The organism is Limnohabitans sp. Rim8 (genome assembly GCF_943326455.1).
GTDB lineage: Bacteria > Pseudomonadota > Gammaproteobacteria > Burkholderiales > Burkholderiaceae_C > Limnohabitans_A.
Window position 1 is genome coordinate 112448 of the sequence record NZ_CALPTI020000001.1, and the last position, 113189, is coordinate 225636.

109 protein-coding genes and 1 pseudogene (2 of these 110 running past the window's edge) are annotated in these 113189 nt (G+C 59.7%); 72 read left to right on the forward strand and 38 right to left on the reverse strand.

Going from position 1 to position 113189, the window contains the following annotated elements; genetic code table 11:
• On the forward strand, positions 1-497 hold the 3' portion of the coding sequence (locus Q1M54_RS00525; RefSeq protein ID WP_300552410.1) for a response regulator. Its footprint begins 169 nt before the window's first position; 497 of the gene's 666 nt are visible here — the last part of the coding sequence; its start codon lies off the left edge, out of view; it ends in the stop codon at positions 495-497.
• Positions 494-1024, forward strand: coding sequence for a C40 family peptidase (locus tag Q1M54_RS00530; protein ID WP_300552413.1), 531 nt, complete (start codon positions 494-496; stop codon positions 1022-1024). The genes Q1M54_RS00525 and Q1M54_RS00530 overlap by 4 nt, the downstream gene beginning before the upstream one ends.
• A 42-nt stretch (positions 1025-1066) precedes the next feature.
• Here Q1M54_RS00530 and Q1M54_RS00535 read toward each other — a convergent pair whose 3' ends face one another.
• Positions 1067-1216: a hypothetical protein gene (locus Q1M54_RS00535; RefSeq protein ID WP_300552416.1), complete on the reverse strand. Its 150-nt coding sequence runs from the start codon at positions 1214-1216 to the stop codon at positions 1067-1069.
• Here Q1M54_RS00535 and Q1M54_RS00540 point away from each other — a divergent pair.
• From Q1M54_RS00540 to Q1M54_RS00555, 4 genes are read left to right on the forward strand one after another with little or no spacing between them, the layout of a single operon-like run.
• Positions 1215-2396, forward strand: coding sequence for an MltA domain-containing protein (locus Q1M54_RS00540; RefSeq protein ID WP_300552419.1), 1182 nt, complete (start codon positions 1215-1217; stop codon positions 2394-2396). The two genes, Q1M54_RS00535 and Q1M54_RS00540, sit on opposite strands and share 2 nt — an antisense overlap.
• A gap of 19 nt (positions 2397-2415) precedes the next feature.
• Positions 2416-2742 carry a YkgJ family cysteine cluster protein gene (locus tag Q1M54_RS00545; RefSeq protein WP_300552422.1) on the forward strand — a complete coding sequence of 109 codons (327 nt, stop codon included), beginning with the start codon at positions 2416-2418 and terminating at the stop codon, positions 2740-2742.
• Between the two features lie 35 nt (positions 2743-2777).
• Positions 2778-3563, forward strand: coding sequence for a class II aldolase/adducin family protein (locus tag Q1M54_RS00550; protein ID WP_300552425.1), 786 nt, complete (start codon positions 2778-2780; stop codon positions 3561-3563).
• 43 nt (positions 3564-3606) lie between these two features.
• The gene (locus tag Q1M54_RS00555) at positions 3607-4731 is read left to right on the forward strand and encodes an alkene reductase (RefSeq protein WP_300552427.1); all 1125 of its coding nucleotides are present in this window, start codon (positions 3607-3609) and stop codon (positions 4729-4731) included.
• A gap of 31 nt (positions 4732-4762) precedes the next feature.
• Here Q1M54_RS00555 and Q1M54_RS00560 read toward each other — a convergent pair whose 3' ends face one another.
• Positions 4763-6157, reverse strand: coding sequence for a sensor histidine kinase (locus Q1M54_RS00560; RefSeq protein ID WP_300552430.1), 1395 nt, complete (start codon positions 6155-6157; stop codon positions 4763-4765).
• Entirely contained in the window at positions 6154-6846 is a 693-nt protein-coding gene (locus Q1M54_RS00565; protein ID WP_300552433.1) for a response regulator transcription factor, read from the reverse strand. Before Q1M54_RS00565 ends, Q1M54_RS00560 begins: the two co-directional genes overlap by 4 nt.
• A gap of 55 nt (positions 6847-6901) precedes the next feature.
• Between Q1M54_RS00565 and Q1M54_RS00570 the strand changes: the two genes are divergently transcribed.
• From Q1M54_RS00570 to Q1M54_RS00580, 3 genes are read left to right on the forward strand one after another with little or no spacing between them, the layout of a single operon-like run.
• On the forward strand, positions 6902-8188 hold the full coding sequence (locus Q1M54_RS00570; protein WP_300552436.1) for a TolC family protein: 1287 nt from the start codon (positions 6902-6904) through the stop codon (positions 8186-8188).
• A 31-nt stretch (positions 8189-8219) separates the two neighbouring features.
• Positions 8220-9383: an efflux RND transporter periplasmic adaptor subunit gene (locus Q1M54_RS00575; protein WP_300552438.1), complete on the forward strand. Its 1164-nt coding sequence runs from the start codon at positions 8220-8222 to the stop codon at positions 9381-9383.
• A complete protein-coding gene (locus tag Q1M54_RS00580; protein ID WP_300552440.1) occupies positions 9380-12466 on the forward strand; it encodes a CusA/CzcA family heavy metal efflux RND transporter in 3087 nt (1028 codons plus the stop codon). The genes Q1M54_RS00575 and Q1M54_RS00580 overlap by 4 nt, the downstream gene beginning before the upstream one ends.
• Positions 12467-12479: 13 nt before the next feature.
• Here Q1M54_RS00580 and Q1M54_RS00585 read toward each other — a convergent pair whose 3' ends face one another.
• Positions 12480-14687, reverse strand: a complete 2208-nt coding sequence (locus Q1M54_RS00585; protein WP_300552443.1) for a heavy metal translocating P-type ATPase — start codon at positions 14685-14687, stop codon at positions 12480-12482.
• A gap of 76 nt (positions 14688-14763) precedes the next feature.
• On the opposite strand from Q1M54_RS00585, the gene Q1M54_RS00590 reads away from it, so the two are divergent.
• From Q1M54_RS00590 to minE, 7 genes are all read left to right on the forward strand, one after another.
• Positions 14764-14961 (forward strand): cation transporter, encoded by a 198-nt coding sequence (locus Q1M54_RS00590; protein WP_300552447.1) that lies wholly within the window; start codon positions 14764-14766, stop codon positions 14959-14961.
• A 27-nt stretch (positions 14962-14988) separates the two neighbouring features.
• Positions 14989-15183: a DUF2892 domain-containing protein gene (locus Q1M54_RS00595; RefSeq protein ID WP_300552450.1), complete on the forward strand. Its 195-nt coding sequence runs from the start codon at positions 14989-14991 to the stop codon at positions 15181-15183.
• Between the two features lie 4 nt (positions 15184-15187).
• Positions 15188-16045, forward strand: coding sequence for a DUF2189 domain-containing protein (locus Q1M54_RS00600; RefSeq protein WP_300552453.1), 858 nt, complete (start codon positions 15188-15190; stop codon positions 16043-16045).
• Positions 16045-16254: a DUF2788 domain-containing protein gene (locus Q1M54_RS00605; protein ID WP_300552801.1), complete on the forward strand. Its 210-nt coding sequence runs from the start codon at positions 16045-16047 to the stop codon at positions 16252-16254. The genes Q1M54_RS00600 and Q1M54_RS00605 overlap by 1 nt, the downstream gene beginning before the upstream one ends.
• A 285-nt stretch (positions 16255-16539) precedes the next feature.
• Positions 16540-17304, forward strand: coding sequence for a septum site-determining protein MinC (gene minC / locus Q1M54_RS00610; RefSeq protein ID WP_300552455.1), 765 nt, complete (start codon positions 16540-16542; stop codon positions 17302-17304).
• A 30-nt stretch (positions 17305-17334) separates the two neighbouring features.
• The gene (gene minD, locus Q1M54_RS00615; protein ID WP_300552456.1) at positions 17335-18150 is read left to right on the forward strand and encodes a septum site-determining protein MinD; all 816 of its coding nucleotides are present in this window, start codon (positions 17335-17337) and stop codon (positions 18148-18150) included.
• 3 nt (positions 18151-18153) lie between these two features.
• Positions 18154-18414, forward strand: coding sequence for a cell division topological specificity factor MinE (gene minE, locus Q1M54_RS00620; protein ID WP_090044154.1), 261 nt, complete (start codon positions 18154-18156; stop codon positions 18412-18414).
• A 115-nt stretch (positions 18415-18529) separates the two neighbouring features.
• On the opposite strand, the gene Q1M54_RS00625 is transcribed toward minE, so the two are convergent.
• Together Q1M54_RS00625 and Q1M54_RS00630 are read right to left on the reverse strand one after the other, a co-directional pair.
• Positions 18530-22066 (reverse strand): indolepyruvate ferredoxin oxidoreductase family protein, encoded by a 3537-nt coding sequence (locus Q1M54_RS00625; RefSeq protein WP_300552462.1) that lies wholly within the window; start codon positions 22064-22066, stop codon positions 18530-18532.
• A gap of 159 nt (positions 22067-22225) precedes the next feature.
• Entirely contained in the window at positions 22226-23191 is a 966-nt protein-coding gene (locus tag Q1M54_RS00630; protein ID WP_300552465.1) for a tripartite tricarboxylate transporter substrate binding protein, read from the reverse strand.
• 235 nt (positions 23192-23426) lie between these two features.
• Here Q1M54_RS00630 and mnmG point away from each other — a divergent pair, with 235 nt between their 5' ends.
• From mnmG to Q1M54_RS00675, 9 genes are all read left to right on the forward strand, one after another.
• Positions 23427-25397 carry a tRNA uridine-5-carboxymethylaminomethyl(34) synthesis enzyme MnmG gene (gene mnmG, locus Q1M54_RS00635; protein WP_300552467.1) on the forward strand — a complete coding sequence of 657 codons (1971 nt, stop codon included), beginning with the start codon at positions 23427-23429 and terminating at the stop codon, positions 25395-25397.
• Positions 25394-26041: a 16S rRNA (guanine(527)-N(7))-methyltransferase RsmG gene (gene rsmG / locus Q1M54_RS00640; RefSeq protein WP_300552470.1), complete on the forward strand. Its 648-nt coding sequence runs from the start codon at positions 25394-25396 to the stop codon at positions 26039-26041. The genes mnmG and rsmG overlap by 4 nt, the downstream gene beginning before the upstream one ends.
• Positions 26042-26138: 97 nt before the next feature.
• Complete coding sequence (locus Q1M54_RS00645; RefSeq protein ID WP_300552473.1) at positions 26139-26756, forward strand: LysE family transporter; 618 nt, start codon at positions 26139-26141, stop codon at positions 26754-26756.
• Between the two features lie 18 nt (positions 26757-26774).
• Complete coding sequence (locus Q1M54_RS00650) at positions 26775-27545, forward strand: AAA family ATPase (protein WP_300552475.1); 771 nt, start codon at positions 26775-26777, stop codon at positions 27543-27545.
• Complete coding sequence (locus Q1M54_RS00655; RefSeq protein ID WP_300552478.1) at positions 27546-28082, forward strand: alpha/beta hydrolase; 537 nt, start codon at positions 27546-27548, stop codon at positions 28080-28082.
• Between the two features lie 2 nt (positions 28083-28084).
• On the forward strand, positions 28085-29002 hold the full coding sequence (locus Q1M54_RS00660) for a ParB/RepB/Spo0J family partition protein (protein WP_300552481.1): 918 nt from the start codon (positions 28085-28087) through the stop codon (positions 29000-29002).
• Positions 29003-29085: 83 nt separating this feature from the next.
• On the forward strand, positions 29086-30759 hold the full coding sequence (locus tag Q1M54_RS00665; RefSeq protein WP_300552484.1) for an ATP-binding protein: 1674 nt from the start codon (positions 29086-29088) through the stop codon (positions 30757-30759).
• The gene (locus Q1M54_RS00670; RefSeq protein WP_300552486.1) at positions 30756-32363 is read left to right on the forward strand and encodes an ATP-binding protein; all 1608 of its coding nucleotides are present in this window, start codon (positions 30756-30758) and stop codon (positions 32361-32363) included. The genes Q1M54_RS00665 and Q1M54_RS00670 overlap by 4 nt, the downstream gene beginning before the upstream one ends.
• Entirely contained in the window at positions 32360-33535 is a 1176-nt protein-coding gene (locus tag Q1M54_RS00675; RefSeq protein WP_300552488.1) for a benzoate/H(+) symporter BenE family transporter, read from the forward strand. Before Q1M54_RS00670 ends, Q1M54_RS00675 begins: the two co-directional genes overlap by 4 nt.
• On the opposite strand, the gene Q1M54_RS00680 is transcribed toward Q1M54_RS00675, so the two are convergent.
• A complete protein-coding gene (locus Q1M54_RS00680) occupies positions 33527-34954 on the reverse strand; it encodes an FAD-linked oxidase C-terminal domain-containing protein (protein WP_300552491.1) in 1428 nt (475 codons plus the stop codon). The two genes, Q1M54_RS00675 and Q1M54_RS00680, sit on opposite strands and share 9 nt — an antisense overlap.
• A gap of 219 nt (positions 34955-35173) precedes the next feature.
• On the opposite strand from Q1M54_RS00680, the gene Q1M54_RS00685 reads away from it, so the two are divergent.
• From Q1M54_RS00685 to Q1M54_RS00695, 3 genes are all read left to right on the forward strand, one after another.
• Positions 35174-35740 (forward strand): cob(I)yrinic acid a,c-diamide adenosyltransferase, encoded by a 567-nt coding sequence (locus Q1M54_RS00685; protein ID WP_300552494.1) that lies wholly within the window; start codon positions 35174-35176, stop codon positions 35738-35740.
• A gap of 61 nt (positions 35741-35801) precedes the next feature.
• A complete protein-coding gene (locus tag Q1M54_RS00690; protein WP_300552497.1) occupies positions 35802-37898 on the forward strand; it encodes an acetoacetate--CoA ligase in 2097 nt (698 codons plus the stop codon).
• Positions 37899-38171: 273 nt separating this feature from the next.
• Complete coding sequence (locus tag Q1M54_RS00695; RefSeq protein ID WP_300552500.1) at positions 38172-39302, forward strand: ATP-binding protein; 1131 nt, start codon at positions 38172-38174, stop codon at positions 39300-39302.
• A gap of 57 nt (positions 39303-39359) precedes the next feature.
• On the opposite strand, the gene dapD is transcribed toward Q1M54_RS00695, so the two are convergent.
• Positions 39360-40337 (reverse strand): 2,3,4,5-tetrahydropyridine-2,6-dicarboxylate N-succinyltransferase, encoded by a 978-nt coding sequence (gene dapD / locus Q1M54_RS00700; protein WP_062407040.1) that lies wholly within the window; start codon positions 40335-40337, stop codon positions 39360-39362.
• A gap of 310 nt (positions 40338-40647) precedes the next feature.
• On the opposite strand from dapD, the gene Q1M54_RS00705 reads away from it, so the two are divergent.
• The 16 genes and pseudogenes from Q1M54_RS00705 to Q1M54_RS00780 all read left to right on the forward strand — a co-directional run bounded on the left by Q1M54_RS00705 (position 40648) and on the right by Q1M54_RS00780 (position 56368).
• On the forward strand, positions 40648-41097 hold the full coding sequence (locus Q1M54_RS00705) for a MaoC family dehydratase N-terminal domain-containing protein (RefSeq protein ID WP_300552504.1): 450 nt from the start codon (positions 40648-40650) through the stop codon (positions 41095-41097).
• A 4-nt stretch (positions 41098-41101) separates the two neighbouring features.
• Complete coding sequence (locus tag Q1M54_RS00710; RefSeq protein ID WP_300552507.1) at positions 41102-41521, forward strand: MaoC family dehydratase; 420 nt, start codon at positions 41102-41104, stop codon at positions 41519-41521.
• Between the two features lie 2 nt (positions 41522-41523).
• Positions 41524-42330, forward strand: a complete 807-nt coding sequence (locus tag Q1M54_RS00715; protein WP_300552509.1) for an enoyl-CoA hydratase/isomerase family protein — start codon at positions 41524-41526, stop codon at positions 42328-42330.
• A 154-nt stretch (positions 42331-42484) separates the two neighbouring features.
• Positions 42485-43405, forward strand: a complete 921-nt coding sequence (locus tag Q1M54_RS00720; protein ID WP_300552511.1) for an SDR family NAD(P)-dependent oxidoreductase — start codon at positions 42485-42487, stop codon at positions 43403-43405.
• 9 nt (positions 43406-43414) lie between these two features.
• Positions 43415-43735: pseudogene (locus Q1M54_RS00725) on the forward strand (OB-fold domain-containing protein); the annotation flags it as partial.
• An 84-nt stretch (positions 43736-43819) separates the two neighbouring features.
• Entirely contained in the window at positions 43820-45034 is a 1215-nt protein-coding gene (locus Q1M54_RS00730; RefSeq protein ID WP_300552804.1) for a thiolase, read from the forward strand.
• A gap of 7 nt (positions 45035-45041) precedes the next feature.
• Positions 45042-46208 carry an acyl-CoA dehydrogenase family protein gene (locus Q1M54_RS00735; protein ID WP_300552513.1) on the forward strand — a complete coding sequence of 389 codons (1167 nt, stop codon included), beginning with the start codon at positions 45042-45044 and terminating at the stop codon, positions 46206-46208.
• A 15-nt stretch (positions 46209-46223) separates the two neighbouring features.
• Entirely contained in the window at positions 46224-47201 is a 978-nt protein-coding gene (locus Q1M54_RS00740) for a nitronate monooxygenase family protein (RefSeq protein WP_300552516.1), read from the forward strand.
• Between the two features lie 58 nt (positions 47202-47259).
• Positions 47260-48243 (forward strand): tripartite tricarboxylate transporter substrate binding protein, encoded by a 984-nt coding sequence (locus tag Q1M54_RS00745; RefSeq protein ID WP_300552519.1) that lies wholly within the window; start codon positions 47260-47262, stop codon positions 48241-48243.
• 3 nt (positions 48244-48246) lie between these two features.
• Positions 48247-49785, forward strand: coding sequence for a class I adenylate-forming enzyme family protein (locus Q1M54_RS00750; protein ID WP_300552521.1), 1539 nt, complete (start codon positions 48247-48249; stop codon positions 49783-49785).
• A 79-nt stretch (positions 49786-49864) separates the two neighbouring features.
• Positions 49865-50746: a MaoC family dehydratase N-terminal domain-containing protein gene (locus Q1M54_RS00755; protein WP_300552524.1), complete on the forward strand. Its 882-nt coding sequence runs from the start codon at positions 49865-49867 to the stop codon at positions 50744-50746.
• A gap of 38 nt (positions 50747-50784) precedes the next feature.
• Positions 50785-51945 (forward strand): acyl-CoA dehydrogenase family protein, encoded by a 1161-nt coding sequence (locus tag Q1M54_RS00760; protein ID WP_300552527.1) that lies wholly within the window; start codon positions 50785-50787, stop codon positions 51943-51945.
• Between the two features lie 15 nt (positions 51946-51960).
• Positions 51961-53142: a CaiB/BaiF CoA-transferase family protein gene (locus tag Q1M54_RS00765; protein WP_300552530.1), complete on the forward strand. Its 1182-nt coding sequence runs from the start codon at positions 51961-51963 to the stop codon at positions 53140-53142.
• Positions 53143-53176: 34 nt separating this feature from the next.
• Positions 53177-54541 (forward strand): MmgE/PrpD family protein, encoded by a 1365-nt coding sequence (locus tag Q1M54_RS00770; protein WP_300552533.1) that lies wholly within the window; start codon positions 53177-53179, stop codon positions 54539-54541.
• Positions 54538-55398 carry a CoA ester lyase gene (locus Q1M54_RS00775; protein WP_300552536.1) on the forward strand — a complete coding sequence of 287 codons (861 nt, stop codon included), beginning with the start codon at positions 54538-54540 and terminating at the stop codon, positions 55396-55398. The genes Q1M54_RS00770 and Q1M54_RS00775 overlap by 4 nt, the downstream gene beginning before the upstream one ends.
• Positions 55399-55456: 58 nt before the next feature.
• The gene (locus tag Q1M54_RS00780) at positions 55457-56368 is read left to right on the forward strand and encodes a LysR substrate-binding domain-containing protein (RefSeq protein ID WP_300552539.1); all 912 of its coding nucleotides are present in this window, start codon (positions 55457-55459) and stop codon (positions 56366-56368) included.
• 49 nt (positions 56369-56417) lie between these two features.
• On the opposite strand, the gene Q1M54_RS00785 is transcribed toward Q1M54_RS00780, so the two are convergent.
• The 4 genes from Q1M54_RS00785 to Q1M54_RS00800 all read right to left on the reverse strand — a co-directional run bounded on the left by Q1M54_RS00785 (position 56418) and on the right by Q1M54_RS00800 (position 60304).
• A complete protein-coding gene (locus tag Q1M54_RS00785; RefSeq protein ID WP_300552542.1) occupies positions 56418-57746 on the reverse strand; it encodes a TRAP transporter large permease subunit in 1329 nt (442 codons plus the stop codon).
• On the reverse strand, positions 57743-58309 hold the full coding sequence (locus Q1M54_RS00790) for a TRAP transporter small permease (protein ID WP_300552544.1): 567 nt from the start codon (positions 58307-58309) through the stop codon (positions 57743-57745). Before Q1M54_RS00790 ends, Q1M54_RS00785 begins: the two co-directional genes overlap by 4 nt.
• 85 nt (positions 58310-58394) lie before the next feature.
• Positions 58395-59465: a C4-dicarboxylate TRAP transporter substrate-binding protein gene (locus Q1M54_RS00795; protein ID WP_300552546.1), complete on the reverse strand. Its 1071-nt coding sequence runs from the start codon at positions 59463-59465 to the stop codon at positions 58395-58397.
• A gap of 86 nt (positions 59466-59551) precedes the next feature.
• Positions 59552-60304, reverse strand: a complete 753-nt coding sequence (locus Q1M54_RS00800; RefSeq protein ID WP_300552548.1) for a TetR/AcrR family transcriptional regulator — start codon at positions 60302-60304, stop codon at positions 59552-59554.
• 86 nt (positions 60305-60390) lie between these two features.
• Between Q1M54_RS00800 and Q1M54_RS00805 the strand changes: the two genes are divergently transcribed.
• From Q1M54_RS00805 to Q1M54_RS00820, 4 genes are read left to right on the forward strand one after another with little or no spacing between them, the layout of a single operon-like run.
• Positions 60391-61059, forward strand: coding sequence for a carbon monoxide dehydrogenase subunit G (locus Q1M54_RS00805; protein WP_300552549.1), 669 nt, complete (start codon positions 60391-60393; stop codon positions 61057-61059).
• Between the two features lie 50 nt (positions 61060-61109).
• Positions 61110-61985, forward strand: a complete 876-nt coding sequence (locus Q1M54_RS00810; RefSeq protein ID WP_300552550.1) for a xanthine dehydrogenase family protein subunit M — start codon at positions 61110-61112, stop codon at positions 61983-61985.
• A 19-nt stretch (positions 61986-62004) separates the two neighbouring features.
• Positions 62005-62517 (forward strand): (2Fe-2S)-binding protein, encoded by a 513-nt coding sequence (locus Q1M54_RS00815; RefSeq protein ID WP_300552551.1) that lies wholly within the window; start codon positions 62005-62007, stop codon positions 62515-62517.
• Complete coding sequence (locus Q1M54_RS00820) at positions 62514-64964, forward strand: xanthine dehydrogenase family protein molybdopterin-binding subunit (protein ID WP_300552552.1); 2451 nt, start codon at positions 62514-62516, stop codon at positions 64962-64964. The genes Q1M54_RS00815 and Q1M54_RS00820 overlap by 4 nt, the downstream gene beginning before the upstream one ends.
• Positions 64965-65009: 45 nt before the next feature.
• On the opposite strand, the gene Q1M54_RS00825 is transcribed toward Q1M54_RS00820, so the two are convergent.
• Positions 65010-65996: an MDR family oxidoreductase gene (locus tag Q1M54_RS00825; protein WP_300552554.1), complete on the reverse strand. Its 987-nt coding sequence runs from the start codon at positions 65994-65996 to the stop codon at positions 65010-65012.
• A gap of 45 nt (positions 65997-66041) precedes the next feature.
• Positions 66042-66932: a DMT family transporter gene (locus tag Q1M54_RS00830; RefSeq protein ID WP_300552556.1), complete on the reverse strand. Its 891-nt coding sequence runs from the start codon at positions 66930-66932 to the stop codon at positions 66042-66044.
• Between the two features lie 123 nt (positions 66933-67055).
• Between Q1M54_RS00830 and Q1M54_RS00835 the strand changes: the two genes are divergently transcribed.
• Both Q1M54_RS00835 and Q1M54_RS00840 read left to right on the forward strand, forming a co-directional pair.
• Positions 67056-68624: an alkaline phosphatase D family protein gene (locus tag Q1M54_RS00835; RefSeq protein ID WP_300552558.1), complete on the forward strand. Its 1569-nt coding sequence runs from the start codon at positions 67056-67058 to the stop codon at positions 68622-68624.
• Between the two features lie 68 nt (positions 68625-68692).
• The gene (locus Q1M54_RS00840) at positions 68693-69316 is read left to right on the forward strand and encodes a TetR/AcrR family transcriptional regulator (protein WP_300552560.1); all 624 of its coding nucleotides are present in this window, start codon (positions 68693-68695) and stop codon (positions 69314-69316) included.
• Between the two features lie 10 nt (positions 69317-69326).
• Here the strand turns inward: Q1M54_RS00840 and Q1M54_RS00845 are convergent, their stop codons facing one another.
• The 3 genes from Q1M54_RS00845 to Q1M54_RS00855 form a co-directional block, all read right to left on the reverse strand.
• Positions 69327-69749, reverse strand: a complete 423-nt coding sequence (locus Q1M54_RS00845; RefSeq protein WP_300552562.1) for a universal stress protein — start codon at positions 69747-69749, stop codon at positions 69327-69329.
• A 135-nt stretch (positions 69750-69884) separates the two neighbouring features.
• A complete protein-coding gene (locus Q1M54_RS00850; protein WP_300552564.1) occupies positions 69885-70757 on the reverse strand; it encodes a metallophosphoesterase in 873 nt (290 codons plus the stop codon).
• Complete coding sequence (locus Q1M54_RS00855) at positions 70754-71731, reverse strand: LysR family transcriptional regulator (protein WP_300552565.1); 978 nt, start codon at positions 71729-71731, stop codon at positions 70754-70756. The genes Q1M54_RS00850 and Q1M54_RS00855 overlap by 4 nt, the downstream gene beginning before the upstream one ends.
• A gap of 145 nt (positions 71732-71876) precedes the next feature.
• Between Q1M54_RS00855 and Q1M54_RS00860 the strand changes: the two genes are divergently transcribed.
• Complete coding sequence (locus Q1M54_RS00860; protein WP_300552567.1) at positions 71877-72347, forward strand: hypothetical protein; 471 nt, start codon at positions 71877-71879, stop codon at positions 72345-72347.
• 12 nt (positions 72348-72359) lie between these two features.
• On the opposite strand, the gene Q1M54_RS00865 is transcribed toward Q1M54_RS00860, so the two are convergent.
• Positions 72360-73262, reverse strand: a complete 903-nt coding sequence (locus Q1M54_RS00865) for a DMT family transporter (RefSeq protein ID WP_300552568.1) — start codon at positions 73260-73262, stop codon at positions 72360-72362.
• A 91-nt stretch (positions 73263-73353) separates the two neighbouring features.
• A complete protein-coding gene (locus Q1M54_RS00870) occupies positions 73354-75219 on the reverse strand; it encodes a phosphoenolpyruvate carboxykinase (GTP) (protein WP_300552570.1) in 1866 nt (621 codons plus the stop codon).
• 220 nt (positions 75220-75439) lie between these two features.
• On the opposite strand from Q1M54_RS00870, the gene modA reads away from it, so the two are divergent.
• From modA to Q1M54_RS00895, 5 genes are all read left to right on the forward strand, one after another.
• Positions 75440-76207 (forward strand): molybdate ABC transporter substrate-binding protein, encoded by a 768-nt coding sequence (gene modA, locus Q1M54_RS00875; protein WP_300552806.1) that lies wholly within the window; start codon positions 75440-75442, stop codon positions 76205-76207.
• Positions 76208-76237: 30 nt separating this feature from the next.
• Positions 76238-76915: a molybdate ABC transporter permease subunit gene (modB, locus tag Q1M54_RS00880; protein WP_300552572.1), complete on the forward strand. Its 678-nt coding sequence runs from the start codon at positions 76238-76240 to the stop codon at positions 76913-76915.
• Positions 76915-78084, forward strand: a complete 1170-nt coding sequence (locus tag Q1M54_RS00885; RefSeq protein ID WP_300552573.1) for an ABC transporter ATP-binding protein — start codon at positions 76915-76917, stop codon at positions 78082-78084. The genes modB and Q1M54_RS00885 overlap by 1 nt, the downstream gene beginning before the upstream one ends.
• A gap of 121 nt (positions 78085-78205) precedes the next feature.
• Positions 78206-79186 (forward strand): tripartite tricarboxylate transporter substrate binding protein, encoded by a 981-nt coding sequence (locus tag Q1M54_RS00890; RefSeq protein ID WP_300552575.1) that lies wholly within the window; start codon positions 78206-78208, stop codon positions 79184-79186.
• Positions 79183-80151 carry a succinylglutamate desuccinylase/aspartoacylase family protein gene (locus Q1M54_RS00895; RefSeq protein ID WP_300552577.1) on the forward strand — a complete coding sequence of 323 codons (969 nt, stop codon included), beginning with the start codon at positions 79183-79185 and terminating at the stop codon, positions 80149-80151. Before Q1M54_RS00890 ends, Q1M54_RS00895 begins: the two co-directional genes overlap by 4 nt.
• 133 nt (positions 80152-80284) lie before the next feature.
• Here the strand turns inward: Q1M54_RS00895 and Q1M54_RS00900 are convergent, their stop codons facing one another.
• Both Q1M54_RS00900 and Q1M54_RS00905 read right to left on the reverse strand, forming a co-directional pair.
• Positions 80285-80419 carry a hypothetical protein gene (locus tag Q1M54_RS00900; protein ID WP_019427308.1) on the reverse strand — a complete coding sequence of 45 codons (135 nt, stop codon included), beginning with the start codon at positions 80417-80419 and terminating at the stop codon, positions 80285-80287.
• 77 nt (positions 80420-80496) lie between these two features.
• Positions 80497-81519: a tripartite tricarboxylate transporter substrate binding protein gene (locus Q1M54_RS00905; RefSeq protein ID WP_300552581.1), complete on the reverse strand. Its 1023-nt coding sequence runs from the start codon at positions 81517-81519 to the stop codon at positions 80497-80499.
• 206 nt (positions 81520-81725) lie between these two features.
• Here Q1M54_RS00905 and Q1M54_RS00910 point away from each other — a divergent pair, with 206 nt between their 5' ends.
• Positions 81726-82964, forward strand: a complete 1239-nt coding sequence (locus Q1M54_RS00910; protein ID WP_300552583.1) for an FAD-dependent oxidoreductase — start codon at positions 81726-81728, stop codon at positions 82962-82964.
• Between the two features lie 19 nt (positions 82965-82983).
• On the opposite strand, the gene Q1M54_RS00915 is transcribed toward Q1M54_RS00910, so the two are convergent.
• The 7 genes from Q1M54_RS00915 to Q1M54_RS00945 all read right to left on the reverse strand — a co-directional run bounded on the left by Q1M54_RS00915 (position 82984) and on the right by Q1M54_RS00945 (position 89667).
• A complete protein-coding gene (locus Q1M54_RS00915; protein ID WP_366146236.1) occupies positions 82984-83457 on the reverse strand; it encodes a DUF3237 domain-containing protein in 474 nt (157 codons plus the stop codon).
• Between the two features lie 61 nt (positions 83458-83518).
• Positions 83519-84973 (reverse strand): aldehyde dehydrogenase, encoded by a 1455-nt coding sequence (locus Q1M54_RS00920; RefSeq protein ID WP_300552588.1) that lies wholly within the window; start codon positions 84971-84973, stop codon positions 83519-83521.
• A 27-nt stretch (positions 84974-85000) separates the two neighbouring features.
• The gene (locus tag Q1M54_RS00925) at positions 85001-85801 is read right to left on the reverse strand and encodes an ABC transporter ATP-binding protein (RefSeq protein ID WP_300552591.1); all 801 of its coding nucleotides are present in this window, start codon (positions 85799-85801) and stop codon (positions 85001-85003) included.
• Positions 85798-86592, reverse strand: a complete 795-nt coding sequence (locus tag Q1M54_RS00930) for an ABC transporter ATP-binding protein (protein ID WP_300552594.1) — start codon at positions 86590-86592, stop codon at positions 85798-85800. Before Q1M54_RS00930 ends, Q1M54_RS00925 begins: the two co-directional genes overlap by 4 nt.
• Positions 86579-87601: a branched-chain amino acid ABC transporter permease gene (locus Q1M54_RS00935; RefSeq protein WP_300552597.1), complete on the reverse strand. Its 1023-nt coding sequence runs from the start codon at positions 87599-87601 to the stop codon at positions 86579-86581. The genes Q1M54_RS00930 and Q1M54_RS00935 overlap by 14 nt, the downstream gene beginning before the upstream one ends.
• The gene (locus tag Q1M54_RS00940) at positions 87598-88473 is read right to left on the reverse strand and encodes a branched-chain amino acid ABC transporter permease (protein WP_300552600.1); all 876 of its coding nucleotides are present in this window, start codon (positions 88471-88473) and stop codon (positions 87598-87600) included. Before Q1M54_RS00940 ends, Q1M54_RS00935 begins: the two co-directional genes overlap by 4 nt.
• A 3-nt stretch (positions 88474-88476) precedes the next feature.
• Positions 88477-89667 carry an amino acid ABC transporter substrate-binding protein gene (locus Q1M54_RS00945; RefSeq protein WP_300552603.1) on the reverse strand — a complete coding sequence of 397 codons (1191 nt, stop codon included), beginning with the start codon at positions 89665-89667 and terminating at the stop codon, positions 88477-88479.
• Positions 89668-89874: 207 nt separating this feature from the next.
• On the opposite strand from Q1M54_RS00945, the gene Q1M54_RS00950 reads away from it, so the two are divergent.
• A complete protein-coding gene (locus Q1M54_RS00950) occupies positions 89875-90843 on the forward strand; it encodes a helix-turn-helix domain-containing protein (protein ID WP_300552605.1) in 969 nt (322 codons plus the stop codon).
• A 49-nt stretch (positions 90844-90892) separates the two neighbouring features.
• On the opposite strand, the gene Q1M54_RS00955 is transcribed toward Q1M54_RS00950, so the two are convergent.
• Complete coding sequence (locus Q1M54_RS00955; RefSeq protein WP_300552607.1) at positions 90893-91489, reverse strand: DUF502 domain-containing protein; 597 nt, start codon at positions 91487-91489, stop codon at positions 90893-90895.
• Positions 91490-91646: 157 nt separating this feature from the next.
• Here Q1M54_RS00955 and Q1M54_RS00960 point away from each other — a divergent pair, with 157 nt between their 5' ends.
• From Q1M54_RS00960 to Q1M54_RS00970, 3 genes are all read left to right on the forward strand, one after another.
• Positions 91647-92723: a 3-deoxy-7-phosphoheptulonate synthase gene (locus tag Q1M54_RS00960; protein ID WP_300552608.1), complete on the forward strand. Its 1077-nt coding sequence runs from the start codon at positions 91647-91649 to the stop codon at positions 92721-92723.
• Between the two features lie 92 nt (positions 92724-92815).
• A complete protein-coding gene (locus tag Q1M54_RS00965) occupies positions 92816-93028 on the forward strand; it encodes a DUF6290 family protein (RefSeq protein ID WP_300552610.1) in 213 nt (70 codons plus the stop codon).
• A complete protein-coding gene (locus Q1M54_RS00970) occupies positions 93012-93281 on the forward strand; it encodes a type II toxin-antitoxin system RelE/ParE family toxin (protein ID WP_300552613.1) in 270 nt (89 codons plus the stop codon). The genes Q1M54_RS00965 and Q1M54_RS00970 overlap by 17 nt, the downstream gene beginning before the upstream one ends.
• Before the next feature lie 120 nt (positions 93282-93401).
• On the opposite strand, the gene Q1M54_RS00975 is transcribed toward Q1M54_RS00970, so the two are convergent.
• Genes Q1M54_RS00975 through Q1M54_RS00985 form a run of 3 tightly spaced genes read right to left on the reverse strand, consistent with a single transcriptional unit; the run spans position 93402 to position 95446 of the window.
• Complete coding sequence (locus Q1M54_RS00975) at positions 93402-93668, reverse strand: hypothetical protein (protein WP_300552616.1); 267 nt, start codon at positions 93666-93668, stop codon at positions 93402-93404.
• Between the two features lie 58 nt (positions 93669-93726).
• Entirely contained in the window at positions 93727-94704 is a 978-nt protein-coding gene (locus Q1M54_RS00980) for a tripartite tricarboxylate transporter substrate binding protein (RefSeq protein WP_300552618.1), read from the reverse strand.
• A gap of 28 nt (positions 94705-94732) precedes the next feature.
• On the reverse strand, positions 94733-95446 hold the full coding sequence (locus Q1M54_RS00985) for a YebC/PmpR family DNA-binding transcriptional regulator (protein ID WP_300552621.1): 714 nt from the start codon (positions 95444-95446) through the stop codon (positions 94733-94735).
• A gap of 210 nt (positions 95447-95656) precedes the next feature.
• Here Q1M54_RS00985 and Q1M54_RS00990 point away from each other — a divergent pair, with 210 nt between their 5' ends.
• Both Q1M54_RS00990 and Q1M54_RS00995 read left to right on the forward strand, forming a co-directional pair.
• Positions 95657-96496, forward strand: coding sequence for an alpha/beta hydrolase (locus Q1M54_RS00990; protein ID WP_300552809.1), 840 nt, complete (start codon positions 95657-95659; stop codon positions 96494-96496).
• Positions 96493-97371: a DMT family transporter gene (locus Q1M54_RS00995; protein WP_300552623.1), complete on the forward strand. Its 879-nt coding sequence runs from the start codon at positions 96493-96495 to the stop codon at positions 97369-97371. Before Q1M54_RS00990 ends, Q1M54_RS00995 begins: the two co-directional genes overlap by 4 nt.
• Before the next feature lie 30 nt (positions 97372-97401).
• Here Q1M54_RS00995 and Q1M54_RS01000 read toward each other — a convergent pair whose 3' ends face one another.
• The 3 genes from Q1M54_RS01000 to Q1M54_RS01010 are packed head-to-tail and all read right to left on the reverse strand — an operon-like array spanning position 97402 to position 100378.
• Positions 97402-98685 (reverse strand): O-acetylhomoserine aminocarboxypropyltransferase/cysteine synthase family protein, encoded by a 1284-nt coding sequence (locus Q1M54_RS01000; protein WP_300552626.1) that lies wholly within the window; start codon positions 98683-98685, stop codon positions 97402-97404.
• Positions 98686-98692: 7 nt separating this feature from the next.
• Positions 98693-99160 carry a CoA-binding protein gene (locus tag Q1M54_RS01005; RefSeq protein WP_300552629.1) on the reverse strand — a complete coding sequence of 156 codons (468 nt, stop codon included), beginning with the start codon at positions 99158-99160 and terminating at the stop codon, positions 98693-98695.
• 18 nt (positions 99161-99178) lie between these two features.
• On the reverse strand, positions 99179-100378 hold the full coding sequence (locus Q1M54_RS01010; RefSeq protein ID WP_300552632.1) for an MFS transporter: 1200 nt from the start codon (positions 100376-100378) through the stop codon (positions 99179-99181).
• A 93-nt stretch (positions 100379-100471) separates the two neighbouring features.
• On the opposite strand from Q1M54_RS01010, the gene Q1M54_RS01015 reads away from it, so the two are divergent.
• Both Q1M54_RS01015 and Q1M54_RS01020 read left to right on the forward strand, forming a co-directional pair.
• On the forward strand, positions 100472-101671 hold the full coding sequence (locus tag Q1M54_RS01015; RefSeq protein ID WP_300552634.1) for a tetratricopeptide repeat protein: 1200 nt from the start codon (positions 100472-100474) through the stop codon (positions 101669-101671).
• A gap of 45 nt (positions 101672-101716) precedes the next feature.
• Positions 101717-102271: a DUF2076 family protein gene (locus tag Q1M54_RS01020; protein WP_300552637.1), complete on the forward strand. Its 555-nt coding sequence runs from the start codon at positions 101717-101719 to the stop codon at positions 102269-102271.
• A 27-nt stretch (positions 102272-102298) separates the two neighbouring features.
• Here the strand turns inward: Q1M54_RS01020 and Q1M54_RS01025 are convergent, their stop codons facing one another.
• Together Q1M54_RS01025 and Q1M54_RS01030 are read right to left on the reverse strand one after the other, a co-directional pair.
• Complete coding sequence (locus tag Q1M54_RS01025; RefSeq protein WP_300552640.1) at positions 102299-103552, reverse strand: Hsp70 family protein; 1254 nt, start codon at positions 103550-103552, stop codon at positions 102299-102301.
• Between the two features lie 187 nt (positions 103553-103739).
• The gene (locus Q1M54_RS01030) at positions 103740-104018 is read right to left on the reverse strand and encodes a hypothetical protein (protein ID WP_300552643.1); all 279 of its coding nucleotides are present in this window, start codon (positions 104016-104018) and stop codon (positions 103740-103742) included.
• A gap of 229 nt (positions 104019-104247) precedes the next feature.
• On the opposite strand from Q1M54_RS01030, the gene Q1M54_RS01035 reads away from it, so the two are divergent.
• From Q1M54_RS01035 to Q1M54_RS01045, 3 genes are all read left to right on the forward strand, one after another.
• Positions 104248-106119, forward strand: a complete 1872-nt coding sequence (locus Q1M54_RS01035; protein ID WP_300552646.1) for an ATP-binding protein — start codon at positions 104248-104250, stop codon at positions 106117-106119.
• Positions 106116-106856, forward strand: a complete 741-nt coding sequence (locus Q1M54_RS01040) for a response regulator transcription factor (protein ID WP_300552649.1) — start codon at positions 106116-106118, stop codon at positions 106854-106856. The genes Q1M54_RS01035 and Q1M54_RS01040 overlap by 4 nt, the downstream gene beginning before the upstream one ends.
• 89 nt (positions 106857-106945) lie before the next feature.
• The gene (locus Q1M54_RS01045) at positions 106946-107206 is read left to right on the forward strand and encodes a DUF3297 family protein (RefSeq protein ID WP_300552652.1); all 261 of its coding nucleotides are present in this window, start codon (positions 106946-106948) and stop codon (positions 107204-107206) included.
• Between the two features lie 15 nt (positions 107207-107221).
• Here the strand turns inward: Q1M54_RS01045 and Q1M54_RS01050 are convergent, their stop codons facing one another.
• Positions 107222-109222: an aconitase family protein gene (locus tag Q1M54_RS01050; RefSeq protein ID WP_300552655.1), complete on the reverse strand. Its 2001-nt coding sequence runs from the start codon at positions 109220-109222 to the stop codon at positions 107222-107224.
• Positions 109223-109334: 112 nt separating this feature from the next.
• On the opposite strand from Q1M54_RS01050, the gene Q1M54_RS01055 reads away from it, so the two are divergent.
• From Q1M54_RS01055 to hppD, 4 genes are all read left to right on the forward strand, one after another.
• Entirely contained in the window at positions 109335-110279 is a 945-nt protein-coding gene (locus Q1M54_RS01055) for a hydroxymethylglutaryl-CoA lyase (RefSeq protein WP_300552658.1), read from the forward strand.
• On the forward strand, positions 110276-111475 hold the full coding sequence (locus Q1M54_RS01060; protein ID WP_300552661.1) for a CaiB/BaiF CoA-transferase family protein: 1200 nt from the start codon (positions 110276-110278) through the stop codon (positions 111473-111475). Before Q1M54_RS01055 ends, Q1M54_RS01060 begins: the two co-directional genes overlap by 4 nt.
• 58 nt (positions 111476-111533) lie before the next feature.
• Positions 111534-112514, forward strand: a complete 981-nt coding sequence (locus Q1M54_RS01065; RefSeq protein ID WP_300552663.1) for a tripartite tricarboxylate transporter substrate-binding protein — start codon at positions 111534-111536, stop codon at positions 112512-112514.
• A gap of 227 nt (positions 112515-112741) precedes the next feature.
• A protein-coding gene (hppD, locus tag Q1M54_RS01070; RefSeq protein ID WP_300552666.1) for a 4-hydroxyphenylpyruvate dioxygenase crosses the window boundary here: on the forward strand, positions 112742-113189 show its 5' portion. Its footprint extends 635 nt past the window's final position; only the first 448 of its 1083 coding nucleotides appear in the window; it begins with the start codon at positions 112742-112744; its stop codon lies beyond the right edge, outside the window.

The following is a 113189-nucleotide window of genomic DNA, read 5'->3' on the forward strand; positions in this document are numbered from 1 at the left end:
CATCCTCTGGACAACACTGGCCTCGCCAAGCGGCATGTGTTTTGCTGGATGTGCGCATGCCCGGCATGAGTGGCTTGGCCTTGTTTGAGCAACTTCTAAGCAGCGGCATGGCCCAAGCATGGCCTGTGATTTTTTTGACGGGTCATGCCGATGTGCCCACCGCTGTCGACAGCGTCAAGCGTGGTGCTTTTGACTTTTGCGAAAAGCCGTTTTCAGACAACGCTCTGGTTGACCGTATCGAACAAGCACTTCATTTGTCACAAGAGCGTTTAACGGCCCGAAAAGAGCAGCAACGTCTGCAATCGCGCTTGCTGGAACTGACCGAACGTGAGCGGGATGTGATGCAACTGGTGATCGAGGGTCTGCCCAACAAACTCATTGCCGACCAACTCGACATCAGTGTGCGCACGGTGGAAGTTCACCGCGCCCGTGTCTTTGACAAGATGGAGGTCAAATCGGCGGTAGAGCTGGCCAACTTGATGCGGAGCCTGTCGTGAACAAGGCTCACGCCCCAGACCCCTTGACGCATCGCCGGCACCTGTTGACAAGCTTGGGGCTGGCTTGGCTGAGCCTGATCACCGCATGCTATACGGCACCGGTTTCGCGACCTACCGAGCCTGCAGCTCAAACCCCTGCGCCTTACAACAAGGTGCGCAACGACTTGGCTTTGTTTGCTTTGTCTTTGCTGGACACGCCCTACAAATGGGGCGGTCGTGGCCCCGCCACAGGCTTTGATTGCTCGGGCTTGGTGGCACACATTTACCGCGAAGGGGGCGGCATTGCCGTCAAAGGGACTTCGGCCGAGCTGGGCCGCAAGTCAAAGCCCATTCACCGCTCGGCACTTTTGCCGGGAGATTTGGTTTTTTTCAACACCTTGGGGGCGCGCCACTCGCATGTGGGTGTTTATGTGGGTGGTGGCCGATTTGTTCACGCCAGCAACCCGCGCACGGGCGTGCGGGTAGACCACCTCAGCAGCCGGTACTATGCGCAACGCTTTGAAGGGGCGCACAGCTTGCTGGAGTGAGCTTACGCCATTCACGCTCAGGGTCCTTTCAGGCTTAGGGCCTCAAAGCTTCGGTCCTTCAGAGGGTGGCGTTGGGGCCTCTTTTTCAGCCTCAGGCAATTCACCTTTGTTGCGGCCGGAAAACATGGTCCACCAGACAATACCCACCAAAATCACCAAGGCCAGCAAAGCTTCCAACAAAATCAGTCCCATGCACGCACCCCGTTTTTTGAGTCACCGCCCGCGATGGATCGGCTTGTTTGTGGCCGCGATTGTAGGCACCCTGAGCGCTTGCTCTGTGGCCCCGGTGCTGCATGCCCCTGAACCTGCAAGTCCATCGGTCCAAGCGCCGGCCCCCGCCGAGATCGCCAGCACTTTGCCCGCAGCCCCTTTGCCCGCGCCCATCATGCGCGAACAAAGCCGCTGGGTTCCCGTCCCTTGGTCTGAACTGCCAGGGCTGAACACCGACGCGATCAACGAGGCTTGGCCCGCTTGGTTGCAAAGCTGCCAACGACCCGGCCCCACTTGGAAAGCCCTGTGCCCCGAGATCGCCCAACTGGCCAACGCCCCGGTTGAACAGCAACGCCGCTGGATACGCGACAACCTGCAGCCCTACCGCGTAGAGTCGCATGAACAACGTCCATCAGGCTTACTCACGGGCTATTACGAACCCGCCTTGGTCGGTTCGCGCAGAGCACAAGGCGATTTCAAAGTGCCCCTGTATGCGCCGCCCGCCCAATTGGGCCAACGCAAGCCTTGGTACACCCGCCAAGAGATTGACACCTTGCCCGCCGCCCGCGCCGCCCTGCGCGGCAAAGAGCTGTTGTATTTGGCCGACCCGGTGGATGCGATGGTGCTGCACATCCAAGGCTCGGGCCTCGTGAATGTGACCGAGCCCGATGGAAAAAAACGCTGGGTGCGCATGGCCTACGCCGCCACCAACGACCAGCCCTACATCAGCATTGGCCGCTGGCTGCTCGACCGCAAGCTCATCACCGACGCGAGCTGGCCCGGCATCAAGGCATGGATCGACCGCAACCCATCACGCGTGAACGAGCTGTTATGGCAAAACCCGCGTGTGGTGTTCTTCCGCGAAGAAGCCTTGCCCGTGGGCACCACACCGCCCGGCCCCAAAGGTGCACAAGGCGTGCCGCTCACGGCCGAGCGCTCGATTGCGGTGGACCGCCGCAGCATTCCCTACGGCACCCCCGTGTGGATGAAGTCCACCGGACCCCAAACCCATTTGGACCGCTTGGTGCTGGCCCAAGACACCGGCACCGCCATCGTGGGCGCGGTGCGGGCCGACTATTACGCGGGCTCTGGCCCAGCAGCGGGTGAATTGGCCGGGCGCCTCAAGCAACCCTTGCAAATGTGGGCCTTGTGGCCACGCTGAACCGGATGCCTAAAACCGGATGACTTTGACCTGCCGCCCCGGCTGCGCCGCTTGCTGCACCGCGCCATCCATCTCCTCGCCCATCCCCGGCATGCCCCAAGGCAAACCAACGGGCGTGCCTTGCGTGCAACTGGACGAACAACTGCGCTGCCAAATTTTTGGGCAGCCAGAACGGCCTGCGGTGTGCGGGCAACTACAGGCCTCGGTGGAGATGTGCGGGGCTGTTGAAGATGGCGGCGTTCACGCCCGGGCTTGGCTGATGCGGCTGGAAGATTTGACGCGGCCCAACTCTTGTATGACAAATAAAGTCACCAACAAGTCATCCCCCCACCCCTCTTGCCGCTAAGCTGAATCCCTTTTGCTGACCTGCGGAGCATGGCCATGGCGTTTGAGACTCCCTCTTTGAAAGACAGCGTTCACCCCGACGAATGGCAGCTGCGGCTGGACTTGGCCGCGTGTTACCGGCTGGTGGCGCTGTACGGCTGGAGCGATTTGGTGTTCACCCACATCACCGCCAAATTGCCGCACTCGGTGGCGGGCGATGACCATCAGTTTTTGATCAACCCCTATGGCCTGATGTTTGACGAGATCACCGCGTCCAGCCTGGTCAAGGTGGACATGCAGTGCAACAAGCTGCACGACAGCCCCTTTCCGGTGAACCCAGCCGGCTTTGTGATCCACAGCGCAGTGCACGAGGCGCGGCCCGATGCCGGTTGCGTTTTGCACACCCACACGCGGGCGGGCGTGGCCGTCAGCGCACAGGCGCATGGCGTGTTGCCCATCAGCCAGCAAAGCACCTTTGTGCTGGCTTCGCTGGCCTACCATGGCTACGAGGGCGTGGCGATTCACGACGAAGAAAAGCTGCGCCTGCAGGCCGACTTGGGCGATGCCAATTTCCTGATGCTGCGCAACCATGGCCTGCTGACGGTGGGCAAAACCATTGCCGACGCGTTCTTGTCGATGTACACCTTTGAGAACACCTGCCGCATTCAGGTGGATGCGCTGGCAGGGCAGTCGGGCCCGAAAGACCTGACGGCGGTGGACCCGCAAATCCTGACCGGCGTGGCCCACGCCTTGCGTGTGCAAACCGGCGGCTTGGGCGGCGCGTTTGTTTGGCCTTCGCTGCTGCGCAAGTTGCAACGCGAAAGCCCGGACTACGCGCTTTGAGCGTGTGCGCATACGATGCTTCTAACGCCTTTGAATGGACACCATGACCTCCTTGTTTGAACCCTGCCAGGTCGGCAGCATTTCTTTGGCCTCACGCATCGTGATGGCCCCACTCACGCGCAACCGCGCACCCGGCGCTCTGGCCAATGCACGCATGGCCACGTATTACCGACAACGCGCCAACCCGGCCACGGGGGCGGGCCTGATCGTCACCGAGGCCACCGCCATCAGCCACCAGGGCCAGGGCTACGCCGATGTGCCCGGCATCTGGAGCGCCGAACAAGTTGCTGCGTGGAAGCAAGTGACCGATGCAGTGCACGCCGAAGGCGGCAAGATCGTGGTGCAGCTATGGCATGTGGGCCGTGTCTCGCACACCAGCTTGCAGCCCGCCGGCGCTGCGCCTGTGGCGCCATCGGCCCTGACGGCCCAAACCAAAACTGTGCTGCTGGTCGACGGCCAAGCCAAGTTCGTGCCCACGTCCGAGCCACGTGCGCTGGAGGCCGCCGAGCTGCCGGGCATCGTGCAAGACTACCGCCGCGCAGCGGCCAACGCGATTGCTGCCGGGTTTGATGGCGTGGAGGTTCATGCGGCCAATGGTTATTTGATCGACCAGTTTTTGCGCAGCAGCAGCAACCACCGCACCGACGCGTATGGCGGCTCGATCGAGAACCGCGCCCGCTTTTTGCAAGAAGTGATTCAGGCCATCGTGGCCGAGATCGGTGGCGCACGCACGGGCATTCGCCTCTCGCCCGTCACACCCGCCAACGGGGTGAATGACGACCAACCGCAGACTTTGTTTGAGCATGTGGTGCGCGTGCTGGCCCCGATGCACTTGGCCTTCTTGCATCTGATTGAAGGCTCGACGGGCGCGGCGCGTGACCACCAGCAAGGCGACAAGCCCTTTGACTACGCCGCTTTGCGCAGCGCCTACACCCAGGCGGGCGGGCGCGGCGCATGGATGCTGAACAACGGCTACGACCTGGCCTTGGCTGACCAGTCACTCGCCAGCGGTGCTGACCTGATCGCCTTTGGCCGCCCCTTCATTGCCAACCCCGACTTGGGCGCACGCCTGCGCCAGGGCGGCCCCTTCAACACGCCCGACCGCGCCACTTTTTACGGCGGGGGCGATGCGGGGTACACCGACTACCCGTTTTTGCCCACAGCTTGAGGCAACCCTTGCTGGACCAGCACGGCGCGGTTCATGGGGTTTGAAACAGAAGGCCTGCTTTCAACCCACGGCCTTCGTCGGCCGTCTCCAAAAACAATTGCGCCCCCATGATGCGGGCATATTCAGACACAATGGCCAAGCCCAAACCGCTGCCATGTTGAAACGCGGGCCCCTCGTCGCCCTGAACCCAGCGTTGCAGCAAGCGCTGGCGTTGAAGGGGTTCAATGCCCGGGCCGTTGTCATGCACCCAGACGCCGCATTGCCCCAGGCTGGGGTTTGAAAACAGCTCCACCGTGACGCGCCTGACCGTACCGGCTGGCGTCAAGCCATAACGAAACGCGTTGTCGATCAGGTTGTCCATCACGCCTTCGATCAAGGCCCTTTGGGCTAAGACAGACACGGCACCGCGCTCGTCCAAACCACTGGCGCCCAGATCAATGCCCAAGGCATCGGCGCGGTGCAAATGCCGCATGATGCTGTCGCGAATGACCTCGTCGAGCTTGACGGGTTCTGCCATGGATTCTTGCGCCTCTTGAACCAGAGCGATGGCCAACAACTGGTTCATCAAGTGGCTGGCCCGCTCTTGACTGAATGCAATTTTTTGCAGTTGTTCACGCCAGACCGCAGGGTCTGACTGAGAAAGCGCGTAGTCGGTCAAAGCTTTCATGCCCGCCAAGGGTGTGCGCATTTCATGGGCCACATTGCCCGCAAATTCTTTTTGTGAACGAACCCCTTTTTCGATGCGCAACAGCAATGCGTTGATGGCCTCACTCAGGTTTTGCATCTCTGCCGATCTGTTGGACACGAACACCGGCTTCAGGTCACGCACGTCACGCAGGGCGACGGCGTTTTGCAAATCGGTGAGCGGTTGCACGTCTTGCTGAATCTTTCGCCGCAACCACCAAGCCAAGCCCAGCAACAACAGCAATTGCGGCACCATGGACAAAACCAACAAACGCTGAAAAAAAGCCACTTGGCTGTAGGTGGTTTGGGCGACCACCACTTTGAAGGCTTGCGGCACCTGGCGCATCAAAACGACGGCGCGCAAGGTTTTGTTGTTGAACTCAATTTCAGTGAATGTGAAGCTTTTCAAATCGTCCAACTGGGGCATTTGCAATCCGGCATGGCCCGCCAAAAAACGGCCGTCATTTGAAAAGACAGCAAAGTACAAACGCTCACTTTGGTCGAACAACAAGGTGCCCATTTCATTGGCGGTCAAGCCCAGCGCCAAACCACCACCATCGGTTTGCCGAACATGGCTTGCCACCGCATAAGCATCGTCCAACAACGCGCGATCAAACGCTTGCTGCGTGAAGAAACGTGCCACCGCAAACGCCAACAAGGTGCCGATCAACCAAGTCAACGCCAAGGGCACGATCACGCGCCGGAGCAAACGCTGCAGCAAGGACCGAGCGGGGGTGGTCATGGCCGTTCTTCTTCCATCAAGTAACCCAAGCCCCGCAATGTTCGAATGGTGGCACCCGAATTCAAAATCTTTTTGCGCAAACGGGAAATGAAGGTTTCCAGGGCGTTGTCCAACAAGACTTCGTCAAAGCCAGAAAGCTTGTCCGACAGTTCTTTTTTGCTCAGCGTGCGGCCCGGTGGCGACATGAGTTCTGACAACACCTCAAATTCCCTGGCTGGCAGGGTCAATGGCTCGTCATGGACCAATACCCTTCGACCTTTCCGATCCAGCACCAAATGGGCCAATTGGGTGGTGCTGTCTTCTCCTTGACTGCGCCTGACCAGGGCACGCAGCCTGGCATCGACTTCTGCCAAGTCGAAGGGTTTTCCGAGGTAGTCGTCTGCACCGGCATCCAAACCGGCAATCCGCTCATCGGTTCGATTGCGTGCTGTCAAAACCAGAACGGGTGTTTTGTCGCCTTTGTGCCGCCTTTCTTGCAGCAAATGAAGACCATTGGCCGGGACGGCCGTTTGGCTGTCGCTGCTGGGCAAATTCAAATCCAGCAAAACAGCGTCATAAGGTTGCACATGCCACATGTATTTGGCGGCTGACAAATCCCCTGCCACATCCACACGGTGCCCCTTGTCCGTCAGGCTTTGCTGCACAACGCCTTGTAATACCTTGTCGTCTTCAATCAAAAGAATGCGCATGTGGGCTGTGTCTTTGGTCAGGTGCTGGTCAGGCTTGGTCAGCGATAACCGAGCCATGAGCATACGACATAGATTTTGCGTGAAGGCTTCGTGGGTTGGGTTTGCTGTTTTGGTCAGCACGGGCACATGGGCCAACGAACCCCTGAGTTTGGAAATGGTTTTGGAAGCCGCGCGTCAGCACCCTGATGTGCAAACGAGCGCTCGTCTTTTGGACGCTGCGCGTGCCGATGTCTTGGCGGCCAATCGTTCACCTGCCCTGGCTTTGTCTTCCTCTGCTTCGACGGTGGATGTCAAAAATGGCCAATCTTTCGGTTCGTCCTTGAGTCCTGCAAAACTGAACAAGTCTGTGGGCGTTGACGGTCTATGGGAGCGAGGTGGCAAACGTGTTTTGCGAACAGACAAAGCCCAAACCATGGTTCTGGTGGCACAAGCCGAAAGACAAGAAGCGCTGGTCATTCAGCAAATGGCGGCGCAAATGGCGTTTTATGAGTTGCTGACCGCCCATCAGCGTTTGGAGGTCTTTCGTGATTTGGCGCAAAGCGCCGAACAGTTGGCCAAAACGGCCGACTTGCGACTGAAAAATGGTGATTTATCGGCCCAAGAAGCCGCTCGAACCCAAATTGAGGCTGCGCGTGCCCAAGCCGAGACACAAGTGGCCATGCTGGAATACCAGCAAACCAGCCTCAGCATCGGGACATGGACAGGTTTGAAACGGCCAGCAAGTGGCTGGTCGGTACAAGTGCAGTGGCCAAACACCAAGCCATGGGGTGGCTTGGCCATGACAGACATTGTCAATGGGCCTTGGCTGGAAGCGCGAAGTGATGTGACCGCTGCGCGTCTAGGGGTCCTCGCTGCCAACCAAAATGTGGCGCTGGCACAGGCGCTGCGGGTCACAGACCCCACTTTGGGAACCTCGATTGAAAACACACCCGATGGCTTTGGCAACACCGCCAAAGTGATGGGGGTTCGGATCTCCATACCCCTGGTTCAATCGAACCGATTCGACGGCGAAATTGGGCGGGCAACAGCCGAAGCAGCTGCCAGTCAAAACATGCTGGACCGGACCCGCCAGCGCGCCCAAATCGAGATGCTCAACTGGTTTGAGAACAGCCAAGCTCAAGCAGAACGTCTGCAAATTTACGAAAAAGACCTCTTGCCACGCGCCCTTCGCGTGGCGGAGCAAACCGAAATGGCCTACCGACAAGGTGGCTTGTCTTTGACCGAGTTGTTGGATGCACGGCGAACCCTCCGAGCTGTGCAATTGGATGTTTTGAATGCTCGCAATGCCTATGCCAAAGCTTGGACCTATTGGCAACTGCGCATGTCTACAGCGACACCCTGATCCACCACGTCCTTTTTGAAAAGCCCATCCCGTGATCGCTCATTCCCGCTCTGTCATCTGCACCTTATTGCTGGTCACCTTGGTGATCGGTGGTTGTTCTGAACCCGTCAGCCCCACGCCCAGTGTGGCGGGGCCGGTCATTCAAGGCGACCAGCTGCAATACCCGCCAGACCATCCCCAAATTGCGCTATTGACCACCACGGCCGCGGTGATGGCCACCGAGATCCCAGTGGATTTGCCAGCCCGCATTGTGTGGAACGAAGAACGAACACAGCGCGTGTTTTCGGCGTTTTCAGGGCGCGTGAGCAGCATCGATGTGAGCCTAGGGCAAGCGATTGCCAAGGGGCAAGCCTTGGCACACCTCTCCTCGCCGGAGTTTGGTGCAGCCCAAGCCGAGACGTCTCTGGCTCAAACCAACTTGAACTTGGCCACGCAGGTTTTAGACCGACAGCAATCCCTTTTTGATTTGGGTGTGGTTGCCCGAAAAGATGTTGAACAAGCTGCAGCGGAGGCGGCCAGGGCGAATGCTGAATTGAAGCGAGCGCAGGCCAAAACCGACCTTTACGGCAGCAGAAACACGGCGAACCAACAATTGGTTTTGCGCAGCGATGTTGCGGGCGTTGTGGTGGAGCGCAACATCACGCCAGGACAAGAAGTCCGGCCCGACAACGCAAGCCAAGCTTTGTTTGTCATCTCTGACCCCAGCAAACTGTGGGTACAGATCGATGCGCAAACGCCAGACATTGCCGATTTAAAACCCAACGCACAAGTTCAACTGGTGGTGCCCTCCTTGTCTGAACAGGTTTTCAAAGCCACCGTGCTGGCGGTGGCAGACCAGATCGATCCGGTCAGTCGCTCCATCAAAGTTCGCGCATTGATAGACAACAGTTCTCGTTTGCTCAAAAGTGAAATGCTGGCCCGCGTTCGTTACGCACGCAAGATTGGCCAAGGTGTTGAGGTGCCGGCCAGCGCTCTTTTCCTGATGGGCAAGCAGCACATTGTTTTTGTGCAGACGTCAAAGGGCGTTTACGGCCCGCGCCAAGTCACGCTGTCTCAAGAGGGGCCCGTCAAAGTGGTGCTGAGCCAGGGTTTGCAAATCGGCGAGGAAGTGGTGGTTCAGAACGGTTTGCTGTTGGCGCGTGAACTGCGCATTGCCAAGGAATCAGCCGCCATCACGGGTGCAGCCAAGCCATGAAAAAGCTGATCCATTACGCGCTGAATCAGCCCCTGTTCATCGTTCTTGGCACCTTGCTGTTTGTCATGGCGGGGGTGATTGCCTTCAAAAATCTATCTGTGGAGGCCTTTCCGGATGTGACCGACACACAGGTCACGGTGATCGCCTTGTATCCTGGGCGTGCTGCCGAAGAGGTCGAAAAACAAGTGAGCTTGCCGATTGAAGTGGCGCTGGCAGGTTTGCCCAACGCCATCCGGGTTTTTTCTCACACCCAGTTTGGCCTGTCTTTCACGGTGGTCACCTACAACGACAATGCCGATGTCAACATCGTCCGGCAGCAAGTCAATGAACGACTCCGAGGGATTGATTTACCCCCGGGCGTCGAAGCGAACATCGCACCCAACGCAACACCTGTCGGTGAAATCATGCGATACCGCCTGCGTGGCGACGGGTTGACCACCACCGAGCTGCGAACTTTGCAAGACTGGGTGGTTGAACGTGGGCTGCGCCAAGTCGCGGGCGTGGCCGATGTGGTCGCCATGGGTGGGTTCATCAAGCAATATGAAGTTCAACCCGATTTGGAGAAACTCCGGTCACAGCGCCTCACTTTGCAAAATCTTTTGGATGCCCTTGGCAGGGGCAATGCCAACGCGGGTGGCAGCTATGTGGCACAGGGTCAGCAACAATTTGCAATTCGTGGGATTGGGTTACTGCGTTCCCCTGAAGAAATTGGCCAAATCGTTTTGGCCACGCGAAATGGCACACCGGTGTTGGTCCGCGATGTGGCTCAGGTCAAGATAGGCGCAGTGCCCCGACTGGGCACAGTGGGCCAAGACCAAGACAACGACATCGTGACCGGCATCATCATCATGCGCAAAGGTGAAAACCCCAGCGTTGTCTTGAAAAATGTGAAAGAGCGACTCGAAGAAATCAATGCGCGCGGTCTTCCCAAGGGTGTTCAGGTGGTTCCCTTTTATGACCGTTCTTGGCTGATGGAGAAAACACTCAAGACGGTTTTCAAAAATTTGGTCGAAGGCGCCCTGCTGGTTTCGCTGGTGCTCTACATTTTTCTTTCCAACATGCGCGCCACGTTGGCGGTGGTGGCGGTCATTCCGTTGTCTTTGTTGGCCACATTCATGGGCTTGAAGTTCATGGGTGTGCCGGCCAACTTGCTGAGTTTGGGGGCCATGGATTTCGGCATCATCGTTGACGGCGCCGTGATTGTGGTCGAGAACATCATGCACAGACTGTCTGAACGCGGTGAGGGCATGAGCGAAAAAGAGCGCAAAGCACTCATCATTGAAGCCACCAACGAGGTCGGACGCCCCACTGTGTTTTCGATGCTGATCATCATTGCGGCACACATCCCAATCTTTGCATTGCAACGCCATGAAGGCCGTATTTTTCAACCCATGGCCTTGTCGGTCACGGCCGCGCTCATCGGCGCTTTGATCATTTCTTTGACCTTGGTGCCTTTGTTGGCGTATTGGATGCTGCGCAAAAAACTGCCCCACAGCGACAACAAGGTGGTGGCCAAAGCCAAAGAGATTTACACGCCCACCCTGAACTGGGCACTGAACCACCGTCGTCACGTTGTCGCCATTGCCCTGTGTTGTTTTGGCCTGTCCATGGTGGCCGCCTCCCGGCTGGGGTCGGAGTTTTTGCCTGAATTGAACGAGGGCACCATTTGGGTCAACGTCAGGTTGCCTGCCAGTGTTTCCAATGAAGAGGCGGCCAAGGTTTTGCGTCAGGTCCGCGATGCCCTTCAACGCATTCCTGAAGTCAAGACAACGGTTTCAAAAGCAGGCCAACCTGAAGACGGCACAGACCCCAAAACCATCAGCATGGCCGAAGTTTTTGTGGACTTAAAGCCCCAGGAAACCTGGCGCACAGGTTTGACCCGCGAGCAATTGATCGACGAAATGAATGACGCTGTTTCTGCACTGCCCGGCATGGAGCCCACCTTCTCTCAACCGATTCGCGACAACGTGCTGGAGTCCATCTCGCAAATCGATGGGCAAATTGTGATCAAGATTGCGGGGGATGACCTGACTGTTTTGAAACAAACCGCTGAAGCCATTGAACGGGAGGTCAAACAAGTCAAAGGGGTCAGCCGTGCGGCCATTGACCGTCAGGGCGATTTGCCACAACTGCTGATCCACATCAACCGCGAGCAAGCGGCGCGCTATGGCTTGAACGTGGGCGATGTGCAAGATGTCATTGAAACGGCGCTGGCCGGAAAAGCAAGCACCACCTTGTGGGAGGGCGAAAGAAAGTTTGACGTGACGGTTCGTTTGCCCCAAGAGCGTCGAAGCATTTCAGAATTGGGCGCCATACCTGTTCCTACGTTTGATGGTGGTTCGGTTCGGTTGGACCTGGTCAGCACCATTGAGCAAACCAGTGGTGCCATGAACATTGCCAGAGAGTCTGGACAACGGACTGCGGCCATTGGTATTTTTATCAAGGGCCGTGATATGGGCTCCATCGTCAACGACATGAAAGCCCGCATTGCGAAAAACGTCAACATTCCTGCCAATTACACCGTCAAATGGTCTGGTGAGTTTGAAAACCAAGAGCGCGCCATGGCACGCTTATCGATCGTTGTTCCCATCTCCTTGTTGTTGATTTTTGTGCTGTTGTTTGACGCCTTCGGTTCCATCAAAAGCGCCGTTCTCATTCTTGTGAATGTTCCCTTGGCCATGATCGGCGGTTTCGTTGCCTTGTGGCTGTTCAACATCCCCCTGTCCGTCTCGGCCGCCATTGGCTTCATCGCCCTGTCAGGCCAGGCTGTGCTCAATGGGGTGGTGATGCTGACGGTCTTTCAGCAGCTGCGCAATGCAGGCTGCCAGGTTTTGGATGCGGTGAAACAAGGCGCCTTGCAACGTTTGCGCACCGTGTTGATGACGGCGATGCTGGCGGCTTTGGGTTTGTTGCCCATGGCCATGAGTCACGACATCGGCTCTGAAACGCAACGTCCCTTGGCGATTGTGGTCATTGGGGGTTTGATCTCTGCTACCTTGCTGACATTGCTGGTCTTGCCCGTCCTGTATGCCTCTTGGTATGGCAAAGACATGCCCGCCGGAAAGTCCGTCAGCAAGGCCTAAACCACCCAGCCCATCAAGGTTTCCACCTTTTGAGCAACAAAGCATTGGCCATGACACTCACCGAACTGAGGGCCATGGCGGCACCCGCCATCATGGGGTTCAGGTAACCCAGTGCCGCCAAAGGGATGCCCGCCACGTTGTAGGCGAAGGCCCAAAACAGGTTTTGCCGGATCTTGGCCACGGTGCGGGCTGATATGTCGAGTGCCGCACCCACCAAAGCGACGTCGCCGCGCATGAGGGTGATGCCTGCGGCGTGCATGGCCACATCGGTGCCGTTGCCCATGGCCATGCCCACATCGGCGGCGGCCAAGGCGGGGGCGTCGTTCACCCCATCGCCCACCATGGCGACAACTTGCCCACCCGCACGCAGTTTTTGCACCTGCGCCGACTTGTCGCCGGGCAGCACATCGGCCAGAACCTCTCCCGCTTCGGGGCGCAGGCCCAATCGGCGCGCCATGGCCTCTGCGGCGGCTTGGTTGTCACCCGAAATCATCACCAGCTTCAGGCCGCGATCGCGCAGCGCGGTCAAGGCTTGCGCAGCGCCCGTTTTGGGTTCGTCGCCAAACCCCATGAGCAGCAGCGCTTGCAGACCTGTGTCGGTGCGCTCGGCCAAGGCCGACAGACTCGCGCCTTGCGCCCGAAAAGCTTCGATGTCTGGCTGCCAAACGCCCACATCCAAGCCTTCTTCTTGCAGCCAGCGCAAACTGCCCAGCAACAGCGGCCTGCCATCCACATGGGCCAACACGCCTTTTCCGGGCACCGCTTGCAGCTCTTGCGCGGCGGGGCCTGCCAAGCCCTGCGTTTCAGCCGCGCTGACCACCGCACGCGCCAAGGGGTGTTCGCTGCCGCTTTGCACGCGTGCGGCCAAAGCCAAAGCAGTTTGGGCATCGTGCCCGGGTGCGGGCACATGGGCCAGCAAGCGCGGTTGGCCCACGGTGAGTGTGCCTGTTTTGTCAAAGGCCACCGTTTGCACGCGGTGCGCCAACTCCAGTGCTTGCACGTCTTTGATCAAGATGCCGTGCTTGGCCGCCACGCCCGTGCCTGCCATGATGGCCACGGGTGTAGCCAGGCCCAGGGCGCAAGGGCAGGCAATGACCAACACGGCCACCGCGTGGATGAGTGCTGTTTCAAAATCGGCGCCTGTCATCATCCACGCACCCAAGGTGAGCAGGGCGATCAACAGCACCACGGGCACAAACACTTCGGCCACTTTGTCCACCAGCCGCTGAATGGGTGCTTTGGCTGCCTGTGCGTCTTCGACCAAGCGGATGATGTGTGAGAGCACGGTTTCGTGGCCTACCGCCGTGACGCGCATCAGCACACGACCTTCGCCATTGATTGACCCACCCGTCAAGGCTGCCCCCGGTGCTTTGGCTACGGGCAAGGGCTCGCCAGTCAGCATGGACTCGTCCACCTGGGTTTGGCCTTCGACCAATTCGCCGTCGAGCGGAAAACGCTCGCCAGGTCGCACCACAATCCGGTCGCCCACCAGAATTTCGTCCACAGGCACATCGACTTCGCCGTCTACGCCCAACCAATGGGCTTTGTCTGGACGCAAGGCGTGCAAGGCGCGAATCGCTTCAGTGGTCTGGCGCTTGGCACGCGTCTCCAGCCATTTGCCCAGCATCACCAAAGTGATGACCACGGCCGAACCTTCAAAGTACAGGTGCGGTGCGTGCCCCACGTGCGCCGTGAGCCACAGCCAAACCGACAAAGCCCAGCCTGCGGTGGTGCCCAAGGACACCAGCAAATCCATGTTGCCCGTGAGCGCCTTCAAAGCATGCCAACCGGCTTTGTAAGAGCGTGCGCCCAACACAAACTGCACAGGCGTGGCCAGTGCAAATTGCAGCCAAGCGGGCAGCATCCAATGCTGGCCCCAGAGCTCCGCCAGCATGGGCAGGACCAACGGCGTGGTCAGCAGCAGGCCCACACCCACCGGCATGAAGCCTGCCCAGGGTGGTTCACGGCCCGCATCGGCTTGTGCTTCGGGGGTGCGGGGTTCATACCCGGCGTCGCGCACTGCGCGGCGCAAGCGTGCGTCGGTCACGTCATTGGTGGCCACTTCGATGCGGGCCGATTCGGTGGCGAGGTTGACCGTGGCGCTGAGCACGCCGGGCATTTTTTTCAGGGTTTTTTCGACACGCGCCACGCACGAAGCGCAGGTCATACCGCCGATGCCGATGTCGTAGGTGATGGAAGGCTCAATCTTGATCTGTGTCATGGCATGAAGTCCTTGATGGTCTATGCTCAGACCAGACCCTAATGGGTCATGTTCAGTTCATTGGAGAGGATGCATCATGAACCAAATTTTCACAGTTGAGGGCATGACATGTGGCCATTGCGAAAAAGCAGTCACCAAAGCTTTGTTGGCTTTGGATGCACAGGCCAAAGTTGTGATCGACCGCACACAAAACAAGGTGCATGTGACTTCCGAAAAAACCCGCGAAGCTTTGGCCCAAGCCATTGCCGATGAAGGTTACCGCGTCAGCGCTTGAGTTTTTTTAACCCACCGGGAGTTTCACATGACCAAAAACATTGGCGATATTGAACGCATCATCCGCATCGTAGGCGGTCTTGTCTTGATCGCACTGGCCGCCACAGGCACAGTCGGTATTTGGGGTTGGCTGGGTCTGGTGCCTTTGGCCACAGGCTTGACGGGTTGGTGCCCGCCTTACAGCTTGTTGGGCATCAACACCTGCAAAAATAAAAACACCTGATCGCGTGGCACAAGCTTCGCCGCTGTCCGACCCCCCAGAAACTCCTGAGCGTTTGAACTTACCCGGCGTTTTGCCCATCGACGGCAAGCAACCGCTGTATTGGCTGTATTGGGGTCTGAAAGACATCTGCCATTCACCTTGGCTAAGCTTGAGCCATGGCCTGGTCATGGCCATAGGAGGCGGCCTGATCACTTGGCTCGCACATGACCAGTTTTGGTTGTTGGCCGGTGCAGTATCGGGTTTTCTGATCGTGGCTCCGATTTTGGCGACCAGCTTGTATGCCATGAGCCGCGCCATCGAAAGAAACGAGGCTGTTGACCTGCGGTTGTTGTTAAAAACTTGGACGCAATGGCAAACGCTGCATCACAACGAAACGGTGAGTTACTGGTGTTTGGTGCGTTTTGGTTTGTTGCTGGCCCTCGCGGGCACAGGATGGGTCTTGACCTCATCGGCCTTGATCACGTTGCTGGCCCCGGTGCCGATCCACACCCCCATGGATTTCATCCACCATGTGGTGTTGAGCCCAGACAGTTATTTGTTTGAGCTGTGGCTGATGTTGGGCGGCCTGATGGCTGCGCCGGTTTTTGCCTCCAGCGTGGTGGCTATGCCCTTGCTGCTCGACCGCCAACTCACCACCTTGCAAGCCGTGCTGACCAGCTGGAAAGTGGTCTTGACCCATCCCATGCCCATGGTGCTGTGGGCATTTTTGATCATGGGCTTGAGCATGCTGGGCTTTTTGAGCTTTTTCATCGGCCTGGTCGTGATCGTGCCCATGCTGGGGCATGCGTCTTGGCATGCCTACCGCCACCTGGTGGACACCCGTGATGTTGCCGAACGCATGCCCAGTCAGAAAGCTGTGTGATGTGGCAGATCACAGAAGAACAATTTGCTGGGTTCGGCTTGACCATCGGTGTAACAACTTTCATGCTGTACATGCTTTTCATCGTCTTGCAGTTGGCTTGGGAGTCAAAAGCTGGCAAATTCGGAACCTTTGTTATTTTTCTTGGTTTGGCTTTTGGCATGCTGGGCTTTGTCGCCAAAGGCATCATCCAATGGTGGCTTGACGCTTGAATTCAATGTTGAATAAAGCTGTGGATAAAAGAACTGGAATTCATGACTTATCCACAACTTGATCTATATTTAAAATGTTGTTCATTTTTGGGTGACAGTACAAAAGCTGACCCACACACATGTTTGGATATTCAACAAGTCTTTGTCATCATTGAAAAAAAGAAGCTTGTCCACAAAAGAAGCTGCCCTTTACTACTACGACTATTTAAAGATATAAAAGAATAAGAAGATAAGAAAGAAGAAGTGCGCTGTTAAGATTTGCATCTTTCCAAACACCCAATCACCATGGCGAGCGTCAACGAAGTTTCGACACTTCACTGTTACGACATCAAGAGCGCTGAGCTGTCTTTGGTGTCTTTGGTCCTCAAAACAACCGACATCCAGATGCTTGCTGCAGCCCTGGCTCAGCATTTGGGTGAGAGTCCCGGTTTTTTCGACCACGACCCTGTGGTGATCGACGTCACTTCTTTGGATTTGGCCGATGGTTTGTCTTTTGATCTGACAAATTTAACAACGGTTCTGCGTGGAAATGGCTTGGTGCCTGTGGCCATCAAAGGCGCCCATTCTGAGCTTTTGTCGATGGCCAAGGGTCTTGGCTTGGTGGATGGCTCAGACGCCCGTGTGCGCCGCGCTGTGACCCTTGCTGAGGCCCAAGAACAAGTTGCCATCAGTCAACCCAGCAACTCACAGCAAGAAGCCCAGCAAACGGCGTTGATCATTGATAAGCCGCTGCGGTCTGGACAGCAGGTTTACGCCAAAGGGCGAGACCTGATTGTTTTGGCCATGGTCAATGTCGGCGCCGAAGTGATTGCCGATGGGCACATCCATGTTTATGGCGCATTGCGTGGCAAAGCCATTGCGGGTGCGCGTGGCAATACGCAAGCGCAAATTTTTGCCCAGGTGATGGAGCCCGAACTGATTTCCATCGCGGGTGTTTACCGCACCAGCGAAAATGCATTGCCCAAAGATGTTTTGGGTCAAGTGGCCCAAGTGTGTTTGCAATCTGGCCCCGATGGGGACAAATTGCTCATCACGCCTTTGAAGTCCTAATTTTTCAATCGAGTCCAAGAAAGTTTTTCCATGGCAAAAATCGTTGTTGTGACCTCTGGCAAAGGCGGTGTGGGCAAAACCACAACCAGCGCCAGTTTCGCTACCGGCTTGGCCCTCAGGGGTTTCAAGACCGCTGTCATTGACTTTGATGTGGGTCTGCGCAATTTGGACTTGATCATGGGCTGTGAGCGGCGTGTGGTGTACGACCTGATCAATGTGATCCAGGGTGAAGCCAACTTGAACCAAGCCCTTATCAAAGACAAACAGTGTGACAACCTGTTTGTGTTGGCAGCTTCGCAAACACGCGACAAAGATGCTTTGTCTCAAGAAGGTGTTGAAAAGGTCTTGAATGACTTGAGCGGCATGGGTTTTGAGTACATCGTGTGCGATTCGCCTGCAGGTATTGAAACTGGTGCTTTGATGGCCATGCACTTTGCCGATGAGGCTTTGGTGGTGACCAACCCCGAAGTGTCTTCGGTGCGCGATTCGGACCGAATTTTGGGCATGCTCGGCAGCAAGACCAAACGGGCAATTGAAGGTTCAGAGCCGATCAAAGAACACCTGCTGATCACCCGTTACAACCCCAATCGGGTGGAAGAAGGGCAGATGCTGTCGCTGCAAGACATCCAGGACATCCTGCGCATCAAGTTGTTGGGTGTGATTCCTGAAAGCGAAAACGTCCTGCAGGCTTCTAACCAAGGCACGCCCGCTATCCACATGGCCAACAGCGATGTGTCGGAGGCCTACAAAGATGTGATTGACCGTTTCTTGGGCGAAGACAAACCGATGCGCTTTACCGAAGCAGAGAAACCCAGTTTCTTCAAACGTTTGTTTGGAGGCAAGTGAGCCATGTCCTTTCTTTCCTTCCTGTTGGGTGAAAAGAAGAAAACAGCGAGCGTAGCCAAAGAGCGCTTGCAGATCATCTTGGCCCATGAACGCAGTGGCCGCAATGTGGCCGAGCCCGATTACCTGCCCGATTTGCAGCGCGAGTTGGTGGCGGTGATCAGCAAGTACATCAAGATCAATCCGAACGACATCAAAGTCAATTTAGAGCGTCAGGACAATCTGGAAGTGTTGGAAGTCAAGATCGAATTGCCCGACGCACGCTGAAGATGGACACCTTTTTGTAGAGTGTCCATTTCCAAGACCAGATGGTTTTCCCAACAAGCACCTTGGGCCGTGTCACACAGTAAGAAAGCCACCTTTGCAGGTGGCTTTCTTTTGGTCAACGTGTGTTCAATGAGGCCCACAATGACCGCGCTGCGCGAATATTGCGCTCTTTGACATGGCCAAAACCCTTGATGGTCTCAGGGACACGGGCTACGTCCAGTGCATGCGCGTGGGTGCTGTCGGAGAGGTTTTCCAACACGCGGTCGATGTGCTGCATGTATTCCCGGATCAAAGCGCGTTCGGTCACCCGCTCTTCGGTTTTGCCAAACACATCCAGTGCGGTGCCACGCAGGCCTTTGAGTTTGGCCAGTAATTTGAAGCCAGTCAGCATGGCTGGGCCAAATTTTCGTTTGAGCAATTCACCTTTGTCATTGCGCTTGGACCACAGAGGTGGCGCCAAATGGTAGTTCACTGTGAAGTCGCCTTCAAAGCTTTCCTTGATGCGGTCTAAAAAACCAGTTTGGGTGTGCAGCCTGGCAACTTCGTACTCGTCTTTGTAGGCCATGAGCTTGAACAACTGGCGTGCTACGGTTTCGGTCAGGATGGTTTTGCCCAAAGGCGCCTCGGTGGCGTGCACACGCGCCACAATGTTTTGGTAAAGCTGTGCGTAAGCGGTGTTTTGATAGTCCGTCAAACGCGCCATGCGGTTGGCCACAATGTCTTCCAGGTTGTCACGTTTTTTGAAGTGGATGACCTGCGCCGGACGAATTTGCTGCATCAGTGCATCAAGGTGCTGCGCAGCATGTCGCCCCCATTCAAAAGCAGCCAAATTGTTTTTCACCTGCACGTCGTTGAGCTCGATGGCGCGCACCAGCGATTCGCGGTGCAAAGGCACCCAGCCTTTTTGCCAGGCATAACCCAGGATCATGGGGTTGACGTAAATCGTGTCGCCCATGAGCTGCTTGGCCAGGGCGTCGGCGTCAAAAGCGCCCACACCTTCCACGCCCACTTGCGCGGTGATTTCGGCCACGCATTGCTCGGCTGGGTTTTGCCAGTTGCCGTTTTTCACAAATGCGGCGGTGGGCGTGCTGCTGCTGTTCATGGCCACATGGGTGCGGCCTGGGCGCATGCGCAAGGTGGTTTCTTTGGAGGCGCTCACGATGGGGTCGCAGCCGATGATCAAGTCGGCTGCGGCCATGCTCACGCGGGTGGTGCGGATCTCGTTTTGCGTGTTGGCAATCAAGATGTGGCTCCAGGTCGCACCCCCTTTTTGGGCCAGGCCTGCCGAGTCTTGGGTGACGATGCCTTTGCCTTCCATGTGCGCGGCCATGCCCAGCAATTGCCCGATGGTGATCACCCCAGTGCCGCCGACGCCCGCGACCACGGTGCCCCAGGGCTCGCGGATGGTGGGCAAAACCGGTTCAGGCAAAGCGCCTAAGCTGGCGGGGTTGATCGTGGTGCTGGTGGTTGACGATTTCTTTTTGAAGCTGCCGCCTTCTACGGTGACAAAGCTGGGGCAAAAGCCTTTGAGGCAGCTGGTGTCTTTGTTGCAGGTGCTTTGGTTGATGGTGCGCTTGCGACCGAGTTCGGTCTCTAAAGGTTCTACCGACAAGCAATTGGATTGCACGCCGCAGTCGCCACAGCCTTCGCACACTTCTTCGTTGATCATCACGCGCACAGCAGGGTCCACCATGGTGCCGCGTTTGCGGCGTCGGCGTTTTTCGGTGGCGCAGGTCTGGTCGTAAATGATGACGGTGGTGCCCAAGATCACCCGCATTTCGCGTTGGATGCGGTCGAGTTCATCGCGATGGAACACGCGCACGCCTTCGACCAAAGCCACGCCCGCGTATTTTTCAGGTTCATCGGTCACCACCACGATGCGTTGCGCGCCTTCAGCCTTCATGCTCATGGCGATTTGCACCACACTGTGGCCTTCAGAACGCTCACCGACAGGTTGTCCGCCCGTCATGGCCACCGCGTCGTTGTACAAAATCTTGTAAGTGATGTTCACACCCGAGGCCACGCTTTGGCGCACCGCCAAAATGCCACTGTGGAAATAGGTGCCGTCGCCGATGTTGGCAAAGATGTGTGGGTCGGTGATGAAGGGTTGCTGGCCGGTCCACGGCACGCCTTCGCCGCCCATTTGGGTGAAGCCCGTGGTGCTGCGGTCCATCCAGAGGCTCATGAAATGGCAACCAATGCCGGCCATGGCACGTGAGCCTTCGGGCACCTTGGTGGAGGTGTTGTGTGGGCAGCCGGAGCAAAACCAGGGCGTGCGCTCGCCAGCGGCACCCAGGGTCAGGGTTTGCAGGGATTTTTCTTTGGCGTCCAGCACCGCCAGGTGCGCGTCAATGCGTGCGGTGGTGTCGGCATCCATGCCCAGCTTCTTCAGCCGTTTGGCGATGGCCCGCGCAATCAAGGCGGGGGTCAGGTCAGCGTTGGCACGCAGCAAGGTGCGCTCCGTCGGATTGGGTACAGACCACTCACCGCCAGACGTGTCGCCTTCGGTTTCGTCAAACTTGCCTAAAATTTTTGGGCGCACCTCGTCACGCCAGTTGTAGAGTTCTTCTTTGAGTTGGTATTCGATGACTTGGCGTTTTTCTTCGACCACCAAAACCTCGCGCAAACCGGAGGCAAATTCGCGGGCAGTTTGCGCTTCCAGGGGCCACACCACGCCCACCTTGTGCACCCGGATGCCCAGGCGTTGGCAGGTGGCGTCATCCAGCCCCAGGTCCAGCAGGGCTTGGCGCGTGTCGTTGTAAGCCTTGCCGCTGGCGATCAGTCCAAAGCGATCGTTGGGCCCTTGAATGACGTTGTGGTTGAGCTTGTTGGCGCGGATGTAGGCCAAAGCCGCGTACCACTTGTAATCAAACAACCGCGCCTCTTGCTCCAGCGCGGTATCGGGCCAGCGGATGTGCACGCCGCCGGGCGGCATCACAAACTCAGGCAAGACAATTTGCACGCGTTCCGGGTCGATGTGCGCGGTGGCACTCGATTCCACGATTTCTTGGATGGTCTTCATGCCCGACCAGATGCCGGCAAAACGGCTCAGGGCCAAGGCGTGCAAGCCTTGGTCCAGGATGTCTTGCACGCTGGCCGGAAAGAACACGGGCAGGCCGCAGGCCTTGAAGATGTGGTCGCTTTGGTGCGCGGCAGTCGAGCTTTTGGCCACATGGTCGTCGCCCGCCACCGCCAGCACGCCGCCCCAAGGCGTGGTGCCTGCCATGTTGGCGTGTTTGAAGACATCCGAGCAGCGGTCCACGCCCGGGCCTTTGCCGTACCAGATGCCGAACACGCCATCGAATTTGTTGGTGCCGGGCGGGGCAAAGCCCAGTTGCTGTGTGCCCCACAAAGCAGTCGCTGCCAGCTCTTCGTTCACGCCGGGCTGGAACACGATGTGCTGGGCCTTGAGGTGGTCCTTGGCTTTCCACAGGGACTGGTCGTAACTGCCCAGCGGCGAGCCCCGGTAGCCGCTGATGAAGCCCGCGGTGTTTTTGCCTTGCAAGGCGTCTCGCTGGCGTTGCAGCATGGGCAGCTTGACCAGAGCCTGCACGCCACTCATGAAAGCGCGGCCCACATCGAGGCTGTACTTGTCGTCCAGCGTCACGGTTTCAAGCGCTTGGCGAATCGAATCGGGCAAGGGGGCGTTCATGGTCTGTCCTGCAACTGAGATGGATGGCACAGTGTAGGGTGGCCGAGACGGCAAGTGCTTGCTTTCGGAGACAGGATTTCCCCTAGGATTGGAAAGAGCCCAGCCATTCAGCCGCCAATACAAGGATGGCGGTGTGTTTCTTGTCGAGGCTGAAGGCGTTCAGTCGATGGTTGCGCCGGAGTCTTTGACGATCCTGGCCCAGCGGGGCAGGTCGTCACGCACCAGCTGGGCGAACTGCTCAGGCGTGGATTTGAAGGCTTCGCAGCCCACCCCGGCCAGGCGCTCCTGCACGTCTTTGGAGTCAAGAGCCTTGGTGATTTCTGCGTTGAGCTGGTTGATGATCGCCCTGGGGGTTCCCGTTGGAGCAAACACGCCATACCAAGGGGTGGCGCCAAAGTCCTTGAGGGTCTCGCCAATGGTGGGGGCATCCGGCAGCACGGGCAGGCGCTTGGGGTTGACCACACCGAGTACCTTCATCCTGCCAGAGCGTATGAATGCGATCGAAGAAGGCAGGCTCTGCACCGAGACTTGCACCTGTCCCGCCACCAGGTCGGTGGCTGCTGCTGCGGCCCCCTTGTAGGGGACATGGGTCAAATCAATGCCGGTGGCTTTGCCCAGCATCTCGCCGATCAGGTGGTTGAGCGTGCCGTTGCCCGCTGATCCGATGTTGATCTTTCCGGGTTGCTGTTTGGCCAGTGCGACCAGTTCGGCGGTGTTCTTGGCGGGGAAGCTCGGGTGGGCCACCAACACATAGCCGGCCGTGGCGACGCTGCCCACTGGCTCGAAGTCCTTGACCGGGTCGAAGCCGGTGCTCTTGTAAAGCGCTGGATTGATGACCATCGCGCTGTCGGCGGTCAGCAGCAAGGTGTAGCCATCGGGGCGGGTTCGGGCTGCAGCCGCCGTGCCCACATTGCCCCCGGCGCCAGTGCGGTTTTCCACCACAAAGGACTGCCCCGTCTGCTCGGAGAGCCTTTGCGCAATCACCCGCGCGATCGTGTCGTTCGCACCACCGGCCGCCTGGGGCACGATGATGGTCACCGGTTTGGAGGGGAATTTGTCTTGGGCGTGCGCTGCGGCGCACATTGAAAGACACACAATGAAAGCAGTTTGGATGAGCTTGCGCATGACTTGTCTCTTTGTATCAACCGGGTTTCACGCAGAATGGCGGGACCACCGAGGGCATGATCGAGAAAGAAAAGGGCCCTGTCAATCACGCATGGGCAGCACTTGTGCCCGCTAAGAGGCGGCGCAATAGGCAGCGCCTGCCTGTAAAATAAGCAGCTTGAGCCCACCTCCAGGTCGGGCGGCACCAAGGCGCAGGCGGCGCCCATTTTGGCCTTCTTTTAAGGCGGACTTTTTCATGCTTTACCCTCAAGAATTTGATGTGATTGTGGTCGGTGGCGGCCATGCCGGAACCGAAGCCGCGTTGGCGGCTGCCCGCATGGGCAGCAAAACGCTGCTGCTCACGCACAACATCGAGACGCTGGGGCAAATGAGCTGCAACCCCAGCATTGGTGGCATCGGCAAGGGCCACTTGGTCAAAGAGGTGGATGCTTTGGGTGGCGCCATGGCCTTGGCCACCGACGAGGGCGGCATCCAGTTCCGCATCCTCAACAGCTCCAAAGGCCCGGCCGTGCGCGCCACGCGCGCCCAGGCCGATCGCATTTTGTACAAAGCCGCCATTCGCCGCATGCTCGAGAACCAAGCCAATTTGTGGTTGTTTCAGCAAGCGGTGGACGACCTGATGGTCGAGGGTGACCGGGTGGTGGGCGCTGTCACTCAGGTCGGCATCCGCTTCCGCTCGCGCACTGTGGTGCTGACGGCGGGTACTTTTCTGGATGGCAAGATCCATGTGGGCTTGCAGAATTACGCCGCGGGCAGGGCAGGCGATCCGCCTGCCGTCAGTTTGTCAGCGCGCCTCAAAGAGTTGAAGCTGCCGCAAGGGCGCCTGAAGACCGGCACACCACCACGCTTGGATGGTCGCACCATTGATTTTTCACAATGCACCGAGCAACCTGGTGACGGCATGCCCGGCGGCATGAACGCGACCGATGGCATACCCGTGTTCAGTTTCATGGGCCGCACCGAGATGCACCCTGAGCAAATGCCCTGCTGGATTACCCACACCAACGAGCGCACGCACGACATCATCCGCTCTGGCTTTGACCGCAGCCCCATGTTCACCGGCAAGATCGAGGGTGTGGGGCCGCGTTATTGCCCGAGTGTGGAAGACAAAATCAACCGTTTTGCCGACAAGGACAGCCACCAGATTTTTCTGGAGCCCGAAGGCCTGACGACCCACGAGTACTACCCTAACGGTATCTCGACCAGCTTGCCGTTTGACATCCAGTACGACTTGGTGCGCTCGATGAAGGGGCTGGAAAACTGCCACATTCTCAGGCCTGGTTACGCCATCGAATACGACTACTTTGACCCCCGTTCATTGAAGAACAGCTTCGAGACCCGCCAAATCAGCGGCCTGTTTTTTGCGGGGCAGATCAACGGCACAACCGGTTACGAAGAGGCTGCAGCCCAGGGTTTGTTTGCCGGCATCAATGCCGCGCTCCAGTGCCGGGGTGAAGCGGCTTGGATGCCGGCTCGCGACCAAGCCTACTTGGGCGTGCTGGTCGATGACTTGGTGACCCAGGGCGTGACCGAGCCTTACCGCATGTTCACCAGCCGGGCGGAGTTCCGCCTGCAGCTGCGCGAAGACAACGCCGATGCGCGCCTGACCGAAGTTGGGCGACAGATGGGCTTGGTGGATGACGCCCGCTGGGACGCTTTCAGCCGCAAGCGCGATGCTGTTTCACGTGAAACAGAGCGACTGAAATCCATCTGGGTGAACCCACGCAACTTGCCAGCAGCCGAGTCTGAGCGGGTGTTGGGCAAAGCCATTGAGCACGAGCACAACCTGTTTGACTTGCTGCGCAGACCGAATGTGAGCTATCCCGCGCTGATGACGCTGGACGGCGGGCGCATGTCCAGCGCCGATGTTTCACGTGAAACCTTGGGCGACTTGAGCCATTCAGTCATCGAGCAGGTCGAGATCGCTGCCAAATACTCGGGCTACATCCACCGCCAAAAAGGGGAGGTGGAGCGGGCCGCGTTTTACGAACACCTGCGCCTGCCCGAGAGTCTGGACTACATGCAGGTGTCGGCGCTGTCCATTGAGGCGCGTCAAAAGTTGGCCAAACACCGGCCTGAAACCTTGGGCCAAGCCTCGCGCATCTCGGGCATCACGCCTGCCAGCGTGTCCTTGCTCTTGATTCACCTGAAAAAGGGTGGCTTCAAAGGCTTCATGCAAGCTGCAGAGGAAGGCGTGCAGGCATGAGTGTGAATCTGGAGGCGGGCCTGCGCGCAGGTGCGCAAACCTTGGGCTTGGCTTTGTCGGATGCGCAAATCCAGCACTTGTTGGACTATGCGGCGCTGATCCAGAAATGGAACAAGGTTTACAACCTGACAGCCTTGCGCGACCCGGCGGACATGCTCACGCACCACCTGTTGGATAGCCTGACAGCCATTGTCCCCTTGTGCCGACACACCCAGGGCCAGCCCGTTCGCGTTCTGGATGTGGGTTCGGGCGGTGGTTTGCCCGGGGTGGTCTTGGCCATTTGCATTCCTGAGTTGAATGTGAGCTGCGTAGACACAGTGGCCAAAAAAGCTGCCTTTGTCCAGCAAGTGGCGGTGAGCCTGAAGCTGCCCAATTTGCGCGGTCTGCATGCGCGGGTCGAATCCCTGACCGATCCGTACCAAGTCATTTGCTCCCGCGCCTTCGCTTCTTTGCCCGACTTTGTGACCTGGTCCCGTTCGGCGCTGGCCGAGGGTGGTGTGTGGATGGCCATGAAGGGCAAACATCCACAGGGCGAAATTGACGCCTTGCCTGCCGATGTGAAAGTGTTTCACGTGGAACCATTGACGGTTCCCGGCTTGGATGTCGAGCGTTGTATGGTTTGGATGAAGCCCGAAACCATTTGAATCAGGGGGTGTTTCACGTGAAACACCTTGAAAAGAGGCTGCATCAGCGGGCGGCCCATCACTTACACTCGCAAGAATCACCCCAGAAAGAAAGCCCATGTTTTTTGGCATTTCAGATTACGGATCCTTTGTGGCTGCGATTGTTTTGTTCTTGGCCATTCCTGGCCCTGGCAATCTGGCCTTGATCACCTCCACCGGCAAGGGCGGAATAGCCGGGGGGCTGGGCGCAACATTCGGCGTGATTGCGGGTGACCAGGTGTTGATGTGGATGGCCGTGGCGGGTGTGGCCACGGTGTTGGCCACTTACCCGGCTGCATTCGTGGCCGTGCAGTGGGTGGGTGCTTTGTATTTGGCTTGGTTGGGTTGGATGATGTTGATGGCCAAGCCGGGCGATGCACCTGTTTTGAACATTCGACCACGTCAGTATTTTCAGCAAGCCTTGGCCATCACCTTGCTCAACCCCAAGGCGATCGTCTTCTACATGGCATTTTTCCCTTTGTTTGTTGATCCCAGCGTTCATCAGGGCTGGGTCAGTTTTGCCGTCATGGCCGCAACCATCGCTTTTCTGACGTTTCTGTATGGTTTGGGCATGACCTTGTTGACATTCCATTTGGCTTCGCGCATGCGTGCAAACCCCCGCATTGGACGCTGGCTCGAAAAGCTCGCCGGCATTTTTCTCATTGGTTTTGGCGTCAAGTTGGCCATTTCCAAATAAATTGGAAGACTCATCACCATGGCCAAAATTATTTGCATTGCCAACCAAAAAGGCGGCGTTGGCAAAACCACCACCACGGTCAATTTGGCTGCGGGCTTGGCCAAACTCGGGCAAAAAGTTTTGTTGGTGGACCTCGACCCACAGGGCAATGCCACCATGGGCTCAGGCATTGACAAACGAGAAGTCGAACTCAGTGTTTACGATGTTTTGCTCGAGTCGGCATCTGTCAAAGAGGCGGTGGTCAAAGCCGACAAATGCGGCTACGACGTGCTGAGCGCCAACCGTGAATTGGCGGGCGCCGAAGTGGAGTTGGTGCAGCTGACACACCGTGACCAGCGCTTGCGGTCTGCCTTGGCCGAGGTGGGTGCCGACTATGACTTCGTGTTGATCGACTGCCCACCCTCTTTGTCCATGCTCACGCTGAATGGCCTTTGTTCGGCGAATGGCGTGATCGTGCCCATGCAGTGCGAGTACTTTGCGCTGGAAGGTCTGACAGACCTGGTCAACACCATCAAGCAGGTGCATGCCAACCTGAACAAAGAACTGAAAATCATTGGCCTGCTGCGCGTCATGTTTGACCCGCGCATCACTTTGCAAGTGCAGGTGAGCGATCAGCTCAAGGCGCATTTTGGCAACAAGGTGTTTGACACGGTGATCCCGCGCAATGTGCGTTTGGCCGAGGCGCCCAGCTATGGTTTGCCGGGTGTGGTTTTCGACCCTTCGGCCAAGGGCAGTCAGGCCTATGTCGAATTCGCTCGCGAATTGGTGCAGCGCGCACCATCGCTTTGAATGTCCACCAGCGTGTTGATCTTGCCCGGCTGGCAGGGCAGCGGCCCCGAGCATTGGCAAATGCGCTGGGCCCATCTGCATGCTTACACCGTGGTCGAGCAAAACGATTGGCTCAACCCGCTGCGAGGTGACTGGATGGCCCGCTTGGACGAAGCCGTCATCGATGCGCCAGGCCCTGTGGTGTTTGCTGCACACAGTTTGGGCTGTATTTTGGTGGCGGCTTGGGCGGCGTTGTCGCGGCACACCGAACGCGTGCAGGGGGCTTTTTTGGTAGCGCCAGGCGACACCGAAGTACCGCACATGCGGGACCGTCTGCCGGGGTGGTCGCCGGTGGTGCGTCAGCGCTTGCCTTTTCCAAGCGTGCTGGTCGGCAGCTTGGACGACCCGTATTGTTCGTCAGAACGCGCCCAAGGCATGGCCCATGACTGGGGTTCTCAGTGGTTGAGCTTGGGCCCAGCGGGGCACATCAATGCCGAATCTTCTTTGGGCGATTGGCCACAAGGCCATGCCCTTTTGCAAACACTCTTGAAGGATTGACCATGGTCACCAAAAAACCCAAAGGTCTTGGCCGAGGACTTGAGGCCTTGTTGGGCCCAACCGTCGAAGACGCACCGAACACCGCTTCTTACGCCGAAAGTGGCTTGCCCAGCCAACTCAAGCTGGACCAAATGGTGCCCGGCATGTACCAGCCGCGCACCCGCATGGACGAAGGGGCCTTGTACGAGTTGGCTGAATCCATCAAGGCCCAAGGCATCATGCAGCCGATCTTGGTGCGCCGGCTCACCGAGGGTGAGAATGCGGGCAAGTACGAGATCATTGCAGGCGAGCGCCGCTTCAGGGCTTCGCGCTTGGCGGGCTTGGACGCTGTCCCTGTTTTGGTGCGCGACGTGCCCAACGAGGCGGCTGCGGCCATGGCTTTGATTGAAAATATTCAACGCGAAGACCTCAATCCCTTGGAGGAAGCCCAAGGCCTGCAACGCTTGATCAAAGAGTTTGGGCTCACTCACGAAGCTGCGGCGCAGGCCGTGGGCCGTTCGCGCAGTGCCGGCAGCAACCTGTTGCGCCTGCTCAATTTGGCCGAACCGGTGCAGGCCATGCTGATGGCGGGCGACTTGGACATGGGCCACGCCCGCGCGCTGTTGTCCCTCGAAAAAGCGACACAAATCACCGCTGCCAACCAGATTACTGCCCGCAAGATGTCTGTGCGGGAGGCCGAAAGCTTGGTCAAAAAACTGGGCGCCGAGTTCAATTTGGTCACGCAAAAGCCCAAAAAAGAAAAGTCCCGCGACATTCGCCGCATCGAGGAAGAGTTGTCGGATTTGCTCATGGCCGAGGTCGAAGTGCGTGTGAAGAAGCGCGTCAAACGCCTGGGCCGGATGGAAGAGTTGGGTGAACTGAGCATCCAGTTTGGTTCGCTGGATGAGTTGAATGGATTGATTGACAAACTGCGCGGCTAAAAGCAGTGCCCACAACCGGTCAAACATGGTCAAAAACACTGTGGCGAAGCCTGTTTCGCCAGGGTGGTTTTTTGCGTCAAAAGATGCTGACCATTTATTTGATGTTGGTTTCTTTGACCACTTTTTTTGGTTTTTTATTCACGCCCGTTGACGCTGTGGCACGCGCCAACTTGGTGGTTTCGGTGTTGTCCCTGTGTTTGCTTGCGGTGGTGGGCATTCGGGCCATCTTTTCGTATCTGGTGCACGCCGTCACAGCCTTGACGGCGCTGCTCGCGATTTACACAGCCATGCAAATGGGTGGCATCAACTCTACCGCCGTCATTTGGCTGAATGTGCTTTCTGTGCCTGTGTTGTTGATGCTGGGGCGTACCGCCACGTTGGTGTGGATCGCCATCATGTTGATGTCGATTTTGGGATTAACCGGAATAACCTGGATGGGGTCAGTGGGCAGTCGTGTAGAGGCCTCGTCATCGGTGGTCACTTGGGCTTTTTTGAACCATGTTTTAGCGCTTTTGAACCTCATGATGGGCGTTCGCATTTATGAGTATTTGCACAATGGGCAGTTGCAAAAACTCAAGCTTCGCAATGAAGAGCTTGAGGCGACCCATGCGGCGCTGATCCGCGCCCAAGCGCATAAAGACGAATTTGTTGCAGCCGTTGGTCACGAGTTGCGAACCCCAATGAATGTGATTTTGGGATTCAATGGTGTCTTGCAACGCGAGCTGTCTGATCAACCAGAGAAATTGGCGGTGGTTGGCCACATACGCCGCTCGACTGAACACCTGCTTCAGCTGGTCAATGACATCTTGGACTTTTCTGAGCTGCAGGCGGGTGAGCTGCATTTGAACCGCGTGGACTTTGTACTCAAGTCCTTGCTGGACGAGCTGCAGCAACGCCACGGCGAGAAAGCCAAAGCCAAAGGCATCACCTTGCGTGTGTCTTTGGCTGCGGCATTGCCATTGCGTGTCCATGGTGATCGCCAGCGCTTGCTTCAGATTCTGAGCAACCTGGTGGACAACGCCATCAAATTCACAGACCATGGCGCGGTGCATGTGGGGGTGATGGCGCAGGGTGAGCGGTTGATTTTTGAGGTGCAGGATTCAGGCCGGGGCATCCCCCTTGAACGGCAGGCGCATATTTTTAGACGCTTTGAACATGCAGATGTACACACCAATCGGGCATATGGCGGCACAGGCCTGGGCTTGACTTTGTGTGAAAAACTGGTGGCCTTGCATGGCGGGCACATTGGCGTCGACAGCCATGAAGGGCGGGGCGCATGCTTTTGGTTCGACATCCCCTTGCAAGAGGCGCAAGAGTCGGACCCCGATGGCCGTTTGGATGACGATGGTTTAGCGAATGAGCCACTCCGTATCTTGGTGGTGGACGATAACAAAGTCAACCTGCTGGTGGCGCAGTTGCAGTTGCAAAAATGTTGGCCCAACGCCAGCATCACCACGGCGGACAGCGGCGCCAAAGTCTTGACTTTGTTAGAACAACAGGTGTTTGACGTGGCCTTGATCGACATGTTCATGCCAGACATGGACGGCGCGCAAGTGGCACAGCAAATTCGTCAACACTTTCCCGCCATGGCAAACCGCATGCCTATTTTGGCCCTGACAGCCAATACCAACCCGGTAGATCGTGGACGTTGTTTGGCGGCGGGCATGCAAGAGGTCTTGCACAAACCCATGGACACCGTGGCATTGATGGCGGCTGTTGGGCGGCATGTTTCTCGCGCTCGAAGGGGCCCGTTGTGAGCCTCTTTGGCAAGATTCGACAAAGGGCGTCACGCTTGGGCGTGTTGCTGTGGCTGGTCAACCATGGGTTTTCGTTGAGCCTGGCTGTGCACACAGGCACGGCGCTTGGGGCGGGTGTCTTGTTTTATTCGGCGTGGGTGACTGGCGGCGTTTATTCACCTCTGATGGCGTGGTTGTTGATTTTGCCGGTGACGCCTTTTTATGTGCTTCACCGCAGAGCCGGTTTTCTTTGGATGTGGTTGGTGTTGGCCATGCAGTTGGTCATGGCGGTGTCCAACCAGCTGGCTTGGATTGAGCCATTTGAAACGGGCATGGCGCATGTCCCATCGTCTTTTTTGACATACAGCTTGGTCACATGCGTGCTGATTGTGGTGCCCTTGATGTATGACCGCCTGTACCGCCAAGCACTGGAGGAAAGTCGCAAACACCAGCGTGAACTGGAAATTCAACGAGAGGAGCTAGAGCACACGTCGCTCATGCGCGAACATTTCATTGCCACCGTGAGCCATGAATTGCGCACACCCATGAACGCGATACTGGGCTTCAATGCCTTGCTCTTATCTCGCGTGCAGGACAAGCCCGAAGCCCTCAAGGTTCTCAAGCACACCCGCCAGTCAGCAGATCACCTGATGACCGTGATCAATGACATCCTGGATTATTCTCAGTTGCAGACCGGGCAATTGGTCATCCAACCCGAAACATTTGAGCTCCGATCTGTGGCTGAGCGCGCGTTTGAGTTGTTCAAGCCGCGTATTGACAGCACGGGTCTGAATTACCGCTTGGTGCTGGATGAACACTTGCCGGTTTGGGTCACCACCGACCGACACCGCCTCATGCAGGTGTTGGTCAACTTGTTGGGCAATGCGCTCAAGTTCACCCACCAAGGCTCGGTGGAGTTGCGGGTGGATTGGGCCAATCCTGGCGTTGTGTTTTCTGTGCAAGACACAGGCATTGGCATTGCCAAAGAGCGGCAAGATCAGATTTTTAAACGTTTTGCCCAGGCCGAGAACGATACGCAAGCTTTGTATGGCGGTAACGGTTTGGGTTTGGCGATTTCGCAAAAAGTAGCGCATCTTTTGGGTGGGGAAATCGGTTTTGAAAGCGAGCCTGGACAAGGGTCACGGTTTTGGCTTCGCTTGCCCTTAACGGCGGCACCAGCACCAGCCAAGTCTGCAGAGCAACAGCAGCTGCCATTGCAAAGCGCAGAAACGGCGTGGACCTTTTTGGTGGCCGATGACCATCCTCTCAACCGTTTGTTGCTCAAAAATGTGCTGCAAAACGCGTGGCCTCAAAGCACGGTCTTTGAAGCTGTTGACGGGCAAAATACGCTGGATGTGTTGTACCAAAATCCAGTAGATCTGGTGTTCATGGACATGGTCATGCCTGTCATGGATGGCATCGAAGCCACAGCCCTCATCCGACAAAATGCTGCCAAGCGCATCGCACATGTCCCTGTTTTTGGCTTGACGGCCAATGTCAATTCTTTGGATTTGGGGCGATTCAAGGCCGCAGGCCTCAATGACGTGATGCTCAAACCTTTTGAGCCTGTTGAGTTGTGCCACCGCGTGGAAAGCCTTTTGTTGGCGAGAGGTGGTGTTTCATGAATGGTCTTTGGCGAGACTTTTCCGTGTCCACATGCGTGGCTGGTTTTGTGGCCGTGTTGGTGGGTTTCACCAGTTCTGCGGCGATCGTGTTTTCGGCCGCACAAGCCTTGGGGGCGAGTCCCGAACAAATGGTGTCTTGGATGTGGGCCTTGGGCATTGGCATGGGCGTGACCAGTTTGGCCTTGAGCCTGTGGTACCGGCTGCCGGTTTTGACGGCTTGGTCAACCCCGGGGGCGGCGGTTTTGGCCGTCAGCCAAGGTGTGAGCTTGCCTGAGGCCACGGGGGCTTTCATGGTGTGCGCGCTGATGATCGTGTGGGTGGGTTACAGCGGCTGGTTCGAACGCCTCATGTCCAAAATTCCTTTGGCTTTGGCCAGCGCCTTGTTGGCTGGGGTCTTGGCCCGCTTTGCGCTGGATGCGGTGGGGGCGGTGGCACACGCCCCCGTGTTGGTGGTGACCATGACATTGAGTTATCTGCTGGGTCGGCGCTGGTGGCCGCGCTGGTCGGTGCCGGTTGTGTTGCTGGTGGGCATGGCCGTGGCAGCAGTGCAAGGCCAGTTGCATGTGTCCAGTGTGGTGTGGTCTTGGGCCTTGCCTGTGTGGGTGGGTCCCACATGGAGCTGGGCGACCATGGTCAGTGTGGCCTTGCCACTTTTTGTGGTGACCATGGCATCGCAAAACCTGCCCGGCGTGGCCGCACAACGTGCCTCGGGCTACGACATCCCGGTGTCACCCGTGGTGGGTGCGACCGGTTTGGCCAGTCTGTTGTTGGCCCCATTTGGCGGCTATGCGCTCAACTTGGCGGCGATCACCGCGGCCATTTGCATGGGCAAAGAGGCTCACCCTGACCCCAGTCGTCGCTACACCGCCTCGGTCGCGGCGGGTTTGTTGTACATCGGCCTGGGACTGGCGGGCGGCACGATTGTGAGCCTGATGGCGGCGTTTCCGCAGGCGCTGGTGTTGGCCGTGGCGGGCTTGGCTTTGCTCGGCACCATGGCCTCGGGTTTGTCTGTGGCCTTCAAGGACGAGCAGCACCGCGAAGCTGCGCTGCTCACATTTTTGGTGACCCTGTCGGGCGTGACGGTGGCCGGGGTGGGTTCGGCCTTTTGGGGTGTGGTGGTGGGTGTTTTGGCGCAGTGGTTATGGTCTCGGCGCCAAACGCCCTCACATTGAAAAAATCTTCCCAGGGTTCATGATGTTGTGCGGGTCCAGCGCCCGCTTGATGGTGCGCATCATGTCGACGGCGCCTTCGCCGGTTTCGGTGCGCAAGAAGTCCATCTTGTGCAGGCCGATGCCGTGCTCGCCCGTGCAGGTGCCGCCCAGACGCAGAGCGCGGCTGACCAGTTGTTGGTTCAGCGCTTCGGCGGTTTCGCATTCTTGCGGGTTGTTCGGGTCGATCAAATAGCCAAAGTGGAAATTGCCGTCGCCCACATGGCCGACCAAAAAGTAGGGCAGGCCGCTGGCGTCGGTTTCGGTGATGGAGTCGAGCAGGCAATCGGCCAGGCGGCTGATCGGCACGCAGGTGTCGGTGCTGATGGCGCGGCAGCCGGGCTTGCTCTGGATGGCTGCAAAGTAGGCGTTGTGCCGTGCTGTCCACAAGCGCGTGCGCTCCTCTGGCGTGGTGGCCCATTCAAACGCGTTGCCGCCAAATTCGCTGGCGATTTCTTGCACCGTTTCTGCTTGCTCCTTCACGCCCGCAGGCGAGCCGTGAAATTCCATCAGCAGCATGGGCTCTTCGCGCAGGCCCAGCTTGGCATACGCATTGACCATGCGCACCGTGTTGTGGTCGATCAGTTCCACGCGGGCGATTGGCACGCCCAGCTGGATGGTCTGGATCACGGTGTGTACCGCTGCCTCAATGCTGGGGAAGGAACAAATGGCCGCCGAGATGGCCTCGGGCAAGGGGTACAGGCGCACGGTGACCTCGGTGATCACGCCCAAAGTGCCTTCGCTGCCCACCATCAGGCGCGTCAGGTCGTAGCCAGCGCTGGATTTTTTGGCACGGGTGCCGGTGCGGATGACTTCGCCCGCAGCGGTGACCACTTCCATGGCCAACACGTTTTCGCGCATGGTGCCGTAGCGCACGGCGTTGGTGCCGCTGGCGCGGGTGGCGCTCATGCCGCCAATCGTGGCGTCAGCACCCGGGTCAATCGGGAAGAACAGGCCAGTCGATTTGATTTCTTCATTGAGTTGCTTACGCGTCACGCCGGGCTGCACCGTCACCGTCAGGTCTTCGCCGTTGATGGCCAAAACTTTGTTCATGCGCGTGAGGTCAATGCTGATGCCGCCTTGCACCGCCAGCAAATGGCCTTCAAGTGAAGAGCCTACGCCAAAGGGGATGACCGGTACCTTGTGCTCTGCACAGAGCTTGACCGCGTCGGCCACGTCTTGGGTGTTTTCGGCAAACACCACGGCGGCGGGTGGCGGCACATGGGTGAAGGCCGATTCATCACGCCCATGCTGCTCGCGGACCACCAGCGCGGTTGAGCAGTTGGTGCCAAAGCGGGCTTTGAGGGCCGTCAAAAACGCTTCGGGCACAGCACGTTGTGCAATTTCGGGGGCCAGGTGAGCTGCGGCGATGGGGGCGTTCATGGTGTCTCCAGGGGTGGCTGAGGCGTCCGCAGGTGGGCAGCAGGTCCTGCCGCCAAACATGCGAAATCGCAGTTTACGCCGCAAACCATGGCCTTGCTGTCCTTTGTCAGACAAGTTAAGGGGACTTGGCCGACAATCAAGCATCTCTGTAGCAGCCCACCTGCTGGGCGATTTTTGCAGACCCTGCACGCTTGAGCGAACCAAAAAGAAAGCAATACCATGGGCAACCGACTCACACAAATTGCCACCCGTACGGGTGACAACGGCACCACCGGCCTGGGCAACAACCAGCGCGTGTCCAAAAACAGCCTGCGCGTGCACGCCATGGGCGAGGTGGACGAGCTCAATTCCAACATTGGCGTCTTGTTGTGCGAAGACATGGCCGCTGACGTGCGCGATCTGCTGGTAGAGGTGCAACACCAGTTGTTCAACTTGGGGGGCGAGCTGTCGATCCCCGGTTTTGAGTTGCTCAAAGAAGAAGCTGTGGCGGCCCTCGATGAGGCGCTTGAAAAATACAACGCGCAGCTGCCTAAGCTGGAAGAGTTCATCTTGCCCGCGGGCACGCGGGGTGCCTCGCAAGCCCACGTGTGCCGCACCGTGGCGCGCCGTGCTGAGCGCGCCTGTGTGGCCTTGGGCAACGAAGAGGCCATCAACGAAACCCCGCGCCAGTACCTCAACCGGTTGTCTGACCTGATGTTTGTACTGGCTCGCGTGCTCAACCGCATCAATGGCGGGGACGATGTGTATTGGAAGAGCCAGCGCATGGCGAAAGACCCTGTCGCCTAAGTGCGTGTTTTCAGGGTTTTTGGGGTGACAGCGCGATGTGCCCACTGCTACGCTGTTCCCCATGAACACCGACAAACCTGTATCGGCCCCTGCGCCTCACTTGCCGCAGATCCGGCTTTACCAAAACTGGCTGCGTGACGAGCGCGGCTTGAGCTTTGCCACCTACAACGACCTGTGGCGTTGGTCGGTGACCGAGCTGGACGCGTTCTGGCAAAGCATCTGGGATTACTTTGACTTTCAGTCGCCCACGCCGCACACGGCGGTGCTGGCCAACAACGTCATGCCCGGGGCCAAGTGGTTCACCGGGGCTCAAACCAATTACGCCCACCAAGTGCTGCGACATGTGCAGCCTGCGCACACGGCGGGGTTTTTGGCCGTTGTCAGCCACAACGAAAAAGGTCTGCGTCGCGAGATGACCTGGCCCGAGCTGCGCCGTCAAGTGGCTGCCATGGCCTTGCACCTGCAAGCCAAAGGGGTGAAGCCCGGTGACCGGGTGGCGGCTTACATGCCCAACATCCCTGAGGCCATGGTGGCGTTTTTGGCCACGGCCAGTATTGGCGGTGTGTGGAGCATTTGTGCGCCCGACATGGGCACCAACGCGGTGTTGGACCGTTTCAAACAGATCGAGCCCAAAGTGCTCGTGGCTGTGGATGGTGTGAGTTATGGCGGACGTGACTTTGACCGCATGGCCGTGGTGCAAGAGCTGCAAAACGCATTGCCCAGTGTGCAACACGTGGTCATTCATGAGAACTTGGGTACGCTGGACCTGGCCAGTTGCGATGTGGGGGCCAGCGTGCAGATGTCGGCCATCATGGCGCGGGACGACGCTGAGGTGCAGGCCTTTGAGCCCATGTGGCTGCCCTTTGACCACCCACTGTGGATTGTTTATTCGAGCGGCACCACTGGCCTGCCCAAACCCATCGTGCATGGCCATGGCGGTACCGTGATCGTGGCGTTGGCCAACAAGATCTTGCACAACGACATTGGCTGCAGTTATCAACCCAACAGTTGGGGCGAGCGCTTTCATTGGTACAGCTCCACCGGTTGGGTGATGTGGAACGCGCAAGTCGCCGGCCTGCTGAATGGCGTGACTTGCGTGATTTATGACGGCAACCCCGGTGGCAGCAAAGACAAGCCGGACTGGGGTATTTTGTGGCGCATGGCGGCCGAAGAAAAGGTCACTTTTTTTGGTGCGGGTGCGGCGTTCTTTGCCAACTGCCAAAAGTCCGGTGTGGACATTGCGCGCTGTGGTGATTTGTCGTGGGTGCGCGCCTTGGGCACCACGGGTTCGCCCTTGTCGCCAGAAACCCAAAGTTGGGGCGTCGATCAGTTCAAGGCCATCGGCACAGACATTTGGTGGTGCAACATCTCGGGCGGCACCGACTTTGCGGGCGCCTTTGTCGGCGGTCACCGCGAGCTGCCGCAAGAGCCCGGCGTCATGCAATGCCGAGAACTCGGCTGCGCGGTCGAGGCCTGGAACGAAGCCGGTGAGCCTGTTTTGGGTGAAGTGGGCGAGCTGGTCTGCACCCAGCCGATTCCGTCCATGCCGCTGTACTTTTGGAACGACAAGGAAAACGCCCGCTATCTGGCGAGCTATTTCGAAATGTACCCCGCAGGTCACGGCCGCATGCCCGGTGGCGGGGATGGTCCGGCCAGCATGGGCGGCGTCTGGCGACACGGCGACTGGTTGCGCATCGGCAACGCGCAAGGCGAGGGCGAAGGCTGTGTGATCTTTGGCCGCAGCGATGCCACCATCAACCGCTACGGCTTGCGCATGGGCACCAGCGAGCTGTACAGCGCCGTCGAGGCCTTGCCCGAAGTCATGGACTCGATGGTGGTGGACCTGGAATATTTGGGCAAGGAAAGCTACATGCCGCTGTTTGTGGTGCTGCGCCCCGGCGCCACGTTGGATGATGCCCTCAAGGCCAAACTCAACAACGCCATCAAGGTGGCGCTCAGCCCGCGCTTCATTCCGAACGACATCTTTCAGGTGGCCGAGATCCCGCGCACCCTGTCTGGCAAAAAGCAGGAGCTGCCGATCAAGAAGCTCATGCTGGGCCAACCGCTGGAAAAAGTGGTCAACAAAGACGCCATGGCCAATCCGGGGTGTCTGGATTGGTATGTGGATCTGGCCAGGCGGCATTTGGCCAAAACCTGAGTTGTCACTCAATTGCGCCAGACTCGGGCGCTAACAGGGGTGCGGGGCTTCGACGAGAACCCACCCCAGCGGCCTGGCTCAAAGCGATGGCGCGTCTGTATCAGGCAGACGTATTTTTGTAGGAGCCCACCCCTGTGGGCGAATGGCTGCGCGCCCACCACCAAGGCCTCGTTGGGATACATCAGAGGCTTTTAGACGACTTTTATTCCGACAAATGAAAAAAAGTCGCGACTAAATTCCAAAGTGATTCAAAAAAGTCGCAAAATGACGGGTATGAAACGCTACCTTGATGCCCGTGTCCAGGCTGATCTGGCCCACAAAATGGTGTTCCTCACAGGGCCGCGCCAGGTGGGTAAAACCACCCTCAGCCGCCAATTGATTGCGCAGCAAGGCGGTCAGTACCTCAATTACGACGTTCCCGCCGACCGTGCACTGATCACCCACCAGCGCTGGAGCCCCCAAGCGCCTTTGCTGGTACTCGATGAAATCCACAAAATGTCCGACTGGAAAGCCTGGCTCAAAGGCGTGGTCGACGGCAAACCCGTTAACCAGCAACTGCTGGTCACGGGAAGCGCCCGAATGGACACCTTCAGACAAAGTGGGGAATCCTTGGCGGGGCGCTTTTTTGGTTTGCGCTTGCACCCACTTTCGGTGCGCGAATGGTGTGAACAAACCGGGGCCACGCCTGATGCCGCGCTGAACCATTTGCTGGAGCGCGGCGGATTTCCCGAGCCCTGCCTGGCGCCGGACAATGAACAGGCCGAGCGCTGGCGCAGGCAGTATTTTGATGGCTTGGTGCGCAACGACGTGCTGGAGTTTTCGCGCATTCAGGAGGTCAACGCCATCCGTCTGTTTGCCCAAATGCTGCGTTCGCGCGTGGGTTCGCCCCTGTCGCTGGCCAGTATGGCGCGCGACTTGGCCGTGTCGCCAGTCACGCTCAAGAAATACCTCGACATTCTGGAGGCGCTCTACATCGTATTTGTGGTGCGCCCCTTCCACGACAACATCGCCCGCGCCACGCTGCAAACGCCCAAGGTCTACTTTTACGACACGGGCCTGGTCGAAGGCGACGAGGGCCTGCGCTTTGAAAACCTGGTGGCCACCGCCTTGCTCAAGCATGTGCAATGGCAGCACGACGTGCAGGGCAAAGAGACGGGACTGCATTACATCCGCACCAAAGACGGTGCCGAGGTGGACTTCGCCCTGAGTGAAAAAAACCAGCTCACGCAGCTCGTCGAATGCAAGTTATCCGACGAAAAACCGCACCGCGCATTGCAACGCTTCGCCTTGGAAAAAGCACCGGTGCAGGCCGTGCAGGTGGTGCGCAATGCCCGACACAGCTACACGCTGGGAGACATTCAAATTGCAGTGGCGGCGCAATACTTGTCTGGACTCGCTGCTTGAGTGAAAACGGCGCGCCGCTCTCGCGTGCACGCCGTCTACCCAGACCAGAACCCAAAATCAGTTCTTGTGCAGTTCAGCGTTCAACTCGCCCCAGCTCTTGTTGCGCGGGATGGCGTGCAAGGCGCCCGACTGTGAATCGCGGCGGAACAGGATGCCGTTTTTGCCGGACAGCTCTTTGGCTTTCATGACCGAACCGTCGGGCATTTGCACGCGGCTGCCACCGGTGATGTAGCAGCCAGCTTCGACGATGCAGTCGTCGCCCAGCGAAATGCCGATGCCGGCGTTCGCGCCCAGCAAGCAGCGCTTGCCGACTTTGATGACTTCTTTGCCGCCACCGGACAGCGTGCCCATGATGGACGCGCCGCCACCGATGTCGCTGGCGTCATCGACCACCACGCCTGCGCTGATGCGGCCTTCGACCATGCTGGCGCCCAAGGTACCCGCGTTGAAGTTGCAAAAGCCTTCGTGCATGACGGTGGTGCCGCTGGCCAAGTGTGCGCCCAGGCGCACACGGTCGGCGTTGGCAATGCGCACGCCCGATGGGATCACGTAGTCTGTCATTTGAGGGAACTTGTCCAGGCCCTTGATCTCCAACACGCGGCCGGTCCCACGGGCTTTCAGGCGGGCGGCAGGCACATCGGCCAGGGCGCAGGGGCCAAAGTTGGTCCAGGCCACGTTGGGCAGCAGGCCAAAGATGCCGGTCACGTTGGCACCGTGTGGCAACACCAGGCGGTGGCTCAGCAGGTGCAGGCGCAGGTAGGCGTCGTGCGTGTCGGCGGGGGCGTCGGCCAGGCTTTTGATCTCGGTGCGCACGGCCACCACGGTGGCGTTGCGCACGCTGCAGGCGACCAGGGCTTGGGCCACGTCAGCGCCCAAAGCGGCGACGGCTTCGGCCTGGGTCAGGCGGGTGCTGCCGCTGGCGGCCACGTCGGCTGCCAGTTCGGGGGCGGGGAACCAGGTGTCTAGCACAGTGCCGTCAGCGGCGATGGTGGCGAGGCCTGTGGCGCGTGCGCCGGTGGTTTGGAATGTGCTCATGGGGTGTTCTTGGGTCTAAAAGCTTTAAAACCTGAATTATCGTGGAGGATATTTGTTCTGCCCACCGAGGGTGTTTTCAGTGAGCCGCGTTGGTGCGCAAAACCGAGGTGTCACTTGCGGGCATCCTGTTGCGCCGGGGGGGCTTAGGATGGCATGAAAAGATTCAAGGCCCGGTTTCGGACTCAGGCTGTGGTGGTGGTCAAAGTGCCGCAGTTGGGTTCTTCGCAGGGCCACGTTGGGGCGTTTGGTCACCTATCAAGCGTGGGAATAGGGTCCGCGTCATCCGACTTCAAAAATTTGGAGGTGAACCATGATTGACCGTCGGTACATAGGCCATCAGATGCCGGGGTTTGAGGTGCTCGTTGAAAAAGGCCGGCTGCGTTTTTTTGCCAAAGCGACCGGCCAGACCGACCCTGTGTACACCGACGAAGAGTTTGCCCGTTCACAAGGCCATCCGACTTTGCCTGTGCCGCCCACTTTCTTCTTTTGTCTGGAGATGGAGTCGCCCGATCCGGCCGCCATCCGCAACTTGTTGGGCATCGATTACCGCCGACTGTTGCATGGTGAGCAAGGTTTTACCTACCACCGCATGGCTTACGCGGGGGATGTCCTGCGCTTTGAACAACGCATTGAGGACATCTATGACAAAAAGAACGGTGCCCTTGAGTTTGTCGTGCGCCGAACTCGGGTGAGCAATCAGCACGGCCAGTGCGTCGTCGATTTGCGCAATGTCGCGGTTCTGCGCAACAGCGAAGGGTAATGGGATGAAAACACCAGTTTTTGACGTATTGAAGGTGGGTGATGACATTCCCGCTTTGACAATGCCCTCCCTGTCGCGCTTGACGTTGGCGCTTTACTGCGGCGCATCGGGCGACCACAACCCGATCCATGTGGACACCGATTTCGCACACAGTGCAGGCATGCCCGATGTGATTGCACACGGCATGTTGTCCATGGCGTGGTTGGCACACGTCTTGACCCACTGGGTGCCGCAAAACGCCATTCGAGATTACAGCGTGCGTTTTGCGGCCATGACGCATGTGGGCGAAAAAATCACTTGCAGCGCAAAAGTGACTGAAAAATTCGAACTTCAGGGAGAGCGCCGCGTGCGTTTGGCCTTGACCGCGGCCAATGCCGAAGGCCAAACCAAGTTGTCCGGAGAAGCCGTGATTGCGCTCACTTGACCATGACCCACACATCCTTGCTCCAATTCGAGGTGAGCGAACAAGTCGCCACCCTCATCTTCAACAGCCCGACCAAGCGCAACGCGCTGGAGCCGGCCATGCGCGAAGAACTGGCATTGGCCTTGCAGCAAATCCAGCAAGACCAGAGCATCCGCGCCGTGGTCTTGACGGGCGCTGGCGGGCATTTTTGTTCGGGCGGCGACCTGAAAAACATTGCCACGGCCAATCTTGACAATGGCGGTTGGCTCCTGCGCATGCAAACCCTGCATGCCTGGTTGCAGGTCTTGCTCACGCTCGACCGACCGGTGATCGCTGCGGTGGATGGTGCGGCCGCTGGTGCGGGCTTCAGCCTCGCGTTGTCTGCAGACTTCGTGCTGGCCACGCCGCGGGCCTGGTTCAACATGTCATTCCTCAAGGTCGGGCTGGTGCCCGATTTGGGCGCGCTCTATACCTTGCCCCGCGTGGTGGGCGTTCAGCGGGCCAAAGAAATCATGCTCTCGGCCCGCGACATCGACGCCCAAGAGGCCCTGCGTCTTGGCATCGTGATGGAGCTCCACGAACCCGAGCAACTGTTGCCCCGTGCGCAAGCCTTGGCCCGCAGCTTTGTGGGTGCGTCGCCAGCGGCAGTGGCGCTCATCAAGTGCAGCCTGGGCACGGCCCTGGGCGGCGGTCTGCAAGACATGCTGAGCTCAGAAGCGCAGGCGCAGGCTTTGGCCGCAGGCACCGCCGAGCACCGCGAAGCCGTGAGCCGTTTTCTGAACAAGCAGCCGCCCTTGTTTGTTTGGCCATCCCAAGACAAGCGGTCCTGAACCAAGGGGAATCCCGGGGTTAGGCAATTCAAAAGACCCGGTTCAGCAATCGCAGATTGATGAGAACTGGGGCGCGGCACAAGATACACCCACCCATGGTGTCGCAGGCGGTGCCCAGTCCTGCAACGACCCCATGAATTGAAGGAAAGCAAACATGAGCATGACTGGATTGGTTCAAGACAAGGTGGTGGTGGTCACCGGCGCAGGTGGTGGCATTGGCCGCGACATCGCGTTGGCCATGGCCCGCGAGGGTGCCAAGGTGGTGGTCAACGACATTGGCGCGTCCGTCTCGGGCGAGGGCCAAGACGCCGGTCCCGCACAAAAAGTGGTGGACGAGATCCAAGTCATGAGCGGCCAGGCGGTGGCCAACACCGACAGCGTGTCTGACGCCGCAGGCGCAGCCCGCATCATCCAGACGGCCATTGACCACTTTGGCCGCATCGACGTGGTGGTCAACAACGCAGGCATCTTGCGCGACCGCTTCTTTCACAAGATGAGCATGGACGAGTGGGACGCCGTGCTCAAGGTGCACCTGTACGGCGCTTTTTATGTCAGCCGCGCCGCTGCCCCCCACTTCAAAGAGCAGGAAAGCGGCAACTACATCCACATGACCTCCACCTCGGGGCTGGTGGGCAACTTTGGCCAGGCCAACTACTCGGCGGCCAAGCTGGGTGTGGCCGCGCTGTCCAAGTCAATCGCGTTGGACATGCAGAAGTTCAATGTTCGCTCCAACTGCATCTCGCCTTTTGCCTGGAGCCGCATGATCGGCTCGATACCGACCGAAACGCCCGAAGAGCAGGCCCGCGTCGAGCGCATCAAGCAGATGACACCCGCCAAGATCGCGCCCATGGCCGTGGCCCTGGCCAGCGATGCATCGGCCCATGTGAACGGCCAGATTTTTGCCGTGCGCAACAACGAAATTTTCTTGATGAGCCAGCCGCGTCCGGTGCGCTCGGTGCACCGTGGCGAGGGCTGGACGCCGCAGAGCGTGCTCGACCACGCCATGCCCGCGCTGCAATCGAGCTTTTTTGACCTGGAACGCTCAGGTGACGTGTTCAGCTGGGACCCGATCTGAGCAATGACCATGACTGCAGAGAACAACAACACCGGCGTCCTCGCCCAGCACCAGGCGGCCTTGGCCGAGGGCCAATTCCTGATCCAAAAATGTGGTGGCTGTGGCCAGAACATTTACTTTCCCCGTGAGGTCTGTCCGCATTGCGGCTGCGACCATTTGGCCCTGGTGCCCCCCACGGGCCTGGGCACGGTGTATTCGGTGACCATCGTGCGTCGCAAGCCCGATGCGGGCGGCGATTACAACGTCTGCCTGATCGACCTGGACGAAGGCGTGCGCCTGATGAGCCGCGTGGACATGGACCCTGTCGACGCCGTGCAAGTGGGCCAGCGGGTGCAATCCCGCGTGGTGGTCGACAAGGGTCAAGGCCTGGTGGTGTTTGACCCGGTCAGCACGGCCGCTGCCTCGGCCCAAGCTGTGCCCCGTGGCCCGGCTGCATCGGCAGCGGTGCACACCTCATCTGGCCTGAAAGCCTTGCGTGGCAGCGCCGCCATTGTGGGCGTGGCCACCTTTGGTTGTGGTGAAGCCACGGGTTTCACCGATATGGAAGTGCTGGCCCGCGCCGCGCGCGCCGCCGTGGCCGATGCCGGTTTGAAGATGAGCGACATCGACGGGCTGTGCACCGCCAGTGTGCTGTCCACCATGTGGCCCATGCCCGTGACCGAGTACTTGGGCATCAACCCGCGCTACACCAACGGCACCATGCTCGGCGGCTCCAGTTTTGTGGCGCACCTGCTGCCCGCCATGATGGCTTTGCAGTCGGGCCAGTGCAATGCCGTGCTGGTGTGCTACGGCAGCACGCAGCGCACCTCAACTTTTGGCCGCGCCGAAATCGCGCAGGCGCGCCGCGTGATGGACCCGCAGCCCTACGAGACGCCCTACGCCCCGATACAACCCTTGAGCGCTTATGCGCTGGCCACGCAACGGCACATGCACGAGTACGGCACCACCCGCCGCCAGTTGGCCGAAGTGGCCGTGGCCGCGCGCGCTTGGGCGCAGCGCAACCCCGAAGCCTTCATGCGCGATCCGCTGACGATTGACGATGTGCTCAAGGCCCGCATGGTGTCTGACCCTTTGTCTGTGCGTGACTGCTGTTTGGTGACCGACGGCGGGGGGGCCTTTGTGCTGGTGCGCGCCGACCGTGCGCGTGACCTGCCCCAAAAGCCGGTCTACGTGCTGGGCAACGCCACCGCCAACTGGAACCGCCAGATCTCGTCCATGCACGACCTCACCGTCACTTCTGCCAGCCAGTCGGGGCGCGAAGCCTTTGCCATGGCGGGCCTGGCGCCAGCCGACATGAACGTGGTGCAGCTGTACGACGCCTTCACCATCAACACCTTGCTCTTCCTCGAAGACCTGGGCTTTTGCAAAAAGGGTGAAGGCGGCGCCTTTGTTGAAGGCGGTGCGATCGCGCCCGGAGGCCGCCTGGCGGTCAACACCAACGGCGGCGGTCTGTCGTGTACGCACCCGGGCATGTACGGCATCTTCACCCTGATCGAAGCCGTGCGCCAGTTGCGCGGCGAGGGTGGCGAGCGCCAAGTCGCGGGAGCCCAAACCGCGCTGGCCCACGGCAACGGCGGCACGTTGTCCAGCCAGTCCACGGCGATCCTGGGCACTTTTGAAACCTTGTGAGCAAGCCATGATCCGAGACCCCGAAACCTTCGAAGCCTTGCTCGACTCGGTGCGTCGTTTTGTCTGCGACCGTTTGGTGCCTGCCGAAAACCAAGTCGCCCTGACCGATGAGATTCCCGAAGCCATCGTGCAAGAGATGCGCGAGATGGGCCTGTTTGGCCTGACCATCCCCGAGGCCTATGGTGGCCTGGAGCTGACCATGGAAGAGGAGTCGCGCTTGCTGTTTGAGCTGTGCAAGACCTCGCCCGCGTTCCGCTCGGTGATCGGCACCACGGTGGGCATTGGCTCGCAGGGCATCCTGATGGACGGCACCGATGAACAAAAAGCCTACTACCTGCCCAAGCTGGCCACCGGTGAGTTGTCGGCTTCGTTCGCGCTGACCGAGCCCGAGGCGGGCTCTGACGCCGCATCGCTGCGCACCACGGCCATCCGGGGCACAGACAGTGAGGGCGACCACTACATCGTCAACGGCACCAAGCGCTACATCACCAACGCGCCGCACTCCAAAATCTTCACGCTCATGGCGCGCACCAACCCGGCTGACAAGGGCGCAGGCGGCGTCTCGGCCTTCATCGTGGATGCCCAGTCGCCCGGCATCAGCTTGGGCAAAAATGACCAAAAGATGGGCCAAAAGGGCGCTCACACCTGCGACGTGATGTTTGACAATGTGCGTGTGCCCGCTGCCAACCTCATTGGCGGCCAAGAAGGTCAGGGTTTCAAGACCGCGATGAAGGTGCTCGAAAAAGGCCGCATCCATCTGGCCGCCGTCTGCGTGGGCGTGGCCCAACGCATCCTGGATGACGCTTTGCGTTACGCCATTGACCGCAAGCAGTTCGGCCAGCCTATCGCCGAGTTCCAGTTGGTGCAGGCCATGCTCGCCGACAGCAAGGCCGAGCTGTATGCGACCGAGTGCATGGTGATCGACGCCGCACGCAAGCGCGACGAAGGGCGCAGCGTGTCGACCGAGGCCTCATGCTGCAAGATGTTCGCGTCCGAGATGTGCGGCCGTGTGGCCGACCGGGCCGTGCAAATTTTGGGTGGCGCGGGCTATTTGTCGGAATACGGCATCGAGCGCTTTTACCGCGATGTGCGCCTGTTCCGTTTGTACGAGGGCACCACGCAGATCCAGCAAATCATCATCGGTCGCAACATGGTGCGTGAAGCACGCGGCTGACTTGGGCACAAGACCATGAAAACCCGCGTCACCGAAGCCTTGGGCATCCGCTACCCCATCATCCAAGGCGGCATGCAGTGGGTGGGCAAGGCCGAGCTGGTCTCGGCCGTGTCCAATGGCGGGGGCCTGGGCGTGCTCACGGCGCTCACCCAGCCCACGCCGCAAGCCCTGGCGCACGAGATCGCCCGCACCCGCACACTGACCGACCAACCCTTTGGTGTGAACCTCACCATCCTGCCTTCGATCAACCCGCCGCCCTACGGCGAGTACCTGCAGGTCATCATCGACAGCGGCGTGAAGATTGTGGAAACGGCGGGCAACAGCCCCAAAGACTTCATTGGCCGCATGAAGGATGCGGGCATCACCATCGTGCACAAATGCACCTCGGTGCGCCACGCCCTGAGCGCCGAGCGCAACGGCGTGGACATGATCAGCATCGACGGATTTGAATGCGCAGGCCACCCCGGCGAGGACGATGTGCCTGGCTTGATCCTGATCCCCTTGGCTTGTCAGGCGCTGCGTGTGCCGGTCATTGCCTCGGGCGGCATTGCCGACGGGCGCGGCATGGCCGCCGCCATGGCGCTGGGCGCCGAAGGCGTGAACATGGGCACCCGCTTTCTGGTCACGCAAGAAGCGCCGGTGCACGACAACATCAAACAAGCGCTGGTGGGTGCCACCGAGCGCGACACCAAACTGATGTTTCGCACCATGCGCAACACCACGCGGGCTTGGAGCAATGCAGTGTCGCAAGAGGTGGTGACCACCGAAAACCGCGCAGGCGGCTGCAGCTTCGAAGACATACGCCACCTGGTGGCCGGCCAGCGCGGCAACCAGGCCCTGCAGTCGGGCGATGTCGATGGCGGCGTGGTCGCTGCCGGCCAGGTGATTGGCCTGATCGACGACATCCCGCGCTGCGCCGACCTGATCGAGCGCATGGTGGCCGACTGCCGTGCCGCTTTGGCGCGTGCGCAGACCTGGGCACTTCCCTCTTGAGCGACGGCCCCACCGATTCCCCCAAGCCAAAACCGATGACAACCCTAGGAGACAAACCATGACAAAAACCCCATCCACCCAGCGCCGTTTGATGATGGCCCTTTTGGGGGCGGTGTGCACAGCATCCGCCCTGCCCCTGTGGGCCCAGTCCACAGGCAACAACACCGTCAAGCTGATTGTGGGTTATGCCCCAGGCGGACCCGTGGACTCATCGGCACGCGTGTTTGCGCCCGTGCTCAGCCGCGAACTGGGCCAGCCGGTGATCGTGGAAAACAGACCTGGCGCGGGTGGTGCATTAGCGGGGAACACCGTGGTCCGGTCGGCACCCGCGAGCTTGGAGATTTTTTATGCCGCCAGCCCCACCATGACCATCAGCCCCCATGTGCTCAAGTCCATGGCCTTTGACCCGCTCAAGGACATGACCCCGCTGGCCACCATCCTCAGTTATGCCAACGTGCTGGTCGTCAACCAGAACCAGCCCTTCAAGACATTGCCCGAGTTGGTGGCCTTTGCCAAAGCCAATCCGGGCAAACTGGCTTATGGCTCGGCTGGCATGGGCGCATCGAACCACTTGAGCGGTGAGCTGTTTGCGCGCCGTGCGGGCATCAACATGACCCATGTGCCCTACAAAGGCAATGCCCCTGCCATGACCGACGTGATCGGCGGGCAGATCCAGATGATGTTTGACATCGTGGGCGGGGCCAAGGGCCACATCGACGGCGGCAAGGTGAGACCCTTGGCCGTGACCTCCAAAGACCGCAACCCGGCCTTGCCGCAGCTGCCCAGCATGACCGAGTTGGGCATTCGCGATTACGACGTGGGTGGTTGGTACGGCCTGTATGGCCCATTGGGCATGAGTGCAGAAGTGAGCCAGAGGATCACCGCTGCGACGGCCCGCGCCTTGCAAGACCCCGAACTGAACAAGCGCTGGGTGGACCAGGGCTATGTGATTTGGAATGCCAAACCCGCAGACCTGGCCGAGCGCATGCGCCGCGAACACGCGCTGTGGGCCGAAGTGACCAAAGGCATGACCTTCGAATAAAACATGTCTTTGCATTTGACAGCACCCCACACCCGCATTCACCAGCTGTTTGACGAACGCGCCGCACAGGCACCTGCGCACCCCTTTTTGTATTTGACGCATGGGGTCATGACGCTGGGCCAGCTGGCCCAGAAGGTGGATCTGCTGGAAGACGAGCTGCGCGAAGCGGGTGTGCGTCTGGGTGACCGGGTGTTGGTGGCCGCCGAAAACTGCCCCGAGCATGTGGCGCTGGTGCTCGCCTGCAGCCGTGTGGGGGCCTGGGCCTGCGGCGTCAATGCCCGCATGACGGCCTCCGAAGTGGCCGCATTTGCTGACAAGGCCGATGCCCGCGTGCTGTATTTCACGGTGGGTGTGTCCGAGGCGGCGCGCCAGCACGCGGCGCAGCGCGGTACCCAGGCCAGTGTGCTGCCCGGCCTGCAACGCACGCGCGTCAGGCCGCAAGCTACGGCGCAAACCGGTGAGCTGGCTGAGCAGGTCGCCGCAATCATTTTCACATCGGGCACCACGGGACAGCCCAAGGGCGTGATGCTCACGCACGCCGGGTTGTTGCAATTTGCCCGGGTGTCGGCGCAGTCGCGCCAGCTCGGGCCTTCGGACCGGTCTTACGCCTATTTGCCCATGACGCACATCTTCGGTCTGGGCACGGTGCTCATGGCTTCGCTGCACGCTGGCTCAGGCCTGCTCATGCGCAGCCAGTTCGACCCGGCCGATGTGTTCGACGCGCTGGCCCACCAGGGCATGACGCAGCTGCAAGGCCCGCCCGCCATGTTCACCCGCTTGTTGGCTTGGCTCGACCTTCAAGGCATTGCGCAGCCGGTTGCACCTGCTTTGCGCTATGTCTATACGGGCGCTGCACCGCTTGACCTGAGCGTCAAGCAAGCGATTGAAGCGCGCTTTGGCAAACCCCTGCACCACGGTTATGGCCTGTCGGAATACGCAGGCGCTTTGACGCTGTGCCGCCTGAATGAACAGCGCGCCGACACCAGCGCGGGTTACCTGGTCGAAGGCGCTGAGCTGCGCATCATGGGCCCCGATGGGCAGGACCTGCCTAGAGGGCAGACGGGCGAGATCTGGATGCGCGGCGTGGGCCTGATGCCCGGTTATTTCCGCGACCCCGGGATCACCCACCAGGTCATGAAGCCTGGCGGCTGGTACGCCAGCGGCGACTTGGGCAGACAAGATGTTGACGGTGCTTTGCAGGTGGTGGGTCGTCTCAAGGAAATGATCATCCGCTCGGGCTTCAATGTGTACCCCGGCGAGGTCGAGGCCGTGTTCCTGGCTTGGCCCGGAGTGCAAAAAGCGGCGGTGGCCGGGCGCAAAGCGGCCGATGGCAACGAGGACATCCTGGCCTTCATTGAAGCCAAGCCCGGCGTGCAGTTGGACCTGCAGGCCCTGAAGGCCCATGCCCACGAACACCTGTCGCCCTACAAGCGACCCTCGGTGGTGACGCTGGTGGCCGAGATGCCCATGACCCTGAGCGGCAAAGTGCTCAAGCGCGAGTTGGTTGAACAGTGGAGCGCCGCGCAAACCGGCAGCGCCTGAGCGCTCTTCTTGACTGACAAAGGCGGACTTTCAAAAACACAGATGGCCTCTTGCCCCCGACTCGGCGAAGATCGACCCCATGAACACCACCACCACCTTAGACGCGAGCCAAGTCGCGCACCTGCGCAGCTGGGAAGGCCGCAGCGAAACGCTGACCGACGAGATCGTGGCCGCCCCGCTGCGTGGTCAAAGCGCCCTGCTTGACCGCGATGACCCCCGCCAAGCCGCGGGCAGCGAAGTGCCGCCGCTGTGGCACTGGCTGTACTTTTTGCCACAGGCCCCGCAAAGCCAGATCGGGCCCGACGGCCACCCCTTGCGTGGGGGCTTTTTGCCCCCCGTGCCGCTGCCTCGCCGCATGTGGGCAGGCGGCCGCCTGCAGTGGCAAACCGGCAACCCGCTGCGTGTGGGCGAGGTTGCGCAAAAGCAGTCGCGCATCGCTTCGGTCAAGCACAAGTCCGGCCGCACGGGCGACTTGCTGTTTGTCGAAGTCGAGCACGCTTTCAGCAACGCCCAAGGCCTGTGCCTGACCGAAACCCACGACATCGTTTACCGCCCAGCGGCGGTGCCCGGTGCGCCTGAAGTGCTACCCACTGCGGCCGAGACCGGCGCGCCCTGGCAGCGCGAGTTTGTGCCCGATCCGGTGTCGCTGTTTCGCTATTCGGCGCTCACCTTCAACGGCCACCGCATCCACTACGACCGAAGCTACGTCACGCAAGAGGAGGGCTACCCCGGCCTTATCGTGCACGGCCCACTCATTGCTACTTTGTTGGTGGACCTGGTGCGCCGTCAAATGCCGGAGGCCCGCGTGGCCTCGTTCCAGTTCCGCGCCGTGCGACCCACCTTTGACCTGCACCCTTTCCGCTTGAACGGCCGCCCGTCTGCTGATGGAAAAACCGTTGACCTGTGGGCCTGCGACCACGAAGGCTGGCTCACCATGCAAGCGCAAGCCACCTTGGCCTGATATTTTTTGGCCTGAAACTTTTTACCGACACAAAACCCATGCACACCTCCACCGACCAATACCAAGACATCCGCGACGCCGTGCGCGCCCTGTGCGCCCAGTTCCCTGACGAGTACCACCGCAAGGTCGACGAAAAACGCGGCTACCCCGAAGAGTTTGTGGACGCCCTCACCAAAGCCGGTTGGATGGCTGCGCTGATCCCACAGGAATACGGCGGCTCGGGCCTGTCCATGGCCGAGGCCTCGGTCATCATGGAAGAGATCAACCGCTCGGGCGGCAACTCGGGCGCGTGCCACGGCCAGATGTACGTGATGAACTCCATCGTGCGCAGCGGGTCTGCGGCGCAAAAGAACACGCTTTTGCCCAAGATCGCCACCGGCGAATTGCGCATCCAGTCCATGGGTGTGACCGAGCCCACCACCGGATCGGACACCACCAAGCTCAAAACCACGGCCGTCAAAAAAGACGGCCGCTGGGTCATCAACGGCCAAAAGGTCTGGATTTCGCGCATCCAGCACAGCGATCTGATGATCTTGCTGGCCCGCACCACGCCCGCCGACCAGGTCGCCAAACGGTCTGAGGGCCTGTCGTGCTTTCTGATTGATCTCAAGAAAGCAATCGGCAACGGCCTGACGGTGAGGCCCATCTTGAACATGGTCAACCACGAGACCAACGAGCTGTTTTTTGACAACCTCGACATCCCCGAAGATGCGCTGCTGGGCGAAGAAGGCAAGGGTTTCAAGACGCTGCTTGACGGCCTGAACGCCGAGCGCGTGCTCATCGCGGCCGAATGCATTGGCGACGGTTACTGGTTCATCGATCGCGCCACCAAATACGCCAAAGACCGTGTGGTGTTCGGCCGCCCGATTGGCCAGAACCAAGGCGTGCAGTTCCCGATTGCCGACGCCTTCATTGAACTCGAAGCCGCCAACCTGATGCGTTGGAAGGCCTGCGAAAAAATCGATGCGATGCAAAACGCTGGGGCCGAAGCCAACATGGCCAAGTACCTTGCGGCCAAGGCCAGCTGGGAAGCGGCCAACGTCTGCCTGCAAACCCACGGTGGCTTTGGCTTTGCGTGCGAGTACGACATCGAGCGCAAGTTCCGCGAGACGCGCTTGTATCAAGTCGCCCCGGTCTCGACCAACATGATTTTCAGTTACGTGGCTGAGCACATCCTCGGCTTGCCCCGTTCGTTCTGATACAGGGTGAAAACGATGACAAGACCTCTGGACGGCATCACCGTCGTCTCTCTCGAACACGCGATTGCTGCGCCCTTTTGCACGCGCCAGTTGGCCGACTTGGGCGCACGCGTCATCAAGATCGAACGCCCCGGCGCGGGTGATTTTGCGCGGGCCTACGACACGCGGGTGCGCGGCCAGTCCTCGCACTTTGTGTGGACCAACCGCTCCAAGGAAAGTCTGACGCTGGACCTCAAAAACCCAGACGCCATGGCTGTGCTGAGCAGCTTGTTGCAAAGCGCCGATGTGCTGGTGCAAAACCTGGCCCCCGGCGCGGCCGCGCGCATGGGTCTGTCGTTTGAAGCGCTCAACCCCAAGTACCCCAAGCTGATCGTGTGCGACATCTCGGGCTACGGAGAAGACGGCCCTTACCGTGACAAAAAAGCCTATGACCTGTTGATCCAGAGCGAGGCGGGCATGTTGTCCATCACCGGCACGCCCGAAGACCCGTCCAAAACCGGCAACTCGATTGCCGACATTGCGGCCGGCATGTACGCCTACACCAACATCTTGTCGGCGCTGCTCTTGCGCGGCAAGACCGGTCAGGGCAGCCACATCGACGTGTCCATGCTCGAAGCCTTGGCCGAGTGGATGGGTTACCCGCTTTACTACGCCTATGACGGCGCGACCCCGCCGCCGCGCAGTGCGGCTTCGCACGCCAGCATCTACCCCTATGGCCCGTTTGTGGCCGGCGACGGCGGCACCGTGATGCTGGGCCTGCAAAACGAGCGCGAGTGGAAAGTCTTTTGCGATGTGGTTTTGGGCGACGCCGCACTGGCCAACGATCCGCGTTTTTGCACCAATGCATTGCGCAGCGAGAACCGTGCGCAGCTCAAGCAACTCATCGTGGGGATGTTCGCCCGCATGACCACGCCAGAGGTCGAGGCGCGGCTGGACCAAGCGCAAATCGCCAACGCCCGCATGAACGACATGGCTGGACTCTGGGCTCACCCGCAGCTCAAGGCGCGTGAGCGTTGGCAAGACGTGGGCTCGCCAGCAGGCGACATTCCGGCCCTGCTGCCGCCCGGGCGCAACAACCGCTACGACTACCGCATGGACCCCGTGCCCGCCGTGGGCGAGCACACCGAGGCCATCTTGCGAGAGCAGGGTCTGGGCGATGCAGCCGTGCATGCACTGCGCACGAACAAAGCCATCTGACCCAACCACTTCTAAAAATCTCCAACCGACCGCCATGACACACAGCACCGCATCCCACACTGTCCAACTCGCCGCTTTCGCTGCCAACCTTCGGTTTGAGGACATTCCCAAGCCGGTGGTTCGCAAAATCGAAGACCTGTTGGTTGACTGGTTTGGTTCGGCTGTGGCCGGGCACGGCACACGGCCCGTGGAGACCATCACCCGCTTTGCGCAGGCCATGGGCGCTGCCGAAGGCCCCAGTGAAGTGATCATCAATGGCGCGCGGACCAGCCCCTATTTGGCCGCCATGGCCAATGCGGCGGCCTCGCATGTGGCCGAGCAAGACGACGTGCACAACGGCTCGGTGTTCCACCCGGCCACGGTGGTGTTTCCGCCCGCCGTGGCCGTGGCACAAGCCCTGGGTGCCAGCGGCGCACAACTGTTGGCCGCATCGGTGGTGGGTTACGAAGTTGGCATTCGTGTGGGTGAATTTTTGGGGCGCTCGCACTACCGTGTGTTCCACACCACCGGCACTGCAGGCACCTTGGCCGCTGCTGCTGCTGTGGGCCATTTGCTGGGCTTGAACGCGCAGCAAATGCAGCACGCGTTCGGCTCGGCGGGCACGCAGTCGGCAGGTTTGTGGGAATTTTTGCGCACCGCCGCCGACAGCAAGCAGCTGCACACCGCGCACGCTGCCGCAGCGGGTTTGATGTCGGCGTACCTGGCCAAAGATGGTTTCACGGGTGCCGCCGAAATTCTGGAAGGCCCGCAAGGCATGGCCGTGGGCATGTCGAGCGACGCCGATCCCAGCCGCCTGGTGGATGGCCTGGGCACGCGCTGGGCCACGGCCGAGACCTCGTTCAAATACCACGCCAGCTGCCGCCACACGCACCCAGCGGCCGATGCGCTGCTGCACGTCATGCAGACCCACGGCCTTCGGCTCGAAGACCTCGCGAAGGTTGTCACCCACGTCCACCAGGGTGCCATCGACGTCCTTGGCCCCGTGGTGCGGCCCGTCACGGTGCACCAGAGCAAGTTTTCCATGGGCACGGTGCTGGCACTGGTGGCGCAGCACGGCCACGCGGGCCTGACCGAATTCGACCGCGACTTTTTGAGCCAGCCCACACAGGCCCTGCGTGACAAAGTCAGCATGGTGCTCGACGCCGAAGTGGACGGCGCTTATCCCAAACGCTGGATCGGCAAAGTCACGGTGACCACCACCGATGGCCGCGTGCTTCACGGCCGTGTGGACGAGCCCAAGGGCGACCCGGGCAACACCTTATCGCGCCAGGAAATCACCGACAAGGCGCTGCGCTTGGCCGCCTTCAGTGGCGGTGCCACCCCAGAAGCCATGCGCCAAAGCGTGGATGCGCTCTGGCAAGTGGCCAGCTGGCCCCAAGTGGGCCCGCTGCTGCCATGAGCGTGCCTTCACAGCCATCGCCGCTTGCAACGACATTGGCGCTGGCGCGCAGCTTTTTGTTTGTGCCCGGTAACCGTCCCGAGCGCTTTGCCAAGGCCTTGGCCAGCGGTGCGGATGCGGTCATCATCGACCTGGAAGACGCTGTACCCTTGGACGCCAAAGCCGCAGCGCGAGACGCCTTGCTCGCCGCTTGGCCTGACTTTGACGCCGACCAGCGCGCACGCCTGTTGGTGCGTGTGAACCAGGCGGGCGCGCCTTGGCACGAAGCCGACTTGGCCGCAATGGCCAGCCTGACAGGTCTGGGTGCGGTGATGCTGCCCAAGGCTGAAACGCCTCAGCAAATTGCGCATGCGGCCCAGACCACCGGCCGGCCTGTATTGCCCCTGATGGAGAGCGCCGAAGGTTTGGCTCAGATGGATCGGATCGCCCGCACCCCGGGTGTCTTGCGCTTGGTGCTGGGTCACATCGACTTGCAAGCAGATCTGGGTTTGAGCTGTGGGCCCGACGAAGCCGAGTTGGCCCCGGTGCGGCTGGCACTGGTCGTGGCCTCGCGCCGTGCCGGCCTGCCCAGCCCGGTGGATGGCGTGACCACCGCCACGCAAGACGCCGAGGTGTTGGCGCGAGACGCCCAGCGCAGCCGGCGCTTTGGCATGGGCGCCAAGTTGTGCATCCACCCTGCACAAGTGGCCGGCGTGCACCAGGCCTTGGCACCGACCGATGCCGAGTGCGATTGGGCCCGCCGCGTGTTGGCCGCCGAAGCGGCGGCGGGTGGCGGCGCGTTCAGTGTGGATGGCAAGATGGTGGACCCGCCCGTGCTGCTGTTGGCCCGCAAGTTGCTCCAGTTGCGCGAGCGCTGACCTGTTCGGAACATTTCCGGAACAAATAGGGCGCTCACCCCGCTGGCACAATCCCAGCATGTCTGTTCATTTCGATCTGGTGGATTTGCGCCTCATGGTGCGGGTGGCTGAGGCCAACAGCCTCACCAAAGGGGCCGAGGCTTCGTTCATCTCGCTGCCTGCGGCCAGCACGCGCATCAAGAACCTCGAAGAAAGCATCGGCGCCAAATTGCTCAACCGCCACAGCCAGGGCGTGACCCTCACGCCGCCGGGCCAGGCGTTTGTGCACCGGGCGCGGTTGGTGCTGGGCCAGATCGAACACCTGCGTGGCGACCTGCAGGAATACGCCAGCGGCATCAAAGGCCACCTGCGCGTGTATGCCAACACCACGGCGCTGGGTGAGTTCTTGCCCGAGGTGCTCAAGCGTTATTTGGCCACGCACCCGGATGTGAACATCGACCTGCAAGAAAAACTGTCAAATGAAATCGTGCGCGCCGTGATGGACGGCAAAACCGACATTGGCATCGTGGCCGGTTCGGTGCGCACCGAAAACCTGCAGACCCTGCCCTACCGCTCAGACAGCCTGGTGCTGGTGGTGCCTGAGGGCCACCCCGTGGCCGAATTGCCCAGCTTGCAGCTGATCGATGCGCTGGAGTTTGACCATGTGGGCCTGCACGAAGCCAGTGCGCTGCATGGCTTTTTGAACCGCGAGTGTGAGCAACTGAACAAGCCGCTCAAAGTGCGCATTCAGGTCAGCAGCTTTGAGTCGGCCTGTCGCATGATCGAAGCCGGTGTGGGCGTGGGCGTGTTGCCCGAATCGGCCGCCCGCCGCCACGCCCGCAGCATGGCCATTCGGCTGGTCCCCCTGTCCGACGCTTGGGCCATCCGGTCCATGCAAATTTGCGTGCGCAACTTCGACGAACTGCCGGGCTTTGCGCGGGACCTGATTGATTTGCTGGCAGAGGATGCGCGGTTGGCGCAGCCCAGCTGAGCAACCTCTTCAGTGTTTTGACGTGGTCGTATTTGGGCAGATGCCGCTATCAAATCAGCGCCAGAGACAACCAGGGGAAGGCGCAGACCAAGACCAGCACGGCCAGCATTGCCCCGAGAAATGGCATGCATCCTGCAAAGATGCTTTCCACCGAGATATTGGGGTCGTTCAAGGTGGACTTGACCGTGAACACCGAGATGCCAAAGGGTGGAGTCAGCAAGCCCATTTCGACAGCCAGCACGGTGATCACGCCGAAATGGATCAGGTCAAAACCGAAGCTGGCGGCAATGGGCGCTGCCACCGGCGTCATGATCAACAAGATGGAGCTGGAGTCCAATATCATGCCCAGCAGCAGCACGATGCCGATGTACAAGGTCAGAAATCCATAAGGTCCAAGACCCGCGTCACGCACCAGATCGCTGATGGCGACCGGCACACCCGCCACACTGAGCATGCGGCTGTAAAAACTGGCCGCCACCAGCAAGATGAGGATGGTGCATGACACGCTGCCGGTTTCGTGCAGAACCTGCCAAAGTTTGCCTTTTCCCAAAGACCGGCGCATCAAAGCAATGACCAGGGCACCAAAGGCGCCCACACCACCGGCTTCGGTGGGTGTGAAAAAGCCACCGTACAGCCCCCCCAACACCAAGGCCACCAGCGCGGCAATGGGCACCAGTTTGTTGACCATCTGCAGCCCGGTCAGGGTCACTTCTATCTGACGCCCCCGCAGCAATTGAGATTGGTGGTGAGGGTCAAAGACCTGGCCCGGCGTGAATCGCGCCATCATCATGATCATCACGGCGAAAACCATGGCCAGCAAGAAGCCCGGAATGACGCCAGCCACAAACAACTTGCCAATCGATTGTTCGGCCAACACGCCGTAAATGATCATCAGCAAGCTGGGCGGAATCATCATTCCCAACACCGAGCTGCCAGCCACGGTGCCGGTGGCAAAGGTGGTGCGGTAACCGTGTTTCACCATTTCGGGCACGGCCACCCGGGTGAACACCGCAGCCGACGCGATGGAGACCCCAGTGACCGCTGCGAACACCGTGTTGGCGGCCACTGTGGCCACACCCAGGCCGCCTTGGAGCTTGCGCAGCAGGACTTCTGCGACCGTGAACGTGTCCTTACCAACGTTGGAAATGCTCACCAGCAGTCCCATCAGCACAAACAACGGAATGGTTGCAAACACATAGTCGGCCACGCCGTTGTAGGCCGACATGTAAAACAATTTGATGGCCATGTCGAGGTTGTCTCGCACCAACCAAACGCCTGCAAAACCAACCGCTAATAAAGCCACGCCAATGTGAATGCCAAGCAGCACCAGAATGACCAGCACGCCAATGAGCAAGCCGCCCATGCCTAAATCGCTCATACGCCACCTCCCAAGGGATCGTCAGCAGGCCCTGTGGATCCTGGTTGTTTCAAGAGGGCAGGGATGCTCATCAAGTAGCACAAAGCACCGACTGCAGAGCCTGCCACGAGCAGGCCACGGAACGGCCAGGCCGGGACGCTGTAGACACCCTGCACGCCATAGAACTCGTTGCTGGTCCAGGAGTTGCTGAATTCAGACCAGCCAATCCAGGCCAATGCCGCAAACAAGCCAGCACCCACCAGGGCATTGAAGACATTGAGTGCCACGACACCTTTGGCCGAACGCTTGCCGATGAAGTTGAGCAAAAAATCACTGCGCGTCATCCGGTTGCTGCAAACGGCAGCAGCCAGTTGAAGGAAAACAATGGCGCCGACCGAGCGAGACGAGAACTCAGCCACCCCGGTGATGGGGCGATCTAAAAAATCACGACCAATCACATCGGCGACCACCAGAGCCATGATCAGGAAAATCCAGACCGTGCCAACAGAGGCCAGCAGATTGGCTGGAAAATCCAAGGGGTGCCGCTGTGAAGCAGGTGTTTCTGTTTGGGGATCGGCATGCAAGATGGGCTCCTCGTGTGGATGGGCAAATGGACTGCAGGGCCCTCCATTGGGGGCCCTGCAGCCATCAACGCGGTCAAGTGGTGGGTCAGCGGGCCGCTTTGTCCCAGTCACGCAGAGGCTTCACACCGCGAGCGCGCAATTCGTCAAAGTAAGCGCGAAGCACGGACTTGCCCGCATCGCCCGTGGTCTGCAGCCATGGGGTGACGATGTCAGGCAGGCCGTTGATCCATTTGGTGCGCTCAGCGGCCGGAAGATCGGACACCTGAAGGCCGGCGGCGCGCATGGTTTCCATCGCTTTCACAGCGGAGGTGGTGACATGTTTGCCGTGGGCGACCGATGTGGCCTTGCCAGCCTTGACGAAGGCCTCTTGAACTTCCTTGGGCAATTTGTCAAAGAAGCTTTTGTTGGCCGCAACGCTGCCCAAGTACATGGCACCCACATCCACGCGTGTCAAATACTTGGCCACTTCGTAGACCCGGGCAGGACCAATGCCGCTGGCAAAACTCAGGGCGCCTTGGGTCACACCCGTCTGAATGTTGGTGTAGTAAGTGGTCAAGGCGCCTTCAACGGGCGTGGCACCGGTATCGCGCATCCAGTTGGCCGATGTACCCGGCGCGTGGATTTTCTTGTTTTGCAACGCGGCCATGTTGGTCACAGGGAAGTTCGCGTAAATGTCATAAGTGTCTGTGATCAGAGACGACAAAGGCACCATGTTTTGCGCGGTCCAGCTGGCCTTGAGCGCGGGGTGCGTGTCGTTGAGCTTGTCGAAAATGCTGATCAGCATCTCGTGGTTGGTGGTGGCGAAAGGTGTGAAATAGGTGACGTTCTGCAAAGGCATGGAAGAGTTTTCCCAGACGGTACCGACCATGCCCACGTCCACAATGCCGTCCTTGACGGCCGCGCGTGTTTCAGAAAACTTGTAGAGCGTTCCGCCGTAATTTTCACGCCAACGCACTTCAAACTTGCCCCCGCCTTCTTTGAGCAGCCGGTCGACTTCGGGCTGGAACACCTCTTTCATGGCGTAGGCCCAAATGTTGGTGGTCGGATGACTTGCACCGATGTTGACGTTGATGCGCTGTTGGGCGACTGCATTGCTGGCAGCAGTTGCGCAACCGAGCGCGATCAACCCGGAAAGGGCCAACTTGTTGAGTTTCATGCGTTCTCCTTTTGGTTGAATAGCGGCAGTCCATTGCCGCGCTGTAATTGCCGCAACCGGTAGGCTGCAGCGGGGTGAAAAATTTTTCATGGATTCCGTTTTCTTGTGCCGCCAAGGGTCTTAGGGGCTGCCGAAGTAGGGGCTTGGCCGAACAATGTCTGACTGGCGATCAAATAGCCCAGCACGCGGTCATGCACAAGTGAATGGCAAAAACGTTCGGGGGCTTGATCGTTGGCCACACCTTGGCCGTAAATCCAGCGCCGCATTGCGATGTAAAAAAACCCGCCGTGCAACCCCATCAGCAGTTCCAACTCACGTTCGCTGGCTTTGGCCCTGCTGGTCAAGCCGCGAAAGCGTCTGGTTTCGCGGATCAGACGGGGGAACAGTCGCTGGCGAAGAAGCGAAAAGAACCTGTCGGTGATGTCGTGATCGGAAAGGCCCGAGAACACCAAGATACGGGTGAACTCGCGGTTCAGCGCTGAGTTGATGTAATCGTCGTAAAAGCCGGTGAGTTTTTCTTCTGGCGTTTTCTCGGGGTCATCCAGCAAGGCTTCCCAATCTGGGTTCCAGCGCCCCTCGAAAACCTCCAAGTAAACCCGGTCGATCAAGGCTTGTTTGGTGGGAAAGTAATGGTACAGAAGGGCGTGTGTGACGCCGATGCTGCGGCCCAAATCTCGCAGTTGAGCGCCGAATCCGTTTTGTGCAAAAAAGCCAATCGCGCCATCCAAAATTTGTCGTTCACGCTCGGCAACACACAACCGCCGCCGCATTCGGGGAGGCTCGGACGCTAACCCTGCAGCGGGGTCAAGCGCCCGCTCAGGGTTTGTCTGTATGGGCATGCTATTTACCGTATGGTCAATTTGGAATAGGATTATTGAACGCATGGTAAACAAAGCAACCCCGTGAAAACCCCAAAGATCACCCCATGGAATTGACAGGCGATGTTTTAATTAACGCGGCTCGAGCGCGTGTTTGGGCGGCGCTGAATGATCCGGCTGTTCTGACGGCTTGCATTCCCGGCTGCGAGGCTGTGGAGCAGGTGGGCCCCCTTGAAAAGACCGCTCGCATGATGGTCAAGGTGGGGCCGGTTCGCGCCAAGTTCAGCGGCCGCATTTTGATGACCGACGTGGTCGAGGCCGAAAGTTGCGCCATGACTTTCGAGGGGTCTGGTGGTGCAGCCGGAATGGCCCGTGGTCGCTCGCAAGTCGAACTCAGCGATGAGGGCGAGAGCACACGGTTGCATTACACGGTTCAGGCCTCGGTGGCTGGCAAGCTGGGCTTGGTGGGGGGGCGCATGATTGACGGGGCCGCCAAGCAGATGGCGGATCAGTTTTTCAATGCTTTCCAGTTGCATCTAGCGCCACCCCAACCGGAAGCCGACCAGCTACCGACAGCGCCTGAGACGCCTGAAGCGGCCCAAGTGAGCCCAGTGCTTGCACAGACCCGAAGCGCAGATTTGACTGGGGCTCAAGCGACTGTTGCGCACCCGCCCACCAGCAAATCGCCAGACGACACGGAATGGTTGCGTGTGAAATGGTTTGCCTTGGGGGTATTGGCCACAGCCGTTGGCGTGTGGCTCGGCGCTCAGCTCTGAGACGGGGCCTTGTTTGGCCGATATGGAACACAAAAACTGGAAGACCCACCGTGAAATCAGCTGCATTTGATTACGTCAAGCCCGCCGCGATGGCCGAGCTCTTCGCGCTGCTTCAATCCCACGGGGATGACGCCCGAATTTTGGCGGGTGGACAGACCCTGCTGGCCACGCTGAACATGCGTTTGTCCGAACCGAAACTGGTGATTGACATCACGGGCCTGAATGAGCTGCGGGGCATTCGCCAAGAGGGTGACCGTCTGTACATTGGCGCACTGACCACGCACACTGAAATTGAAAACAGCGCCCTGGTCAGCCAGCATGCCCCGATGCTGACCATGGCAGCCCCGCACATCGCCCACCGAGCGATTCGCAACTCGGGCACCTGGGGCGGCTCGATTGCTTATGGGGACCCTGCGGCTGAATGGCCGTGCTGCCTTTGCGCCATGGATGGGCAAATTCACCTGCAAAGCCCCACTGGCCGTCGCAAGATTTCGGCCACTGATTTTTTCATGGACCTGTACACGACCGCCCTCGGTCCTGATGAAGTCGTCGTCGGGGCCGATGTGCCTCTGGCGGGTCAGGCGGACTGGTTTGCTTTCGATGAACTGGCAAGACGCCATGGCGATTACGCGGTGGCAGGTCTGGCTGTGGCTGCCAGCTTCGCGGGCACAGTGGCTCAGCGTGTGAATCTGGCCTTCCTCGGTATTGGTGCGATCCCTTGGCGTGCACGCCGAACCGAAGCCCTGCTTGTGGGCAAGACGCTGGATTTGGCAACGGTGGAAATTGCGGTGGCTTCACTCAAGGCCGAGCTCGACCCCCTCCCAGACCTGACCCACAGCCCCGAAACCAAGCGGCATTTGGCCACCGTACTGGCGCGCCGTTTGCTATCGGCTGCACACGCCAGCCGCAGCGCGATCGCTGCCTGAACTATTCCGGGAGAAACTCATGCCATCTCTTCAAACACTTCACGTAGAAGTCAACGGTCAAGCGCAAGTGCGCAGCGTGGCACCTCGCCAGCATTTGGTGGACTTCATTCGAAACGAATTGGGTCTCAAAGGCTCTCATCTGGGTTGCGAACACGGTGTTTGTGGCGCATGCACCGTCGAGGTGAATGGACGCATCGTGCGCGGTTGCCTGACGCTGGCCGTTCAAGCCCAGGGCGGCAAGGTTCGCACGATCGAAGGCCTCAGTGCCGATGGTGATGTGCGTGATTTGCAGGATGCCTTTGTCAGGAACAACGCCTTGCAGTGTGGGTTTTGCACGCCGGGTATGGTGATGGCGGCCAAGGAGTTGCTGGAGGCCAAACCCGATGCGACCCGGGAAGAGGTGCGTGAGTGGATGAGTGGCAACTATTGCCGCTGCACCGGCTATCACGCGATTGTCGATGCCATTTGCGAAACCTTGGCCGAGCGCGCTAAGAATTCGTCCAGCCGTCCATCCGAAAAGGTGAGCGCATGAACACGATCACACAGAACATGTCGGGCAATGCGGGCCCTGAAGTGGAAGATTCGCCAAAAGTCGGCCATGAAGAGAAGCCTTTGCATGCATTGACCGAGGACCCCCGCTACATTGGCCAAAGCGTTGAACGCCCGAGTGCCCGCAAATTGGTCCAAGGTCAGGGCACCTACATCGACGACATGGAACTGCCCCGAATGGCCCATGTTGTTTACTGGCGTAGCCCCGTTGCGCATTGCAAGATCACCCACATTGACGCCGCTGCTGCGCGCAGCATGCCCGGGGTAATCTTGGTCGCCGATGGCCATGACCTGGCCAAAATATGCAAGCCATGGGTGGCGGTTCTGGGCCACTTGGCGGGCATGAAATCGGCGCCGCAGTATCCGCTGGCTTTGGACCGTGCCTGCTGGCAGGGAGAGCCGGTGGTGGCGATCGTTGCAGAAACGCGAGAGCAGGCCGAGGACGCGCTGCAGCTCATCCACGTCGAGATCGAACAACTGCCAGCGGTGGTGGACATGGAGACCGCACTGGACCCGGCGACGCCCCTCATCCATCCGGAGCTGGGTGACAACCTCTGTTTCACCCGCAAGCTGAATGTGGGCCAGGTTGACGAGGCTTTTGCCAAGGCCGATGCGGTGGTCGAGACCACCTTTGAATTCGGGCGACACACGGGCGTCACCTTGGAGCCCCGTTGCCAGATTGCCGATTGGAACCCTGCCGATCAAAAGCTGACGGTGTACCACTCATTCCAAGCACCGCACATGATGCAGGACCTGTACGCCAGGCAGTTTGACTTGCCTGAACACGCAGTGCGGGTGATTTGCAAGGACGTGGGCGGCTCGTTTGGCATCAAGGTGCATGCGTATCCGGATGACTTTGCCACGGTGGCCTTGTCGATGATGTGCCGTCGCCCAGTCAAGTTTGTGGCCGATCGCATGGAGAGTTTCACCAGCGACATTCACGCCCGTCACCACCGAGTCACGGCCCGCATTGCCGCCAACACGAGCGGAGAGATCCTGGCTTTCGAGATGTACGACTTGACGGGCATTGGTCCGTACTCCATGTTCCCGCGCACCAGCGCGATCGAGGGCAACCAGGTGGTCAATTTGGTGGGCGGACCCTACAAACACGCCAATTACAGGGCGCACTTGGACGTGGTGTTTCAGAACAAAACGCCCACTTGCCAGTACCGTGGGGTGGGGCATCCCATCGCTTGCGCAGTGACCGAAGGATTGGTTGATCAAGCGGCGCGAGCCATTGGCATGGACCCGCTGGAGTTTCGCAAGAAGAACGTGATTCCGGATGATGCTTACCCCACCACAGGGGCCAGCGGCATCAAGCTCGAAGTCTTGTCGCATGAGGCGTGCCTGAGCAAGATCGAGAAGATGATGGATTACCCGCGTCTCAAGGCGGAGATTGCCCAGCTGCGTGAACAAGGCATTTACCGCGGCATTGGCTTTGCGACATTGATTGAGCTCACCAACCCGAGTGCGGCTTTTTATGGGGTGGGTGGTGCGCGCATTGCCTCTCAGGACGGCTGCACCATCCGCTTGGACCCCTCGGGTGCCATCAGCGTGAGCGTGAGCGTGGGCGAACAGGGCCAGGGCAATGACGGCATTTACCGACAAATTTCGGCGGACGGTGTCGGCGTTGATCTTGAAAAAGTCCGACTCATCATGAGCGACACCGATGTCACGCCTTACGGCGGCGGCACTTGGGCCTCGCGCGGTGCGGGTGTGGGCGGTGAGGCGGTTTTGCTGGCCTCCCAAGCACTTCGCGCCAACATCCTCAAATTGGCGGCTGTCATCCTCAAGCGCAGCGAGGCCGAATTGACCGTGCGCCGTGGCCATGTGGTGGACGCCCAGACGCTGGCGTCGGTGCTGGACTTTGCCGAACTCGGCCGCATTGCCTACTTCCGTTCGGACCTTTTACCCCATGACTTCACGCCGGAGTTGATGGTGACGCGCCACTATGCCCAGCGCGACTACCCCTTTATTTTCACCAATGGTGTGCAGGCCTCTTATGTGGAAGTGGACCCGGACACCGGCTTTGTGAAGCTGCTCAAACACTGGGCGGTCGAGGATTGCGGCCGCGTGCTCAACCCCAAACTCGTGGACGAGCAAATTCGGGGTGCCATTGTGCAGGGCATCGGTGGCGCGTTGTTTGAAGAGTGCCTGTACGACGAAGAAGGGCTCATGCGCAACGCCAACATGGCCGACTACCTGGTGCCCATGAGCGGCGAAATGCCCGACATCGAGGTGGCGCACGTGCAGACACCTACACGCAGCAGCCAGCTGGGGGCCAAAGGCGCAGGCGAGGCAGGCACTGCGGGTGCACCTGCTGCGGTCATGAATGCGATCAACGATGCCTTGGCACCGTTCAAGGCGCAGCTCTGGTCGCAACCGATCACGCCAGAGAAAGTGCTGCGCGCCTTGGGTCGGGTGGCTTGAGCGTGTGATGCTTCAATCGCCCGAGGGCTCTTTTGAAACAGCGCCTCAGCGGTTGACGTTCACCACCACCCGCCCGCGCACCTGCCCTGCCAAAATCTCTGCGCCCAGGTCGATGGCGTCGGCCAGACCCACTTCGCGGGTCATGCGTTCCAGTTGCGCGGTGTCCAGGTCTTGCGCCAGTCGCGCCCAGGCCGCTTCGCGCACAGCGCGTGGGGCCATGACGCTGTCAATGCCCGCCAGCGTCACGCCGCGCAAAATGAAGGGCGCTACGCTCGACGGAAAGTCCATGCCTTGCGCCAAGCCACAAGCGGTGACCACGCCACCGTATTTGGTGCTGGCGCAGGCGTTGGCCAGGGTGTGGCTGCCCACGGTGTCCACCACGCCGGCCCAACGTTCTTTGGCAAGGGGTTTGCCGGGGGCAGACAGTTCGGCCCGGTCCATCACGTCGACCGCGCCCAGCTGGCGCAGGTAGTCGGCTTCTTGCAAGCGGCCGGTGCTGGCCACCACGCGATACCCCAGCTTGGCCAAGAGCGCAATGGCCACGCTGCCCACGCCCCCGCCCGCACCCGTCACCAAAATGTCGCCCTTGTCCGGTGTGACGCCGTGCTTTTGCAGCGCCATCACGCACAGCATCGCGGTGTAGCCCGCGGTGCCTATGGCCATGGCCTGACGCGGGGTGAAGGCGGCAGGCAGTTTCACCAGCCAGTCGCCTTTCAAGCGCGCCTTTTGCGCCAAGCCGCCGCTGTGGCTTTCGCCCACGCCCCAGCCATTGAGCACGACTTGGTCGCCCGCTTTGAACAACGGGTGCTGGCTGTCGGTCACGGTACCTGCCAAGTCAATGCCTGGCGTGAGCGGGAACTTGCGGACCACGGGCGACTTGCCAGTGATGGCCAAGCCGTCTTTGTAGTTCAGGGTGGAGTAGTCCACCTGTACCGTCACATCGCCTTCTGGCAGGGCCGTGTCATCGAGCGACTGCAAGGTACAGCGGTAACCGGTGTCGTCTTTGTGGATTTGCAGGGCTTGGTAAGTCATAGGGTTCTTTCAAAAAGCGAAACGTTCACGGGTGATGATGGGCGATCATTTGCGGTTGACCAGCACAATGCCCATGGCCACCAGCCCCAAAGACAGAGCCAGCGTCAGGGTCACGGCTTCGCCCAGCCAGAGCATGCCAAAGAGCAAGGCGAACAGCGGCGTTAAAAATACAAAGGCCGAAATCTTGGTGGCCGGGTAATGGCCCAGCATCCACATCCAGGCCAAATAGCTGGCAAACGCACCGATCACGGTTTGCACCACGACCGAACCGATGGCAAAGCTGCTCCAGCTGCCGCCCCAAGGCTCGCCCATGCCGTGTGAGACGCCCACCAACACCAAGGTGCTGATGGCCAATTGGTAAAACAGCAGTTTTTCGGCCGAGATGCGTGTCAGGTTGCACGCGCGGATGGCCACGGTGGTCAGGCCCCACAAAGCACCTGCGGCCAAGCCCATCAAATCGCCCATGGCGCCACCGCCGCCAAAGCCTTCGCGCAGCGCAAACACCACGGCTGCAAAAGCGCAGCCCATGCCCACCCACTGCAGGGGTTTCAAGCGTTCAGTTCGGATGAAAACGGGCACCAGTGCGGCCACCCAAAAGGGAGAGGTGTACAAAAACACGGTGAGCCGAGAGGCGGTGGTGAGTTGTAAGCCCATATAGATAAAGGCAAATTCGGCAGCAAACAAACAACCCACCAGCAAGCCAGCCCACAAGCTGCCGTCGCGCGCAAACAGGCGAACCCCCCGCCACTGGCACCACAGCCACAGCAGCAGCGTGGCCCCCAAGCCGCGCACTGCCGACACAAACACGGGAGGCAACTCGGCCACGGTGGCTTTGACCAAGACCTGCTGAAAGCCCCAAAACATGCAGCACACCAGCAAAATACCGACCGCCAGGGCGTCTAGGTTTTCTTTGCGGGGGCGGGTCGATGTGCTCATGACAATGATTGTGCCGTCACCAGCCCACACCCTCTGTCACCCGTGATAAGTGCGGTGTTTCTTGATAAACAGGGAGAATCGACCTCAAACCATGCCCCAAACCCTTTGAAGCCTTTGCCCATCATGTCCAAACCCAACGCGCCTTGGTCGCGCCGCGATCTGTACCGCATGGCGTTGGCTGCGGCCTTGGCCCCGTGGTGGACGCCTGGTGTGCAGGCGCAAAGTGCGCCGCCACGTTGGCAGACCAATCCTTTTGGTTTGGGTGTGGCCAGTGGCCAACCGCAGCCGGGCAGTGTGGTGCTTTGGACGCGTTTGCGCATTGACGACGCCGATGCCGCCAAGCGTGCGCAAGCTACAGAGGTGGTGTGCGAGCTGTTTGTAGACGAGGCTTTGCGCCAAACGGTGCGCCAATGGCGCCTGAGCGCCGATGCCAGCCGGGGCCATAGCTTGCACGTGCTGGCCGATAACCTGCAGCCGGGGCGGCACTATTGGTACCGCTTTGTCAGTGGCAATGCGGTCAGCCCGGTGGGGCGTACCCGAACCAGCCCTGCCTTGAATGAGGCCGTGCGCCGCTTGCGATTGGGTTTGGCGTCTTGTCAGCATTACGAGCAAGGCCACTATGCGGCGCACCGCCACATGGCCGCTCAAGACCTCGATCTGGTGATGTTTGTGGGCGACTACATCTACGAGAGCAGCAACAAGCAGCACAAAATCCGCGCGCATGAGAGCGGCATGCCGTTTTCTTTGGCCGAATACCGCGCCCGCCATGCCCATTACAAGTCAGACCCCGACCTGCAGGCCTGCCATGCGGCCCACCCTTGGCTCATGACTTGGGACGACCACGAGGTGGTCAACGACTACGCCAACGACCTGGACCGGAACTTCACCGACCCGGCGTTGTTCTTGAAGCGCCGAGCGGCGGCCTACCAAGCTTACTTTGAGCACATGCCCTTGCGCTTGGGACCCGACCCCCAGCAGCCCAGCCAAATGCGCATCCACGACCGTATGGCCTGGGGCAGCTTGGCGGACTTGTGGACCCTGGACTGCCGTCAGTACCGCGACCACCATGCTTGCCCCGACTTGATGCGGGGCGGGGGCCGTGTGGTCATGGGCTGCGATGCCCTGAACGACCCTGCGCGCAGCATGTTGGGGCTGCCCCAAGAGCAATGGCTCACGGCGGGCTTGACCCAAAGCCAGCGGCGCTGGAAATTGTTGGCGCAATCCACCCTGATGGCCACCAGCGGCTTTCAGACCCCTTTGGGCCGCAGCGCTTTCACCGACGGTTGGGACGGTTACCCGCACGCGCGCACGCGGCTGTTGCAAACCATGGCGGATGCGCGTTTGAGCGATGTGGTCATGTTGGGGGGCGATGTGCACGCCAACGTGGCTGCCCAGTTGCGTGTGCAGCCGGGCGATGAGCGCTCGCCCGTGGTGGCCAGCGAGTTGGTCACCACCTCGGTCAGCACTCGTGGCATGTCGCCTAAGGTCATGGCGCAGATACAGCGTGACAACCCGGACATTCGCCATGCCCGATCAGACGAACGGGGGTACACCCTGATCGATGTCCGGCCTGAACGCCTGGAGGCGCAATTCATGACCACGGCGCATCCTGTCATGCCCCATGCCGAGTTGGGTGTGCAGGCGCGTTGGACCGTGCGCCAAGGTGTGGCGGGGGTGGTGCCCGGCAGTTGAAAAGACCTGTTGGTATGCAAGGGTAACCCTTGAGTCATTTTTTGGGGTTGCACGGCTAAAATGAACCGATGCAAATCGAAACCCCGTCCGCGCCCAAAAAATCATTCAAAGTTCAGATGCTCGCTGCCCGCGAGGTCGCGATCATCCAGTCGGTCAACCGTTTGTTGGCTGAAAAAGGCTTTGATGCAATGACGGTGGACGAAGTGGCCGCCGAGGTGGGCATCGCCAAGGCCAGCCTTTACAAGCACTTCACCAGCAAAGAAGAGCTGGCCTGCGCCGCCATGGTCACCGCCATGCGCCGGGCGCAAGAAGTCATCCAAAGTACCGATGCCAGCTTGGCCCCGCTTGAAAAACTCAAATTCGTGACTCGCTGGACCATGACGCTCAAGCTGCAAGGCCTGATGCCCTCATTGCCCAGCCAAAACTCCAGCCTTCGCTCGACCCTGATGGGCAGCAAAGAGTACATGGATGGTTTGATGGAAGTCAGCGATGCCTTGGGCGGTTGGATCGAAGAAGCCCAAGCTCAGGGCCAGATCAACAAGGCTTTGCCGGCCGTGGCCGTGCTTTACACCTTGTTTGCACGGGCCTGCGACCCGGTGCTGGAGTTCCTCAAAATGGGCGAACAGCACACCGACGAGCAGATTCTCGATTTGGTCATGAGCACCTGTTTTGACGGTCTGAACGCCCGCTGAAGCCCGCGCTTCAGCGCACCAGCAGCACAGGCACTTTGCAGTTCGCCAGCACCTGGGTGGCGACCGAGCCCATGACCAGGTTGCCCAGCGTGCCGTGGCCGTGCGAGCCCATCACCACCAAATCAAACTTACCGCTGTCGGCTGTTTTGGAGATGGTTTCACCAGCGTGCCCGACTTTGGTCAGGGTTTTGGCGTCGATGTGGTGGCGCAGCAAGAACTTGGTGACTGGGGCCAATACTTTTTCAGCTTCTTCGCGGTGGTAAGCATCGACCACCTCTTTGCCCACGACGGCCCGCGCGCGGGGGGGCAATTGGGGGTTCACGGTCAACAGCGTATAGCTGTTGTTGCTGCTGAAAAGATCTTCGTGCGTGGTTAAGTAAGCCAGCATTTTTTTGGTGAATTCGCTGCCGTCGATGGCCAATAAGATTTTCATGAGGGTCTCCTGTTGCAAATCAAACAAGGCTTGACCATAAGACTTTTTTGACCTCGCGGCCTTGACTTGGGTCATGAAACGCGCTGTTTCGCATGGGGGGCCCTGGCCAAATGCGCCAAGCCTTGTGCAGCACTGTCAAAGGCTGATCAGGTCATGGGGTTTGAAGGTCTTTTGCTCGTTTTTGTGGGCATAGCCCAAAGGGTTGGCCACTACGCGGCAGCCATTCAGGGTGTAGTCGCTGGGGCAATGCAAATGCCCATGCAGCCAAAGCTGCGCCTGCGGCAGCAGTGCGTCCAGCGCATTGCAAAACCCGGCGGTGCCTGGTACCCGGCCGTAGCGCGGATCGGCACTGTGCAAGCTGGGCGCAAAGTGCGTGATCACCACGGTGGTGCCATCAAAGGGGGTGTTCAGTGCCTGGCTTAACCAATCTTGGCACTGCAGCGCTTGCGCGCGCAGCCCTTCGGCCAGCCAAGCTTCGCCCTGTCGCGTGGTCATGGCTTTGCGCAGGTAATAGTTGGCCGCCCTGAAAGCCTTGTCTCGGGCTTTGAGTTGGCGAGTGAACTGGCTGTTGGGGTGGCTGAAGTGCGCCGGAATTTTGTCCTTGAGCGGGTCGGGTATGGTTTGCCCAGCCAGCGGCCCCAGCGCGTCAAAGTCGGTCCACAGCGTGGTACCCACAAAGCGCACTTGGCCCATTTGCACCACTTCGCGCTCCAGCCAAGTGATGCCCAATCGGGCGCAGGTTTCTTGCAAATGGCTGTGGGCTTGGTCAAAGTCCAATCCGTCGTACTCGTGGTTGCCTGGCACGAATAGCACCGGGGTGGGCCAGCCGTGAAGGGGTGAAAATCGAGCCAAGCCAAAGTCGGTATCGCCTGTTTTGCTCAAGGCCGAGCCGGTTTGATAAGAGCCAATGTCGCCCGCCAGCACCAGCACATCCGCACCCGGTGCGGGGCTGGGCATGAAGTTGGGGTTGGACTCCAGGTGCAGGTCAGAAAGCAGTTGAATCTTCATGCGTGGTCCTCGGCGCGAAAGGCTTGTTGCGCCGCTTGTTGTAATTGGGCGCGCAGCCATTGGTGCGCGCTGTCGTGTTCGCGTTTTCTGTGCCACAGGGCGTGTACTTGGACGGGCGGCACGTCAAAGGGTAAGTCGTGCAGTGCCAATTCTTTGGCCATGCCGGTGGTGGGTACAAAGTGACGCGGCAGCACGGTGAGCAAGTCGGAGTTCACCACCACCCGCCCGGCGGTGAAGAATTGATTCACCGTGAGCACAATGCGCCTGCGCTGACCGATCACAGCCAAGGCCTCGTCCACAAAGCCATAGGCGCGCCCCGAAAAGCTGACCAGCAAATGGCGAGCATTGCAGTAATCCTGCAGGCTGATGGGGCGTTTGGCCAAAGGGTGGTCTTTGCGCATCACACACACGTATTCGCCCGAGTACAGGCGTTGGTGTTCGTAGGGAATGGCCTCGCCCGACTGAACCCGGGCCGTTAAGTCGGCCAGTACGGCCGGAAAGTAGCCCAGAGCCATGTCTGCGGCATCGTCACCCAACAGTTTCCGGGGGTCTCGGGTGGTCAAAGGCACCACGCGCAGTGACACGTCGGGTGCCTGCTCTTCCATTTGCTTGGCCAAGCCGCCCATGAGTTCGGCCGCGGTGGCGTCTGCCATGGCCAGCACAAAGGTGCTGTTGGCCAGCTTCGGTTCGAATGCGCTGGGCACGATGGCCGATTGCAGCTGTCGCAAGGCCTCGCGCACGGTGGGCCACAAAACCAATGCCCGGGGTGTGGGTTCAATGCCGTGGCCGTGCCGCCGCACCAGTTCATCGCCCAAGGCATCGCGCAACCGCCGCAAGGCGTTGCTCACGGCGGGTTGGGTCAAAGACAGGTTGTTGGCGGCCCGAGTCAGACTGCGTTCGGCCATGACTTCGTCAAAGACCCGCAGCAAATTCAGGTCCAGTGTGCGAAAGGCGGCAGGAATGGGGGTGTTCATGTTGGCCAACTTATCTATCACCATTATGAATGACCTGCATCATGAATATAAAGTTGAACAATATGCGTAGAAACCCTATGATGGAGGACAGATTTTAATCATTAGCAATGCCAAATTGCACAGAATCAATTCAAGGGAAAACACAATGAACACCGCTTCCAAAACCATGTGGGGTCAAACGACCCTGTTGCCTGCTGCTTCCGAAACGCCTGTTGCCCTGACCCAGTTCTTGGCCACGGTCTTGTTGGCTGCGGGTGTTTCCGCTTTATTGGTCCTGACCGACCGCTTGTTGGACGGTTGGGCCGAGTCCCATTTGGTGGCGGCTTGGCTGGCCTTATGGGCTGTGGCGGTGTTGGCCATGGTGTTGCTGCGCGGACTGACGCGTGTTTTGGCGCAGCACCTGATGACCAGCATGGACGCATGGTCGGCGCAACTGGCCCGTCGCCGTGCTGACCAGCGCTTGTGGGACATGGCTCAAAAAGACCCACGTTTGATGCGCGATTTGGAAGTGGCCATGGACCGCGCATTCGAAGCGCGCAGCCCATTGCAGGGTTTTGAAAACCGCATGAACCGCCGCGCCGCCCGTTTGGTGCGCGATCGTCTTTATTACATTTGAGCCCCGGCGCCTTCAGCGCTTGGAGGCCAAGTAAATGCCCGGCAAGATCAGGGCGGCACCCATCAAGTGGTGCCAGCCCATGGCTTCGCCCAAGACGATCCATGCTGCCAAACCCCCATACAAAGGCCCCAGATACATACTGGCGGCGACGCGGCTGGCGCCCAACACCTTCTGGCAAAAGCCATAAGCCCAATAAGCGCCCAGGCCTGGCAGCAAGCCGGCGGCCACGACCAGCCAAGTGGCCTGCATCGTCCAAGCAGGGCGCTCAGGCCGCAGGTATTCCCAAATGCTGAAGGGCAGCAAGGCCAGCACGCCCCCCATACAAATGGCGGCCAGTCGCGCCGTCGAACCCAGTGGCGTGGGCCACTTTTTTTGCAACAAGGCAAAAGCGGCCCAAGCCACCATGGCCAGCACAATCCAGCCGTCCCCGGCCACCCATTGCACCTGAGCCAGAACCAACCATTGCCCTTTGACCACCACATGGAACACCCCGGCCATGGCCACGACCACGCCCAGTCCTTGGCGCCATGAAAAGCGCTCGCCCAGCCACAGCACGGCGCCCAGAGCAATTAAAACGGGCGAGGCGGCATAAATCAGGGCGATGTTCATGGCGGTGGTGGTCTTGCCCCCTTGGTAGACCCAGGCCCCGCAAATCAGCATGCCCAAGGCCCCCAGCACCAGATAACGGCCGCCGTCCGCCAGAGTGCTGCGCCTTTCTCGCCACAGTTCACTGCGTGCAATAAAGGCCAGGATCACGCCTGCCAAAGCCCAGCGCCCCAAGGCCAGCATGTGGGGCTCTACCACGCCTGGGGCTGAGCGCGCCACGATGTAGTTGACGGACCACAAGGCGGGCGTGACCCATATCAGCCATAAGGCGATGCGGGTTCTGGATTCAGCGGTTTGAAACAAAGACATGACACCGATTGTGCGGACCAGAAAAAACCGCCCCGGTTTGTGGCCGGGGCGGTCGCAGGCTCAGACGCCGGATGGGCGCAGAACCTGATCTTTAAGCCAGACGCGCTTGCAAAGCGGCTTTGGTGTCCAGCAAGGCCTGGGGCAGGTGGTAGCTCAGCTGTGCAAAGTGCTCGTCGTGCAGCTTGAACTCGGCCTGCCAAGAGGCCTTGTCGATGTTGGTCACGGACTTGAATTGCTCGGCGCTGAACGCGATGCCGTTCCAGTTGATTTCAGCGTAAGTGGGGGCAATGCCGAACATGGTGTCTGCGCCTTGGGCTTTGCCCTCCAAGCGGTCAATCATCCACTTGAGCACGCGCATGTTGTCCCCGTAGCCGGGCCAGACAAACGAGCCGTCTTCGCCCTTGCGGAACCAGTTGACGCAGTACATGGCGGGCAACTTATGGCCAGCGGCTTGCGCCTTGGCACCGGTGTCGAGCCAGTGCTGGAAGTAATCGCTCATGTTGTAGCCGCAAAACGGCAGCATGGCGAAGGGGTCGCGGCGTACCACGCCTTGCGCGCCAAAGGCGGCGGCGGTGGTCTCAGAGCCCATGGTCGCGGCCATGTAAACACCTTCGGCCCAGCTGCGCGCTTCGGTGACCAATGGCACGGTGCTTGAGCGGCGGCCGCCAAACATGAAGGCGTCAATGGGCACGCCTGCAGCATCGTCCCAAGCGGGGTCGAGCGCTGGGTTGTTGGTCGCGGACACGGTGAAGCGGGCGTTGGGGTGAGCAGCTTTGGCGCCGGTTTCTTTGGCGATCTGGGGTGTCCAGTCCTTGCCTTGCCAGTCGATCAAATGGTCGGGCAACTTGCCGGTGTCTTTCTCCATGCCTTCCCACCACACATCGCCGTCGTCGGTGAGCGCCACGTTGGTGAAGATCACGTCTTTGTTCAGGCTCAGCATGCAGTTGGGGTTGGTCTTCATGTTGGTGCCGGGGGCCACACCAAAGTAACCGGCTTCGGGGTTGATGGCGTACATCTTGCCGTCGGTGTGAGGCTTGACCCAAGCGATGTCGTCACCAATGGTGGTGACTTTCCAGCCGTCAAACGCAGCGGGTGGCACCAGCATGGAGAAATTGGTCTTGCCGCAGGCGCTGGGGAAGGCGGCTGCCACGTGGTACTTCTTGCCTTCAGGATTGGTCACGCCCAAGATGAGCATGTGCTCGGCCAACCAGCCCTGGTCGCGGCCCATGTTGGACGCGATGCGCAGCGCAAAGCACTTCTTGCCCAACAACGCGTTGCCGCCGTAGCCCGAACCATAAGACCAGATCTCGCGGGTCTCCGGATAGTGCACGATGTATTTGGTGCTGGGGTTGCAAGGCCAGCTGGTGCTGTCCTTTTGGCCAGCAGCCAACGGCGCGCCGACGGTGTGCATGCAAGGCACGAACTCGCCGTCGGTGCCCAGCACGTCAAACACCGCTTTGCCCATGCGGGTCATGATTTTCTGGTTCACGGCCACGTAGGCGCTGTCGCTGAGTTCGATGCCGATGTGGCTGATGTGCGAGCCCAAAGGCCCCATCGAGAAAGGCACCACGTACATGGTGCGACCGGCCATGCAGCCGTCAAAAAGTGGGTTCAAGGTGGCGCGCATTTGCGCCGGTTCCATCCAGTTGTTGGTGGGGCCAGCGTCTTCTTTTTTGGCCGAGCAGATGTAGGTGCGGTCTTCCACGCGGGCCACATCGGATGGGTCAGACCAAGCCAAATAAGAGTTGGTGCGTTTGGCAGGGTTGAGCTTTTTGAAGGTGCCCGCGGCCACCAACTCGGCGCACAGGCGGTCGTACTCTTCTTGGGAGCCATCGCACCAATAGATGTTGGCGGGCTTGCACAAGGCGGCCATTTCGGCCACCCAAGCGATCAATTTCGCGTTTTTGACGTACGCGGGCGTATCGAGGTTCAGGCCCTGCATTGCGGGTGAATTCATGGGGAGGCTCCAAAGTTTGAAAATCGTTTTTTCAAAAGCCCTGAAAGGGGACTTTGAAAAAACGGCTTGTGGGCTGAGATACTGAGCACAGGCTATCGGCAGTCCTCAGCAGGGTCTCGATTTTAGGGAGACCGCTCGTTTCTTGCTTGCCAGATCGCCCCAAAACCCCGTTAAATCTATGCAAAATAATCATGAAAGTATGCGAGACGATGGCTTGTCCATGAGGCACCAGCGGCGGCGTTACCTTAGGTATTCAGGAGCCCTGCTTTGGCCTTCTTGGGCCTTGGCGCAAGTTCGCATCAAAGTGGCCGCGGCCAGCAACTTGAAGTTTGTGCTTGCTGACTTAGCGGCTCTTTACAAGTTGCAAACAGGTGTTCAGGTGGACGTCAATCTGGGCGCATCCGGGAATTTGGCGAGGCAAATCCTGCAAGGGCTGCCCGTTGAACAGTTCATTTCGGCGGACGAGGCCTGGGTGGCTGAGCTGGTCAAATCGGGTCGAACAGTGGATGCGGGACAGCGCTATGCCACCGGTCAATTGGCCTTGGTGGTGCCTAAAAATTCAGCATTGCCATGGAATCAAGGCTTGGTTGCTGTGGTGCGCGCCATGAAGCCGAACGACAAATTCGCCATCGCCAACCCAGCCCTGGCGCCCTACGGCGTGGCGGCAGAGGAGGTCTTGCAAAGGGCGGGTGCCGGGCCGTTGGCGGCCTCGCAAAAAGTGTTGGGCGACAACATCGGCCAGGCCACCCAGTTTGTGGCCACGGGTGCAGCGCAAGCCGGTATCACGGCGCTGGCACTGGCCACAGCGCCAGAAATTGCCAGCGCATTGCAGGTCTTGCCTTTGCCCGTGCATCTGCATTCACCCCTGCACCAGCGCATGGTGTTGTTGCAAGGCGCCAGTGTGGCGGCTGCGAATTGGCACCGGTTTTTGCTCAGCCCGCCAGCCCAGGCTGTCTTTGTGCGCCACGGCTATGCCTTGCCGCAATAATCAGAGCCTCGTATACGCATTCTTCACCCCATGGATTGGTCCGCCCTTCACGTTTCCTTGACATTGGCTGTTTTGACCACCTTGGTGTTGCTCCCGGTGGGCTTGGCGCTGGCCCGCTGGCTGGCTGTGACCGCCTGGGCTGGGCGGCCGGTGGTGGAGGCCTTGTTGTTGTTGCCTTTGTTGTTGCCGCCCACAGTCATCGGTTTTTACTTTTTGGTGGCCTTTGGCCAGGGCAGTCCGCTGGGCGCGTGGCTGGCGGCCTCTGACATTCGTTTGGTGTTCACTTTGGAAGGCCTGCTGTTGGTCAGCGTCTTGGTCAACCTGCCCTTCATGGTGCAACCGATTCAGCGGGCCTTTGCGGCGGTGCCGCACAGCCTGCGCGAGGCGGCCTGGGTCTCGGGCTTGTCAAGTTGGCAGACCTTTTGGCGCATTGAATTGCCCCTGGCGTGGCCTGGTTTGCTGGCCGGCATGGCGCTCACGGTGGCGCACACGCTGGGAGAGTTTGGGGTGGTGCTCATGGTGGGCGGCAACATCGAAGGCGAAACCCGCACCCTGTCGGTGTCCCTGTACGACAAAGTGCAGGGTATGGACTTGCAGTCTGCCCATGTGATGGCGCTGGCGCTGGTCAGTGTGTCCTTGTTGGCCCTGACCTTGGTGTTGGCTTTTGACCGGGTGGGCCAACGCGGCCGCGCCTTGCAGGAGCGTTGATGACCGGCCTGCAAGTGCAATTGCGCTCGACCAGCCCGATCCGGCTGGAAGCCGAATTCGACTGCGGTGCCGGCGAATTGGTGGCCTTGGTCGGGCCGTCGGGCAGCGGCAAAACCAGCATGCTGCGCGCCATCGCGGGCTTGTGGACACCCGCCGATGTACAGGGTCATATTCGGGTGGCGGGACAAGCTTGGCTGGATACGGCATTGGGGGTCCAGCTCAGCCCGCAAGCGCGCCGGGCAGGCCTGGTGTTCCAGCAGTACGCCTTGTTTCCGCACATGACGGCCCACGCCAATGTGGCGCTGGCCGCCGGGCCGGGCTGGTCGGGCGCGGATGTGCAGACGTTGCTCGCTCGCTTAGGCCTGGCCGAGTTGAGTGAGCGCAGACCGTCCCAACTCTCGGGGGGGCAGCAGCAGCGAGTCGCGCTGGCGCGGGCGCTGGTGCGTGTCATGCCTAGGCCAACAGCAGACCATTCCTCAGCACCTGAAGCTATGCCCGGCGTCCTGTTGCTCGACGAGCCTTTTTCCGCGGTGGATGCGCCCACGCGCCAGACGCTTTACCGCGAGTTGGCCGCTTTGCGCCAAAAGGTGTCGGTGCCCATGCTGTTGGTCACGCACGATTTGGCCGAGGCCCGCCGCCTGGCCGACCGTGTGGTGATCGTGGACGCTGGCCAGACTCTGCAAACGGGTGAACCCGCCCGTGTGTTCGCCAGCCCGCGCAATGCTCGGGTGGCCGAGTTGGTGGGCATTCAAAACCACTTTGAAGGGCGCTTTTTCAAGGACCAAGCCGGTTGGGGGCGCTTGCAATGGACCGATGCGGCGTCATCAGACGCCAGTTTGGCACTGGCCGTCTTGGACAAAAACAAGATCGACGACGGCACCCGCGTGACTTGGGTGCTGAACGGGGAACAGGTGGACGTGCTGGCCGACGGCCAGCCGCACAGTGTGGTCCAACCGGGTCACACCCGCTTGCGCTGCCAGCTGCTGGAGGTCTTGTCGCTGGGCGAAATCAGCCTGTGCACGCTCAGGCCCGAAGCCCTGCCCGGTCAAACCATCACCCTGAACCTGACGAGCCGACTGCTGGGGCGTTTGGAGGTCGGCGCCGGAGGCTGGGTCCAGCTGTTGATCGCGCCGGCGGCCTTGCACATCATGCCGGTGCGCACAACCTAACGGGTCTGGCAGACCCCCCGGTGAGCGATGCCGAAAAACCAGGGCCTGTTGCTCAACTTGACATGCAAGAGGGTCTGGGTCGGACACAATGTCTTTTTTCCCCATCATGAAAGAGCCTGCAATGAACACCCCTGTCGTGCGACGCATCCTCGGTCTTCTGGCCTGCACACTGGTTGCCGTCAGCCCCTTGGCCCACGCCCAGACTGACAACTACCCCTCCAAACCCATCAACATCGTGGTGGGTTACCCGCCGGGCGGCAGCACCGACCTGACTGGGCGCGTGGTGGCCGCCGCCCTGGCCAAGAGCCTGAACGCCACGGTCGTGGTCGAGAACATCGGCGGTGCTGGTGGCGCCATCGGTGCGCAAAAGGTGCTCAGTGCGGTCCCTGACGGTTACACCCTGTTGGTGGGTGCCAACAACGAAGTGGCCATCAACCGTTTGGTGTCGCCCACCATCAAGTACAGCTGGCAGGACTTTACCCCCATTGGGCTGATCGCCTCGCAACCCCTGGTGCTGGTGACATCGCCCAAGATGGGTGTGAAAAACACCGATGAGTTCATCAAGCTGGCCAAGGCCAACCCAGGCCGCTTCAGCTACGGCAGCTCGGGCGTGGGCACTTCTTTGCACCTGGCCGGTGAAATGGTCAAGGAGCAGGCGGGCATCTTCATGACCCACATCCCTTACCGCGGTGTGGCACCTTTGGCCACCGACCTGATTGGCAACAACGTGGAGTTTGGCGTGTTCGTGCTCTCCAGTGGTCTGCCCCACATCCGCAGCGGCAAGGTGGTGGCCCTGGGCACCAGCGAAAAGAACCGCTCCAAGGTCACGCCTGAGATTCCCGCGCTGGCCGAGCACCCCGCACTCAAAAACACCGACATCAGCACCTGGTTTGTGTTGATGGCACCCGGCAAACTGCCTGAACCGGTGGCCGCCAAACTCAGAAAGGGCCTGGCCGATGCCCTGCAAAACCCGGAATTGCGCAGCAAGCTTGAAGCCTCTGGTTCGGCCGTGGCCCAAGGCGCGGTCGACATGAACAAGTTCCTGCGCGAAGAGACCGCCAAGTACCAGCGCATCGTTGACTTTGCCAAGATCCGCGAATGACAGCGCTTCCATTCGATCTGCCCTGCCCCGATATCTCGATGTGGCGCCAGGGCAATACCGGAACCGAAGGCGTCTGGCATTTCGACTCGGGCCAACCCGGTCGGCACGTCCTGATCAGCGCCCTCATCCACGGCAATGAACTGTGTGGCGCTTGGGCGCTCAAGGGCCTGCTGGAGGCGGGTGTTCACCCTGCGGTGGGTCGGCTGACCCTGATGTTGGCCAACCTGAGTGCATTTGAGCGCTTTGACGAGGCGAACCACGATGCGTCGCGTTTTGTCGACGAAGACATGAACCGCCAATGGATGGACGAGCGCATCGCCGAACCCCGCACGCTCGAGCGCCAGCGCGTGGCCGCGCTCGCACCCTGGGTGCAACAGGCCGATTGGGTGCTGGACCTGCATTCCATGCACGAACCTGGCGCGCCGCTGCTGCTGACCGGTATGCATCCACGCAACCTGCAACTGGCACGTCAGCTCGCCAACCCGGTCCACATCGTGGTCGATGCTGGGCACAAAGACGGCGTGCGCATGCGCGATTACGGACGCTTTGGCCTGCCCGATGACCAGGCACCCGAGACGCGCTCGCTGTTGATCGAATGCGGCTTTCATGGTGACCCGGCCAGCCGCGATGTGGCGCGCGACCTGTGCATCCGCTTTCTGGAAGTGTCTGGTGTGCTCTCGGCCTCTGCCTTGCAGGCCGCACTGCCTGGTTGGCGGCAGGCCGGCGCCCCTCAGCAATGGGCCCTAGAAGTGACCGGTCCCGTAGTTGCGCGCAGCGAGAAATTCCGTTTCGCCGAGCCGTTCACGGGACTGGAATGCATCTCCAAGGCGGGCACGGTGATTGGCGACAACGATGGCGAGCCTGTCACCACGCCTTATGACGACTGCGTGCTGGTCATGCCCTCGGTGCGACAAGCCCGGGCAGGCGTGACCGTGGTGCGTTTCGCACGGCGGCGGCTGCTCTAGCCGAGCCACTTCCCCGGCCCAGCCTGTGACCGGGCCGGTGCGCACAAAACAAAACCCGCAAAGCGCGAGCTGTTGCGGGTTTTGTTTTGAAGGTGAGGCTGAGCGATCAGCGCACCACCGATTTCAAGCAGCTTCAGGCCATGAAGATGGCAATGAACGCCAGCAAGAAAATCAGCACTGCACCAGCGGCTGGAATGACCACGGGAATGTGCTTGACCACGTTTTCCACGGGATCGTCGGATGTGTGAGAGTCGTTGTGAGCAGACATGGGGTACCCCGAAACAAGAATGCGCTTATTGTAGCCAAGCCCTCAAGTCATTCTTTTCGCAAGGCTGACAGGCCAGTTCATTCCGCCACGATCTTGCGCTCACGGATGACCCGGCCCCACATGGCACTGTCGGCGGCCATGTAGCGTGCCAATTCATCTCGGCTGCCCGGCATGGGGGTCAAACCGTGTTTGTTGAGCTGGTCCACCACATCGGGCGTGGTCAGCACTTTGACAAGCTCTGAGTTCCATCGGTCAAGCAGCGGCTTGGGCACCTTGGACGAGGCCACAAAGGCGTACCAGTTGGTGGCGTTGAAACCCGTTAAACCTGATTCGGCAATCGTCGGCACTTTGGGCAAGCTGGCTACGCGTTGAGCCCCTGTGCTGGCCAGCGGAATCAGCCTGCCCGATTCAATGTGCGGTGCGGCTGTAGCCATCGTGGCGTACCAACCGGTCACACGGCCACCCAATACGTCTTGAAGTGCAGCCGCACCCCCTTTGTAGGGCACGTGTACGGTGTCCAAATTGGCCATGTCGTTGACCAATTCACCCGCCAAATGGGAGGCAGAGCCTGGACCTGTTGATGCGAAGGTGATCGTGCCAGGGCTCTTGCGTGCGCTGGCCAAAAACTCCGAAAAAGTCTTGATGCCAGCACCTGCGTGAACCACCAGCACGTTCGGGAAGTTGACCGCCATGGTCAATGGCGCCAAATCTTTGACGGGGTCGTAAGGCAGTTTCATCAGGTGCGGTGCAATCGCCAAGGGGCCCACCGAGCCCAACAACAACACACTGCCATCGGCTGGGCCGCTGGCGGTGAATTGGTGCGCAATGTTGCCCCCAGCCCCGGCTTTGTTCTCCACGGTGACCGAAATGCCCAGGTTCTCGCCCAAACGTTTGGCGATGATGCGGGCGCCCATGTCGGCCGCACCCCCCGCCACAAAGCCCACCACCATGGTGATGTTCTTTTTGGGCGGGAATTCTTGAGCCAAAGCGGGGTTGGCCTGCAAGCCCCAGACACCTGCCAACAACCCAGCGCAGGCCAAAAGCCATGAACGCCGTGACTTCTGCCAGGCGACCGCAGTATCAAATCCGTGGTGTTTCATCTTCAAGCTCCAATCCAAAGAGCCACAAGCCTAACAGGCCAGACCCGAGGCTGCAGTCGCTTGCGTTGCCTTTGCCAGCGGTTTTTTGGGGGTCTGGTTGTTGCTAATAGACGGGGCTGACATCGTCTCTATACTGATTCAAAGTGGCGCTTATCGGCTCATGTCAGCGCGCTTCCAACTTCGTTGTTCAAGCGGTATTCATCGGTATGGCTTCATCGGTTCTTGTTTTGGGCGCGGGCATGGTCGGCATTTCCACCGCATTGCATTTGCAGCAACGCGGGTTCGAGGTGGTGCTGGTGGATCGGCGTGCGCCAGGCCTAGAAACGTCCATGGGCAATGCGGGTTTGATCCAGCGCGAAGCGGTCGAGCCCTACCCTTTTCCGCGGGAGCCCAGCTTTTTGCTGGATGTGGCTTTGGGGCGCGGTGCCAAGGTGCATTGGCACGCTCAAGGTCTGTGGCAAATGGGCAAAGAGCTGCTGGGCTATCTGCACCATTCGCATCCTTTGCGCCATGCCGTGGCCACTGCGGCCTACAGCCGCCTGATTGCCCACTCCAACAATGCGCATGCCCCATTGATCGCGGCCGCAGGCGCGCAGGATTTGGTGGGGCATGAAGGTTACCGCTATGTTTTTCGCACGCCCGAGGCCTTCGACAAAGCGGCACAACGGGCCGAAGATTTGCTGGCACGTTTCGGTGTGCGCTTCCAAGCAGAAAACGCCGCCCAGCTCGCGCAGGCCGAGCCTGCTTTGCACAGGCCACTAGCGGGCGCCGTCCACTGGCTCGACACATGGACTGTGAATGACCCGGGTGCTTTGGTGCAGCGCTATGCCGACCTGTTTGAGGCGCGTGGCGGCTGTCTGATGACGGGTGACGCGGCCAGTTTGCAGGCGCAAGGCGCGGGCTGGTCGGTGAACACCACCGATGGCCCGGTGCACGCTGTGCATGCTGTGCTGGCCCTGGGCCCTTGGTCCGATGGCTTGATCCGCACACTGGGCTACCGATTTCCTCTTTTCATCAAGCGCGGTTATCACCAGCACTACACACCACCCGCCCCGTTGCGGCAACCCGTGCTTGACGCCGAGCGTGGCTATGTGCTGGCACCCATGCAGCGTGGCTTGCGACTGACCACCGGTGCCGAGTTTGCGCCCATCGATGCCGCACCCACGCCGGTGCAACTGGCCAAGGCCGAAGCCTTGGCGCGGCAATTGATCGATTTAGGCCAGCCCCTGCCCGAGCCGCCTTGGCTCGGCGCGCGTCCTTGCGTTGCCGACATGCTGCCCGTGATCGGCCCGGCGCCGCGCCACCCCGGGCTGTGGTTCAACTTTGGTCATGCGCACCAAGGTTTCACCATGGGCCCGGTGTCAGGCCGCTTGCTCGCCGAAATGGTGTGTGGCGAGCCCATTTGCGTCGACCCAACGCCCTATTCGCCAAGGCGGTTTGGGTGATCAAGGCCAGCCCAAGGCCTCAGCACACCCGGTAAAAGCTCATGAACACCCCATCGGGCGCGCGGCGGCCAACGCCGATGAACTGGCTTTCGCTCAGCCAAGCCCATGGCGGTGAGGTGGCTTCGAGCTTGGGTTGGCAGCGGAAGTAAACCTCGTCCGGGTTGACGGGTTGGCCGTTCATGATGCGTCGAGAGTTCTCGAGCGAGGCCACGCGCAAAGCGGTGTTTTGCACAAACACACGGCTGCCGTCGTCGAGCTCGATGACATAGCGCGCATCCAAATGGGCCTGCGTGCCACCGCCCAAGATCAACTGAAAGTCGGCACCACCGGCCAGCACTTTGCCGTTGACCCGGGGGCCCGTCACGGTGCCGCCCGTGATGGGGATCATGCGGCGCAAGCCGGCAGGTGTTTGACCCACCTCCACAGGCGCAGCGATGGTCACGGCCAGATCGCACAGGTGTTCAAGTGTGGGGGGTGGCAAGGTCAAATTCATGGTCATCCAAAAATGGACGCCTTGAGGGTTCAAGGCGTCACCCGGTCTTTACCGAACCCGATCAGAAGGGGTAGTGGCGAGGCGTGGTTTGAATGGTGATCCAGCGCAATTCTGTGAATTCGTGGATGCCCGCTTTGCCACCAAATCGGCCGTGGCCACTGCCTTTGACGCCGCCAAAAGGCATTTGTGCTTCATCGTGCACGGTGGGGCCGTTGACGTGGCAAATGCCAGAGTCGATCTTGCGTGCCACGTTGAAGGCCCGGGCAATGTCTTTTCCAAACACCGATGAAGACAGGCCGTATTCGTTGTCGTTGGCGCAAGCGATGGCCTCCTCAACACCTTTGACGCGAACAATGGCCTTGACGGGTGCAAAACTCTCTTCGCGGTAGATGCGCATGGCCGGGGTCACATGGTCCAGCAGAGTCGCAGGCATGAGCGTGTCGGTCGATTTGCCGCCACACAGCAGCTTGGCGCCCTTGGCCAGTGCATCGTCGATCAGGCCGTTGCAATGATCGACGGTGCCCATGCCAATCACGCTGCCCAAGACCACAGGCTCGGGCTTGCGAGGGTCGCCAAGGGGCAAGTTGCTGGCTTTGTTGGCAAAGCGCTTGACGAACTCGTCGGCAATTTTTTCATCGACGATGATGCGTTCTGTGCTCATGCAAATCTGGCCGCTGTTGGCAAAAGAGCCAAATGTCGCGCCATTCACCGCGTCGTCGATGTCGGCATCATCCAAGATCACCATGGGCGCCTTGCCCCCCAGCTCCAGGATCACGGGTTTGAGGTATTTGGCGCAAGTTTGTGCGATGATTTTTCCGACCTTGGTCGACCCCGTGAAGTTCACGCGGCGAACCGCGGGGTGAGAGACCATGGCCTCCACCACGGCGCCGGCATCTGCAGGGGCATTGGTGATGTAGTTCACCACACCTGCTGGGAAGCCGGCTTCTTGAAAAGCTTCCACAATCAGCTGGTGCGTTTTGGGGCAGTTCTCAGACCCCTTGAGGATGACCGTGTTGCCGCATGCCAATGGGGTGGCGATGGCACGCACGCCCAAAATGACAGGGGCGTTCCAAGGGGCAATGCCCAGCACCACACCTGCCGGTTGGCGAATGCCCATGGCCAGACTGCCTGGCACATCCGAAGGAATCACTTCACCCGAGACTTGGGTGGTCAGTGATGCGGCTTCGCGGATCATGCCCGCAGCCAAAAACACATTGAAGCCCGCCCACATGCCCGTGGCGCCGGTTTCGGCGGGAACCGCTTCGATGAAATCCGGTGTTTTCGCTTCCAGTTTTTCGGCCGCTTTGAGCAACAAGGCTCTTCTTTCGTTGGGGCCTGTTTCACTCCAAGTTTTAAAGGCTTCGGCAGCCGCTTCAACCGCCATGATCGCGTCCGCTGTCGATGCAGCGGGTGCGCGGGTGGCCACGGTGCCATCCAAAGGGTTGCGCCGTTCAAAGGTGGCGTTGTTTTCGGCTGTGACCTTGAGGCCATTGATGAGCATGGACATATCGGACATGGAAATGCACTCCTGGAAAATGAAGAATCAGACGGAACGAACGGTTTTTTCAAGGGCTTGGGATGCGGAGCGTGTGTCGCTGGATGCCGCACCCAGATAAGCCTCACGGATGACACTGGAGCGCGCCAGCAATTGCGACGACCCATGCGCCACCAAACTGCCGCGCTCAATGACGTAGCCCCGGTCGGCCACCGCCAGCGCTTTTCTGACGTTTTGCTCCACCATCAAAACCGTGGTGCCGCTGTCGGCAATGCGCCGGGTCATTTGCAGCAATTCATCGACCATGCGGGGTGCCAAGCCCAAAGACGGTTCGTCCAGCATCAAGAGCTTGGGCGCGGACATCATGGCGCGGGCAATGGCCACCATTTGTTGTTCGCCACCACTCATCGTGCCGGCCAGTTGGTTGAAGCGTTCACGCAGTTTGGGAAAGTCATCCATCACAGCACTCATGCGGGCCTGGCGGTCCGCAGCCGACTGCAGCCAACCGCCCAGTTCAAGATTTTCTTGAACGGTCATTTGGGGGAAAAGTTGCCGACCTTCAGGGACCAAGGCCACGCCGGCCTGAACGATCTCATGGGCTTTTTCGGGCAAGTCATCGCCGTTGAACAAGACCTCGCCACGCATCGGAATTTGGCCGGACAGGGCGCGCAACAAGGTGGTTTTGCCTGCGCCATTCGGACCCAAAATCACTGTCAAGCCAGGCAAAACGTCAAAGTTCAAATTGCGAACCACTTCAAAGGGGCCATACCCCGCAGACAAACCGCGCACCTTGAGTTGGGCTTTTCCTGATCCACCCAAGACAAAGGGCTGAGGGCGATACCACATCATGCCAATCCCTCCGAAGCGTTGACCATTTCGTCACCCAAATAAGCTTCAATGACTTCTTTGTTCTGAACCACTTCCGAGGGCCTGCCGTCGGCGATCTTTTTGCCTTGGTGAAGAACGATCACCCGCTCGACATGCTTGAGCAATATCTTCACGGCATGCTCGATCCAGATGACCGACAAATCGAGTTCGTCACGCAGCCGACGAATCAGCCGGGCCATTTCTTCCACTTCAATTTCAGTCAGCCCTGCGGCCACTTCATCGAGCAGCAAAATTCGCGGACGTGTCGACAAGGCCATGCCGATTTCCAAGATGCGTTGCTGTGAGGGTGTGATGGCCGCTGCTGGCAAATCGGCCAGTTGCGACAGCCCGATCACCGACAAGATGCTGCTGACATCACGCAGTGCCCATGGCACGCCGATTTCTTCGCCCCAAAAAATGTATTTGCGCGGTCTGCGCCCTGCGAACTGCAAGCCAAAGCGGATGTTTTCGCTGACGCTCAAGTCGGCAAAGACGCGAGGGGTCTGAAAGGTTCTGGCCAAACCGCGTGCCGCAAAGCTGTGGGGTGCAGCACCCGCCAGGGATTTGCCCTCAATTGAAAGTTGCCCAGCTGTGAGTGGTGTGACACCCGAGATGGCATTGAAGAAGGTGGTTTTGCCAGCGCCGTTGGGCCCCATGATCCCCACCAATTCACCGGCTTGGATGTCCACACTCACTGCATCCACGGCGGTCAGTCCGCCAAAACGCACAGTGATGTCTTGTGCGCGCAGCAGTATGTTTTTAGGTGCCGACAATGCGTCTCTCCTTGGCGCGTTTTTTGTCTCGCGCTTTGTCCCCGCTCAAGTCGTAGCGCAGATCTTTCCACCATTGGCGGGTATCGGTGCGCCAATCTTTGAAGGTCTGCCAGCGCAGTGAAGCCAGGCCCCCAGGCAAATAAAGGACACTGAGGATCAGCAAAAAGCCGAGGGTCATCATGTAAATCTGAGGCGCTTGCAGGCGCAGGGTCTCGGCCAAGATGCTGAACACAATCGCGGCAATCAAAGGCCCCCAGATGGTCATGGCGCCACCAATCAAGGCAATCAAAACCGTTTGAAAACCAATGAACGGATTGAACGCCGTGTGCGGGTCAATGTAGGTCCAGCGCACCGCCATGGCAGCGCCCACGCCACCGGCCACCGCCGCAGTAAAGGCAAAACCGGCCACCTTGATCCACCGCGTGTTGACCCCCAAGGTTTGCGCCCGTTGCTCGTCCCCGCCAATGCCCAGCAGCGCCAAGCCAAAACGGGTCCGACGCAAGCCGATCGACAGGCCCACCGAGATCACGGCCAGCAACAAAACGGTGTGATAAATGGTGTTCATCTCGGGCACGGTGGTCAATACCCGACCCACGGTGCCATGCACCGACTTTTCGTAATAGCTGATGGCGTGGCGAATCAACTCGGCCATGCCAAAGGTCAGCACGGCAAAGTAAGTGCCCCGCAGGTGCAACACGCCCAGGCCCATCACGACAGCCACGGCCGCAGCCACACCCGAACCCAGCGCAATGGCACTGGCCCAAGGCAAGGTGTCCAAGTTCATGGCGGTGGTGTAGGCGCCCAAGCCAAAAAAGGCGGAAGTGGCCAAGGACAAGTAGCGCGAGGCGCCGCAGAAAAACCCCCAGCTGGTCGACAAGGCGACATACATGAGGCACGTCAGCGCCATCGACATGGCAAATTCGCTGCCATAGCCTGGCAATGCCAAGGCCCAGCCTGTCAAGCCAAACAGCACCAGCACATCACGCCACAACAAGTTCTTGGAGTTCATTTTGCAAAAAGCCCTCTTGGACGAAACAACAAAACACCAATGAAGACGACATAAGAAAGCAGGGCCTTGAGCGACGGGTTGGTGAAGTGCATGCCCAGCGCTTCAATCACGCCCAACATCAGGCCACCCGCCAGTGCGCCGCCCATGCTGCCAAACCCGCCCAAGGTGATGACGATCAATGCGGTCACGGTGTAAGGCTCGCCCATGGAGGGCGAGATGGTGTATGCCATCGAGAGCAAGCAACCGGCCAAACCAGACAGGCCCAGGCCGATGCCGAACATCAAGGGGTGCAAAGTGCGCGTGTTGATGCCCACCAATTGCGCACCCACTTGCGATTGCATCAGCGCCCGGACCCCTTTGCCCAGCAAGGTTTTCCGTAAAACGACCATCAAGCCCAGGCTGAAAACCAAGGCCATGGCAAACACCAGCAGCTTGTTGCCAGCAAATTGGGCACCCCCCATGGCCACCGGGTCGGTCATGAAGTCATAGCCCCGAAGCTCACCCCCCCAAATCGCCGAGACCATGTTTTGGATCAGGAACATCAGGCCAAAAGCCACCATCAGGCCCCGGGCTTCGAAGATGTCCAGGGTCGGCGATGTGGCATTGAGGCGCCTGAAGCACAGCCAGTGCACCACCAAGCCCACCAACATCAGCACCCCAAACGACACGGGCAACATGAGCAAAGGTGACAAGCCAAACTGGGTCTGAACCATCCAGGTGAGGTAGGCCCCCACCATCAAGAATTCACCGTGCGCAATGTTGAGAATGCGCATGAGGCCGTATTGAAGATTCAGCCCCAGCGCCACCAATGCGTAGATACCGCCAGTGATCAAGCCACTGGCAATGAGCTCCATCCAGGCGGTGATCGACACGGCTTACTTCCAGACGGGTTTGTTGGTGTTGAGCTTGGCTGTGGCCAATTTGGGTGGCCAGACCACCTCAAATTCGCCGTTTTGCCATTGGCTGACCGTGCCTGGTGTGGCCGTGTTTTCACTGCCTGTGAACTTCACGTCACCAATGATGGTCTTGTGGTTGGTGTTGGCGATGTAATCACGCAACGCCTTTTTATCGAGGCCCACTTGCTTGACGCCTGCAGTCAGGATCTCCAAGCCAGCCCATGTGTGGCCACTGGCCCAACGGTCGGGTTCTTTACCGCCATACTTTTTGGTATGTGCGTCAAAGTAAGCCTTGGCACCGGGGCTGGTTTTGGCGTTCCAAGAGCCCATGCCCAAGACGCCCTCAGCGCCGGCAGGGGTCATGACGTTGCGGTACAACTGGAAGGCGGTGCCCACCGAGGCGTAGAAAAACTTGGGGTTGAAGCCCACCTCTTTGGACTGGCGGCTGGCCAAGATGGTGTCGGGTGGGTAGGTGAAGCCCACGAACGCATCTGGGTTTTTGTCCTTGATGGCGCGCAAAACTGGCGACAAGTCTTTCACGCCGCCGGGGTAGCTTTTTTCTTCCACCATTTGGATGCCACTGCCTTGCAATGCAACCTTCAAGGCGGCGTAGTTTTCAAGGCCAAACAGATCGTCCACATAAATGCAGGCAATGGTTTTGACGCCGTTGGCCTTGAACATCTCGACCAAGGCATTGGTCATGGGTGCAGGTTGCTGCAGCAGCAAGAAGAAGTAGGGCAACTTCATCTCGACCAGTTTTCGGCTCAAGGCCGTGGGTGCCAAAAACGGGTAGCCAAAACGGTTGGCCAAAGGCGCCACGGCAAAGTTGGCGTTGCTGCCCCAAGGTGGCAAGACCAGATCGACTTTGTCCGATCCCATGAGCTTTTCATAAGTTCGAACACAGGTTTCCACATCGCTGCGGTCGTCTGAGCTGATCAACTCGATGGGGCGTTTGACGCCTTTGACATCCAAACCACCGGCTGCATTGACTTGTTCGGCCCAGAGCAGGTAGTTCGGCTCTTGACTGACTTGAGCGCCCCCAGTCCATGGGCCTGTGCGGGCCATGGCGTAACCGATGCGCACAGGCTTGGCCTGCGCACGCAGGGCGGGCGCCAGCGAAGCAGCACCCAAGGCTGCGGCACCTTGAATCATTTGTCGACGTGTCGTCATGTTTTGTCTCCTGATGATGGATCTGCTCAGACCCTGTTGAGTGAAAGAAAACCACGCCGTAACTTACAGGTTTAATCCCAAGCGTGCTGTGCAATTTGTGCACTGTTTTCATCTGGGCAAGCGCACGGATATACGGGTAATCCCTCAATCTTGGGCTTTGAGGGGAATTTCGTGCTTGTCCATAATGGTTTTTTGAGCCAAAACCCCATGTCCAAAACCCTGTCCATGTCCACCGACGCATTGCCTGTCAAAGACAGGATGGGCCAGTGGTCGGAATGGATCACGCAGCAATTCGGGGGCTTGCAATCCGACCTTTACGGCGACACGGTTTTCGATGGGCACATGCACACCTCCCGTGCGGGTCAAGTCATTTTGACCAAGCTGGAGGCTTCCAGGCACCGGGTGGTCAGAACCCCACAGATGGCCCGAACCAGTGAGGTGCCCTATTTGAAAATCGTGGCCCCCTGGCAGGGCCACGCGCAGGTGCATCAAATGCAGCGCGAAGCCAAGGCCGACGTGGGCGGCTGGGTGATCTACGACACCACCACCGCCTATGAAGTGGCCAATCCCAGCCGCGTTGAGCATTTGATTGTCATGGTCCCCAAAGACCAAGCGGCCCAAAGAGGTTTGCGCTTGGACGGTTTGATGGCCCGGCGTCTGGGCTCAGGCGGGATATCGCGCGTGGCCTTGGAGGCGATGCGCAACACCTACTTAGAGCTGCCCTACATGAGTGACAGCGCCGCGCAAGGTGCGGGCGACTTGATCATTGACTTGGTCAAACTCTCCTTGTCTGAATTGGCGGGTCAAGAAACCGCCATGACCCAGCGCGAGGCTTTGCGCGACAGGATCAGACAGCATGTTCACAAGTACCTCAGAGATCCTGACTTGAGTGTGGACGGCATAGCGCGAGCCCTCAATTGCAGCCGCAGGCACTTGTACAACGCCTTTGAGGGCGAGGGCGAATCGGTGGCGGCTTACATCCAGCGCATGCGCCTGGAGGCTTGCATCAAAGACCTTCAAGCCAGCACACCCAAGGCCCGCCCCATCACCGACATCGCGGTCTCATGGGGGTTTGGCAACCCCTCCCACTTCAGCCGATTGTTCAAAGAGCACACCGGTGCCAGCCCCAGCGATTTTCGCAATCAAAGCCTGGAAAAGCTGAGTGGCCATTTTTAGACCAGCCCGTTGTCGCTTGGATGGGGCTTGTCGTCCAAAACTTCAAGCCTCAGTCTGAGTTTGTCGGTTTGGTGTTGCCCATCCAGGCCGTCAATGAAGAGCGCATCGCCTCTTCCACCGACATGTCCAGCACTTGCACCCATTCACGCGGCACAAACACGGTGTAGCCACCAATCATGTAGCCCATGGGCAAGTAAACGGCCACGTGTTGGCGGGTGTGTGCGTCCAGTGGCAGGTCCGTCAGGTTTTGGCGTGTGACCAGACCGATGATCGACATGTCGCTGTCCGGCTTTTTCAGCAGCACCACCTGTTGTGCATCGCGCTCGTGTGGCGAAAAATAATCGGCAAAGCTTTTGAGCGAGGAGTAAATGCTTTTGACCAGCGGCAAGTTGGTGAAGGGCAGTTCCACCCAACCCAGCACCAGCTTCATGAAAGGCTGCGACACCAAAAACCCCAGCACTAAAATCAACCCGGTGCCCAGCACAATACCCAAGCCGGGCAGGTAAAACTCACCCGTGAACGGGCGCAGCATCTGCATGGCCAAACCCTCGACCCAGGTCACGAACAAAAAAAGCACGTAGACCGTGAGCCCGACCGGCAAGAAAGTGATCAGGCCGCGGAAAAAATAGGCGTAAAGGCGTTTCATGCGGTCCATTGTGACCGCACACCAAAGGGCCCAAATGAGCGGGGGAAAGTGACGAGTGAAAGTGGGCTTGCCGGCCCGTGGGGGCCGAGAAAGCGTGCCTGCGTTTTAATACGGGCTTGTTTTTCTGGCCCACCAAATTTTGCGCTGACTCAAACCCATGCTTCCCACCCAAGACAAAACCCGCATCGACGACACCCGAATTGCCTCGGTGCGCCCCCTCATGACCCCCGCCCTCCTGGAGGAGCGTCTGCCCGCATTGCCTGCGCACTTGGCCTTGGTGGAGCGTTCACGCTTGGATATTTCAAAGGTGTTGCAGGGTCAAGACGACCGCTTGGTCGTGGTGGTCGGACCGTGCTCTATCCATGACCACGACCAGGCCATCGCTTACGCTAAGCTGCTCAAGGTCGAAGCCGACAAGCACGCCCAAGATCTGCAGATCGTGATGCGCGTTTACTTTGAAAAGCCGCGCACCACCGTAGGCTGGAAGGGCTACATCAACGACCCGCACCTGGACGGCAGTTTTGCCATGAACCAGGGGCTGGAGATGGCGCGCCAATTGTTGCTGGACATCCTCGACGTCGGCCTGCCCGTGGCCACCGAATTCTTGGACTTGCTGAGCCCGCAGTTCATCAGTGATCTGGTGACTTGGGGCGCGATTGGTGCCCGCACCACCGAAAGCCAAAGCCACCGCCAACTGGCCAGCGGCCTGTCGTGCCCGGTGGGCTTCAAGAATGGCACCGACGGCGGCATCAAAGTGGCCGCAGATGCGGTGGTGGCGGCCAAAGCCTCGCACGCCTTCATGGGCATGACCAAAATGGGCCAAGCTGCGATCTTTGAGACACGCGGCAACCAAGACGTGCACATCATCTTGCGCGGCGGCAAAGCGCCCAACTATTCAGCTGCCGATGTGGATGCCGCGTGCAAGGCGCTGGAGGCCTCAGGCATTGCGCCGCAAGTCATGGTGGACGTGTCGCACGCCAACAGCAGCAAACAGCACGCCAAACAAATTGAGGTGGCGCAGGATGTGGCCGCTCAAGTGGCAGGCGGGGACCGCCGCATCATGGGTTTGATGATCGAAAGCCACTTGAACGAAGGCCGACAAGATCTGAAAGAAGGCCAGCCGCTGGCCCACGGCGTGTCCATCACCGACGCCTGCATCAGCTTTGCGCAGACCGTACCGGTGCTGGACGTGCTGGCGCTGGCCGTGCAAAAGAGACGGCTTGTTTGTGACTGATGACGCTTTAACTCGCTGCGCGTGCGGCGCCACCGCCACACAGTGAATGGACTGGCTATACTTGTATAGCAACCAATCAAAGGGAAAAAGTCATGCTTGCCATCCGCCTGCCCGAAAACATCGAAGCACGCTTGGGTCAATTGGCCCAAGAGACCGGAATGACCAAAACCGCTCTGGTGCGAGAAGCCATCCTCGAACACATCGACGACCTCGAAGACTATTTCTTGGCCGAGGCCCGCGCCCGCCAGAACCGCAACACCATTTCGCTGGAAGACGTGGAGCGCGAGCTTGGCCTGGCAAATTGAGTTTGACCCGGACGCTCTCAAAGACCTGCGCAAAATTGACAAGCCCATCCAAATCCGGCTGGTGGGTTTTCTGCGCACACGTGTCAGCAGCTTGACCAATCCACGCGACATCGGTGAGGCCCTCTCGGGTCAGCGCTTGGGCAATTATTGGAAATACCGCGTGGGCGACTGGCGGATCATCTGCGACATCCAAGACCAAAAAATCTTGGTGCGCGTGCTGCGCATCGGTAATCGGCGTGAGGTTTACCGTTAGGGGCGGAAGCGTCAATCCCTGAAAGGTTTGGCCTCAGGACAATCTGTAATTGCACGACTGGGCCAGCGCCGCCTGTGGCCATGGCCACTGCAAAACAAATGAGCGTCTACCCCGCAGGCGTCAAGCCTTATTGCTTGAAGTCCCATTGGTCGTGCGCCAGATTGACGGGTTGCCAGATTTGTCGTTGATCCAGTTGGCATACATATTCATGGCTGGGTAAAACAGTTCGCCTTTGACATCATTCCAGATAATGGTGTCATAACTGCCATCGAAGAGAATACGGCCTTGAATAGGAGGGAAGTTGTGATTTGTATAGAGTGCACCATTCCAGTCATTCCGAGGGTGCTGATCAAGCTTGATGGAGTACGCTGGTGCGTGTGCACCCATGACCTGGCAACGCGGGCCATGGACCGCTGTAACGAGAGCGGCCCTGACCCCGCCCGGTTCAGTCCAGACTCAACCCGATCTTGCGCGACACGGCGCCCCATTTGGCAAAGTCCTTGGCCACTTTGACGACCGCCTGCTCGGGCGTGCTGCCAATCACGATCTGGTCGGAGGCCTTGAGCCGCTCGGTGGCCTCTGGGTTGCGCAGCGCGTCGACCACTGCTTGGCGGAATTTGGCCACGATGTCATCGGGCACTTGTTTGGGGGCGATCAAGATCAGGCTGAAGTCGGCCTCGTAACCTTTCACCCCGGCTTCCTCGATGGTGGGCACTTCTGGCAAAGAGGGCGAGCGCGCCTGGCCCGACACCGCCAGCGCCGTTAACTTGCCCGAACGCACATGGGGCAGCACCGTGGGCCCGGCCAGCAAACCGCAAGGCACCTGGTTGGCCAGCACGTCTTGCATGGCGGGGGCTGGGCCTTTGTAGGGGATGTGCGTCATCTGCATGCCGGTCATGCTCAGAAGCAACTCGGTGGACAAATGCCCCGGCACACCGGCGCCGCCCGAGGCATAGCTCAAGGGCGAGGTTTTGGATTTGGCGATCAGCTCGGACACTGTTTTGACACCCAACGAAGGGTTGCACACCAAGGTTTGGCTGAACGAAGACAACACGCTGATGGGCTTCAAATCGTCGAGCTTGAAGGGCATGGATTTGTACACATGCGGGTTCACGGTGAGCAGGGTGTCGGTTGCGAACAAAAAGGTGTAGCCATCGGGCGCGGCACGCGCCACGTTGGCCGCGCCGATGTTGCCACCCGCGCCGGGTTGGTTCTCGATCACGATGGGTTGCTTGAGGTTGGCCAAAATCCTTTCGGCCGCTGTGCGCATGACCAGGTCACTGGGCCCACCGGGTGGGAAGGGAATCACGACTTTGATCGGGCGCTGTGGCCAGGCTTGGGCCAGGGCGGTGCTGCTGGCGGCCACAGCCACCATGACAGATGCGGTCAAGCCCACGCGGCGAAAACTCAGGGATGAAAACATGCAGAACTCCTGAAAAAATGGAAAGGCATCAGCCCAGCAAACCCACAAACACGTTTTGCACATCGTCGTTGTTGTCGACCGCGCCCAAAAAAGCTTCGACTTCTTCGAGTTGTTCGGCGCTCAGGTTGGCCGGGTCGACCGGGTTCTTGGGTTTGTAGCCCAGCTTGGCAGACACCACGGTGAAGCCGTGTTCGGGCAGGGCGCGGCTGACCAGGTCCAGGTCGGTGGCTTCGGTGATGAACACCGTCACGCCGTCTTCGTCGGCGGGCTCAAAATCTTGCGCGCCCGCTTCGATGGCGGCCAGTTCAGGGTCAGCCCCGGCTTGGGTGGGTTCGGCTTCGATCATGCCCACATGGTCAAAGTCCCACGACACCGAGCCCGAAGTGCCTTGCTGGCCCTTGCGAAACAGCACGCGCATTTCAGAGGCGCTGCGGTTCACGTTGTCGGTCAGCACCTCGATCATCACCGGCACTTGGTGCGGCGCGAAGCCTTCGTAAATCACGCGGTCAAAGCTCACGGCATCACCCAGCAGACCCGCGCCCTTCTTGATGGCGCGCTCCAGCGTTTCCTTGGGCATGGACACCTTGCGGGCTTGTTCAACCACCAGGCGCAGGCGCGAGTTGGCTGCCGGGTCAGCGCCGTTGCGGGCGGCGATCATGATGTCTTTGGCCAAGCGGCCAAACAATTTACCTCTGGCGTCTGCGGCTTGTGCTTTGCCTTTGGCTTTCCATTGCGCGCCCATGGGGTCTTCCTTGTGTTGGGATCAAAGTTGGAAGTTTAAGCGCTCGCCCGTCCCAGCTTTCGTCCAATGTGGGTCTCACAGGTCACAGGCGACAGGCCCTCACAGGGCAATAATGGCCTTCAGGAAAAAATACTGCCCATGAATCACCCCGCCTTGCCTTTGTTTCCCGGTTTTGCCCACCACCTGCTGGAGGTCAGCCCCGGCATTTCGATGTCAGCCATGGTCGGTGGACAGGGGCCCGGCCTGCTCTTGCTGCACGGCCACCCCCAAACCTTGGCCATTTGGCACAAAGTGGCCCCCACGCTGGCGCAACACTTCACCGTCGTGGCGGCCGATTTGCGTGGCTACGGTGATTCGTCCAAGCCCGAAGGCGGGCCAGACCACGCCGCCTATGCCAAGCGCAGCATGGCGCAAGACATGGTGGGTCTGATGCAGCGCTTGGGTTTTGCGCGCTTTGCGCTGCTGGCCCACGACCGGGGCGCCCGGGTGGCGCATCGGCTGGCCATGGACCACCCGCAAGTGGTCAGCCGCATGGCCCTGCTCGACATCGCGCCCACATTGGCCATGTACGAACAGACCACCGAGGCCTTTGCACGCGCCTATTGGCATTGGTTCTTTTTGATCCAGCCACAGCCCCTGCCCGAACGTTTGATCATGGCCAACCCAGCGGCTTATGTCACCGATGTGATGGGCAAGCGCAGCGCTGGGCTCGCTCCGTTTGATCCGCGGGCCCTGGCCGAATACCAGCGCTGCTTGGCCCTGCCGGGCGCAGCCCATGGGTTGTGCGAAGACTACAGGGCTGCTGCCGGCATTGACCTGGTCCACGATCGGGAGGACATCGGGCAGGGGCGACGGCTTCAGATGCCTATTCAGGTACTGTGGGGCGCGCAAGGCGTGGTGCAGCGCTGCTTTGATCCGATCAAGGAATGGCAGAAAGTGGCCCATCATGTCAGCGGCGAGGCCTTGCCCTGCGGCCATTACATCGCCGAAGAGGCACCTGAAACCTTATTGGCCAAGGCCTTGCCGTTTCTGCAAGGGCTGGCGGCATGAGCCAGCACAACCGGCGTGGCATCGTCACCATGACCGGTGCGATGGTGTTTTTTGTGGTGAATGATGCCTTGGTCAAATGGGTCAGCGCCGACCTGTCCACACCGCAACTGATCTTCGTGCGCGGCGTGATGACCACCGCGCTGTTGCTGACTTTGGCTGGGTGGATGGGTCAGCTGCAACACTGGCGCACCACATTGACGCGCTCGGTGCCTGCCCGCGCCGTGCTCGACAGCCTGGCGTCCTTCACCTACCTCACTGCGGTGTTTCACATCCCTTTGGGCAACGCCACGGCCATCAATCTCGCGGGGCCCTTGTTCCTGACCCTGATGGCGGTGTTCTTTTTGCACGAACGGGTCACGCTGGGCCGCTGGGGGCTGATCTTGCTGGGCTTTGCGGGTGTGCTTTTGGTGGTGCAGCCGCGCATGGGGGACTTCAATGCCTATGCCGTGCTGTGCTTGTTTGCGGCGGCGCTGCACGCGGGGCGTGATTTTCTGACGCGCCTGGTGCCCGCGCAAGTGCCTTCGCTTTTGATCACCTTGTCGACGGCGATCATGGTCACTGTGTTGGCCGGTGTGTGGAGTCTGTTTGAGCCCTGGAAGCCGATGGCGACGCGGCACATGTGGCAGCTGTTTGGCGCGTCGCTGTGTCTGGCTGCGGGTTACCACTTGCTCACGCTCAGCATGCGTTGGGGCGACATGAGCGTGATCGGGCCATTTCGCTACAGCGGCCTGTTGGTGGCGCTGGTGCTGGGTTACTTGATGTGGGGCGATGTGCCCAACCTGTTGGCTTGGTGCGGCATTGCCTTGGTGGTGGCTGCCGGATTGGGTTTGCTCCAGGCCGAGCGCATGCGCAAGCAGGCTGCGGCTGGTCTGTAGGTCGGCGGCCTCAGCCCCGACAACAAGCATTCACGAGCTCGCTTTGTCCAGCGACTGGTCGATGTCCCACAGGATGTCGTTGAGGTTCTCGAGGCCGACCGAGATGCGCACCATGTCCGGCGGCACCCCTGCGGCCAGTTGCTGGGCCTCGTCGAGCTGGCGGTGTGTGGTGCTGGCCGGGTGGCTGATCAGGGTGCGGGTATCGCCGATGTTGACCAAGTGGCTCATGAACTGGGCCGATTCGATGAACTTCACGCCCTGGTCCAGACCACCTTTGACGCCAAACGACAGCAGGCCCGAGGCACCGCGCATCTGGCGTTGCATCAGGGCGTGTTGTGGGTGGTCGCTCAGGCCGGGGTAGTTGACCCAGGCCACTCGCGGGTCGGCTTGCAAAAATTTGGCCACGCCCAAAGCGTTGTCGCAGTGCTTTTGCATGCGCAGTGGCAGGGTCTCGACGCCCTGCAAAATTTGCCAAGCGCTCATCGGGCTGAGTGATGCGCCAAACACGCGCAGGCTTTCCATCCGGCAGCGCATGGAAAAACCAAAGTCACCAAAGGTCTCGTAAAACTTCACCCCGTGGTAGCCCTTGGATGGTTCCGTCATGCCCGGGAACTTGCCGTTGTCCCAGGGAAATTTACCGCCTTCAACCACCACGCCACCCAGCGTGGTGCCGTGGCCCGCGAGGTATTTGGTGGCCGAATGCACCACGATGTCGGCGCCCAATGCAAGCGGGTTGCATAGCAAGGGGCTGGGCACGGTGTTGTCGATGATGAGCGGCACGCCATGTGCGTGGGCCACCTCGGCCACGGCAGCGATGTCCAGCACCACCATGCTCGGGTTGCCCAGACTCTCGGCATACACCGCCCGGGTGTTGGGGCGCATGGCAGCGGCAAAGGCCTCGGGTTTTGTCGCATCCACAAAGGTGGTCTCGATGCCGAACTTGACCAGACTCACGGCCAGCAGGGTGACCGAGCCACCATACAAAGCCCCAGCGGCCACCACATGGTCCCCCGCTTGCAAGATGGTCATCAGCGCCATGGTCTCGGCCGCCATGCCCGAGGCACAGGCCACCGCTGCGCGTCCGCCTTCGAGTGCGGCCACCCGCTCTTCGAGCACCGCCACCGTGGGGTTGCTCAAGCGCGAATACACATTGCCAAAGGTCTGCAGGTTGAAGAGCGATGCCGCGTGCTCGGCGCTGTCAAACACGAAGCTGCTGGTTTGGTAGATGGGCAAGGCGCGTGCGCCGGTGGCCGCATCGGGAATTTGCCCGGCGTGGATGGCCAGGGTCTCAGGGTGGAATGTGCGATCGGTCATGGTCTTTTTATACCAGCCGTCGCGCCGAGATGATGCCGGTGTTCACGCCCACCCAGTTCAGACCCCCAAACAGTCGGGCGTGTTCGATCTTGACGCAGCGGTTGGTGACCGAATCCATGCCAGCCTGCCGAGCCAAGGCGTCGGCCTCGGGGTTGGCGACGCCCAGTTGCTGCCACAGGCACTTCGCACCGACTTGCACCGCCTGCTCAGCAATCGGCAGCACGTCTTCGCTGCGGCGAAAAACATCGACCATGTCCACTTTGAAGGGGATGTCGCCCAAGCTGGCGAAGCAGGTTTCACCAAGGATCTCACCGCCCGCATAACGCGGGTTGACCGGCACGATCTTGAAGCCGTGAGACTGCATGTACTTGGCCGCGAAATAGCTGGGCCGATGCCACTCGGCCGACAAGCCCACCACGGCGAGGGTGCGGTAACTTTTGAGGATGCGCCGCAGCGCGTGCAAATCGTTGTGCATGTGGTCCTTCTTTTTTGCTCAATACCGGGCCTGCCCGCTGCGCTGCATCTGCCATGAGGCCCAGGTGGCCATCAGTGACAACACGCCGCACACGGCCATCACGCCCAGGTAATGCCCGCTGCTGTCAAATGCGGCCCCGGCCAGCACAGGCCCCAACAGGTTACCCAGGGCCGCGCCACTGTAGAGCGTTCCCACCACGCTGGCCACCGATTTGCCGCCAAAGTAATCCATGCAAATGGCGGGCAGCAGCGACACGATGCTGCCATAACTCAGGCCAAACCACAGGGCAAAAATCACCAGCATGCCCTGCCCGCCCGCCGCGCCCCACAGCGCATAAGTCGCTCCCATGGACAGCTGCATCAGCACCAGCGTCTGCGCCCGGCCCAGCCTGTCGGCCAGCAAGCCAATGGCAAAGCGCCCGATCAGGCTGCCTACACCGATCAAGCCCACCAGCCCCACGGCAAAAGCCTCGCCCAGGCCCAGATCGCGCGCCGAAGCCGACACGTGCGCGAACGGAATGAACATCACCGGCGAGGCCAGCACCGTGGCCAGATACAGCCAGCGAAACGTGGGGCTGCGCAAGGTTTCGCGCAAACTCAGGCCCGTGGCCGAGCCGCCTGCACCCGTGCTACCTGAAGCCGTTGCCGGTGCTGCAGGTGCAAGCCGCAGCAAGGCCGCTGCCAACAAGCCCAGCACCAACACACCCAAGGCCAGCAGCTGCATGGCTTCGCGCCAAGGCATGGGGCCAATCGCCATGGCCACCAGCACCGGCACCAGCAAGGTGCCCGCACCCACGCCCGAGCTGGCAATGCCCCCGGCCAGCCCCCGACGGGTGGTGAACCAGGGCTGCACGCTGGCAATGGAAGGCGTGTACACCAGCGCGATGCCCAGGCCCACCAACAAGCCATAGCTCACATACACCGCCAGCAAAGACGTGGCCCAACTGGTGGCCAGCAAGCCCAGCGCAATGAGGGCCATGCCCGCCGAGCACACGATGCGCGGCCCAAAGCGGTCGGCCAGCATGCCGCCGCCTGCGCCCAGAACAAAATAAACAAAGCCCGAGAGGCCAAAAATCCAGGACACATCCGCCCGCTGCGCCGAGAACTCGACGGCGAACGATTCAAAAAACGCCGCGAACGAATACGACACCCCAAAGATCACAGCCAGACACACAAATGTGGCCCAAACCACCACCCAGGCGTAGGGGGTTTCTTTCATGGTGTCTCCGGTGTTCGCATGTTGCAAAGCATTGTGCCTTGCACGGGATGGGCACACCCCTGAGGTCAAAAAGCCTGTGTCACACTGGCGCGCATGGACACCTCACTCGAACAAGCCCGCCAGGCCTTTCTGGATGGCGTTGAACAGTTTGAACGCCACCAATTTGAGGCGGCGGCATCCCTCTTTGAACGGGCATTGCAGCTGGCACCGGGCAGGCCGTCGGTGTTGATGAACCTGGGTGCCAGCTGCGTGCAGTTGGGTCGCTTTGAGCGGGCCGATGAATGCCTGCGCCAATCCTTGGCGGCCGATGGCCAGCAGAGCGATGCCTGGGTGGCTTGGGGGGTCACGCAGATGGCGTTGGGCCAATGGCCACAAGCCCTGCACAGCCATGAGAAAGCCCGTGCTTTGGGCGCGGATGGCGCCGAGTTTTGTTTGCGCTGGGGTCAATGCCTGGCTTATGCCGGGCAGCTGCCTCAAGCCGTGCAGGCGTTTGACCAAGCGCTGGCGCACGACCCCAACTTGGCCGAGGCTTTTAGCCAGCGTGCCCATGCCCAGCGTGACATGGGGCAAACCGAGGCAGCGATCGCGGACTACCAACGTGCGCTGGCGCTGGGGGCCGACCCTGAATTGCACCGCTATTACTTGGCCGCCCTGAGCCCGGATCAGCCCTCGGTGAACGCGCCCGCGGCCTATGTCGAAAAACTCTTTGACCAATACGCCGACGACTTCGAGGCGCACCTGGTCGGGCAACTGGGTTACCAAGGCCACAGCGTGCTGTTGCAGCACCTGCCCGCGGACTCGGCGGCCCGTTTTGAACGGGTATGGGACTTGGGCTGCGGCACCGGTTTGTGCGGCACCTTGATCCGCCCCCGCGCCCAGCATTTGACCGGTGTGGACCTGTCTTCGGTCATGGTGGCCAAGGCGCGTGCGCTGGGGGTTTACGACAGCCTGCATGCGCAAGAGTTGGTGGCCTTCATGCAGCACACCACAGAGCCAGCCGATTTGGTGCTGGCGGCCGATGTGTTCATTTATGTGGGCTGGCTGGAGGCGGTTTTTGAAGCCCTGAGCCCACGCGTGCGTTCGGGCGGCTGGCTGGCCCTGACCGTTGAAGAGGCCGATCCGGGTTTTGAAGTGCAACTGCACAGCAGCTTGCGTTATGCGCACGCCTTGACCTATTTGCAAAAGCTGGCCGCAGAGTACGGCTGGGAATGGGCCAAGGTGCACCGCGCGCCCTTGCGACTGGACCAAGCCCAGCCCCTCATGGGTGCTTATGTTTATTTGCAAAAAACCTGACAATGCTGAATCCTTAGTTATGACCCAGCCAGGAGAACCTCGCTCATGAACGCTCAGGAACGCGACCAGCTTCAGCAATTCTTGGCCACCTTGCGGCAGCAGCGTGTTCAGCCCAAAGATCCTGTGGCCGATGGCCTCATCCGGGATGCCTTGGCCTCACAAACCGATGCCACTTACCTTTTGGTGCAACGGACCATGGCGTTGACCTTGGCACTTCAAGCCATGCAAAACCGAGTACAGCAATTGCAAGCCTCATCGGCTGCGGCACTGCAAGCCTCAAACCCGCAGCCAGCATCGGACGCATCCAACGCTGTCGCCAGTGCCGTGCCCTCTCAGGCGCCATTGTCCCTGCCGGTTAGCGGCGTCAATGCGGCGCAACCCAGTCTGTGGATGCGCGGCTTGGTCGGGCAAGTGGGCGGTACGGCGCTTGGCGTGGCCACGGGCGTGGTGGCGGGCGGTGCCCTGTTGCAAGGCCTTCAAGCCTTGTGGGGAGTAGACGCGGCTTCGCCTGATTTCGCCCAAGGCTCCGTTGGGGGCTTGTCTACCGCTGAACCGGATGCGGGCGACGGCCTGTGGGACTTGGGCGACGACTGGGCCTGAGTTCAAGCGCCTCCTTCAGCGGCAGATTCAGCGGCTATAGGCCAAGCCCAGCGCCACGCCGCCAAACAAATCGCCCTCCACCACAGGCACTCCCACAAATGCGGCTTGCAGGGTCTGCTGGAACGTGCTCAAAGCCGACGATCCCCCCGTCAGGTAAATCGCATCCAGTGAAGCGTTCGTCAGGCCTGCGCGTTTCACGCACTCGCGTGCGCACCTCACGGTGCGGTCTAGTAAATCTTGCAGTTGCGCTTGCATGTCGCTCACGCTGAGCTCTGCTTGTAATCCGCGCTCGATCACCGACAGGTCAATGCCTGTGCTGGCACTGTTCACCGAGCAACGGATTTTGGCCTGCTCGACCTCATGGGCCATCAAATGGCCATACCGTTCGGTCAGCACGCACATCAGACGATCGTGCAGGCAGGGATCGCTGTAATTGCTGCGCAGGTTTTTGGCTTGGCTGATGGCTTTGGCTTGGTATTGCCAGTGGATCAAATGCCAAGTGGCCAAATCAAAAAACACACCACTGGGCACCTCGCGTTGTTCGGGGCCCATGTGTTTGTAGCCCAGCAGAGGCATCACCTGCGCCAAATTCAGTTGCCGGTCGTAGTCGGTGCCGCCAATGTGCACACCTGTGGTGGCCAAAATGTCTCGGCTGCGGTCGGCGTGACGCATGCGCTCTGGCCCCAAGCGCACCACCGTGAAGTCCGAGGTGCCGCCTCCCAAGTCCACCACCAACACCGTGCTTTCTTGGGTCAGGCGTTGCTCGTAATCCAGCGCGGCGGCGATGGGTTCGAGCTGAAACGACACCTCGTCAAAGCCCACCGACTTCACCGCTTGGCGCAGTGAGGCTTCGGCCTGCGCATCGCGCTCGGGATCGTCGTCCACAAAATGCACTGGCCGGCCCATCACCACGCGGCGCGGGGCACTGCCCAAGCTTTGGGTGGCGCGCTCGCGCAGGGCGGCTAAAAAGGTGGCAATGATGTCCTGAAAGCTGATTTGCTGATGGCCGATCTGCGTGGTCTCCAGCAGCAGTGGGCTGCCCAGCAGGCTTTTGAGCGAGCGCATCAAGCGGCCCTCTGTGCCCTCCAGGTAATGCCCGATGGCATCGCGCCCGAAGTGCGTGCTGTTGTCCTCAGCGTTGTAAAACACCGCTGTTGGCATGGCCAAGGCCTCGCCCTCAAGGGCCATCAGGCGGGCGTCGCCTTGGGGGCCGAGCCAAGCCATGGCCGAGTTGGAGGTGCCGAAATCAATGCCAAGCGTGCCGGCAGGAAAAAAGTTCATGGGGAGGGTAGACAAAAGCCGACAGTCACAGTGCAGGTGCCTGCCAAAGCGGGCAGGCCTTAAGGACCGGGCATTTTGCCACCAAGCGCTACACTGAGGCAGACACTAGTTACGCGCTCATTTATGAGTTGCTCTGAGCCTCTGTGGACAGCTTGGCAACGGTGCATTCATTGACGTCTTATCGCGGTCAGCGGCGGTTGAAATACTGCCGCATTTCAGCGAGAGTTTGAGACTCCTTGTACTTGACTGGAACGACTTTGGCCGTGCTGCTGGGAAAAACGTCCTCTTGCGTCAAGTTGTACTTTTCCATCACCGCCATGATCTGAGCGGTGCCCTGGTCCACCTCTTCTTGCCGCAATCGCGCTTTCTCCAAATCAGCGTCCATCTTTTTCAAGATTTCCAGCGACTGCGTGATTTTGAAATCAAGCTCTGCTTTTTGCTGCTCAAGCTGTTTCAGTGAAGGCATGGTGAGGTCCCGAAGAGTGAGTGAATAAGACGGTGGCAATCTAACAGTCACGCTGGTGTGACCGCACACCAAAAATCATGAAAACACACAGATGCTCACAGCTGAGGGGTTAAATGTTGTGCAGGGGCTGCATAAGCTCACAGTTGCTCTCACTTTCAACACATCATTTCGCTTGTATTCACATCCCTATGGTTTATGGCACCTCAAACTTCTATGATTTGAGACATCCATGAAACGCTTGTGTTGTCTGCTGTTGCTCTTGTTGTTCCAACTGTCCTTGTATGCAGGACAGGAGCGCTATGAAGTCGACACAGCTTTTTTCCACGACGATCAGCAAACGCACACACTGGAGAGCATCCAAGCGCAGGCATTTCAACCCTATCGGGGGCAACTTCGCCTTGGATTTACTCGGGGTGAAACCTGGATTCGGATTCAACTGAAGGACCTCCCAGCCAGTGCGGCTCCAGACCCGGGCCTTTCTTTGGTTTTAAGGGTGGATCCCTACACGCTGGACAAATTGGATTTTTACCAACAAACCTTCGGAAACTGGACGCACCAACTTGGGGGTGAGTTGCAGTTGGAAAAGAAAAATATTTGCATCGAGCTACAGCACTGTTTCGAATTCAATGCATCAAACGCGCGCAATCAGTTTGCATATTTGAAGGTGCAAACGACCGGTGTTCGCATAGTGCGCATGGATGTGATGGCTCCTGATCAGGTTTTCGAGTCATCGATTGGAGTGATCAAAAGCGTCAACACCGCTTTGAACCTTTCCGTCGCATTGTTGGTTCTTTCGGTGACGTTTCTGTTTTTTGAACGTTCACGCTTGCTGCTGGTATTTTGTGGATTTCAAACGACGGTTGTGCTGTCGATTTGCGCTTTTTCAGGTGCCTTGCAGGAATGGTGGGGTGTCATGCTGGAGGTTCAACCCAACACCATGACAAGCTTGGCGTTGGTGATGCGCATGGCAATGACGGTCCTTTTGGCATGGGCGGTTGTTTCTGATTACAAGCCCAGTTCGACCTACCACAAATGGGTCGCTGCTGTTCTGATGGCATGCGGTTTCAATCTTCTGCTTGTTTTATCTGGGTACGAAACCGAGGCAGGCTTGGTGAATTACGGACTTGGCTTTTTAATCCCTTATATCCAGATATGGGGTGCGCGCACGGTCAGCACACCCATGTCTGGTCGATGGATTTTTACAGCAGGATGGTTGGTCTTTCTACTATTCATTGTCTTGGGGTTTCCCTACAGTTTCGGCTACGAGGATTGGCGGGATCAATTTAAGCTGGTGCAAACCAGCGGGGACCTGCGGCTCAACGGCATCCCGATTGGCATCGTGATTTTTTGGTTGGTCGCTACAGAAAAGGCCAGCCGAAATCGGAAAAAATTCTTGGAACTGCAGGCCTTGAAAATTCAAGCCGCCGAATCCAAAGCTCATGAAGACGGTTTGAAAGAACGCCGAGATCTGATTGACATGCTGACCCATGAATTGAAGACGCCTTTGAGCACCATCAAGTTTGCGATGGCATCGCTCAAAAGAACCGTGTTGGTGCAGGGTGAGTCATCCGATAGGATGATGCACATCAATGCCTCGGTAGAGCGCATGGACGCCATGATTGAGCATGTTGCGCTCTCCAACAAAATTGAACGGATGGAGGCCCTCGGCACAGAGGAGACCGTCTCAGCACTCGAACTGATGAACGTGGTGATGCAGGAGTACCGTGAGCCTGAACGCTTTGAGCTTGACATTCAGGATGGGGTGGTTTTCCGAGCTGCCCCACATTTCCTGGCTTTGATCATCGAGAACTTGGTGAGTAATGCTGTTAAATATGCCCAAGACGGCAAAGTCAGGATCAGCATTCAAGACGAAGCTTCGAACATGACTTGTTTTCGCATCAGCAATCGTGTGGCGGATGATCACCATCCAGACGAGGCGCGTTTGTTTGAGCGCTACTACCGCCATCCCAGTTTCCAAGACAGCCCGGGCATGGGCATTGGCTTGAGTTTGGTCAATTCCGCGGCACAAAAAATGGGTGCGCATGTGCACTACCAAAAAATCGACCAAGACGTGGTCTTTGAAGTGAGATTTCCCCGTTGAACGACTTGCACCGTGACGCCAAAGAATCATCCGCGCCATTGGTGTTGGCCTTGGTGGAGGACGACCGCTTGCTGCGGGAAGAAATCGAGGTGCATTTGGAGGCGCATGGCTTTGAGGTGCATGCGGCCAACAGCGCATCGGGTTTGGATGAACTCAATGCCCGCATTGCCTTTGACCTGTATCTGATTGACTTGAATCTACCAGGGGAAAATGGTCTGAGCCTTTGCCGGCGTGTGCGGCAATCGCGTCCCGATGCGGGTATTGTGATCATGACCGCCCGAGTGGCGCTGCACGACCGCATTGCGGGCTACAAACAGGGCGGCGCAGACGTTTACCTGACCAAGCCAGTGTCGCCGGATGAGTTGGTTTTGGTGTTGCTGAGTTTGGGGCGGCGCCTGAAGCATTCGCAAGCGTCCAACCAGTGGTCGCTGAGTTTGCGCGATCGCACCTTGTTGGGGCCGGACCAAACCCTCAAACTTCGGCTAACGAGCAAGGAAAAAATCATTTTGTTGGCGCTTGTTCAGGCCAAGGACAACACGTTGGAGTCTGGTGTGCTCTGCGATTTGTTTGCCGAAGAGGACAACGATGCCTTGATGAGCAAGCATGCCTTGGAAGAGTTGATTGCCCGTTTGCGCAAAAAATTCAAAAGCGCACAGGCCGATGGCGATGAGCCAGCGATCAAGTCGGTTTGGGGTGTGGGTTACCAGCTGTGTGTGCGGATCCAATTTGTCCATTGAAGGCGTACCCTGCACATGGGGATCACGGAAACAGAAATGTCCCTCGGGTTTTGGTATAGATTCGGTAGCTTGTTCACAAGTTCAAAGCCATGACCGATATCTCTAAAGACGCAGCATCTCGTCCAGCACTTCCTGACCGCCTGGCTATCGACACCCGCAGCCCGCACCATGTGCGCGCCGTGTTCGAGCACGACATTGGCATCCGCTTCAATGGCAAGGACCGCAACGACGTTGAGGAATACTGCATCAGCGAAGGCTGGGTGCGCGTGCCTGCGGGCAAGACGCTGGACCGCAAAGGCCAGCCCTTGCTGATCAAGCTCAAGGGCAAGGTCGAAGCGTTTTACCGCTGACACCTCCGGTGGCGCTTAGCCGCTGATGCGCCGCCGCAATGTTTCAAAAGAGATCAACTCCCCGGCCAGCGCACTGGCCATCACGGTGGGTGGGCTGGCCAGCCAGACTTGGCCCGGGCCTGAGCGGCCCGGAAAATTGCGGTTGATGGCGCTCACCGTGACCTGCGCCGAGTCGGTCGACGAACCCGGTCCGCAGTTGGCACAAGCCCCGCAAGAGGGCTGCAGGATGCGCACACCCAAAGCGGCGAATGTCTTGTCGTAACCCTGCGCTGCACAGTAATCACGCACCGCAGTCGTGCCGTATTGCAAAAACACCTGCACACCCTCGGGCAGCTTGAGATTGTTGTTCAGACCCCAGGCCAACACCGCGTGGTAATGGTCAAAGTCTTCGCGCTTGCCTGCTGTACAGGAGCCGCCATAGGCGATGTCGATGCGCACGCGTTCTTGCAGCTCAGACAGCGCCAGTCCCAGACCCGGGTCACCGGGTCTGGCCACCATGGGGCAGAGGGTGTTCAGATGGACCGTCATGTTGTGGGCGTAATGCGCGCCATCGTCGCTGTGCATCCAGTCATCGATCACCGCGTCCACGCCCCGGCGTTCACGGATAAAGCGCAAGGTTTCGGCATCGGGTGCCACGATGCCCGTGAGCCCGCCCAACTCGGCGCACATGTTGGTGAGCGTCGCGCGTTCGTCGGTACTCAGGTGGGCGATGCCTTCACCCGCAAACTCAAACACCTTGCCCACGCCGCTGCCGCTGCGGATGTAAGGTGTGGCCAGCAGGTGCAGCATCAGGTCTTTGGCGGTCACGCCTGCAGGCAGCTTGCCTTGCAGCTCGACGCGCACACACTCGGGCAGCGTCACGCGCACTGCGCCAGTCACAAAGGCATTGGCCATGTCGGTGGTGCCTACGCCAAAGGCCACACAACCCAAAGCGCCACTGTGCGGTGTGTGCGAATCGGTGCCCACCACCACCTGCCCGGGCAGGGCGTAGTGTTCGGCCACCATGGCGTGCGAGATACCGGCCACATTGCTGCCGTCGTCTTGCAGCACTTCGGCATCGGTCAGGGTGCGGTGCATGCGCAGGCCGTGGCGTGCGGCAAAGTTGCGCTGTGCTTGGCTCATGGCGTGCATGTTGGCGATCAAGCCCCCCTGCACATGGGCGGGGCTTTCTTCGACGTAGGAGGTATGGTCTTCAAACACCACAATCTGCGCTGGGCTTTGTAAGGTGAAATCTTGCCCCAGTGCATTTTTCATCAAGGTATCGGCCATGCCGGTGTAGTACTCGTGAATAAAACGCCAGTCGGCCCGCACGAACAGACCATCGCCGGTGTGCGGCTGATCGGGTGTGTGCGGGGCTGTCAGGTGGTGGCGCTTCAGGATTTTTTCAAACAGCGTTTGAGGGCCGTTTGCTTTGATGGCGACCGTTCGCCTGCGGTCTTTCTCGTAGGAGCCCACCCCCGTGGGCGAATCCACGCTCGACAAAAACCGCCGTCCCCAGCGCAGCAACCCCCCCGCCCCCAAAATCGAAGCAGCCAGCGGCTCGCGTCCTTGCAACAGGTCCTCCAGCGTCAAAGCCTCACCGCGTTCCATGCGGTCCAACAAACCAAAATCGGTCGAGGTGAACAAGCCAATGTTGTCGGCGTTCTGGCGGTAGATGCGCTCAAAACTTTCGGCAATCACCAGTTGCACGCCCGCCAGCTTTTCGGCAGTGGGGCTGTGCTCGCGCGAAGAGCCCTTGCCATAGCGGCGGCCCGCCACCAGCACCTGAAAACCGGCTTGACGCAGGGCTTGGCGAGCGATGGGATTTTCTCCTTGGCAGCGCAGCCCAGTGTGGGCAAATTCGCCCAAGGTGTTGTCGTAATGGCTCAGGATGTGCACCGGCGTGATCTCGTCGGTCGAGACATCGTCGCGCAGCGGCCCGGCCTGCGCGCGGGTGATCGGCTCCCCTGAAAGTTGGCGGCTGATCAGGCCAGGGTCTTGGCTGAGGTAAAGAATCTTCCAGTCGGAGCTGTTCATGTCAGGGCGTGTGCGTGAGGAATGCTTCGCCCCTTTGGCAGAGGTCCATCTCAATTCTATGAGCGATCCGAGCCTTTAAACTCCTCGCACACCCCAGCAAAGGACATTGGACATGAGCACATTTCATTGGCCCCAGCGCGTGACGGTCCGCGAAGTGGGCCTGCGCGACGGGCTGCAAAGCATCGCCCGCACCTTGCCCACTGCGCAAAAATTGCAATGGATTCAGAGTGCTTACGATGCGGGCATCCGTGAGATCGAAGTCGGCTCCTTTGTACCGCCCAAACTCTTGCCCCAGCTGGCCGACACTGCCGAGCTGGTGGCCTTTGCCCAAACCCTGCCGGGCCTGATCGTGTCGGTGTTGGTGCCCAACCTCAAGGGGGCCGAGCGCGCCATGGACAGCGGTGCCGACTGGATGCTGCTGCCCTTGTCAGCCAGTCACGCACACAGCTTGGCTAACCTGCGCAAAGCGCCCGACGACGTGGTGGCCGAAATAGCTGCCATGGTGGAGGCCCGCCGGGCCCGGGGTTCGGCCATCCGCATCGAGGTTGGCATGAGCACCGCGTTCGGCTGCACGATTCAGGGTGAGGTCGCCGTCGATGAAGTGCTGCGCTTGCTCCAGTCGGTTGTCGCTCTGGGTGTGGACCGCGTGGGCTTGGCTGACACGGTGGGCTACGCCGACCCGCGCCAAGTGGGTGAGCTGTTTGCCAAGGCCCGCGAAGTGGCAGGTGACAAGCTTGGCTGCGGGCACTTTCACGACACCCGTGGTCTTGGCTTGGCCAACGTCATGGCTGCCCTGCAAGCCGGTGAAACCCGGTTTGACGCCTGCTTGGCCGGCATCGGCGGCTGCCCGCATGCCCCGGGGGCCAGTGGCAACGTGGCCACCGAAGACCTGACGTATTTGATGGCCAGCATGGGCATCAAAACCGGTATCGATTTCGGTAAGCTCATGGCTTTGCGCACCCAAGTGGCGCAGTGGCTCGCAGGCGAATGCCTGCATGGTTCGATCGCGCAGGCGGGCTTGCCCAAAATCCTGCAAATGCCAGAGATGACTGCATGAACACGTCCGACAAGAAACTCCCGCTCGAAGGCCTGCGCGTCGTCGAGTTCACCCACATGGTGATGGGCCCCACCTGCGGCATGGTGCTGGCCGACATGGGGGCCGAGGTCATCAAGGTCGAGCCCATCGAGGGCGACCGCACGCGGCATTTGTTGGGTTCGGGCGCGGGTTTTTTCCCCATGTTCAACCGCAACAAGAAGAGCATCCAACTCAACCTGCAAAGCCCCGAAGGCGCGGAGATAGCGCGGCGCCTGTGCGCCACGGCCGATGTGGTGGCCGAGAACTTCAAGCCCGGCTCCATGGCCAAGTACGGCTTGGACTACGCCAGTCTGTCGGCCCAAAACCCCAAGATCATTTACGCCAGTCTCAAGGGCTTTTTGCCGGGTCCGTATGACCACCGCACCGCGCTTGATGAAGTGGTGCAGATGATGGGTGGCTTGGCCTACATGACGGGGCGCCCGGGCGACCCGCTGCGTGCAGGCACCAGCGTGAACGACATCATGGGCGGCATGTTCGGCGCCATTGGCGTGCTGGGCGCGCTGATCCAGCGCGGCATCACCGGGCGCGGGCAAGAGATTCAGTCGGCCCTGTTTGAGAACAACGTTTTTCTGGTGGGCCAGCACATGCTGCAGTACGCCATCACGGGCAAGGCCGCCGAGCCCATGCCCAACCGCATCTCGGCCTGGGCGGTGTACGACGTGTTCACCGTCAAGGATGGCGAGCAGATTTTTTTGGCAGCGGTCAGCGACGCACAGTGGGTCACCTTTTGCGATGTGCTGGGCTTTGCCGACCTCAAGGCCGACCCGCGTTACAGCGACAACAACGCCCGTGTCTCGCGGCGTGATGTCATGATGCCCGAGCTGCGCAGCCGCCTTCAGGCCTTCACCGCCGCCGAGCTGACCGCGATTTTTGAGAAAGCCGGTTTGCCCTTTGCGCCCATCGTCAAGCCCGAAGAGCTGTTTGACGACCCGCACCTGAATGCCACCGGCGGTTTGGCCGATGTGCGCCTCACCGATGGCCCCAAAGCCGGGCAGACGGCCCGCGCCGCGCTTTTCCCCTTCACCATGGACGGGCAGCGACTGGGCGTGCGCCACCAGCCGCCCAAGCAAGGCGAAAATACCCATGAATTGCTGCAAGGGCTTGGGTTGAGCCTTGCGGAAATTGAAAACTTGCGTGCGCTCAAGGCGGTGGCCTGAGCCCATCCGGTGCCCTGTTGTAAATTAACCATCCATCTGAAAAGAAAGAGACAAAACCATGAAATCCCACTTCACTCGCCGCGCCGCCTTGGCCGCTTTGACATCGGCTGCCGCATCGGCCTTGCCAGGCATGGCGCTTGCTCAAGCGGACCGTCCCGTCAAATTCATTCTGCCCAATGCCACCGGTTCGGGTGTGGACGCCATCACACGCGCAGCAGCGCCTGCGATTGGCAAGGCTTTGGGTGCCAACGTGGTGGTGGAAAACCAAGCCGGCGCCAGTGGCGTGATTGGTTTGCAGGCCATGGCCAAGAACCCGCCCGATGGTTTCACCTTGTCGGTGGTCTCCAACAACGTGGTGATCTTCCCCAGCGTCATCAAAGGCCTGCCTTTTGAAATGCCCGGTGACTTCACGCCCATCGCGGTGTTGGGCAGCACCCCCTTGGTGTTGGTGGCAAACCCCCAAAAAGTGCCCTCAAACAATAGCCGTGAATTCATTGCCGCCCTGCGTGCCAAGCCGGACGGTTACAACTTTGGCTCGGGTGGCACGGGAACGATCTTGCACCTGGCCGCCGAGATGTTTGTGGACGAAGCCGGTGTCAAGGCGCGCCATATCCCTTACAAAGGCGTAGGCCCCATGGTCACTGACTTGTTGGGGGGTCAAATTGACTTTGCCGTTTTGGCTTTGCCCAGCGTACAGCAGCACATCCGAAGTGGTGCGCTCAAGGCCGTGGGCATGTGTGGCGACAAGCGAAGCGCCGCTGCGCCAGACATTCCTACTTTTGTGGAGCAGGGCTTGCCCACTTACGTGATCGATGCCTGGTTTGGTGTGCTCGGCCCCAAGGGCATGAGCGCTGCCAATGTGAAGAGGGTCAACGATGCCCTGGTGCAGGCCTTCAACGATCCGGCCGTCAAGGAAGTCATGGCCAAGCAAGGCAACACGATCGCCATCAGCACGCCCGAGCAAGCTCAGCGCGTCTTCCGAAGTGAAATGGAGCGCTTTGCTGCGCTGGTCAAGAAGGCGGGCATCGAGCCGCAATAAGGCCCATCGCCCATCCCTCGTCGCTTGACATTTGGCAGTCAGGCGACGACCATCGGCGCATGTCCATCCAGGTATTGATTTTCGGCATCCACCTCGCGCGCAGCACGCGGGGCAAGCCTTGCGCACCGCCGCAGGGCTTTTAAACATTCCCCCTGTTTCGTTTGACCGATTTCAATTCGGGCCGTGCTCACTTTGCAGCGCGGCCCTGCTTTTCACTGGAGACTTTCATGGCCGATTTGTTTGACAACCCCATGGGCCTGTGCGGCTTCGAGTTCGTCGAGTTCGCATCCCCCACCCCCAACACCTTGGAGCCGCTGTTCGAGCAGATGGGCTTCTCGCTGGTGGCCAAACACCGATCCAAAGACGTGGTGCTGTACCGCCAAGGCGACATCAATTTCATCGTCAACCGCGAGCCCAAAAGCCTGGCCGGTTACTTCGCAGCCGAGCACGGCCCTTGCGCTTGCGCGCTGGCGTTTCGGGTGAAGGATTCGCACAAGGCTTATGCGCGGGCGCTGGAACTCGGAGCCCAACCGGTGGATGTGCCCACCGGCCCCATGGAGTTGCGCCTGCCAGCCATCAAGGGCATTGGCGGCGCGCCTTTGTATTTGATCGACCGTTTTGAAGACGGCAAAAGCATTTACGACATCGACTTTGAATTCATCGACGGCGTGGACC

Coding starts and splice junctions, on each gene's coding strand:
- Q1M54_RS00545 (WP_300552422.1), top strand. CDS start 2,416: ATGACTTTGACCTGCCGCCCCGGCTGCGCCGCTTGCTGCACCGCGCCA.
- Q1M54_RS01055 (WP_300552658.1), top strand. CDS start 109,335: ATGAGCACATTTCATTGGCCCCAGCGCGTGACGGTCCGCGAAGTGGGC.
- Q1M54_RS00905 (WP_300552581.1), bottom strand. CDS start 81,519: ATGAAACACCACGGATTTGATACTGCGGTCGCCTGGCAGAAGTCACGG.
- Q1M54_RS00705 (WP_300552504.1), top strand. CDS start 40,648: ATGATTGACCGTCGGTACATAGGCCATCAGATGCCGGGGTTTGAGGTG.
- Q1M54_RS00935 (WP_300552597.1), bottom strand. CDS start 87,601: ATGAACTCCAAGAACTTGTTGTGGCGTGATGTGCTGGTGCTGTTTGGC.
- Q1M54_RS00955 (WP_300552607.1), bottom strand. CDS start 91,489: ATGAAACGCCTTTACGCCTATTTTTTCCGCGGCCTGATCACTTTCTTG.
- Q1M54_RS00765 (WP_300552530.1), top strand. CDS start 51,961: ATGACAAGACCTCTGGACGGCATCACCGTCGTCTCTCTCGAACACGCG.
- Q1M54_RS01050 (WP_300552655.1), bottom strand. CDS start 109,222: ATGAACAGCTCCGACTGGAAGATTCTTTACCTCAGCCAAGACCCTGGC.
- Q1M54_RS00570 (WP_300552436.1), top strand. CDS start 6,902: ATGAGCATACGACATAGATTTTGCGTGAAGGCTTCGTGGGTTGGGTTT.
- Q1M54_RS00745 (WP_300552519.1), top strand. CDS start 47,260: ATGACAAAAACCCCATCCACCCAGCGCCGTTTGATGATGGCCCTTTTG.
- Q1M54_RS00540 (WP_300552419.1), top strand. CDS start 1,215: ATGCACGCACCCCGTTTTTTGAGTCACCGCCCGCGATGGATCGGCTTG.
- Q1M54_RS00665 (WP_300552484.1), top strand. CDS start 29,086: ATGCTGACCATTTATTTGATGTTGGTTTCTTTGACCACTTTTTTTGGT.
- Q1M54_RS00655 (WP_300552478.1), top strand. CDS start 27,546: ATGTCCACCAGCGTGTTGATCTTGCCCGGCTGGCAGGGCAGCGGCCCC.
- Q1M54_RS00690 (WP_300552497.1), top strand. CDS start 35,802: ATGAACACCGACAAACCTGTATCGGCCCCTGCGCCTCACTTGCCGCAG.
- Q1M54_RS00960 (WP_300552608.1), top strand. CDS start 91,647: ATGCTTCCCACCCAAGACAAAACCCGCATCGACGACACCCGAATTGCC.
- Q1M54_RS01015 (WP_300552634.1), top strand. CDS start 100,472: ATGGACACCTCACTCGAACAAGCCCGCCAGGCCTTTCTGGATGGCGTT.
- Q1M54_RS01005 (WP_300552629.1), bottom strand. CDS start 99,160: ATGCACAACGATTTGCACGCGCTGCGGCGCATCCTCAAAAGTTACCGC.
- Q1M54_RS00740 (WP_300552516.1), top strand. CDS start 46,224: ATGAAAACCCGCGTCACCGAAGCCTTGGGCATCCGCTACCCCATCATC.
- Q1M54_RS00910 (WP_300552583.1), top strand. CDS start 81,726: ATGGCTTCATCGGTTCTTGTTTTGGGCGCGGGCATGGTCGGCATTTCC.
- Q1M54_RS00950 (WP_300552605.1), top strand. CDS start 89,875: ATGTCCAAAACCCTGTCCATGTCCACCGACGCATTGCCTGTCAAAGAC.
- Q1M54_RS00750 (WP_300552521.1), top strand. CDS start 48,247: ATGTCTTTGCATTTGACAGCACCCCACACCCGCATTCACCAGCTGTTT.
- Q1M54_RS00820 (WP_300552552.1), top strand. CDS start 62,514: ATGAACACGATCACACAGAACATGTCGGGCAATGCGGGCCCTGAAGTG.
- Q1M54_RS00565 (WP_300552433.1), bottom strand. CDS start 6,846: ATGCGCATTCTTTTGATTGAAGACGACAAGGTATTACAAGGCGTTGTG.
- Q1M54_RS00595 (WP_300552450.1), top strand. CDS start 14,989: ATGACCAAAAACATTGGCGATATTGAACGCATCATCCGCATCGTAGGC.
- rsmG (WP_300552470.1), top strand. CDS start 25,394: ATGAGTGTGAATCTGGAGGCGGGCCTGCGCGCAGGTGCGCAAACCTTG.
- Q1M54_RS00855 (WP_300552565.1), bottom strand. CDS start 71,731: ATGAACACCCCCATTCCTGCCGCCTTTCGCACACTGGACCTGAATTTG.
- Q1M54_RS00840 (WP_300552560.1), top strand. CDS start 68,693: ATGCAAATCGAAACCCCGTCCGCGCCCAAAAAATCATTCAAAGTTCAG.
- Q1M54_RS00815 (WP_300552551.1), top strand. CDS start 62,005: ATGCCATCTCTTCAAACACTTCACGTAGAAGTCAACGGTCAAGCGCAA.
- Q1M54_RS00805 (WP_300552549.1), top strand. CDS start 60,391: ATGGAATTGACAGGCGATGTTTTAATTAACGCGGCTCGAGCGCGTGTT.
- Q1M54_RS01030 (WP_300552643.1), bottom strand. CDS start 104,018: ATGCCTTCACTGAAACAGCTTGAGCAGCAAAAAGCAGAGCTTGATTTC.
- Q1M54_RS00890 (WP_300552575.1), top strand. CDS start 78,206: ATGAACACCCCTGTCGTGCGACGCATCCTCGGTCTTCTGGCCTGCACA.
- Q1M54_RS01065 (WP_300552663.1), top strand. CDS start 111,534: ATGAAATCCCACTTCACTCGCCGCGCCGCCTTGGCCGCTTTGACATCG.
- Q1M54_RS00770 (WP_300552533.1), top strand. CDS start 53,177: ATGACACACAGCACCGCATCCCACACTGTCCAACTCGCCGCTTTCGCT.
- Q1M54_RS00735 (WP_300552513.1), top strand. CDS start 45,042: ATGATCCGAGACCCCGAAACCTTCGAAGCCTTGCTCGACTCGGTGCGT.
- Q1M54_RS00645 (WP_300552473.1), top strand. CDS start 26,139: ATGTTTTTTGGCATTTCAGATTACGGATCCTTTGTGGCTGCGATTGTT.
- Q1M54_RS00680 (WP_300552491.1), bottom strand. CDS start 34,954: ATGAACGCCCCCATCGCCGCAGCTCACCTGGCCCCCGAAATTGCACAA.
- Q1M54_RS01020 (WP_300552637.1), top strand. CDS start 101,717: ATGAACGCTCAGGAACGCGACCAGCTTCAGCAATTCTTGGCCACCTTG.
- Q1M54_RS00685 (WP_300552494.1), top strand. CDS start 35,174: ATGGGCAACCGACTCACACAAATTGCCACCCGTACGGGTGACAACGGC.
- Q1M54_RS01035 (WP_300552646.1), top strand. CDS start 104,248: ATGAAACGCTTGTGTTGTCTGCTGTTGCTCTTGTTGTTCCAACTGTCC.
- Q1M54_RS00755 (WP_300552524.1), top strand. CDS start 49,865: ATGAACACCACCACCACCTTAGACGCGAGCCAAGTCGCGCACCTGCGC.
- Q1M54_RS00660 (WP_300552481.1), top strand. CDS start 28,085: ATGGTCACCAAAAAACCCAAAGGTCTTGGCCGAGGACTTGAGGCCTTG.
- Q1M54_RS00560 (WP_300552430.1), bottom strand. CDS start 6,157: ATGACCACCCCCGCTCGGTCCTTGCTGCAGCGTTTGCTCCGGCGCGTG.
- Q1M54_RS01010 (WP_300552632.1), bottom strand. CDS start 100,378: ATGAAAGAAACCCCCTACGCCTGGGTGGTGGTTTGGGCCACATTTGTG.
- Q1M54_RS00895 (WP_300552577.1), top strand. CDS start 79,183: ATGACAGCGCTTCCATTCGATCTGCCCTGCCCCGATATCTCGATGTGG.
- Q1M54_RS00715 (WP_300552509.1), top strand. CDS start 41,524: ATGACCCACACATCCTTGCTCCAATTCGAGGTGAGCGAACAAGTCGCC.
- Q1M54_RS00985 (WP_300552621.1), bottom strand. CDS start 95,446: ATGGGCGCGCAATGGAAAGCCAAAGGCAAAGCACAAGCCGCAGACGCC.
- Q1M54_RS00605 (WP_300552801.1), top strand. CDS start 16,045: ATGTGGCAGATCACAGAAGAACAATTTGCTGGGTTCGGCTTGACCATC.
- Q1M54_RS00945 (WP_300552603.1), bottom strand. CDS start 89,667: ATGACGACACGTCGACAAATGATTCAAGGTGCCGCAGCCTTGGGTGCT.
- modB (WP_300552572.1), top strand. CDS start 76,238: ATGGATTGGTCCGCCCTTCACGTTTCCTTGACATTGGCTGTTTTGACC.
- Q1M54_RS00860 (WP_300552567.1), top strand. CDS start 71,877: ATGAACACCGCTTCCAAAACCATGTGGGGTCAAACGACCCTGTTGCCT.
- Q1M54_RS00625 (WP_300552462.1), bottom strand. CDS start 22,066: ATGAACGCCCCCTTGCCCGATTCGATTCGCCAAGCGCTTGAAACCGTG.
- Q1M54_RS00865 (WP_300552568.1), bottom strand. CDS start 73,262: ATGTCTTTGTTTCAAACCGCTGAATCCAGAACCCGCATCGCCTTATGG.
- Q1M54_RS00980 (WP_300552618.1), bottom strand. CDS start 94,704: ATGTTTTCATCCCTGAGTTTTCGCCGCGTGGGCTTGACCGCATCTGTC.
- Q1M54_RS01025 (WP_300552640.1), bottom strand. CDS start 103,552: ATGAACTTTTTTCCTGCCGGCACGCTTGGCATTGATTTCGGCACCTCC.
- Q1M54_RS00800 (WP_300552548.1), bottom strand. CDS start 60,304: ATGCCCATACAGACAAACCCTGAGCGGGCGCTTGACCCCGCTGCAGGG.
- Q1M54_RS00885 (WP_300552573.1), top strand. CDS start 76,915: ATGACCGGCCTGCAAGTGCAATTGCGCTCGACCAGCCCGATCCGGCTG.
- Q1M54_RS00850 (WP_300552564.1), bottom strand. CDS start 70,757: ATGAAGATTCAACTGCTTTCTGACCTGCACCTGGAGTCCAACCCCAAC.
- Q1M54_RS00785 (WP_300552542.1), bottom strand. CDS start 57,746: ATGAGCGATTTAGGCATGGGCGGCTTGCTCATTGGCGTGCTGGTCATT.
- Q1M54_RS00915 (WP_366146236.1), bottom strand. CDS start 83,457: ATGAATTTGACCTTGCCACCCCCCACACTTGAACACCTGTGCGATCTG.
- Q1M54_RS00900 (WP_019427308.1), bottom strand. CDS start 80,419: ATGTCTGCTCACAACGACTCTCACACATCCGACGATCCCGTGGAAAAC.
- Q1M54_RS00830 (WP_300552556.1), bottom strand. CDS start 66,932: ATGAGCACATCGACCCGCCCCCGCAAAGAAAACCTAGACGCCCTGGCG.
- Q1M54_RS00845 (WP_300552562.1), bottom strand. CDS start 69,749: ATGAAAATCTTATTGGCCATCGACGGCAGCGAATTCACCAAAAAAATG.
- Q1M54_RS00580 (WP_300552440.1), top strand. CDS start 9,380: ATGAAAAAGCTGATCCATTACGCGCTGAATCAGCCCCTGTTCATCGTT.
- Q1M54_RS01000 (WP_300552626.1), bottom strand. CDS start 98,685: ATGACCGATCGCACATTCCACCCTGAGACCCTGGCCATCCACGCCGGG.
- Q1M54_RS00720 (WP_300552511.1), top strand. CDS start 42,485: ATGAGCATGACTGGATTGGTTCAAGACAAGGTGGTGGTGGTCACCGGC.
- minD (WP_300552456.1), top strand. CDS start 17,335: ATGGCAAAAATCGTTGTTGTGACCTCTGGCAAAGGCGGTGTGGGCAAA.
- minC (WP_300552455.1), top strand. CDS start 16,540: ATGGCGAGCGTCAACGAAGTTTCGACACTTCACTGTTACGACATCAAG.
- Q1M54_RS00825 (WP_300552554.1), bottom strand. CDS start 65,996: ATGACTTACCAAGCCCTGCAAATCCACAAAGACGACACCGGTTACCGC.
- Q1M54_RS00585 (WP_300552443.1), bottom strand. CDS start 14,687: ATGACACAGATCAAGATTGAGCCTTCCATCACCTACGACATCGGCATC.
- Q1M54_RS00925 (WP_300552591.1), bottom strand. CDS start 85,801: ATGATGTGGTATCGCCCTCAGCCCTTTGTCTTGGGTGGATCAGGAAAA.
- Q1M54_RS00775 (WP_300552536.1), top strand. CDS start 54,538: ATGAGCGTGCCTTCACAGCCATCGCCGCTTGCAACGACATTGGCGCTG.
- Q1M54_RS01060 (WP_300552661.1), top strand. CDS start 110,276: ATGAACACGTCCGACAAGAAACTCCCGCTCGAAGGCCTGCGCGTCGTC.
- Q1M54_RS00975 (WP_300552616.1), bottom strand. CDS start 93,668: ATGGGTGCACACGCACCAGCGTACTCCATCAAGCTTGATCAGCACCCT.
- Q1M54_RS00990 (WP_300552809.1), top strand. CDS start 95,657: ATGTCAGCCATGGTCGGTGGACAGGGGCCCGGCCTGCTCTTGCTGCAC.
- Q1M54_RS00920 (WP_300552588.1), bottom strand. CDS start 84,973: ATGTCCGATATGTCCATGCTCATCAATGGCCTCAAGGTCACAGCCGAA.
- Q1M54_RS00555 (WP_300552427.1), top strand. CDS start 3,607: ATGACCTCCTTGTTTGAACCCTGCCAGGTCGGCAGCATTTCTTTGGCC.
- Q1M54_RS00590 (WP_300552447.1), top strand. CDS start 14,764: ATGAACCAAATTTTCACAGTTGAGGGCATGACATGTGGCCATTGCGAA.
- Q1M54_RS00710 (WP_300552507.1), top strand. CDS start 41,102: ATGAAAACACCAGTTTTTGACGTATTGAAGGTGGGTGATGACATTCCC.
- Q1M54_RS00535 (WP_300552416.1), bottom strand. CDS start 1,216: ATGGGACTGATTTTGTTGGAAGCTTTGCTGGCCTTGGTGATTTTGGTG.
- Q1M54_RS00870 (WP_300552570.1), bottom strand. CDS start 75,219: ATGAATTCACCCGCAATGCAGGGCCTGAACCTCGATACGCCCGCGTAC.
- minE (WP_090044154.1), top strand. CDS start 18,154: ATGTCCTTTCTTTCCTTCCTGTTGGGTGAAAAGAAGAAAACAGCGAGC.
- Q1M54_RS00650 (WP_300552475.1), top strand. CDS start 26,775: ATGGCCAAAATTATTTGCATTGCCAACCAAAAAGGCGGCGTTGGCAAA.
- mnmG (WP_300552467.1), top strand. CDS start 23,427: ATGCTTTACCCTCAAGAATTTGATGTGATTGTGGTCGGTGGCGGCCAT.
- Q1M54_RS00795 (WP_300552546.1), bottom strand. CDS start 59,465: ATGAAACTCAACAAGTTGGCCCTTTCCGGGTTGATCGCGCTCGGTTGC.
- Q1M54_RS00630 (WP_300552465.1), bottom strand. CDS start 23,191: ATGCGCAAGCTCATCCAAACTGCTTTCATTGTGTGTCTTTCAATGTGC.
- dapD (WP_062407040.1), bottom strand. CDS start 40,337: ATGAGCACATTCCAAACCACCGGCGCACGCGCCACAGGCCTCGCCACC.
- Q1M54_RS00995 (WP_300552623.1), top strand. CDS start 96,493: ATGAGCCAGCACAACCGGCGTGGCATCGTCACCATGACCGGTGCGATG.
- Q1M54_RS00760 (WP_300552527.1), top strand. CDS start 50,785: ATGCACACCTCCACCGACCAATACCAAGACATCCGCGACGCCGTGCGC.
- Q1M54_RS00675 (WP_300552488.1), top strand. CDS start 32,360: ATGAATGGTCTTTGGCGAGACTTTTCCGTGTCCACATGCGTGGCTGGT.
- Q1M54_RS00780 (WP_300552539.1), top strand. CDS start 55,457: ATGTCTGTTCATTTCGATCTGGTGGATTTGCGCCTCATGGTGCGGGTG.
- Q1M54_RS01045 (WP_300552652.1), top strand. CDS start 106,946: ATGACCGATATCTCTAAAGACGCAGCATCTCGTCCAGCACTTCCTGAC.
- Q1M54_RS00835 (WP_300552558.1), top strand. CDS start 67,056: ATGTCCAAACCCAACGCGCCTTGGTCGCGCCGCGATCTGTACCGCATG.
- Q1M54_RS00550 (WP_300552425.1), top strand. CDS start 2,778: ATGGCGTTTGAGACTCCCTCTTTGAAAGACAGCGTTCACCCCGACGAA.
- modA (WP_300552806.1), top strand. CDS start 75,440: ATGAGGCACCAGCGGCGGCGTTACCTTAGGTATTCAGGAGCCCTGCTT.
- Q1M54_RS00965 (WP_300552610.1), top strand. CDS start 92,816: ATGCTTGCCATCCGCCTGCCCGAAAACATCGAAGCACGCTTGGGTCAA.
- Q1M54_RS00695 (WP_300552500.1), top strand. CDS start 38,172: ATGAAACGCTACCTTGATGCCCGTGTCCAGGCTGATCTGGCCCACAAA.